This window comes from Enterobacteriaceae endosymbiont of Donacia tomentosa (genome assembly GCF_012571135.1).
Taxonomy (GTDB): Bacteria; Pseudomonadota; Gammaproteobacteria; order Enterobacterales; family Enterobacteriaceae.
The window spans coordinates 59,983-175,325 of sequence record NZ_CP046216.1 but is presented as its reverse complement, the minus strand read 5'-3'; the positions used below and the strand labels follow the sequence as shown (position 1 = coordinate 175,325).

Below are 115,343 nucleotides of genomic sequence, written 5' to 3'. Positions count from 1 at the left end.
ATAGTGGTATAAAACAAATTAATAATATAATAGAGTTAGATATTGTTTTTAATAAAATTATTTGTGCAAGAAAAAGTATAATTTTCCATTCTTTTTATAAAAAAAATATTATTTTTAATAAAGAAAATTATTGGAATTTTTATTTTTATAAAAATTATAAAATATATAATTTACCTGGAGTTTTTAGTGGTAATAAATTAGATAATGGTAGTAAATTATTAATTTCAACTCTTGATTTTAAAGTTAAAGGAAAAATATTAGATTTAGGATGCGGTGCAGGGGTAATTTCTACTGTAATAGGAAGAGAAAATATATTAAATAATGGGAAAAATGTTATTTTATCAACAGATATTGATTATAAAGCAATAAATTCAACTAAAAAAACATTACATAAAAATAATATACAAAATAGTTATGTAATCTCTAGTGATGTTTTTTCTAATATTAATGAAAAATTTGATTTTATTATATCTAATCCTCCAATCCATGATGGAAAAAAAATTTCATTAAAAGTAATTTATAAAATACTAAAAAGTATAAAAAAATATCTTAAATATAATGGAGAATTTCGTTTTGTAACTAATAATTCAGTATCATACTCTAAGATTTTTACAAAATTAATGTATAAATTCTGTATTATATGTAGAAATAAAAACTTTTCTGTATACAGTATAAAAAATAAATAATATTTCTTTTAAAGAAGATTAATAAACAAAATAAGTTACTTTTTGTAAAAAAAAAGTATCATATCCTAATAAAAAATTTTTTACATTAAAATTTACATGCCTATTTTTTTATTAGTCTTTTATTTAATATAAGCTATTATTTTGAGTTTTCATTCTTAATGAAAACGCAGAAACAACGTATATTGATGATATTGTACCAACAAAGACCCCTATTATCATAATAAGAGCAAAATTTTTTAACAAAATACCACCAAAAAAATATAAATTTAAAGTCATTATTAATATTATACAAGAAGTAATAATACTTCTTTTAATCGTCTGATTTATAGATAAATTAATAATTTGATACATATTTATATTATAGTTTTTTAATTTATAAGAATTTTCTCTTATTCTATCTAAAGTAACAATACTATCATTTAATGAATAACTAATTATTGATATTAAAGATGCTATTATAGTGATATCTACTTCAATATTTAGTAAAGAAATTAATCCTAAAGTAATAATTAAATCATGTAATAAAGATAAAATCGTACTTAATGCTGGATTCCATCCAAAACGTAATCCAATAAATAATCCTACTCCGAATAAAGTTAATATTATAGCTGAAATACCAGACAATATTAAATTATTATCTATACTAGGACCTATAGATTCTATATTTTTTATTGTATATCTTTGTTTTAATTGTTTAGATAAAATATCTAATATTTCTTCATAATTAATAGAAACATTATTTTTTATAATAGGTTGTTTTTTTGCTATTTTTATAAAATAATTATGATTATTAAAAGACATAATGTTAATATTAGAAGAATATTTGTTTTGTATTAATGATTTAACATAATTAATATTAGTTATTGGTTTTTTAAAATATAATTCAATTACTGTCCCTCCCGTAAAGTCTATCCCCCAGTTAAATTTATTATAAAATATTGTTATTAAAGAAAAAATAATTAAAATAAATAAAATAATAAACGCGTAATTATTCCATTTCATAAAATCATAAAACTTATTTTTTTTGTTTTTAAAAAAATTTATTATTATATTTAAAATATAATACATATTGTATAAATCCTTCATGAATAAATTATGCTTTTATAATAAAAATTACTATAATAATATATTTTTTATTTAATAAATTAAAATTTAATAGGTAATGTTTTTATTTTCTTATTTCCATAAATAATATTTATAATAGCATGAGTAATAAATACTGATGTAAAAAATGATGTTAATACTCCAATACAAGTAGTAATCGCAAAACCTTGAATTTCTCTTGAACCAAAAATATATAAAATAAAGGAATTTATTATCGTTAATATATTTGAATCAAAAATGCTTGAAAAAGCTCTTTTATATCCATAAAAAATAGCTTTTTGAATTGGTTTGTTTTCTTGTAATTCTTCTTTAATTCTTTCGTTTATTAAAACATTTGCATCTATTGCAATTGCTAATGTTAGAACTATTCCAGCTATTCCTGACATAGTTAAAGTTAAACCAGGTAATAATGAAAATAAACTAATAATAAAAAGTATATTTATAAATAAAGCAAAGATAGCAATCATGCCGAAAACATTATAGTATAATAACATAAATGTTATACAAAATATTATACCTATAATACAAGCTTTTATTCCTTGTTTAATATTTTGTTTTCCTACAGTAGGTCCTATAATTTCTTCTTGTACTATTTTTATAGGCGAACTTAAAATTCCTGATTTTAATAAAATAGATATTTTTTTTGCTTCTTCAATATTTTGTATCCCCGTAATTCTAAAAGAATCACCTAATTGAGATTGAATAGTAGCAATATTAATGATTTCTACTTTTTTATCAGAAAGAATATTACTATTATCTTTTTTTTTACTATTTATATAACTGATAAGTAATGATGCTATATTATCTCCTATATGATTTTTGGAAAATTCAGATAAAATATATCCACCTTTTTTATTTAAAAAAACATTAACTTGAGGATTATTATATTCATCTCTATTATAAGTAGCATCTATTATATGTGTTCCATCTATTATAATTTTCTTTTCTACATAAACAGGAATTTTATTTTTCCAGAACATTCTATAAAAATTTTTTTTATTAATATTTTCATAATAATTAGTAATTAAATGAAATTCTAAAGTTGCTGTACTTCCTATTATTTTTTTTGCCTCCTTAATATTTTGAATTCCAGGTAATTCGATAATTATTGAATCTATACCTTTTCTTTGAACAACAGAATCTGTAATACCAATTTCATTAACTCTATTACGTAATACATTAATATTATTATCTATAATTGAATTTTTTAATCTATTTAATACTTCATTACCTAAATAGATAAATATTCCTTTATTACTTATCATTTTGTAATTAATAAAACTATTGTTTTTTTTTGTAAAATAATAAAAAACTTTATTTCTAATATTTATATTTTTAAAAAAAATTTGATAGTTAAATTTATTTTTTTTACTGTTTTTTTTTATAAAATTTATATTTTTTTTATTTATAAATGTTGTTATATCTGAAATATTTTGTTCTTTAAATTTTTGTAAAACATAATCGCTATTGACTTTTAATAAAAAATACACTCCCCCTCTTAAATCTAAACCAAGTTTAATTGGAGTTGCTTTAATATAAGAAAACCATTTAGGTACAGAAGATTTTAATTTTGCTGAAATAATATAATTTTGTTTATTTAAGTTATTTTTAATAATTTTATATGCTTCTATTTGATCTTCTACATTATTAAAAATAAAATTTATATTTTTTTTATTAAAAAAAGTTTTTACATAAAAAATATTATGTTTTTTTAAAATTTTATCAATTTTTTTTAAAAATTTTATATTAAAATTTTTTTCTTTTATAAAATTAATTTGAATAACAGGTATCTTTTTATATATATTTGGTAAAGTATATATAATACTTGTTATAATCAAAATAAGTAAGAAAATATATTGTTTAAAACTATATTTATTTAACACAATAGCAATCCAATAATCATTAATAAAAAATTCAAAATTATATTTACAATAATATGTTTTTGATTGTTCCTTTAGGAAAAACACTAATAATAAAATGTTTTTTCATGAAAATTTTATTATCATTTGTCAAAATTAATACATAATTATCATTTAAAATCTTTATCACTTCTCCTATAATACCTCCTTTTGTTAAAATTTCATCTCCTATGGAAATAGAATTTATTAAATCAGAATGTTCTTTTATTCTTTTATTTTGAGGAATTATTATTATAAAATAACAAAAACAAACGAAGATTAAAATTATTATAATTAAAGAAATTATATTATCTTTTGAATGAATTTCATTAATATTAGAAGCTGATACATGAGAAATTAAAAAACTCATAAATGTAAAATACCTTATATATTTAAAATTAAGATAAATTTTTATTTTTTATGTAAAATATTATATATAAATAAAAAATTTATATATGATATCATATATAAATATGATTTATCAAACAAAATTTTAGAGGAAAATATGACTTTAATAACCAAGAAAGCACCTGATTTTAACGCATCTGCTGTACTTGCTGATGGTTCTATGATTGATAATTTTAATTTTTATAAATATTCTAAAAATACAGTTACTGTAGTATTTTTTTGGCCATTAGATTTTACTTTTGTTTGTCCGTCAGAAATAATTTCATTTAATAATCATTATGATGATTTTAAAAAAAGAAACGTAAAAATTTTAGGAATATCTTGCGATTCACAATTTGTTCATAATGCATGGCGTAATACTCCGATTACTTTAGGAGGTATTGGAAATATAAAATTTGTAATGGTATCTGATATAACAAAAAGTATACAAAAATCCTATGGAGTTGAACATCCTGAGTTAACTATTGCATTAAGAGCATCTTTCTTAATTGATAAAAAAGGAATTGTTAGACACCAATTAGTGAATGATTTACCATTTGGAAGAAATGTAAATGAAATGATACGTATGATTGATGCTTTAGAACATCATGAAAAACATGGTGATGTTTGTCCTGCACAATGGATTAAAGGTAAAAAAAGCATAACACCTACTCCTACAGGAATTATTAATTATTTATCTAATAGTATAAATGAATTGTATTAATTTTTTATTTATATATATGGTCAGCGCATTGGGCACGATAACGTAATAAATGATCCATTAATGTTATAGCCACCATAGCTTCTCCTATCGGGACTGCTCTAATACCAACACAAGGATCATGACGTCCTTGTGTTATGCAATCTAATTCTTGTTCAAGAATATTAATTGTTTTTCCTGGTATAGAAATACTAGAAGTAGGCTTAACTGCAAAATGTATAATAATTTCTTGTCCTGTACTAATACCTCCTAAAATACCTCCTGAATTATTACTTTGAAATCCATTTTTTCTAATCTCATCACGATAAATACTTCCTAATTGATTAATTACATTAAATCCATCACCTATTTCTACCCCTTTTACAGCATTAATGCTCATTATAGCATGAGCTAATTCAGCATTTAGTTTATCAAATACAGGTTCTCCTAAACCTATTGGAACATTTTCTGCAATAATAGTAACTTTAGCTCCTATAGAATCTCCTAATTTTTTTAAACTACTTATTTTATTTTTTAGTTTTTGTACTTGATTAATATTTGGACAAAAAAAAGGATTATTATTTACTTCTTCCCAAGAATTAAATTTACAAAAAATATCTCCCATTTGGGATAAATATCCTCTAATTTTTAGATTATATTTTATTGATAAATATTTTTTAGCAATAGCTCCAGCAGCCACACGCATAGTTGTCTCTCTAGCTGAAGAACGTCCTCCTCCTCTATAATCTCGTATCCCATATTTTTTTTCATATGTATAATCTGCATGCCCAGGACGAAAAAGGTTTTTAATATTATTATAATCTTTAGTTCTACAATCGGTATTTTTAATTATTAAACCAATACTTGTTCCTGTGGTTACACCATTAAATACACCAGACAAAATTTCAACTTTATCTAATTCTTGACGTGGAGAAATATATTTTGATGATCCTGGTTTACGTCTATCTAAATCTTTTTGTAAATCATTTTCATCTAAAGGTATTTGAGGTGGCACACCATCAACTATACAACCTAAATATTTTCCGTGAGATTCACCAAAAGTTGTTATCTTAAATAATTTTCCAAAAGTATTACCAGACATATATACCTCTTTTATATAAAAAAAAATTTAAAATAAAATTTTTTTAAAGAATTACTATTTTGTTATTTTAAAAATACCTATACCTCCATTTTTTATATTTATCCACTGGAAATTTATTGTTGGATACTTTTCTATAACATTTAACATTCTATTACCTACTTCACAAATTAAAATACCATTTTTTTTAAGATATAAAAATGATTTTGATATTATTTTGTTAATAATTTCCATTCCATTATCATCGGATAATAAACCAATTTTAGGTTCATATGAATATTCTTTGGGTAAATATCTAATTTCATCTTTATTAACATATGGAGGGTTAGTTATGATTAAATCATAAGTAGATTTTTTTAATTTATTAAATAAATTACTACAAATTGGAATAACACGATGTTCTAAGCCATGTAATTGAATATTATATTCAAGAACGTTAATTGCATCTATAGAAATATCTACAGCATCTATAATTGCATTGGGAAAAAGATATGCACAAGAAATTGCAATACATCCACTTCCAGTACATAAATCAAGTATATATTTTGGTTTTTGATTTTTAGATAAAATTGATTTAAATTTATTATTAATTAATTCAGAAATAGGTGATCTAGGTATTAACACTCTTTTATCAATATATAATTCATGTCCACAAAACCAAACTTTATTTGTTAAATAAGCAACAGGAATTTTCTTATGTATTCTTGCACAAACTTTTGTATAAAGTAATTCACGCTCTTTAATAGATAGTTTGGCTTTATATACATTATCCCATAAATATGGAGGTAAACCAAGAAGTGATAGAGTTAATTGAATTGCTTCATCCCATGGATTATTATTTCCATGACCATACCATAAATTAGAAATACTAAAACAACTTGTCATCCATCGTACTATATCTTGAATTGATGAAAATTCATGAATAACATCTTTAGTGAGGATGTCTTTTATCTTTATTATCATACAACATATTATCCTATAATAAAATATTATTTAAAATAATTTTTATAAAAATATCCTCTATGATATAAAAATATGAATATTTCATCCTCCCCTGACTGGGATCGAACCAGTGACATACGGATTAACAGTCCGCCGTTCTACCAACTGAACTACAGAGGATTAAACATGTCTATCACAAAATAATATATTATAAATATAAATTATATGTCAAGAAATTTATATAATAATTTTTTATTAAATTACAAAAAATTAATAAATTTTATGTTTAAATCTAAATATTTAATTGTAATTTAGTTGACAAAGTTATAAATTTTTTAATTTTTGAAAATCCATTTCATATTCTTTACTTATATTATCAATACTTACTTCATTTTGCCATATTCCTTTTTTTATAATTTTATCATTAGGATATAATGTGTTATCATTAACCATATTTGATGGTAGTAATTTTTTAGCTTGTAAGTTAGGAGTAGAATATCCTGTTATTTTTGCAACTTGAGCGGCAATTTCTGGCCTTAATAAAAAATTAATTAATTTTAAAGCTCCGTCTACATTTTGTGCATTAGCAGGAATAACAAAATTATCCATCCAAAAAATACCTCCTTCTTTTGGCCAAATGAATTTTAAAGGAATACCTAATTTTTTTACAGCATATGCAGAACCATTCCATATCATCCCTATATTTACCGCTCCTTCTATAAAAGGATAACCAGGATTATCTGAATTAAAAGCAATAACATTAGGCATTAATTTTTTAAGTTCTATAAATGCTTTTTTTATATGTTTTAAATTAGTAGTATTTCCTGAATAACCTAATTTCATTAAAGCTATTTGAAATACTTCTTTTGCATCATCAATCAAAGATATTGATTTTTGAAATTTAGGATTCCATAAATCAGACCAACTATTTATAGATTTTGAATCTATTATATCTGTATTAATTCCAATAGCTGTTGCACCCCATATATATGGAATAGAATATTCATTATTCGGGTCAAAAGATTTATTTAAAAATTTTGGATCTAGATTCGAAAAATTAGTTAACTTTTTTTTATTTATTTTTTGTAACATACCTTCATTTTTCATTTTAACAACAAAATAAGCAGAAGGAACTACTAAATCATATGATTGCTTCGTATAAGTTTTTAATTTTGTATACATACTTTCATTTGATTCATATGTTGAATAAATTACTTTAATTCCTGTTTCTTTTGTAAATTTTTCTAATAATCCTTCTGGAACATATTCTGTCCAATTATAAAATAAAATAGTTTTTTGTGGTAAAGTTTCTGCTTTTAAATTTTTTCCTATTACAGATAAAATAAATATAACAATAGGACATACAAATCTTAAAAAGAAAACCATTATAACTCAACCTTATGATTTTATTTATTATTAATATTTTTTATTTTTTACAGCAATAGCTTCAATCTCTATTTTCACATCTTTAGGTAATCGAGATACTTCTATGCAAGATCTAGCAGGATACGATAATTTTTTTTTTAAAAAAAAATTTCTGTATACGATATTCATTTTATTATAATCATCCAAGTTTGTTAAAAAAACTGTTGTTTTAATTATATTACTAATATCACATTTAACTTCTATTAGAATAGATTCTATATTTGTCAAAACTTGTAATGTTTGTTCACTAATTTTAGAATGAATTATTCCTGTAACTGGATGTATTGGTATTTGTCCAGAAATAAAAATAATATTATTAAATAAAATTCCTTGTGAATAAGCTCCTAATGGAATAGGAGCTTTTATAGTAAAAATAATATTCTTCATAATAATTATCTCTTAATCTTTATTCTTTTATAAAAAATATAATTATAAATTTTATAAATTAATTTTTTATAATTAATGTTTCTTACTTAAAATTTATTTTTTTAAAACTAATATAATTCTTTTAATAAAGTAGAAATTATAATTGCTTTAATAGTATGTATTTTATTTTTTGCTTGTTTAAAAATAATGCTATAATTAGATTCAAAAATTTCATCAGTAATTTCTATCCCATTATATAAATTATATTTAGATATAATATCTTTATTTAGAAGATACTTATAATGTTCATACAAATGTAAAGCAGGTAAGCAATGCATAACTTTTACATTTTTATTTTTACTTTTTAATAATAATGATTTATTTACTTGATAATTATATAATTCTTCAATTTTTTTTTCCCACATTTGTAAAGATTCTGTTACACCCATAGATATCCAAATATCAGTATAAATAAAATCAGTATTTTTTATTCCTTCACTTATATTTTTAGTTATATGGATATTTTCTATATTTTTAATTTTTCTTATTATATTTTGATAATATATATTATTTGATTTAATTTTTTTAGGGGAAATTAAATATAATTTAAAACCTATTATTATTGCAGCTTCTATTAAGCTAAAAGAAATATTATTATTTATATCTCCAATATATGATATTTTTATTTGATCTAATTTTTTATTTTCAAGAAATTCCGTTATAGTTAATAAATCTGCTAATATTTGAGTAGGGTGGAATTCATTTGTTAACCCATTCCAAACTGGTACTCCAGCGTATTTTGCAATGATTTCTATATCTTTTTGATAATTACCTCTATATTGGATACCATCATACATTTGTCCTAATATACGAGCAGAATCTTTTAATGACTCTTTATAAATCATATGACTATCTTTAATACTTAAGAAAGTAACATGAGCACCTTGATCGAAACATGCTATTTCAAAAGAACATCTGGTTCTAGTAGAATTTTTTTCAAAAATTAAAATAATATTTTTATTAGATAACTTTTTTTTTTCCTTAGAATTTTTTTTATCATATTTTAATTTTTTAGAAATTCTAATTAATTTATAAATATCTTCTTTTGAGAAATCTGATAATTTTAAAAAATTATTTTGATAAAAATTGTTCATAATTTTACTCACTATAAATATATTAAAAAATGCAATATTATAAATTTTTTATTAGCAAATATTTTTCTAATAATTCTTTTTGTAATACTTTATGACGTTTTATTTTTTCTAAAAATTTTTTTATAATTTGTTGAGGTGCTTTAGATAAAAATTTTGGATTTTTAATATTTTTATTTAATGTACTTATTATTTTTTGATTATTATATATTTTTTTATTAATTATATTTAATAATAATTGTTGATTAATAATTTTAATACTTAATAATATGGCAAATTTAATATTATCTATTTTCTGTATTAATGATTTTTTAGGAAATTCAAAATTATTACCAACAAATATAATTTTTTTAAGATTTAATAATTTTTTTAATATGTTTATATTTTTTTTTAAAAAAATAATAAATTTATGATTTATATCATTTATATATAAATCAATTTCTTCGTTTTTATTTATCATCATTTCTGCTTTATAATTACGAATAAATGTTACTATATTTATAAATGTATTAATGATACTTATTGATTGTTTATCAATATCCAATTTATTAGATTTTGGAAATGATTGTGCTAGAATGCTTTTTCTATAAGTATTATTTTTGTTTATTTGAATTTTTTGCCATATAATTTCTGTTATAAATGGAATAATCGGATGCGATAATCTTAACAATGATTCAAAAAGATTATATAATGTGTAATAAGTGCCAGTGTATTGAAGCTGATTTTTTTCTTGAAAAACTAATTTACTATATTCTAAATACCAATCACAAAATTTATTCCATATAAAATTATATAAAATATTTGCTGCTTGATCAAAACGATATCTATGTAATGCTCTTGAATAAGATAATATTATTAGATTATATTCAGACCAAATCCATTTATCAAAAATAGATAATTTTTCTTTATTATTAACAAAATTAAATTTTATATTTTTTAAAATAAATATAGCTGCATGCCAAATTTTATTACAAAAGTTACGATAACCCTCTAATCTAGTCATATCCCAATATATATCACGTCCTGTGGACGATAATGCTGCTAATGTAAATCTTAAGGCATCAGTTCCATAATTTTTATTTAAAAAATTATATTTTTTATTATTTTTTTTATTTATATCTAAAATATTTTTAGATAAATGACCTTCAATTAGATTTATGGGATTAATAACATTTCCTCTAGATTTAGACATTTTATTTCCTTTGTTATCCCTAATTAATCCTGTCATTAAAATATCTTTAAAAGGAATTTGAGGTATATTATTTTTATCTTTAACAAAATACATAGTCATCATTATCATTCTTGATATCCAAAAGAATATAATATCAAAACCGCTTATAATAACACTAGTAGGATGAAAAAGGAAAAAATCTTTTTTATTTTTAGGCCAATCTAAAGTAATAAAAGTCCATAAACTAGAAGAAAACCAAGTATCTAAAACATCTGGATCTTGTTCTAAATGAATATTTTTTTTTAAATTATATTTTTTTTTAATCTCTTCTATATTTCTGCCTACGTAGATATTATTTTTATTATCATACCAAACTGGTATTTGGTGTCCCCACCATAATTGTCGAGATATACACCAATCTTGAATATTAGACATCCAAGAATAAAACATATTTTTATATTGTTTAGGGAAAAATTTTATTTGTTCATTTTTAACAGCATCTATTGCCTGTTTAGATAAAATTTTTGTATTTAAATACCATTGACTTGTTAACATAGGGAGTACAATAGTATCACTCCTTGTACTATATGGGATAAATTTATATTTTGTCTTATATGAATCTAATAATCCAACTTTTTTTATTTTATTAACAATAATATTTCTTACTTTTAAGTAATTTACATTACGAAATATTTTAGGTATATTTTCTAAAAAAATATCTATTTGATGTCCTTTTTTATTAAAAATTTGATATTTTTCTAAAATATTGCCTTGTAAATCAAATATATTAATTAATGGTAAATTATGTCTTATAGCAACTTGATAATCATTAAAATCATGTGCGGGACTAATTTTCACACATCCTGTACCCTTTTTAATTTTAGCGTAATTATCAGCTATAATAGGAATTATACGATTAATTAATGGAATTATTACAAATTTACCAATTAAATTATTATATCTTGTATCTAATGGATTAATAGCTATTGCACTATCAGCTAATATTGTTTCAGGACGAGTAGTTGCTACAGTTAAATAATTTTTATTATCAAAAGTTTTTATTCCATTTTTTAATAAATAATTAATATACCAAATATTAGTTTTGATTTTTTTATGATCTATTTCTAGATCTGAAATAACAGTTTTAAGTTTAAAATCCCAATTAATTAATCTTTTTTTCTTATATATTAATCCATCTTCATAGAGTTGAATAAATATATTTTTAACAGATTTTGAAAATTCACTGTCCATAGTAAATCTTTTCCTATCCCAATCTGCAGACAATCCTAAACATTTCATTTGATTATAAATAATACCACAATATTTATTTTTCCATTTTGAAATAATTTTTAAAAAAAATTCTCTACTGTAATCATTTTTTGTTTTCCCTGTTTCTAAAAATATTTTTTGTTCTATTAGACTTTGGGTTGCAATTCCCGCATGATCTATTCCTACTTGACATAATACATTTTTTCCTAACATACGTTGATAACGAATTAAAATATCTATAAGAGTATATTGTAATGCATGCCCCATATGTAATTCTCCAGTAATATTAGGAGGAGGCACCATAATAGAAAAATATTTTTCAGAATTATTTAATTTATTTTTAAAATATTCGTTTTTTTCCCAAAAATTATAAATTTTTTTTTCAAAAATATTTGGATTGTATATTTTATCCATTAGATAATAAGATCCTATATTTCAATATAATTTTTATAAAATTATAATTTATTATTTGAATTATATGTGATATTTATCAAAAATTGGCATAACATATTAATAGGTCTACCAGTAGCACTTATTTTTTGTTCTACATATTTTGATGCTGTACCTGCTATATCTATATGAGCCCATTTATATAATTTAGTAAATTTTGATAAAAAACAAGCAGCTGTAATAGCTCCTCCTGAATTACTATTACTACTATTAGTTAAGTCAGCAATATTAGACTTTAATTGATCATAATAACTTTTATCATCAATGGGTAATTTCCAAACACGATCATCTGTTTCTAATGAAGCTTGAATAAGATAATCTGATAATTTTTTATCATTAGACATTAAACCACTAATATTATCACCTAATGCTACAATACATGCTCCTGTTAATGTAGCAATATCAATTACATATCTAGGATTAAATTTTTTTATATATGTTAATGTATCACATAAAATTAAACGACCTTCAGCATCAGTATTAATAATTTCTACTGTTGTTCCTGACATTGTTTTTATAATATCACTAGGTCTAAATGAATTACTATCTAGCATATTTTCACAACCTGCAATAACACCAATTACATTTAAAGGTAATTTTAATTTAGCTATTGCATATATCGTTCCATATACAGCAGCAGCACCACACATATCATATTTCATATCTTCCATATTTTTACTAGGTTTTAATGAAATTCCACCTGAATCAAAAGTAACTCCCTTACCTAATAATACTATAGGTTGAGATTTATCCGTAATATTATTCATATACTTTAAAATAGACATAAAAGGCTTATTTTTAGATCCTTTACTTACTGCTAGATAGGCATTCATGCTCATTTTTTCCATAGTTTTTTCGTCAATTATTTCTGTAAAAATATTATTATATTTTTTTGATAAGTTTATTGCTTTAATTGACAAATACTTTGGATTACATATATTAGGTGGTAAATTAGCAATATTTTTGGCTTTTTCAATTCCTAAATTAATTGCTTGTGCATGTTTTATAGCATTATGATAGATAATTTCATTATTCTTAACTATATTAAATTTTATTTTTAATAGATGATATAATGCAATTTTTTTAAATTTATTAAAAATATAAATATTCTCTTCAATAATGTTAATAGTATCACGTATTTGCCAATACGTATTACAATCTTTTATTTTTAAATCAGTTAAAAACCAAATAATTTCTTGAATTTCGTATTTTTTTAAAAGATTAATAGTATAATTAACAATTAATTTATTTTGTTTTCTATTTAATGTATCCTTAATACCACATCCTATAATTAAAAATTTCTTAGAAGGAAAATTAGGAACTTGATATAAAAGTAAACTTTGTTTTATTTTACCTTTAAAATTATTTTTTTTTAAAATCTCTAATATATAATTATTTGATAAAATATTTATTTTTTTTACTATTGCAGATAATTTGAATTCTGCGAAAACAGGTACAACAATACAATCTATTGATGTTTTTTTAGAAAATGTTATTCTTTCTGCTATATATTTCACTTAAAAGCTCCAAAATATATTTAATAAAATTAATTAAAATCAAATATCCTAATATTATTTATATTGAAGATATCTTATAAAAAATTTAAAATTATTTATAAAATATGGATATAATGTATAAATACTATTATTATAGTATATTTAGAATAAATAATTATATAACAATAGTTTTTTTATTTTTAAATAAAAATTCTAATTTTAGAAAAATTTTTATACTTTACCCTTGATGCTTACAGATGTGGCCCCATTTCCCTTTCATCAGGGATTATAATTTTTAGAAAATATGTGTATTCATTATATTATACATATCTATATAGTAAATTTTATTTTTGCAAAAATTTTAATAAATTTATAGGAGTTGTTTAGATGGGTAAAATAATCGGTATTGACTTAGGAACAACTAATTCTTGTGTAGCAGTTATAGATGGGACAAAAGCTAGAGTTTTAGAAAATGCAGAAGGAGAGAGAACTACTCCATCTGTGATTGCTTATACACAAGATGGAGAAATTTTAGTTGGTCAACCAGCTAAACGCCAAGCAATTACTAATCCAAAAAATACTCTTTTTGCTATTAAAAGATTAATTGGACGTAGATTTAATGATAAGGAAGTGCAACGTGATATAAAAATTATGCCTTATAAAATAGTAGAATCTAGTAATGGAGATGCTTGGATAGATATTAAAGGGAAAAAGATGGCCCCTCCACAAATTTCAGCTGAAGTATTAAAAAAAATGAAAAAAACAGCTGAAGATTTTTTAGGAATAAAAGTAAATGAAGCTGTCATTACAGTACCAGCATATTTTAATGATGCACAACGTCAAGCAACTAAAGATGCGGGGCGTATTGCTGGATTAGAAGTTAAAAGAATTATCAACGAACCAACAGCTGCTGCATTAGCATATGGATTAGATAAAGGAAAAGGGAATCGTATTATAGCTGTATATGATTTAGGTGGAGGTACATTTGATATTTCTATAATTGAAATAGACGATGTTGATGGGGAAAAAACTTTCGAAGTTTTAGCAACAAATGGTGATACTCATCTAGGTGGAGAAGATTTTGATAGTAGTGTAATTAATTATTTAGTTGAAGAATTCAAAAAATCTCAGGGAATAGATTTAAAAAATGATCCTTTAGCTATGCAAAGACTTAAGGAAACAGCAGAAAAAGCTAAAATTGAATTATCATCTGCACAACAAACTGATGTCAATTTACCTTATATTACAGCTGATGCCACTGGACCAAAACATCTAAATATTAAATTAACAAGAGCTAAATTAGAATCTTTAGTAGAAGATTTAATAGATAATTCGATAAATCCATTAAAAATGGCTTTAAAAGATGCTAATCTAGCTGTTACAGACATTAATGATGTAATTTTAGTTGGTGGGCAAACTCGTATGCCTATGGTTCAAAATAAAGTGGCAAAATTTTTCGGGAAAGAACCAAGAAAAGATGTTAATCCAGATGAAGCAGTCGCTATTGGTGCTGCAGTACAAGGAGGTGTTTTAGCTGGAGATGTTAAAGATGTACTATTATTAGATGTTACTCCTTTATCTTTAGGAATAGAAACTATAGGCGGAGTAATGACACCATTAATAAATAAAAATACGACTATTCCTACAAAACATAGTCAAATTTTTTCAACAGCTGAAGATAATCAATCAGCAGTAACAATTCATATTGTACAAGGAGAGCGTAAAAGAGCAAGAGATAATAAATCTTTAGGCCAATTTAATTTAGATGGTATTAGTCCTGCTCCTAGAGGTATACCTCAAATAGAGGTCACATTTGATATAGATGCTGATGGTATTTTACATGTTTCCGCAAAAGATAAAAAGAGTGGGAAAGAACAAAATATTACAATAAAAGCCTCATCGGGTTTAAATGAAAAAGAAGTAGAAAAAATGATAAGAGATGCAGAAGCTAATATGGAAGCTGATCGTCATTTTGAAGAATTAGTTAAAATACGTAATGAAGGAGATCAACTTATACATAGAACTAAGAAAAAAATTAATGAGGTAAATACACAAATTATAGAAGAAGATAAAATAAAAATTAATAACGCTATTAATGAGTTAGATACATCTTTAAAAACAGAAAACAAAATTGATATACAACAAAAAATACAAAAATTAATTGATGTGTCTGATAAAATAATGAATTTAACACCAAATAATAATGACACAAAACAAAAAAAAGATAATAATGATTCATCTCAAAATAAAGATAATGATGTTGTAGATGCAGAATTTGAAGAAATAAAAGATAATAAGAAATAATTGTTATTTTTTTATTTATCTTTTAAACAAATTTTTAAAAAATATTAATACCGTTTATCTATCAGAATATTTATTAATATAGAAATCGGTATTAAATAAAATTATGGGATTAGATTAGGACAGTAATTTATTATGGTAAAAAAAGATTATTATGATATTTTAGGCGTTACTAAAACGGCTGAAGATCGTGAAATTAAAAAAGCATATAAACGTTTGGCTATGAAGTTTCATCCAGATCGTAATCCCGGAAATAGAAATGCTGAAAATAAATTTAAAGAAATAAAACAAGCTTATGAGATTTTAAGTGATTCAAAAAAACGAGCTGCTTATGATCAATATGGGCATTCTGCTTTTGAACAAGAAAATGTAAGTAATACAACTGATTTTAGTGATATATTTGGAGATGTTTTTGGGGATATTTTTGGAAATTCTAGAACTAATAAAAATAAAAAAAGAGGTTCAGATTTAAAATATCTAATAACTCTTTCTTTGGAAGAAGCAATTAAAGGTATAACAAAACAAATAAAAATTCCTGTATTAAAAAATTGTAATTATTGTAAAGGAACAGGTTCACAAAAACCACTACAAAAATGTTATACATGTAATGGACATGGACAAATTCAAATGAGTCAAGGATTTTTTACCGTTCAACAAACATGTCCTAGATGTCATGGTGAAGGATATTTTATTAAAAATCCTTGTGTTTATTGTAAAGGCAAAGGAAAATTAGAAGTTTATAAAACTTTATCAGTTAAAATACCAAATGGCGTTGATACTGGAGACCGCATTCGATTAACTGGAGAAGGAGAAACAGGAAATAATGGTGCAAAATCTGGTGATTTATATATAGAAATTAAAATTAAAAAACATTCTCTTTTTAAGAGAGAAGGCAATAATTTATATTGTAATTTACCTGTTAATTTTGTTACAGCAGCATTAGGTGGAAGTATAAATATTCCTGTATTGGATGGATATGTAAAAATAAAAATCCCACCTGGAACTCAAACAGGTAAAATATTAAGAATACCTAAAAAGGGGGTAAAATCTATTAGAGATAATGATATTGGAGATTTATTTTGTAAAATAGTAATAGAGACCCCAATTAATTTGAATGATAAACAACAGAAAATATTATATAATTTGAGACAAAGTTTTAATGAGTTTTCTGATGCTAGAAATAATCCTAAATTAAAAAAATTTTTGGATAATATTAATCGTTTTTTTTACGTAATCAAAAATTAATTTTAATAATAGAGGGTATAAAAAATAGATTTATTTTTTATACCCTCTATTATTAAAAAAATTATTTTATTATTAAACCATGACAAAATTTATATTTTTTCCCAGAAAGACAAGGACATTTTTTATTTCTACCTATTTTTTGATTAAAAAAATTTATCTTATTTATTTCTTTTTTTATAGAAGTATCCGATATTTTTTTTAAAATTTTTAAATTGCTTGTTTTTAACACATTTTCATTTAAAAAATTTTTTTCTAACAATGAAAAAACAAAATTACTATGATTACTAAATATTGTACTCATATCTATTTTGCTTAAATTAATTATTACTTCTTTTTTTAAAGTATTTAACATTAAATTAAACATATGAAAAGATTCACGTTTATATTCTTGTTTAGGATCTTGTTGAGCATATCCTCTTAAATGTATACCCTGTTTTAAATATTCTATAGCAGAAAGATGTTCTTTCCACAAATTATCTAAAGTTTTTAATATAATATTTTTTTCAAAGTCATTTAGTTTTTCTTCATTAAGCTTTTCCGTTTTTTTTACATATTCTCTTTCTGCAAAATCAATAATTTTTTTTAAAAGTTTTTTTTTATTAAAAATTTCTTTATTATTTTCTTTATATGAATTAATCCATTCTTGAATAGGTATTTTTAAATTAAATACTTTCATAAAATAATTTTTAAAACTTTTAAAATTAAATTCTTCTTCTATAAAGTCATCAAATTCTATAAAATCATTTACTTTTTTCTCAAAAACATATATTCTAAAATCTTTTATTATTTGATTAATATTACGTGATTTTAATAATTTATTTCTCTGTGAATATATTGCTAAACGTTGATCATTAATTACATCATCATATTCAAGTAATTGTTTACGTATATCAAAATTATAATGTTCCACTTTTTTTTGTGCGTTAGATATTGCTTTAGTTATCCAAGGATGAGTAATAGACTCATTATGCTTCATACCTAATTTAGTCATTAAATTAGATATATTTTTTGATGCAAAAATACGCATTAGAGAATCTTCCATTGATAAATAAAATCTTGACGAACCACTATCACCTTGACGTCCTGATCTTCCTCTTAACTGATTATCTATTCTTCTAGATTCATGCCTTTCCGTTCCAATAACATATAAACCTCCTAATTGAACTACTTCATTATGTTTTTTTTCCCAAATTAGTTTTAATGTATGAGTTTTATCTATATTACAATTTGCAGCATCTAATGTGAAAATACCACCCAAAACAATATCTGTACCCCTTCCTGCCATATTAGTGGCAATAGTTACTGAATTTTTTTTACCTGCTTGTGCTATTATTTCAGCTTCTTTAGCATGAAATTTTGCATTTAAAACATTATGTTTTATTTTTAATTTTCTTAATTTTTTTGAAATTAATTCAGATTTTTCTATAGAAACAGTACCTACTAATACAGGTTGTCCTGTAAGATTTTTATTTTTTATATCTTTTATAATAGCTTTTATCTTTTCTTTTTCTGTTAAATATATTAAATCTGGTAAATCTTTTCTTATCATTGGCTTATTTGTGGGAATCACAATTGTATCTAATTTATAAATTTCTTTAAATTCAGAAGCTTCTGTACTTGCAGTTCCTGTCATTCCTGATAGTTTTTTATATAATCTAAAATAATTTTGAAATGTAATAGATGCTAAAGTTTGATTTTCATCATTAATATTAACACCTTCTTTTGCTTCTATTGCTTGATGTAATCCTTCAGACCATCTTCTACCCTTCATTAATCTTCCAGTATGTTCATCTACAATAATAATTTGATTATTTTTTAATATATAATCAACATTTTTCTTAAATAATTTATGTGCTCTTAATCCTTCAAGTACATGATGTAAAATAATAAGATTATTACTAGAATATAAAGATTCACCCTTTTTGATTATATTTTGTTTTTCTAGTATTTTTTCTAAAAAAATTAAACCTTTTTCAGTTAAATATGCTTGACGCGTTTTTTCATCTATAAAAAAATGTCCTTTACCTTGAAAGGTATCTGAATCTTCTTCGGATTGATATATTAATTTAGGAATAATTCTATTTATACTAATATATAGTTTTGAACTATCTTCTGCTGTTCCTGATATGATTAAAGGAGTACGTGCTTCATCAATAAGTATAGAATCCACCTCGTCTATAATAGCATAATTTAAAGAACGTTGTACTTTTTCATTATAGTTAAAAACCATATTATCTCTTAAATAATCAAATCCATATTCATTATTAGTTCCGTAAGTAATATCTGCTTTATAAGCTATTCTTTTTTCGTTTAATGACATGCCAGATAAATTAATACCAACAGTCAATCCTAAAAATTCAAATAGAGACTTATTATTTATAGCATCTCTTTTTGCTAAATAATCGTTAACAGTAACTATATGTACCCCTTTATCACTAAGAGCATTTAAATATGCTGATAATGTTGATGTTAATGTTTTTCCTTCTCCTGTTCTCATTTCTGCTATACAATTATTATTTAATACAATACCTCCCATTAATTGAACATCAAAATGTCTCATACCAAATATTCTTTTACTTGCTTCTCGCACTGTAGCATAAGCTTCCGGTAAAATATCTTTTAAAGAAAAATTATTTTTTAATTTATTTTTAAAATATAAAGTTTTATTTTTTAGTTCTATATCAGTTAATTTTTCAAAATATTTTTCCATGCTATTAATAGTATTAACTATTTTTTGAATACGTCGTAAAACATAATCGTTATGATTACCAAAAATTTTTGTTAAAAATTTTATAAACATATATACACTCTTAATAAAATAAATAGTTTCAATTAAATAATTTTTATTTCATGATTCTTTTTATAAAAAAATATATATAATATTTTTATTAAATTTATAAAAGGATAAATTTTATGCGTCATAATAAATTATTATCAATTAAACAAATTTTTCAAAAAAATTATTATTATTCTTCTTATAGAAAAATTTTATTTAAAATATATTTACATACAAATATTTTAATAAAAATTAATACATTTATCAAAAAATATATACCTGTTGAATTACATAATTGGTATAATATCAAAAATTTTAAAGATGGTATTCTAATTATAGAAACATGTAATGCTAGTTCTATGACTAGATTTTTATATGAAAAAACTAATATTATATTTTTTTTAAAAAAAAATCTTATCCCGTCGTTAATAGATATTAATATTCAAATTAATCCTGCATTTTATATAAAAAAAAATATTATTATACCAAATGAAAAAAATACATATAAAAAAAATATTTTGAGTAAATATAGTGCTAATTTATTATTAAATTTAGCACGAAAAAGTCCTATAAAATTACGTTATATAATAGAAAGATTTGCAAAATCAGCATCTAAACATTAAATATAAAATATTTCTTAGATTGTATATGTTATTAATAAGAAGAAATATTATTTTTTATAAAAACTTGAAATATTATTGAAAATTAAAGTTATATTTTTTTAAATATTATCTTTTTATATAAAAAAATTATTTATCTGTTAAATTCAAAATTTTAAGAACTAAATCCTGAAAAGATAATCCAATTTTCTTCGCAGCCATAGGATACAAACTATGTGATGTCATCCCGGGGACAGTATTTATTTCTAATAATTGAAAATGATCTTTTGTATCTAAAATAACATCAATACGTCCCCACCCACTACATTCTACTATATTCCATGCATCTAAAGCTATTTTTGATAGTTCTTTTTCTTTTTTATAATCTAGTCCGCTAGGACAAAAAAATTGAGTAGAATTAGAATAATATTTGGCTTGATAATTATAAAACGAATTTATTGGTTCCACCCTAATAGGGGGTAATACTTTATTATGTAATATTCCTACTGTAAATTCTGTTCCTTCAATATATTTTTCAAATAAAACACTTGTATCATATATAAAGGCTTTTTCTATTGCATCAAATATATAATTAATATTATTAACTTTAGAAATACCTAAACTAGATCCAGTACAGTTAGGTTTTATAAAAATGGGTAAATTTAATTTTAGAATTTGTTGTTTAATTTTTGCATGATTTTTTTTTATAAAATCTTTTTTTCTTAATAAATAATGAGGACATACAGGTAAATTATTTTCTTTCCATATATTTTTTGTTATAAATTTATTCATAGTTATTGATGAAGCTAAAACACCGCTCCCGGTATAAGGAATATTTAAGTATTCAAGTACTCCTTGTAAAATTCCATCTTCTCCTCCCTTCCCATGTAAAGCTATAAAAATTTTTGTAAAACCATATTTTTTTAAATATAATAATGGGAATTGCAATGGATCTATTCCAAAAGCATTAATATTAGATTTTTTTAATGCATTTAAAATTGCTTTACCTGACATTAAGGAAATTTCTCTTTCTGATGAATTTCCACCAAGTAAAACAGCTATTTTCTTAGTCATAATATTTTTTATAAAACATCTCTATTGTTTTAATTTATTTTTAATAAAGAAAGCTGAAATATTATTAATATCACCAGCACCCTGAAATACTAATACATCATTTCCTGTTAATTTTAAATATATTTCTGATGCAATATCATTGTATTTATTAGATCGTATTAAAATAGGATGAGTTTTTTCTAATTTTTTTATTTTTCTATATAGTGTTTTACTGTTAGCATTTTTAATATAATTTTCTCTAGCTGAATATACTTTTAATAAAAATAATAAATTAACATTAGATAATGTTTTCACGAATTCTTCCAATAAATTTTTAGTTCTAGTATATTTATGTGGTTGGAAAACCATTATTAAATTTTTATTAGGCCAATTATTTTTTATAGTGTGAATCGTCATATTAATTTCAGTAGGATGATGTCCATAATCATCAATCACAATAACATTTCCTTGAAATTTTTTTTTTAAAATAAAAGTACCTAAAATATCTAACCTTCTTTTTACGCCTCCAAAATTTTTTAAAGATTTCAAAATATTTGAATCTTTTAATCCTATATAGGATGATAATGCAAATGAAGCAGTTGCATTTAATGCATTATGAAGACCAGGAATTGTTAATTCTATTTTTAAATTAGTATTTTCTTTAGTTTTTAATAAATTAAATTTACTTTGATATCTTTTTTGTCTATAGTTAGATATTTTAATATCTGCATTATTATTAAATCCATACGTAATTATTTTACATTTTAAAATATGTTTATATTTATTAAATAAATCAAAATTATTTTTATTATCTATACAAATAATAATACATCCATAGAATGGAATTTTTTTTAAAAAATTTAAAAAAGTGCTTTTTAATATTTCAATATTATTATCATAATATTCTAAATGTTCATTTTCAATATTAGTAACAATATTAATTATTGGATTTAATTTTAAAAAAGATTTGTCACTTTCATCTGCTTCTGCAATAAAATATTTACTTAATCCTAAGTCAGCATATAATCCTGATGATTTTATAATTCCTCCATTAACAAATGTTGGATCTAATCCTGATGATTTAAATATTTCATAAATCATTGCTGTTGTAGTTGTTTTACCATGTGTTCCTGTAATAGTAATTCCATAATTAAATCTCATTAATTCAGCTAACATTTGTGCTCTGCTAATAATTATAATATTTAACTTTTTTGCAATAATTAATTCAGGATTATCATTTTTTATTGCCGTAGAAACAACAACTAAATCTACATTTTTAAGATTATTTCCATCATGTTTTGAATATATTTTTACATTTAATAGAATTAATTTTTTTGTAATAAAATTAGATACTAAATCTGATCCACTAACTTTATATCCTAATTTTACTAAAATAGTGGCAAGACCTCCCATACCCGAACCACCAATGCCAATAAAATATATGTGATTTATATTGTTTATTTTTAATATTTCTCGTAAAGAAATATTACTATTTATATTTTTATGTATCATATAATTTTAATTTCAAAATATTAATTATTATAGTTAATAACTATTAATTTCATTTAGTTCTTTATAAATTAATTTTGTCGAATTTTTTATAGGTGTATTTTTAAATTTTTTATAAATTTTTATTAACTTTTTTTTATTCCAAGATAGTATAACATTAATAATATTATTAATATTTAAATTATTTTGTTTAAATATTTTTGCAATTCCTATTTTTTCTAAATGTATTGCATTAAAATATTGTTGATGATCTTTATGTGGGTAAGGTATAAAAATAGCAGGCAATCCTATGATTTTAATTTCACTTACAGTTATTGCTCCTGACCTAGTAATAATAATATCAGCCCATTTATATGCCTCATGAATATCATATATATATTCTTTTAAAAGAAAATTATTTTCCTTATTTTTTTTATATTCATTTAGTATTTTTTTTAAATTTCCTTTACCTACTTGATGTAAAATTAATATTTTATTTTTTAATATTTTTGACAACTTCACACCTATAAAATTTATTACTTGTGCTCCTTGACTACCTCCTGTAATTAGTAAATGAATTGGTTTATGAAATTTAATAACAGATCTTTTATACGAAGATAATTCAATAATTTTTTCATTAATTGGATTACCGACCCAAATTGCATTTTTTAATGTATTAGGATACCCTTGTAATATCTTAGTTGCTATTTTAGACAAAATTTTATTAGTAAATCCTGGGATGCTATTTTGTTCATGTATCACTAATGGAATTCTACATAACCATGCAGCAAGTCCACTAGGACCTGAAATATAACTTCCCATTGTTAAAACTATATCTGGTTTATATTTTTTATAAATAATAATTGATTTATAAACAGAAGTTAATAATTTTAATATAGTAATAAATTTTAAAAAAATATTTCTACTTTTAAATCTAAAAAATTTTATTAAATATATATATATACCTTTTTTAGGAATTATTTTAGCTTCCATTCTGTTAAATGTACCTAACCAACGTACTTCCCATCCTTTTTTTATTAATTCATTTGCAATGTTTAAAGCTGGATTGATATGTCCTCCTGTACCTCCAGCTACTATAATAATTTTTTTATTCATTTTATTCTTAAAAATTAATTAATTTTTATAAAAATTTTTTACTATTTTAATAAATTCTTTGCCACGATGTTTAAAATTTTTAAATTGATCAATACTAGAACAAGCGGGAGATAGTAATACCACATCACCGGGTTGTACTAATTTTATTATTTGTTGTACTGCTTGAGATATAGTATCTACTGGTACTGCTTTTGAACAAAAAGATAATATTTGTTTTTTTGCCAAACCAAAACAATAAATATATATATTTTTTTTTTTTAAATATTTTTCCAAAGGAAATAATTTACATTTTTTATCATATCCTCCTAATAATAACCAAATGTTTTTTTTCTTGGAAAAGTATTTTAAAGCAACTTTTGTACTATCTACATTAGTAGATTTTGAATCATTAATCCAAATAACATTGTTTTCTTCATGTATAATTTGTAATATATTATCTATATTTATATAATTACTTATCTCTTTTAGAGCTTTTTTTTGAGGAATTTTTAATATATCTGTGACCGCTAAAACAGCTAAAGAATTTAAATAATTGTGTATTCCTATTAACTTTGTTTTATTAAAATTTAAAATTATTTTATCATCCATTTTTAAAAAAAAATTTTGTTTTTCATACAATAAATGATATTTTCCATGATATCTTCCAAAAGTTATATATTTTTTTTTTTTATGAAAAATATTAGGATATGTTAACAAATCATCTGCATTATAAATACAAATAGAAGCTTGTTTAAAGATACGCAATTTAAAATTACGATATTGTTCAAGACCTAAAGGATAACGATCCATATGATCTTCAGAAATATTTAAAATAATAGCTATATATATATTTAAATTTTTTACAGTTTCTAATTGGAAACTAGATATTTCTAAAATATAAAAATCTCTTTTAAAAGATAATAAATCTAATACTGGATAGCCTATATTACCTCCAAAACCAATATTAAAGTTATTTTTTTCCATAACTTTAACAATCATATCTGTTACAGTACTTTTTCCATTAGTACCTGTTATAGCTATAACAGGAGTTTTATTATAACGATTAAATAATTCTATATCTCCTATTATTTCAATTCCTTTATTAGTTGCTTCTACTAAATAGGGATGAAATATCGAAATACCAGGACTTAAGATAATTAAATCAGCTTCTAATATCCATTTTTTATTTAAAGATCCTAAATGACACGGAACTATTAATGGTATTTTTTTTAAAAATTTTGGATTTTTACATTCATCCATTACATATGGAATAAGATTTCTTTTGAAAAGAAAATTTATGCATGATATACCTGTTATTCCTAAACCAATAACTACTATTTTTTTATTCATTATTTTATATGTTTTTATAAAATTATTAAAGATATTAAAACTAATATAAATGATATAATCCAAAACCTAACTACAACACAAGATTCTTTTAATCCTTTTAATTCAAAATGATGATGTAAAGGAGCCATTAAAAAAAAACGTTTTTTACTATATTTAAATCTTAATACTTGAATTATTACAGATATAAATTCTATTATAAAAATACTAGACATTATAAGGAATAAAAATTCTTGCTTTATTAAAATAGCTATTATAGATATAATATATCCAAGAGTCAAAGATCCTACATCTCCCATAAAAATTTTTGCTGGATACGTATTAAACCATAAAAAACCTAATCCAGAACCCACAATAGCTAAACATATAATAATAAGTTCCTTTGTATTTTTTATATAATTAATATTAAAATATCTAGAAAGATTAATATCTCCCGTAAAATATGCTAATAATCCTAATCCTATAGAAATAAAAATTATTGGCATTATAACTAAACCATCTAATCCATCTGTTAAGTTTACAGAATTACTTATTCCTAAAATAATAAAATAAGATATAATTAAATATGAAGTAAAATTTAAATTTAATTCAATTTTCTCAACAAATGGAATAATTAATTGTATATATAAATTTTTAGTATCATTGAAAAACATATATATTAATGTTATCATGATTATGATAGACTGTAGTAAAATTTTTTGAAGAGGTATTAAACCTTTTGAATTTTTTAAGATTATTTTATAATAATCATCTAAAAACCCGATTATGGAATATAATACAATTGTAGTTAATATATAGAATATATATTTATTAGATAATTGTGCCCAAAAAAATACAGATATAAAAACAGATACTAATATAATTATACCACCCATAGTAGGGGTATTTTTTTTTTTTAAATGAGTTATAGGTCCTTCATTTCTAATTATTTGCGAAATTTTATTTTTTTTTAAAAAAAAAATAAAATATGGAGTATAAAAAAATGTAATACAAAAAGATGTTAAAAAAGTCATAATAGAACGAAATTTTAAACTAAAAAAAAAATAATTCAAAGATATAATATAATATTTCAAATATTGAAATAATATTAGTATCATTGTATTTTCTCCAATAAGATATTAATTAACATTTCCATATTATTTTTGCGTGATCCTTTGAATAAAATAGTATAATTATCTAATCTCATTATTAATGAAAATAGATTGTTTATTAAATCTTCTTTACTATTAAAATGTTTAGCTTTTTTATTATTTTGAGTAATATACTTACCATAATTTCCAATACTAAAAGTATAATTAATATTAGATTGTAAAATTATGTCTCTAACTTTTTTATGAAAAAATATAGTACGAGTACCTAATTCTAACATAGTTCCTATAACTAAAATTTTAACTCCAGAAAAATTTTGAAGAACTTTTATAGCAACTTTAACAGAGTTAGGATTTGCATTATATGCATCATTTAGAATTAATTTTTTATCTCCTATTTTTATAGGATATATTCTACCTTGTATAGGTTTAAAACATTCTAATCCATTGACTATTTCATCTAAAGATGCTCCCATTGCAAAAGATAAAGCGCTAGACGCTAATGCGTTGCTGATGTTATGTATACCTCCAAAAAGAAATAGTGTAACAATTCTTACTCCAAGAGGAGTATTTAAATTAAATAAGATTTTATCTTGAAAAATTTTTATATTACTAGCAAAAAAATTTGTATTTTTATTATAAACAGAAAAAGTAAAAAATTTCTTACTAATACTTATTTTTTTAAAAATTTCTTTTTGATTTTTATCGTCACTATTAAAAATCGCAATACCATCCTCTTTTAAATAATTAAAAATACTACTTTTTTCTCTAATAATATTTTTTAATGATTTAAAACCTTCAATATGTGATTCTGATATATTATTAATTATTGCTATATTAGGTTGCACTAGATTACCAAGATATTTAATATCATTTATTTTATTACCTCCTATTTCAATTATTGCACATCTATACTTATTATATAGTTTTAATAATGTTAACGGCACACCTATATGATTATTCATATTATGAAATGTAAAAATAGTATTATATTTTTTTTTTAATATAGATACTGTCATTTCTTTTACTGATGTTTTTCCAGTAGATCCAGTAATACCAATTACATTATATTTAAATTTTTTCCTTTTCCATAAACTTATTTTTCCTAAAGCTAAAATAGTATTTTCAACAATTATTTGTGGAATATTATTAATTCTCACAAATTTATTTACTAATAAAGCAATAGCCCCATTGCTAATAGCATTATTAATAAAATTATGACCATCAAAAATTTTTCCATTAATTGCGATAAATATACAATGATCTTTAATTTTTTTACTATTTATTGAAAAATTTTTTATTTTAAGATTTAATCCTATTAAATGACCATTTGTGATTTTAGATATTTTTTTTAAACTAATTAATTCATTCATATTATATTTTTTCTAAAATATTTTTTATAATTTGATGATCAGAATAATGAAAAATTTTATTCCCAATAATTTGATAATTTTCGTGTCCCTTACCCGCTATTAAAATAGTATCTTCTTTATATGCGTTAAATATTGCATAATATATTGCTTTAGTTCTATTTAAAATAACACAAGTGTTATTTAATTTATAACATCCCTTAAGAATATCTTTAATAATATCAGCCGTATTTTCTGTTCTTGAATTATCACTTGTAATAATAGTATAATCTGAAAATTTATTAGCTATATAACCCATTATATGACGTTTCCCAATATCTCTTTCACCACCACATCCAAATATACACCATATTTTACCTTGACAATATAATTGAATAGTTAATAATATATTTTTTAAAGCGTCAGGAGTATGAGCATAATCAATTATAATTGTGGGGTATCTCATTTTTCCTAATGATATTTTTTCCATACGACCTATAATTGGTTTTAATTCATATGATGTTTTTAGTAATTCTTTTAAGGAAAAATTTAAACTTAACAATGTTGTCATACTTAAAATAACATTAATAACATTAAAATATCCTAAAAGAACAGTGTTTATTTTACCATGCCCCCAACTAGAATTAAAAGTGATAATAGTTTTATTTTTTAAAAAATTTATATTTTTAACTTGAAAAAATAAATTTGATTTATATGAAATTTTTTTAGTCATTACAGGGATACTACTAGTAGATAATCTTTTAAACCATTTTAAACCTACATTATCATCAATATTAATAATCTTTGTTTTAATTTGATGATCAGAAAAAAATTTCCATTTAGTTAACTCATAATTTTTCATATTTAAATGATAGTCTAAATGATCTCTGCTTAAATTTGTAAATATTCCAGTAGAAAATATTACATTAGCAACTCTAAATTGATCTAATCCATGTGAAGATACTTCCATAAAAACAATATCTGATTTTTTATCCACAAAATATTTTAATGTAGATTGTATTTCTACAGCAGAATCAGTTGTATTATTAGTTAATTTTAATTTTTTATAAAAACCATTGCCTATAGTACTTAAGATCGCTGGATTTTTCCCTAAAATATGAGTCCATTGCATTAAAAAATTTGTTACGCTGGTTTTACCATTCGTACCCGTTACACCTACAACAGGTATTTTTTTACTAGGATGATCATATAATATATCAGCAAAATATGAAATATATTTATGTAAATTTGGAAAAAAAATTATCGGAATAAAATTTTTAAAAATTATATTATAAGATAATAAATTACTAGTCGTATATGTTAATACAGCAGCAGCACCATTATTGATAGCATCATCTATGAAATTTCTACCATCATTTTTATGACCCTTTATAGCTATAAATAAGCAATTTTTTCCTTTTATATGTCTACTATCTAAAACAATTTTATTTATAAAAATATGTTTTATTAAATTATGATTTATATAATTCTTCAATAATTTTTGTAAAGTTATCTTATTTATATTCAATATGTAAAACCTTTTAATTGTTTTTATTAATTTTTTTTTAATAAAATTTTATATTAATATGTATTTATGTTTAAAAACAAAATTATATTTTTTTATATATAAATATTTTGACATTTGCAAAAATATTTTTTATTTTTATATTTTTTTTGCAACACGTAGTATTGCACTTCTTGATCTTGGATTATTAAAAATTTCTTTTTGAGAAGGAAATATTCTATTCACTATTTTCAATCTAAATTTATTATTTATATAATATAAATTATTTATTTCTGTTTCAGTTAATGGTAAATTACTATATATATTATATGAACTATATTTTTTTATAAAATGTTTAACAATTCTATCTTCTAATGAGTGAAAACTAATTACACATAAAATACCTCCTTTTTTTAATAACTTTAACGAAACATGTAAAGCTGTTTTTAGTTCATCTAGTTCTTTATTAAGAAAAATTCTTATTGCTTGGAAGGATCTAGTTGCAGGATGTTTAAATCTATTTTTTTTAGGTATGATAGAACAAATTAAATTTGATAAATCCTGTGTACTACTTAATTTATTATTTAATATATATTTTTTTATGTTAAATGCTATTTTTTTATGAAATTTTTCTTCCCCATATTTTTTTAGTATACAAGATAATTTTATTTCACTTGTTATTTTTAATAAATCGTAAGCAGTAAGTTTACTATTTTGGTTCATGCGCATATCTAATGGTCCATTATTCATAAAAGAAAATCCTCTTAAAGGATTATTTAATTGAAATGAAGAAATGCCTAAATCAAATAGGATTCCGTCTATTTTACCTATAAATTTTTTATTTATAATATATTCTAAGTTAGAAAATTTTTCATTAATATAAAAAATTCTTTTATCTATAATTTTATTCATTATTATTGTTTGATTATCACAATCTATAGCAAAAATACGTCCATCATTATTTAGTTTAGATAAAATTAATTTTGTATGTCCTCCACAACCATAAGTTGCATCTATATATGTTCCATTATTTTTAATATTTAAATTTTTGATGGATTCTTTCAATAAAACAGGAATATGATTCATATATTGTTTTTTTAATAAAAAAATTGTTTAATTTAATTAAATAAATATTTTACTAATATTTATTTCATTTTTATATTAAAAATAATATAATTATTAATTATATTTTATTTAAAATTTTATAATAATTTGTTTTTTTATAAAAGGATACTTATTTATGATAGAATATTCAAATTATAGAAATAGTATATTTTTACAAGAAAAATATTACATGCGGGTATATTTAAAACAAGTATATGGTTGGATGTCTTGTGGATTAATTTTAACTGCATTTGTTGCTTGGTATATATCAAATACAATACAAATTACAAATTTTTTATTAAGTAATAAACTTTTTTTATTTTTTTTATGTTTTTTCCAATTTTTACTAATTTTTGGTATTTCACATTCATTAAATAGATTATCAGGGAAAATATTAACTACCTTATTTATGTTATACTCAACTTTAACAGGGATAACAATGGCAGGTATGTTTTCTATATATAATCAGAATGCTATTTTTACTGCATTTATTACAACATCAATTACTTTTCTTACTATGTGTATTTGGGGATACAATACTAAAAGGGATTTAAGTAGTTTAGGAAGTATTATTACAATGGGATTATTAGGAATTATTTTTAGTTCATGTATTAATATCTGGTTTAAAAATAACACATTAACATCTATAATAAATTACATAGGCGTACTTTTATTTACAATACTTATTGCTTTTGATACACAAAAATTAAAATATATTTCAAAAAAAATTAGTACTAACATTAATGATAGTGATAATCTAAGAAGATATGCTATTATGGGAGCACTAATGTTATATTTAGATTATATTAATTTATTTTTTACATTATTGCAATTAATTGGTAATAATAATAATGATGATGATTAAAAAATATATTTTAACATTTACATTTTTTTATTTATTGCAAAATGTAAGATTTTAAATTCATTAAATTTTTGTAAAAATTTAATGAATTTCATTAAATCAGTATTCAGTATATATACAAAAATAATAATAAATATGAATCAAAAAATCCTTACACCAATGATGAAGCAATATTTTCAATTAAAAAAACAATATCCTACAATACTATTATTTTATCGATTAGGAGATTTTTATGAAATGTTTTATGATGATGCAAAAAAAGCATCTAAACTACTAAATATTGTTTTAACAAAAAGAGGTAAACTAAATGGCAAACCTATTCCTATGGCAGGAATTCCTATTCATAGTGTAGAAAATTATTTATTAAAATTAATTAAGTTAGGAGAATCTGTAGCAATTTGTGAACAAATATTTAATAAAAATAAATTATCTAAAATTAAGATCCTAGAAAGGAAAATAGTACGTATTATCACTCCAGGGACAGTGAGTGATGATATATTACTTAATAATAATATAGATAATTTATTAGCAGCTATATGGCAAGATAAAAAAAATGGGTTTGGTTACGCCACACTAAATATTTGTTCTGGTGATTTTAAAATTATGGAAGATAAAAATTATGATATAATGGCTGGTATATTACAAAAAACAAATCCTAGAGAATTACTATATCCTGAAAATTTTCATGATATGAAATTAATAGAAAAAAGACATTGTCTAAGATGTAGGCCAATATGGGAATTTGATATTGATACTGCTTTACAACAATTAAATAATCAATTCGGAACCAAAAATTTAAAAAGTTTTGGTGTTGAAAAATCTTTAATGGCTATTAGAGCAGCAGGTTGTTTAATACAATATGTTAAAGATACACAGCGAGTCTCATTGCCGCATATTAATAATATAATACTAGAAAGTAATCATAATGAAATTATTATGGATGAAAATACTCGTAAAAATTTAGAAATTATTAACAGTATTTCAAACAATAAAGATAATACCTTAATTAAAGTTTTAGATTATACATCTACATCTATGGGTAGTCGTCTCTTAAAAAGATGGTTAAATTCTCCTATACGTGATATAAAAATTATTTTAAGTAGACAGAATAATATATCTATTTTACAAAAATATTATTTACATTTTAAAAAAATATTATTTAAAATAGGAGATATTGAAAGAATAATAGCACGATTATCTTTACGTACTGCTAAACCCAATGATTTAGTAATTTTAAGAAAAACATTAAAATTATTACCAAATATACATAATTTATTTTTAAAAATAAAAGATTGTGAAATAAAATCTAAAATTTTTAAAATAGGATTATTTTCAAAATTAACAAATTTATTAGAAACTGCTATTGAGGCAAATCCTTCTCTATCATTAAAAGAAGGTAATGTTATAGCAAAAGGATATAATAAGTCATTAGATAAGTTAAGAAAAATTTCTAAGAATTCTATAAAATATTTAGCACTTATCGAACAAAAAGAACGTAATTTATTAAAGTTAGAAAAATTAAAAATAGGATTTAATACAATTTATGGCTATTATATACAAATTAGTAAAAAACATTGTATCCATCTACCAAAAAAATATATACAAATTCAAACTTTAAAAAATTTTCACAGATATATAATTCCTGAATTAAAAAAATATCAAGAAAATATCATACATTCTAAAGAAAAATTATTAAATTTAGAAAAATATTTATATAATGAATTATTTAATTATATTAATCCTTTTTTAAAAAATTTACAAAAAATAACATTATTTCTATCAGAACTAGATGTATTATGTAATTTAGCAGAAAGATCTATAACTTTAAATTATACTCGTCCTATAATCAAGAAAACTAAAGGAATTTTTTTAATTAATTCTAGACATCCTACTGTTGAACATATCTTAAAAAGACCCTTTATACCTAATAATTTATTGTTAACAAAAAATAATTATATGTTAATTATAACAGGACCCAATATGGGAGGTAAAAGCACATATATGCGTCAAATAGCATTAATTGTTATAATGGCATATATAGGTAGTTATGTTCCTGCAGATAAAGCTATTATAGGCCCAATAGATCGTATTTTTACTAGAATTGGAGCAACAGATGATATTTCAGCAGGATTATCTACTTTTATGGTAGAAATGACAGAAACAGCTAATATTTTACATAATGCAACAAAAAATAGTCTTGTACTAATGGATGAAATAGGACGGGGGACATCTACATATGATGGATTATCAATTGCATGGGCATGTGCTGAAAATATTGCTAAAAAAAATAAATCACTCACTTTATTTGCCACAAATTATATTGAATTAACTAATTTATCGATTACAAATAAATGTATAAAAAATGTATATTTTGATGCAAGAGAATTAAATAATTCCATTGTCTTTTTATATACTCTTAAAAATGGTTCAATTAATAAAAACTATGGTTTATTTGTCGCATCTTTAGCAGGAATACCTATTGAAGTTATTGATAAAGCTAAAAAAAAAATTAAACAATTAGAAAAATATAGTACATTTTAAATTTATTTTTTCAAGAAAGTTATTTTATAAATATATAATAATACTGTTGTTTTTGTTATGTCAGAAAAGATTTGTATGTTTATTTACAAAATTTTATTTTATATTGAAACTAATTTCACTCATATATTAAGTTGTAAAGGATAATTATTTACATGAATTCTTTTGCGAAAGAAATAAAATCAATTAATATTGAAGAAGAATTAAAAAATTCTTATTTGGATTATGCTATGTCTGTAATTGTTGGAAGAGCATTACCAGATGTAAGAGATGGTTTAAAACCAGTACATAGACGTATATTATATGCTATGTATATATTAGGTAATACATGGAATAAATCTTATAAAAAATCAGCAAGAATAGTTGGAGATGTAATAGGTAAATATCATCCTCATGGAGATACTGCTGTTTATGACACTATTGTCAGATTAGCTCAATCGTTTTCTTTAAGATATACATTAATAAATGGGCAAGGTAATTTTGGCTCAATTGATGGAGATTCAGCTGCAGCTATGCGTTACACTGAAATAAAAATGACAAAGATAGCTCAGGAAATAATTAATGATCTAGAAAAAAATACAGTAGATTTTTTACCTAATTATGATGGAACAGAAAAAATACCAGAAGTAATGCCCACAAAAATACCTACTTTATTAATAAATGGCTCTTCTGGTATAGCGGTAGGCATGACAACTAACATACCTCCACATAATATTACAGAAATCATTAACGCATGTTTAGCTTATATTAATAATAATACAATTTCTATAAAAGAATTAATGAGATATGTTCCAGGCCCTGATTTTCCGACGGCTGGAACCATAAATGATAATAATGGTATTAGAAATGCATATAAAACTGGAAAAGGAAAAATTTTTATTAGAGGACGTAGTAAAATAATTGAGAATAAAGATAAATATAAAACGATTATTATTTATGAATTACCTTATCAAGTTAATAAAGCAAAATTAATTAAAAAAATAGCTGATTTAATAAAAGAAAAAAGAATACAAGGTATAAAAACTTTAAGAGATGAATCTGATAAAGATGGCATAAGAATTATAATAAGAATAAAAAGAAATATATCAGCTAATGTTATTTTAAATAATTTATATTCATTAACTCCTTTGCAAATTTCTTTTACCATAAATATGGTTTCTTTATATAAAGGAATACCTACAGTAATGACATTAAAAGAGATTATCAAAGCATTTATTTCTCACCGTCGTGAAATAGTTACTAGAAGAACTATTTATGAAATAAAAAAAGCTCGTGATAAAGCTCATATATTAGAGGGGTTAATAGTAGCTTTGTTAAATATCCAAAAAATCATAATTATTATACGCTCTACTAATATTAATAATAATATAAAAAATATAATTTATTCTAAATTCTGGAAAATACCTAATATTATTGAAATACTAAATTTACAAGAAAAAAAAGAATTAAATGTTTTTTTAACAAATTCTAATTTAATTAAGTTTAATAATAATTATCGTTTTAGTTATAAGCAAATTCAAGCTATTTTAGATCTTAAATTACACAAATTAACTACCTTAGAACACCAAAAATTATGTATAGAATATCAAAAATTAATATATAAAATATCAGAATTAAATAAAATTGTAAATGATAATAAATGTTTGATGCATGTAATATGTAATGAATTAATATCAATAAAAGAAGAATTTGGAGATAATAGAAAAACAGAAATTATTTATGACAATTCTATTATAAAAACCAAAGATTTAATCAATAATGAAGAAGTCATAATTACTTTATCTTATAAAGGATACATTAAATATCAAAAACTTTCAGAGTATAATGTACAACATAGAGGAGGAAAAGGAAAATTAGCTGTAAAAATTAAAGAAAATGATTTTATTAATAAAATATTAATAGCTAATACTCATGATAATATTTTATGTTTTTCTAATAAAGGATATTTATATTGGTTAAAAGTATATAATATCCCAGAAGCTCAAAGATATGCAAAAGGTAGACCCATTATAAATATTTTACCATTAAAAAATAACGAAATAATTACAAATCTACTTATAGTTAATAAATATGAAAGAAATTTAAGTTTATTTATGGTAACTGCGAAAGGAAATGTTAAAAAAACTAGTTTAAAAAAATTCAATCATCCTAGGTTTAGAGGCATTATTGCAATAAAATTAAAACAAAATGATAGTTTAATTGATGTTGCTATTGTCAGTAAAAATGATAAAATTATGTTATTTTCTTATTTAGGTAAAGTTGTAAAATTTAACGAATCTCAAATAAGACTTACAGGAAGAAATACAATAGGTGTAAAAGGGATGAAACTATTATCTGAAATAGATAATGTAATTTCTTTAATAGTTACTAAAGATAATAATAAAAAAAATATTTTTACTATTACTCAAAATGGATATGGCAAATGTACTAATAATAGTTTTTATCCTTTAAGATCTAGAGCAACAAAAGGTGTAATTTCTATAAAAACAAATAAAAGAAATGGGAAAGTAATAGGAGCTTTGGAAGTAGAAAAAAATGATCAAGTAATTATTATTACAAATAAAGGAATATTAATACGTATTAATATATCTGAAATTTCTTTAGTTGGACGTAATACTACAGGAGTAGTAATAATTAAAACTAATTTTAATGAAAAAGTTATCGGATTACAAAAAATAATTAAAAAATAAATTTTAATTATATTCTAAATATAATATATATTAATACCTACAAATATTGAAAATAATGTAGTAATTAAGTTTATTTAATAATTTTAGATATCTCCTTCAACTGCTCTTTTTTGTCTATATTTTCCCATGTGAAAATATTTCTCCCAAAATGACCATAAGAAGCTGTCTTTTTATATATTGGTTTTAATAAATCTAACATTTTAATTAAATTAAAAGGTCTTAAATCAAAAATCTCTTTTACAAATAAAGCTAGTTTTTTATTAGATACTTTACCAGTTCCAAATGTTTCTACCATAATAGATATGGGTCTAGCTATTCCAATAATATAAGCAATTTGAATTTCACATTTCGATGCTAAAGATGCTGCTACTATATTTTTTGCTATATAACGTGCTGCATATGCAGCAGATCTATCTACTTTAGATGGATCTTTACCTGAAAAAGCACCCCCCCCATGTCGGGCCATACCACCATAAGTATCTACTACAATCTTTCTTCCTGTTAAACCACAATCACTTAGAGGCCCACCTATTACAAAACGTCCAGCAGGATTAATAAAAAATTTAGTTTTTTTATCTATCCATTTTTTTGGTAAAACTGGTTTTATAATTTCTTCCATAATAGGTTCTTGTATATTTTTATGTGATATTTCTTCAGAAACTTGAGTAGATAATACAACAGAATCTATACCTATAATTTTATCATCTTGATATTTAAAAGTTATTTGACTTTTGGCATCGGGTTTTAACCAAGGTAAAATACCCATTTTTCTAATTTTGGCTTGTTGATATACCAATTTATGAGCATATATAATAGGAGCAGGCATAAAAACATCTGTTTCATTAGTAGCATATCCAAATATTAATCCTTGATCTCCCGCACCTTGATTATATTTATTTATATTAGATATTCCTTTATTTATATCTTTTGATTGTTCACTTATGACATTTAATACTGTACATGTGTTAGCATTAAATGAAAAATTAGGATCATTATACCCTATTTCTTTTATAGTTTGTCTAACTATTTTTTCTATATTTATTTTTGCATTAGTAGTTATTTCTCCACCAATTAATACCATACTATTTTTTACGTATGTTTCACAAGCAACGCGTGATTCAATATCTTGAATAATTATATTATCTAATATAGCATCAGAAATTTGATCTGCTATTTTATCAGGATGTCCTTCTGAAACTGATTCTGAAGTAAAAAAATATTCCGCCATTAATAAACATTTCCCATAAAATTTGTAAAGAAAAATAATATACCCTTTAAATTATATATTTTTTAAAAAAAAATATATACAAAAATAATATATTTAATATAAATAATTATCTTAAATAATTTAAAAAATATAATAAATAGATTTTCAAACATTTTACGTATATATTTCTTTATATAAAGAATATAATTTTTTATAAAATTTTTTTTAATATCTAGGAGTATTTAAATAATGCCTTCCAAAAGAGATTTAGCTAATGCTATTCGATTTTTAAGTATAGATGCAATACAAAATTCTAATTCTGGACATCCTGGAGCTCCTATGGGAATGGCGGATGTGGCTGAAGTACTTTGGCGTAATTATCTTAATCATAATCCTAATAATCCATTATGGATAAATCGTGATAGATTTATTTTATCAAATGGGCATTGTTCTATGTTAATTTATAGTTTATTACATTTAACTGGATATAATTTAACAATATCAGATTTAAAAAATTTTAGAAAATTAAATTCTAAAACTCCAGGACATCCAGAATTTAGATGTACTCCAAATATTGAAACAAGTACTGGACCATTAGGACAAGGTTTAGCAAATGCTGTAGGGATGGCTATAGCAGAAAAAACATTATCAGCACAATTTAACAGAACAAATTTTAATATCATTGATCATTATATTTACGTTTTTGTAGGTGATGGTTGTTTAATGGAAGGAATTTCGCATGAAGTTTGTTCATTAGCAGGAAAATTAAAATTAAAAAAATTAATAGTTTTTTATGATGATAATGGTATTTCCATTGATGGTAATGTAAAAGAATGGTTTGATGATGACACTAAAAAAAGATTTGAATCATATGGATGGAATGTTATATCAAACATAGATGGACATAATTATAAAGAAATAAATAAAGCAATTAATAATGCAAAATCTTTAACATTAGATAAACCATCTTTATTGATTTGTAAAACGACAATTGCTTTTGGTTCACCTAATAAATCGGGAAAAAATATTGCACATGGATCTCCTTTAGGAGAAAAAGAAGTAGAATTAACAAGAAAACAGTTAAATTGGAATTATAAACCTTTTGAAATTCCATTACCTATTTATAAAAAATGGGATGCAAGAAAAATAGGTGATAAAAAAGAACAAATATGGAAAAAACAATTTAGAGATTATTGTAATATATTTCCAGAACTTTCCAAAGAATTAAAAAGAAGAATAAATAATATTTTACCTGATAATTGGGAAAATGAAATTAATACTTTTATTAAAAAATTAAATGCTAATATTGCTAATCTCTCAACAAGAGAAGCATCACAATTTTCATTACAAAAATTATCAAAATTATTTCCAGAATTTTTAGGAGGATCTGCAGATTTAGCTCATAGTAATTTAACTTTATTAAAAAGTTCTAGACCTATAAATAAATTTAAGGATGGAAATTATATCTATTATGGAGTAAGAGAATTTGGTATGGCAGCAATTGCTAATGGAATTTCTTTATATCAAGGGTTTATTCCATACATAGCAACTTTTTTAGTTTTCATGGATTACTGTCGAAATGCAGTACGTATGGCTGCTTTAATGAAAATTAGAAGTATAATGATTTATACTCATGATTCTATTGGTATAGGAGAAGATGGTCCTACACATCAACCAATTGAACAATTATCTAGTTTAAGATTAATTCCTAATTTAAGTGTATGGAGACCATGTGATAAAATTGAAACAATAGTAGCATGGAAACATGCAATTGAAAATATAAATAAACCAACAGCACTGATCTTATCAAGACAAATTTTACCTACTCAAAAAAGAAATGATGATAAAATATTATTAATTTCCCGTGGTGCTTATGTATTACAAGATTGTTTAGATAAAAATCCTGATATTATCGTAATAGCCACTGGCTCAGAAGTATCTTTGGCAATTAAAGTAGCTAAAAAACTATCACTATTAAATTATAAAACTAGAGTAGTATCTATGCCTTCTACTGATGTTTTTGATCAGCAATCTAAAGAATACAAAAATTATGTTTTACCTGAAAATATTAAATTAAAAATAGCAATTGAAGCGGGATCTAAAGATTTTTGGTATAAATATGTTGGTTTAAAAGGAATTATAATAGGAATGAATACTTTTGGTTATTCAGCTCCTGCTGAAGAATTATTTAAAAAATTTGGTTTTACTGTAAAAAGTATTGTTTTAAAAATTCAGAATTTTTTTAATAAAATTTAAACACAAAAATATTTAACTGAAGGATGTATTTATGATCAGTATTTTAGATATTAATATAAAAAATAAAATATTATTAATTAGATCTGATTTAAATGTTCCAATAGATCAATATGGTAATATTTCTTCTGATATTAGAATTCAATTATCATTACCTACTATAAAATATGCTTTAGAAAAGAATGCAAAAATTATTATATCATCACATTTAGGTAGACCAAATGAAGGTGAATATAACCCACAATATTCTTTAAAAAATATTGCTATATATTTAGAAAAAATTTTAAAGCGTAAAGTAATTTTGAAAAAAGACTATTTAAATAATAAATTAATTTTCAAAAAAAATGAAATAATACTTTTAGAAAATGTACGTTTTAATCTTGGTGAAAAAAATAATGATGAAATTTTATCAAAAAAATATGCTTCTTTATGTGATGTTTTTGTAATGGATGCATTCGCAACATCACATCGTATACACGCGTCTACTTATGGAGTTATACATTTTGCTAAACAATCTTGTGCTGGACTATTATTAATTAATGAAATAAATCATTTAAAAAAATTTCTAAAAAAACCTAAAAAACCTTTAATTTCTATTGTAGGGGGGGCAAAAATATCTACTAAATTTAATGTTTTAAATAAATTAGCTAATTTATCGGATAAAGTAATTGTAGGAGGAGGTATTGCAAATACAATTTTATCATTAAATAACGATATTGGAAACTCGTTATATGAATCAAACGCTATTCATTTAGCTAAAAAATTAATACAAAAATATAAAAATATTATTGTTCCTGTAGATTGTAGAGTAAGTGAATCACTTTCTAATGATTCATTAGTAAAAATAAAAAAAGTAAATAATATATTAAAAAATGAAAAAATTCTTGATATTGGTGATGAAACAATAAAAATTATTGTACAACAGTTACAAAAAGCAGCGACTATATTATGGAACGGACCTGTTGGCGTTTTTGAATTTAAAAAATTTAGAAAAGGAACAGAAGCAATAATTAATACTATTATAAGTAATAATAATATATTTTCAATTATTGGAGGGGGAGATACTTTAGCCGCAGTAAACTTATTTCATGCATTAAATAAAATTTCTTATATTTCTACAGGAGGTGGGGCTTTTTTAAAATTTATAGAAGGTAATACATTACCTGTAATTTCTATATTAGAAAATAATACATAATTTAATATTTAAGACTATAAAAAATAAAATAATTAATATTTAATGAAAAATTTCTAATAAGGTACATATATGTCTAAAATTTTAAATTATATAAAACCTGGTGTTGTTGTTAGTTATGATGTACAAACTATATTTAAAATAGCAAAAGAAAATAATTTTGCTTTACCTGCTGTTAATTGTATAGGAACTGACTCTATAAATATTGTTCTTGAAACTGCAGCTAAAGTAAGATCCCCGGTAATTATTCAATTTTCTTATGGAGGTGCATCTTTTATTGCTGGTAAAGGATTACAAAATAAAAATCCTTTATTGGCATCTATAATAGGAGCGATCTCAGGTGCAAAGCATGTTCATGAAATTGCTAAACACTATGGTATTCCAGTTATTTTGCATACTGATCATTGTACAAAAAAAACATTACCTTGGATTGATAGTTTATTAGAAGAAAGTGAAAAATATTTTTTATTATATGGAAAAACTTTATTTTCTTCTCATATGATAGATTTATCAAAAGAATCTATTCAGGAAAATATTAATATATGCAGTAAATATTTAAAAAGAATGTCAAAAATTAATATGACTTTAGAAATAGAATTAGGATGTACAGGTGGTGAAGAAGATGGAATAGATAATAGTAATTTGACAAAAAAATTATTATATACGGATCCTTATGATGTGAATTATGCTTATGAAAATTTAAATTCAATTAGTTCGCAATTTACTATTGCTGCTTCTTTTGGTAATGTACACGGGGTGTATAAATCAGGTAATGTAAAATTATTACCAAAAATATTAAAATATTCTCAAAATTTTGTTAGTAAAAAGCATAGACTTATTAAAAATCCTCTAAATTTTGTTTTCCATGGAGGATCTGGTTCTAGTGAATTGGAAATGCAAGAATCCATAAATTATGGTGTTGTAAAAATGAACATTGATACTGATATACAATGGGCAGCATGGAATGGAATATTAGAATATTATACAAAAAATCAAAAATATTTACAAAAACAATTAGGTAATCCTGAAGGTGATACAAAACCCAACAAAAAATATTATGATCCAAGAGCATGGATTAGAATGTCACAAAAATCTATAAAAAAACGTTTAGAAAAAACATTCAAAGAATTAAATGCAGTTAATATATTATAAAATAATAAATCATATATTTTTTTAATCATAAAAAAAATACAAATTATTTCACATAATGGATTATTAGAACATGAATAAATTTATTAGTGTATTTGATTTTATAAAATATTGGATTTTTAATAATAAAAATTTTATTTTTTATCAATTTGAACATTTCATTTTAGCAGGAATCATCTTATTTTTTGGATTATGGGGTGTAAGATTTGTTACTAAAACTACAAAAAATATTTTTGCTATTAAACAAATAGATCCAATAACAATTGGTTTTCTTGCTAATATACTAAAATATAGTCTAACAATATTTGTTATAGTAAGTGCTTTAAGTAGTATTGGATTACAAACATCATCAATATTTGCTGCATTTGGTACTATAGGATTAGTAATAGGTCTAGCATGGCAAAATGCATTATCTAATTTGGCATCAGGATTATTAATTATTACTTTTCGTATTTTTAAAGTAGGAGATTATATCAATATTGGTAATATTACTGGTAAAATAACTAATGTGGAAATTTTTTGTACCCTTTTTAAAACATTTAATGGAAGCATAATATCAGTTCCCAATAGTAAAATTCTTACAGAAAATATAGTAAATTTTTCCAAATCAAACGAATATCGTAATAAAATTACTTTAGGCATATCACGTGAATTAATACAAACAGACATAAATACTATAAAAAAAATATTATTAGATACAGTGTCAGTTAACAATAGAATTATAAAAAATTCTATTGTTAATGTAATTTTAGATGAAATTACTAATAATTCTATAAATTTTACTGTATTTTTTTGGATTAATGATTTTATAAATAAAAAGGAAATTTGTTCAGATTTAATTGATATTTTAAAAAAAAATTTAGAATTATATAAAAAATCTTGTGTATTATGGATTAATAATGATTAAAATATGGTTTATATAATATCTACGGTGCGAACGGGACTTGAACCCGCGACCCCCGGCGTGACAGGCCGGTATTCTAACCAACTGAACTATCGCACCTAAGATACTAGTCATAGTATAGTTTATATTATAAATCGTCAACATTTTTATATAATTTTATTTATTTCCATAAATGAAATCCACATTTTTTTTTAATTAAACGTAATTGTAATTTATGTAATTCCAATTCTTCCTGAGAGGAAAGAATTATTAACGGATTTTTATTTTTATTTTTTTTATTAAATAATGAAGTATTTTTAATACTAGAATTTTTTATTCTTAAGCATTCTAGTTTAAATGTATTTTGACAAGTAGTCATTGATAAAAAAACATTAGCTAAAAGTCTTGCATCTAGTAATGCTCCATGAAGATTACGTTTACTTTTATTTATATTAAATCTTTTACATAAAGAATTTAATGAATTTCTTTTTCCTGGAAATAAATTTCTAGCTATTTTCAAAGTGTCTTTTACTTTACAAATATTTTCAATATTAGGTAAATTATTTTTTAATAATGATAATTCATAATTTAAAAAATCAATATCAAACTGAGCATTATGAATAATTAATTCAGAACCTTTTATATATTTTAGCAAATTATTTGCAATTTTAGAAAAAAATGGTTTATCAGATAAAAATTGATTAGAAAGTCCATGAATATTAAAAGCATCTAAACTTATATTTTGTTGTGGATTTAAATATATATGAAAATTATTATTAGTAATGTTTCGATTAATAATTTCAACAATTCCTATTTCAATAATCCTGTGTCCTATATAATAAGGAGGGGAGGAATTCATCCCTGTTGTTTCTGTATCTAAAACTATTTGACGTTTAATCATAATATTAATATTTTTTTATAATTAATAAGAGTTAAAATAAAAATAACATGTATAAAAATATAAACATTTTTACCGATGGTTCTTGTATATATAATCCTGGTCCAGGAGGATATGCTGCTATTCTACAATATAATAAATACGAAAAAATTTTAACTCAAGGTTTTTTTTTAACAACCAATAATAGAATGGAATTAATGGCTCCTATTATTGCATTAGAATCATTAAAAGAAAATTGTAATGTTTGTGTTTCTACTGATAGTCGGTATTTAAAAGAAGGAATTACTATATGGATAAAAAATTGGAAAAAATATAAATGGTTACGACGAAATAATAAAAAATCAGTTAAAAATATTGATCTATGGAAAAGATTAGATTTGGCTTTAAAAAATCATAATATTAATTGGAATTGGGTTAAAGGACATTCAAATGAACAAAATAATAATAGATGTGATAAATTAGCCTATAATTCAGCCAAAAATCCTACTAGTCAAGATATAGGATATAAATTAACAAGAAATTATTAATTATTTACTTTTTTTAAAAATATATATAATTTATTTTTAATTTTATTATTGACATTATAAATATAAATTTAGTGTTTTAAATAATATTTAAAAAATAGTTGTTATTTTTTAATAAGTTGTTTAGTTTTAAATAAAGAAATATTAATTATTTTAATTTTATAAATAAATATTCAAAAATTTAAATTTAAAATTTTTGTATATCTTTTAATATAAGGAGAAATTATGCTAGATAATAGTCGTTTACGTATAGCTATGCAAAAATCTGGTCGTTTAAGCGATGATTCTACTGAACTATTAAAAAAATGTGGTATTAAGATTAATTTGCAACAACAAAAATTAATAGCTTTTGCAGAAAATATGCCAATTGATATTTTAATGGTACGAGATGATGATATTCCTGGACTTATAATGGAAGAAGTTATTGATTTAGGTATTATAGGTGAAAATGTTTTGGAAGAAGAAGTTTTAAATCGGTTGTCTCGAGGAGAGAATGCTAATTATTTAACATTACGTAGATTAGATTTTGGTTCATGTAGATTATCTATAGCAGTACCTATCAATAAGAATTATAAAGGTTTGAAATCTTTACAAAATACAAGAATTGCAACTTCTTATCCTAATCTTTTAAAAAAATATCTTGATAAATATAATATTATATTTAAATCTTGTATGTTAAATGGTTCTGTAGAATTAGCACCTCGAGTAGGTTTAGCAGATGCTATTTGTGACTTAGTTTCTACTGGTGCTTCATTAGAAGCAAATGGTATTAAAGAAGTTGAAACTATATATAAATCTAAAGCATGCTTAATACAAAGATGTGGAAAAATTTTAGATATAAAACAAAAATTAATAAATAAATTACTAACAAGAATTCAAGGAGTTATTAAAGCTAGAGAATCCAAATATATTATGCTACATGTTCCAAATAAAAAATTAAAAGAAGTAATTTCTTTATTACCTGGAGCAGAATATCCTACTATATTACCATTAGCTAATGATAAAAAAAAAGTAGCCATGCATATGGTAAGTAGTGAAACACTATTTTGGGAAACAATGGAAAAATTAAAATTATTAGGAGCAAGTTCTATTTTAGTTTTACCTATTGAAAAAATAATGGAGTAAGCATGAATATTTTAAATAATATTATTTATTGGGATAATTATGATAAAAAAGAAAAACAAAAAATATTATCTAGGCCAATATTTTCAATAGATAAAAAAACAACAAAAGCTGTAACAAATATTTTAAATCAAGTAAAAAAAGATGGTGATATCGCTTTAAAAAAATATAATTTTTTATTTGATAAAATTAAAATTAATCAAATTAAGATTGATGTTGATAAAATTAAAAAGGCGAAACTTAATCTTAATAAAGATATAAAAAAATCTATTAAATATGCATATAAAAATATACATAAATTTCATTCATATCAATTATTAAATAAAAAAGAAATTGAAATTATTTCTGGTGTTTTTTGTCAACAAATCTACAGACCCATTAATTCTGTAGGTTTATATATCCCTGGCGGAACATCATCATTATTTTCTACTGTATTAATGTTAGGAATTCCTGCGCAACTAGCACTATGTCCAAATATTATAATATGTTCCCCACCTCCAATATCTAATGAAATATTATACTCATCTTATTTATGTGGTATAAAAAATATTTTTCAAATAGGAGGAGCCCAAGCGATAGCAGCAATGGCTTTTGGTACCGAATCTATAAAAAAAGTAGATAAAATCTTTGGTCCAGGAAATTTTTTTGTTACTGAAGCAAAAAAACAAATAACTAGACAAGATGAAATGGGAAAAAACATTTCTATAGATATGCCTGCCGGACCATCAGAATTAATGATAATAGCTGATAGAACTTCCAACTATAATTTTATTATAGCTGATTTATTATCACAAGCAGAACATGGTTCTGATTCACAAGTTATTTTACTGACACCAGAAATAAAAATAGCAAAATTAGTAAAAAAAGGTATTTTTGATCAATTAAAAAAACTACCAAGAAGAAAGATAGCAGAAGCGGCTCTTAATAATAGTTATATTATAGTAACTAAAAATATTGAAAAATGTATAGAAATAGCTAATCAGTATGCTCCTGAACACCTCATTATTCAATGTAATAATTATAAAAAAATTTTATCAAAAATTTTTAATGCAGGGTCTATTTTTTTAGGACATTGGGCTCCTGAATCTGTAGGAGATTATGCTTCAGGAACTAATCATGTTTTACCAACTTACGGATACGCATCAACACACTCCTGTTTAGGAGTATATGATTTTCAAAAACGTATATCCGTACAAAAATTAACAAAACGAGGTCTATTGAAAATTTCACGTACAGTAGAAATTATGTCAAAAACAGAAAATTTACTTGGTCATAAAAATTCCATTACTATAAGAAAAGATTTAATCAAACAAATTTTATCAAATAAAGAAAATTATATAAATAAAATTGTTAGAAAAAATATTATTAATTTAATACCATATCAATCAGCAAGATTATTAGATAAAAATACATTAAATAATAAAATTTTACTTAATGCTAATGAATCACCAATTATTTCTATATTTTCTTTAAAAAAGAAGATATTTAATAGATATCCTGAACCTCAATCTAAAAAATTAATTTATTTATATAGTAAATATGTAAAATTAAATTCAAATAATATTTTAATAAGTAGAGGAGCAGATGAAGGTATTGACTTAATTATGCGTACATTCTGTAATGTTAAATATGATAAAATTTTATTTTGTCCACCTACATATGGTATGTATTTAATTACTGCAAAAATTTTAGATATAAAATATATTAAGGTTGCTAGTTTAAAAAATTGGAATTTAAATATAAATGAAATTAAAAAAAACATAGATAATGTTAAAATTATTTATATTTGTAATCCTAATAATCCTACTGGTAATATAATTAGACAAAAAGATATAATAGAACTATTAAAGATTACAAAAAATAAATCAATATTAGTTATTGACGAAGCATATATTGAGTTTTGTTCAAAACAAACATCAATTAATTTAATAAATAAATATCATAATTTAATTATATTAAGAACTTTGTCTAAAGCATTTTCTCTTGCAGGATTACGTTGTGGTTTTATTTTATCCAATAAAAATATTATTAACTTATTAATAAAAGTTATTGCTCCTTATCCTATTCCTACTCCTGTTATAGATATAGCAATACAAGCTTTATCACCTAATAATTTAATTATTATTAAAAATAATATTAAAACAATAATGTACAATAAAAGATGGTTAATTTTACATTTAAAAAAATGTAATCTTGTTGAAGATATATTTCATAGTACAACAAATTATATTTTAGTTAGATTTTTTAATGCTAGTTATGTTTTAAAAAAATTATCTGAAAAGGGAATTATTATTAGAGATCAAAGTCATGAACTTACACTACAAAATTGTTTGAGAATTACAATAGGAACTTATTATGAGTGTAAAAAATTAATTTTTGAATTACATAAATTATCTTATTAAAATTATATAAATTCATAATAGGATATTTCATATGTTAAATAAAATACTTTTTATTGATAGAGATGGAACTTTAATATCTGAACCACAAAATTATCAAATTGATAATATTGGTAAATTATTTTTTGAAGAAAATGTAATTACTACTTTATTTGAATTAAGAAAATTTTCTTATATATTTGTTATGATTACTAATCAAGACGGGTTAGGTACTAAATCTTTTTCTCAACAATCTTTTGATATACCTCATAATTTTATGATTAATATTTTTAAATCGCAAAATATAAAATTTGCTGATATTTTAATATGTCCGCATTATTTAAATGATAATTGTCTCTGTCGAAAACCAAATATTACAATGTTAAAATCATATCTAAATAACAAATTAGATAAACATAATAGCTATGTTATAGGTGATCGTTTAACAGATATGGAATTAGCAAAAAATATTGGTATTAAAGGGATATTATATAATAAAGTAACATGTAATTGGTTAGATATTTTAACAAAATTAACACCAACAAAAAGATATGCTATAGTTGAAAGAAAAACAAAAGAAACTAAAATTAAAATAGAGCTATTTTTAGATAAAATAGGTAAAAATATAATTAAAACTGGGATTGATTTTTTAAATCATATGATAGAACAAATAGCAATACATGGAGGGTTTATTATTAATATTATTGTTCAAGGAGATTTAAATGTTGATGATCATCATACTGTAGAAGATGTGGCTATAGTTTTAGGTAATGCTTTATCAAAAGCAATAGGAGATAAAAAAGGGATTAATAGATTTGGTTTTTTATTACCTATGGATGATTCATTAGCTGAATGCGCTTTAGATCTTTCAGGAAGACCATATTTGCAATATTATGCTAAATTTAAATATCAAAAAATTGGTGATTTAAGTACTGAAATGGTTAAACATTTTTTTTATTCTTTATCATATTCAATGGCTTGTAATATTTATTTAAAAGTTATCGGAGATAATGATCATCATAAAATTGAAAGTTTGTTTAAAGTATTTGGATGTTCTTTAAAACAAGCAATTTCTCTTACAAATAATATTATTCCTAGTTCTAAAGGAGTATTAAATTGAAAATTATTATTTTAGATACATCTTGTGGTAATCTTTATTCTTTAAAATCTACAATTAAAAAAATAGGATTTGATTCAAAAATTACGAATAATCCAAATAATATTTTAAATGCCAATAAAATATTTTTACCAGGAGTAGGGTCTGTTCAATCTATAATGAAAAAATTAAAATATGATAACTTAATTAAATTAATTAAAAACTGTAAGAAAGATATTTTAGGTATATGTTTAGGAATGCAGATTTTAGGAAAATATAGTGAAGAAAATGAAGGAAACAAGACATTAGGAATTTTAGATTATTCAACATATTTAATTAAAAATCAACATCTTACTATTCCTCATATGGGTTGGAATAAAGTACAAAATGTACAAAAATCTCCATTATTTAAAAATATTAATGACAATTCTTATTTTTATTTTTCTCATAGTTATGCTGTTAATGTAAATAATTATACCATAAGTACAAGTTTTTATGGTAAATTATTTAGTGCTGTTATACAAAAAGAAAATTTTTTTGGAGTACAATTTCATCCAGAAAAATCAGGAATTAATGGTATTCAACTAATTAAAAATTTTTTGGAAATATAAAATTTATATATGATTATTCCAGCAATTGATCTCATTAAAGGACAAGTAGTAAGATTACACCAAGGAAAATTTAATTTAAAACGCAAATATTTATACGACCCATCATTTTATATACAAAAATATATTCAACAAGGAGCAAAAAAAATACATTTAGTGGATTTAGATGGTGCTAAAAATCCTAAGAATAAACAAATATTTTTATTAAAAAATGTTATTAAAAATACTTCTATTTCCATACAGATAGGAGGAGGATTCCGATTTAAAAAAGATATAGATTTAATATTTAAATTAAATTCTAATATCAAAATCATATTAGGATCTATAATTATATCAAATTTTAAATTTGTAAAATATTGGCTTAACTTTTATAATCCTAATTCTTTTATTGTAGCGTTAGATATCAAACTAGATAAAAATAATAATAAAATTGTTTTTATAAATGGATGGCAAAAAAAAAGTATTATAATTTTTGAAGATATAATAAAAAAAATTTTAAATATAGGTTTAAAAAATATTTTATGTACAGATATTTCTAGAGATGGTACGTTTAATGGACCTAATATAGCTTTATATGATGAAATAATTAGTAAATATCCTCAAATAAACTGCCAAGCATCTGGAGGAATATCTACATTAGAAGATATTAAAAATTTAAAAAATATCGGTATAAAAGATATAATTATAGGAAGAGCTTTTTTAGAAAAAAAATTTACTCTTCAAGAGGCTTTTTTATGTTAACAAAAAGAATAATACCATGTTTAGATGTTTATAAAAATAAAGTTGTAAAAGGAAAACAATTTCAAAATCATAAAATTGTTGGTGATATTATCACTTTAGCTTCTAAATATTATGAAGATGGTGCGGATGAATTAGTTTTTTACGATATAATGGCATCTATTGATGATAGATTAGTTGATAAAAAATGGATATCTAAAATTGCTGATGTAATAAATATCCCATTTTGTGTAGCGGGAGGTATTAAATCAATAAGAGATGCAGCTACAATATTACAGCTAGGAGCGGAAAAAATATCTATAAATTCTCCAGCATTAGAAAATCCTGATTTAATTACAAAATTATCTAAATTTTTTGGTAAACAGTGTGTAGTGGTAGGTATTGATTCTTGGTATGATGAAAAAACTAAAAAATATTATGTATATCAATACACTGGCAATATAAAACATAAAAAAATCACTAAATGGGAAACCCATGAATGGGTAAAAAAAGTACAAGAATTAGGAGCTGGTGAAATAGTATTAAATATGATGAACCAAGATGGTTTATGTAATGGGTATGATTTAGTACAATTAAAGAAAATAAGGAAGATTTGCAAAGTTCCTTTAATTGCTTCTGGGGGAGCAGGATCTGTAAAACATTTTTATGATATTTTAAGTAATGAAGTAAATATTGATGGGGCATTAGCTGCTTCAATATTTCATAAAAATATTATTAATATTAAAATATTAAAAAATTTTTTATATAAAAAAAATATAGAGATAAGAATATGTTAATAAATGATATAAATAAATTAAATTGGAATAAAATTAATGGATTAATTCCAGTTATTATACAACATAAGATTTCTGGACAAGTGTTAATGCACGCTTTTATGAATAAAGAATCTTTGAAAATAACTTTAATGACTAAAAAAGTAACATTTTTTTCTAGAGTTAGAAATAAATTATGGACTAAAGGTGAAACTACAGGAAATTATCTTTATGTAAAAAATATTGTTTCTGATTGTGACAAAGATACTTTGCTTATTTTAGTTGAATCAATTAAAAAAACATGTCATTTGAACAAATATAGTTGTTTTAATTATGCAATAGCAGATTATACCTTTTTATATTTATTAGAAAAATTTTTAAAAAAATGTAAAACACATCCTAAACAATATTCTTATACTTTTGATTTATATCAAAGTGGTTTAAAAAGAATATCTCAAAAAGTAGGAGAAGAAGCTGTAGAAACTATTATTGCTGCTAATCATAACAATAAAAAAGAAACTATTGAAGAAACAGCAGATTTATTCTACCATTTATTAGTTCTTTTACAAAAACAAAATATTAATTTTGATAATGTTATTCAAATTTTGAAAGAAAGAAATTTTAAAAATTCTTTAAAAGAATAACACTCACTTCTTAATTTTTAAATTAAATATTTATAAATAAAAAGTTTCTTATTTGTGGATTATTATTTTTTACAAAACAATAGATTATAAAATATATCTACTTATGTCTTCATTTAAAATTAATGAATCAAGATGTTCGCTTACATAATTTTCATCAATAATAATTGATTTATTATTATATTCACTGGCATCATAAGAAATATCTGACATAAGATGTTCAAGTACAGTATGTAATCTTCTAGCTCCTATATTTTCTGTTGTCTCATTTACTTTCCAAGCAGACTCAGCTATTTTTTTAATCCCATCTTTTGTAAAGATAATATTGACTTTTTCTGTTGCTAATAAAGATTTATATTGTACAGTTATAGATGCATTTGGTTCTGTTAGAATTCTTTCAAAATCTTTGCTAGAAAGAGCTTTTAATTCTACTCTAATAGGTAATCTACCTTGTAACTCTGGAATTAAATCTGAAGGTTTGGAAATTTGAAAAGACCCCGATGCTATAAATAATATATGATCTGTCTTAACCATTCCATGTTTGGTCGAAACTGTACATCCTTCTACTAATGGTAGTAAATCACGTTGTACTCCTTCCCTAGAAATATCAGAAGATATATTATTACTTCTTCTACAAATTTTATCTATTTCATCTAAAAACACAATACCATTCTGTTCTACTGCTTCTATTGCTTTTTGTTTAATATCTTCATTATTCACTAATTTATGTGCTTCTTCGTCTATTAATAATCTAATAGCATCTTTGATTTTTAATTTACGTTTTTTTTGTTTGTTACCCCCTAAATTTTGAAATAATGACTGTAATTGACTTGTCATCTCTTCCATTCCTGGAGGAGCCATAATTTCAATTCCCATTGGAGTGCTTGAAACATTAATTTCTATTTCTTGATTATCTAATTTTCCTTGTTGAAGTTTTATTTTTAATTGGTCACGAATAGATTCTATATTTGAATTTTGATCCCAATTATTTTTATTAGGAACTAAAACATTTAAAATTCTTTCTTCTGCCATTTCTCTTGCTTTATAGCAATTTTTTTTAAAAGCTTGGATACGTATCATTTTTATAGCTACATCCGTTAGATCACGAATAATGGAGTCTACTTCTTTCCCAACATAACCAATCTCAGTAAATTTAGTAGCTTCTACTTTTATAAAAGGAGCATTAGCTAATTTTGCTAAACGACGAGCAATTTCAGTTTTACCAACTCCGGTAGGGCCTATCATTAAGATATTTTTTGGTGTTACTTCTTGTCTTAAAGTTTCATCAAGTTGCATACGACGCCAACGATTTCTTAATGCTATGGCTACCGCTTTTTTTGCACTTTCTTGTCCAATAATAAATTTATCTAATTCATTAACAATTTCTCGTGGGGTCATTTCAGACATAATTAGCATTTTCCTCATGCTTACTTAGATGATAATTTTTCAATAGTAAAATTATGATTAGTATATATGCAAATATCACCTGCTATATTTAACGATTTTTTTACTATTTCATATGCACTTAAATTAGTATTTTCAAATAAAGCACGTGCTGATGCTTGAGCATATGGTCCACCAGAACCAATAGTTACTATATTATTTTCAGGTTGAATTACATCACCACTACCTGTAATTATTAACGAAGTCATTTTATCTGCAATTACTAATAATGCTTCTAGTTTACGTAAAATACGATCTGTTCGCCAATCTTTTGCTAATTCAACAGCTGATTTTATTAAGTTACCTTGATATGTTTCTAATTTTTGTTCAAATAATTCAAATAAAGTAAATGCATCTGCTGTACCACCAGCAAAACCTGCAATAACTTTATTATTATATAACTTACGAATTTTTTTAACATTACCTTTCATGATAATATTACCCAGTGTTGCTTGTCCGTCACCACCAATTACTACATCTCCATTCTTTCTTACACTGACTATTGTTGTCATGAATTATTCCTCAGTCATCATTTATTTTTTATTTTATAATAAAAAAATTCAAATTATCATTTTTATTTCTAGTAAAATTATATATAATAAAAAATGGTAGTGCGATATATTAATTAGTATGTTATACTAATATCTAGTATCCAAATTCAATACTTTTTTGTACTATAAATAATCTGCATTGTTTTAAATTTAAATAAAAATTTTTTTAAAACAATAAAATTATAACATAATTAAAATTTAAAACAATAAGTTTATATTTAATCTATTTTCTAATTGATATTTTATGTATAAAAATATTTTAGCAATCGATACCTCAAAACAATATTGTTTAATAACTTTACAAAAGAAAAAACATATTTGTAATATAGTTTATTATTGTCCTTATTCACATACAAAATATTTATTATTTTTAATAAAAAAAATTTTAAAAAGGCAGAATATTTTTTTATCAGATATACATTTATTAGGATATAATTTGGGTCCAGGAAATTTTTCTAGTATGAGAATAGGCATAGCGTTAATAGAAACAATATCTTATGTATTTAATATTCCTAAAATAGGAATATCACATTTAATGATTTTAGCTGAAAAATCATGGAAAAAAACAGGGATTAAAAATATTATAACTACAATAAAATGTGATAAAAATCATATTTATTTTGCATTATATAAAAAAAATATAAAAGGGTTATGGATTGGTAAAAATACTGAATGTATATTAAATAATAATAATTTTTTAAATAAAATTTCTGTATTAAGAGGGGAGTGGGTATTATTATCAGATACAAATCAAGATTTAAAACAAAATATAAAAAAATTATTAAATAAAGATTTAAAAATATTTTTTCTACAAAAAATATCTAATTCCTCAGAAGAAATTATACATATTATAAATAATATGATAATTAATAAGAAAAAAATAAATAAAAATTATAAAATTAATTATATGAAAAATACTATTTAAAAATATGAATATACAATACGATTACAATTTTTGTAAATAAAGATTAAAATAAATAAGAAGTTTTTTTATTAAAAATTTGTAAAATTCAAATATAATTTTGAATGATTATTATATTTTTAAAAATATTGTTGTATATAATTTAGTAAAATATATTAGTCTATATATTTTATAGAATATTATTCTGAAATACTGATTTAGAATTTTTATTTTAAAATAAAAATTTCATAACAAAATTTTATTAAATTTCAATTTTTTAGATATAAAAATAATATTAAATATTATATTGTAAATATTTCATAAAAAATATTAATTACTAATTATGATAATTATCTATATATTAACAATTAACTTAATGATTAATTTTATTTCTTTTTTAAAAAAGAAATTATACTTATAATATTTATTATATTTAATCTTTTTTTTTATAAAATTATAAATATATATTTTACTATTAATATATTTATTTTCTTTTAAAGGGAAAAGCGGTAGAAAACATAAAACATTATTATATATTTTTTTGTAAAATTATTTATATATATATAATTCTATTATAATGGGTTGATGTTTTATTTATATTTATATTTTAGAAAAAATTTTGTAGTAAAAACTATATTTTTCCCTAATTATATTAATTAAATAATTATTATATAAATAAAAAATAGTTTATTTAAATGTATAAAAAATATCTTTTACTTGTAATCTTTTAAAGAAAAGTATAATTTGTTTATGTATATTAATATAAAATTTTTAAAAATAATTTTGAAATTAATGAAGAATTTATCTAAATTAGATTTGTTACATTATAGATTTAGAGGATTATATCCTGTAGTTATTGATATTGAAACTTCTGGATTTAATTCTCATCGTCATGCAATATTAGAAATAAGTTTAATAACATTAAAAATGACAAATGGTTGGTTAGAAAAAAATGAAATGTTACATTTTCATATTATTCCATTTAAAGGATCTTGTATTTCTTCTGAAGCATTAGCTTTTAATGGCATTAATATTAATTCCTTATTAAGAGGAGCTATATCTGAAAATAAAGCATTTAAGATAATTTTTAAAAAAATTTTTGCAGATATCCAAAAAAATAAATGTAAAAAAGCAGTCGTAGTTGCACATAATGCTAATTTTGATCATAGTTTTATAATGGAAGCTGTAAAACGTATAAAAATGGAAAAAAATAATCCATTTCATTCTTTTGTAACATTTGATACAGCTTCAATAAGTGGATTAATCTTAGGACAAACTGTTTTAGCAAAAGCTTGTTATGCTTTAAACATCCCTTTTGACTGTACTCAAGCACATTCTGCGTTATATGATACAAATCGTACTGCTGAATTATTTTGTAAATTAGTAAATAAATGGAAAAAATTAGGTGGATGGCCTCCCTAATTTACAAAATTTTCTTATTTTTTAAGTTTCAAAATATTTTTTAATTTCTTACATTTATGTAACGTATATAATATATCAAACCCCCCAATTAATTTATTATTTATCCATAATTGAGGAAACGTAGGCCAATTAGCATATTTTGGTAAAAATTTTCGAATATCAGGATTTTTCAAAACATCTATATAAGTAAATTTTATTTTATATAAAATTATAATTTTAACAGCTTTATCTGAAAAACCACACTTAGGATGTTTAGGAGAACCCTTCATATATAAAATTATAGGATTATCGTTTATTTGTTTTTTAATTTTTTTAAATATCATCATATTATTATTTTAATTTTATTAATTTTTTAATTTTTAAAAACATAGATGTATTTATTATATATTGAATTTTTATATTTTTTTATAATAAAATAGTATTTTTATAAAAAGTATTAAAATAAAAAAAAGGATATATGTGCATAAATATTTCATAGAAATTAAAAAATTATTTAGAATTGCTATTCCGATTCTTTTTACACAAATAGTATATATTTTAATAGGATTAGTTAATATAGTGATGTCAGGTCATTTTAGTAAGATAGATGCAGTTGTAATATCAATGGGTACATCAATATGGTTACCAATAATATTATTTAGTCATGGGATATTATTACCTTTAATTCCTCTTATTTCTGAATTTAACGTAATTAATAACAAAAAAAATATAAATGAATATATAAAACAAGCATATGTATTAACCATAATTATGTCTTCTATTACAATGTTTGTTTTACATGAAATAACTTATTTAATTCCATTATTTATAAATAAAAACTTATATTTAGTTACAAAACTAAAGTTATACTTAAATATTATTTTATATAGTATCCCAGGATATTTATTTTTACAAATCTTACGTTGTGTTTGTGAAAGTTTATTATTAATTTCATTAGAAATGATGATTAGTTTTTTAGGAATTTTATTATATGTACCAATAAATTATATTTTTACATATGGATATAATTTAGTGCCTCAATTTGGAAGCATAGGATGTGCTATATCTACTGTCTTAATATATTGGATTATGTTCTTTTTAACTGGAATTTTACTTTCAAAATCTACATATTCTAAAAAAATTAAAGTTTTTAATATTTTTAACAAACCTAATATTAAAATTTTAACTAAATTATTTAAATTAGGGATACCTATCGGGTTAACTATTTTTTTTGAAATTACACTTTTTACTATAGTTGCCTTACTCATATCAAATATGAGTATAGAAGAAGCTATTAGTCATCAAATAAGTATAAGTTTTAGTTCATTAATTTTTGTAATCCCATTTTCTTTAAGTATTGCTACTACAATTAGAATTGGATATTATCTTGGTTTAGGTTTAAAAAATAAGGCAAAATTTGTTAGTTGGATTGCACAATTGATAGGAATAATAATATCTTTTTTTATATGTTTTATAAGTATAATTTTTAGAAAACAAATTGCTGCAATATATAATTTAAATCTAGATATTATTAATATATCTTCATATTTAATTCTATTGGTATCTATTTACCAGGTATCTGATTCTATTCAAATTATAGGATGTGGTATTTTAAAAGGGTATCAAGATACCAAATCTATTTTTTTTATTACATTTTTTTCTTACTGGATTTTAGGTTTACCCATTGGATATATTTTATCAATTACTGATTGGATATCATCACCTATGGGACCAGCAGGTTTTTGGATAGGTTTTATTATAGGATTTACAATTGCTGCAATATTGACCGTAATGCGTATTATCCATATACAAAAAAAAGATATGCTGTTATAATCAAAACTTAATAGTTAAGATAAGATTATTAATTATCATATGCGTTCTTAGCTCAGTAGGTAGAGTATCATTATGACATAATGAGGGTCAGAGGTTCAAATCCTCTAGAACGCATAAATATTATGAAATCTAATTTTAATTTCTTAACATTGGAGATGTAAGACTTTTTTTTTAATTCCATATTTTCCAAAAAAATTATTACAATATATAAGTATAATTCATACTTATTTTTCTTATTTCCAAAAAATTAAACAAAAAGTTTTTTTCCCCTTACGTAATAAGGTAAAATGGTTAAATTTTTTATAATTATTTGTACAAATAAATAAAGGATCAGATATATTTTTACTATTAATATATACTGCATTAGATTTTATTATAGTAAATGCTTGAGTGCGAGAAGGTGCTAACTTACTTAATACTAAAATATCTTGTAAAGTATAATCTTTTTTTTCTAAATTAATAGAATTTATATTTTTTAATAAGAAATTAAAATCATTTTGTGATAAATTATCTATTTTTTGAAAAAACAGTAAACTAGTTATTTTTTGAGAAATTAATAATAATTTTTTACCATGAGTAATTTGAGTAATATATTTAGCTAATATATATTGAGCGCTATCTGTTTTTATTTTATTATTTTTTTTTTTGATATCATCAATTATTTTTTTTTCATAATTAGTAAACATATTTAAAAAATTAAATACAGTAGAATCAGGTGTATTTAACCAAAATTGGAAAAAATCATATGGACTAGTTTTTTTTTCGTCTAACCATATTGTTTGGTTTTCTGTTTTTCCAAATTTTGTTCCATCATTTTTAATAACTAAGTTAGTTGTTATACCAAATACTTTTTTTTGATAAATTTTTTTTATAAGATCTATTCCAGATATAATATGTCCCCATTGATCTGATCCTCCAATTTGGAGTATCACGTCAAAATTTTTGTTTAAATAAGCAAAATCATAAGATTGTAATAAATTATAAGAAAATTCAGTAAAAGATATTCCTTGAATATTTTTTTCATTAGTCATCCTTTTTTTTATAAAATCTTTATTTAGCATTTGATTAATATAAAAATAACGACCTATTTTATTTAAAAAAAATAAGATATCCATTTTTTTAAACCATTCATAATTATTTATTATGACAGCACTATTTATTCCACAATTAAAATCCAAAAAATTTTGCAATTGTAAACTAATTTTTTTAAACCATTTATTAATAGTATTTATCGGGATAATTTTTCTTTCTTGTAATTTAAAACTAGGATCTCCAATTAAACTAGTAGCACCTCCTAGTAAAATTATTGGTTTGTGTCCTAAATTTTGAAAATATTTTAATGTAATTAATGGTATAAGATGTCCTATATGTAGGCTATCAGCTGTTAGGTCAAAACCACAATAAAGATTAATTTTTTTTTTTTCTAAAATTTTATATAATTTATTTTTATTAGTTATTTGATATAAAATATTCCGATCTTCTAGTTTTTTTATGATATCTATTGTTTTTTTTTTAAACATCTATAATCCTTTTAAAATATTTTTAAGTATATTTGTTATTATTTTTATGTAATATTTTAACAGTTTCAATTATAGTTTTTGTATAGAAATCAACTTCAAGATTTACATCATCATTTATTTTTTTTTTTGATAAAGTTGTTTTTAATAATGTTTCTGGTATTATATTAACACTAAATTTATTTGTTAACTTTTTATCTATTGTTAGACTAACACCATCTATACATATAGATCCTTTTTCTAAAATATAATTCATTAAATGCATATCATATGGTTTAATCCATAAAATTCGATAATAAATATAATTCCTAATTTTATTAATTATAGCAATACCAGTAATATGTCCTGTAACTATATGTCCACCGATAAAATCTTGTATTTTTAATGGTTTTTCTAAATTTAAATAATCTCCAATTTTTACTTTTTTAAAAGTAGTAATATTTAATGTATTTATTATTATGTTAAAAACAAGAATATTTTTATATAAATTGGTAATAGTTAAACAACAACCATTACTTGAAATAGATTGTCCTATATTTAAATCAGCTAAAAAATATTTTGATGTTCTTATAAAAAGAAAATAAATATTTTTTTTTATTATTATATTATGTACTCTACCTATAGATTTAATAATTCCAGTAAACATTTTTTTACTCTAAAATAGATTCTTTATTTTTTTAAAATTTTAGATATTTATATAATTTTAAGTTAAGAACTTATCCTTAAAAAAACAAATACCAATTTTTATATAAATTTATATTTTTGATCTCTTAAGATAATTTTAAATTTAGATTTTAATTTATCTATACATTTGTATAAAATATTATTTATTTCTTCTTCGTTTAATGTTTTTAATTTATTTTGTATAAATAAACTTATTGTAATACTTTTATATTCTGTTGGGATATTAGATCCTGTGTATATATCAAATAATTTTATTTTTATTATTTCTTTTATTTTTAAATTATTAATTTCATTTAAAATATCTACAAAACGAATATTATTACTAATAATTAAAGAAATTTCTCTACGATTTATTGGGTAATTAGGAATTTCTTTGATTTTTAAAAAATTATTAGTGGTAATTTTATCACAAAATAACTCAAAAAAAAATGTATCGTTAGAAATATTAAAATGATTAATTACGATATTACTAAGCATTCCAATATAACCAATTAAAATATTATTTAAATATATTATTGCGCTTTTATAAGGATTAAATATTTCTTTGTTATTATCATTATTTTGAGGACAAAATTTTATTGTATTTTTTTCATTAAAAGGATTTAAGATAGATTCTATATCACCTTTTATATCATAAAAATCTACTTTTTTATTTTTTAAATCCCAATGATTTTCGTATAAATTTCCATTTATTATTCCTCCTAATGTTAATTTCTGAGATATTCCTAATTTTTTTCTTAAATTTTTATGAAAACATAATCCATATTCAAAAAAACGTAAATTTTTTTGTTGTCGATTTTGATTATAAACAATATTTTTTATTAATCCATAAAATAGAGAATTACGCATTACAGACATTTCTGTTGTAATGGGATTATTAATTTTTATAGATTCTATTGTAGGATAGAATTTAGATTGAATTTTAGGATTAATAAAACTATAATTTATAACTTCATTATATCCTTTATTAATTAAAATATTTTTAATTTTCTTTATATTAAATTTAATATATTTTGTTTCCAATATATTTTCTTCATCTAAATTATTACAAATTAAATATATATTGCTTTTATTTTTGTTAGGAATTTTATTGTAATCATACACACGTATGATTTCTTCTATTAAATCTTCTTCACAATGAATATCTTGTCGCCAACTAGGTATTTTTACATCACAACTATACACTATCTGTTTTGAAATTAAAAAACCTAATCTAGTTAAGATATCAATAATATTTTTTGGTAAAATTTTAAAACCTAGGATTTTATTTACTTTTTGATATTTCAATTGTATTTTTTTATTTATATAATTAATATTCTTTATATTAAAAGAATTAATTTTACTAATATTACCTCCAAATATTTGTAGTAATAAATTCATTGTCCTAATTAAAACTTGGTTTTGCATTAATGGGTCTAAATATTTTTCATACATATAAGAAAAATTATGAAATTTATTATATTTATTAGATATTTTTTGTTGTATATATTTTTTATTTAAAAGTAAACATTCTATTAAAATATTTTCCGTTTTTATATTAGTTAAAATATATTTATTTTGTACTAAACCAGGGATAGACAAAATTTTGTTTTTATCAAAAATTGTTAATAAACAATTATTTTTAAAATTAATTTTTTGATTTTTACTATTAATAATAAAAAATGTATTTTTTTTACCATTTTTAATATAAACATCTCCTTCAATTTTATTAAGATCATAAAATTGTATAGGATATCCTAATTCTAAAAATATATAGTTTTTAATATTCAGCAATGGATTTTTAGTCGAAATTGTAAAATTCGAATGTAACAATCTTTCTATAATTATATTTGGAATTTTTTGATTAAGATTAATATTTTTTATTATGCTATATTTATAATTATGCAATATATTTTCAATATCTTTATCAAAATTAATATTAATTTTGTATTTTTTTTGTTCTTTCAGCAAGGTATTCTTATAAGGAAATTTAAAATGAATATTTTTTATTGACGCTAAATCTCTAGTAATACCTAGAATACTTAAACAATCTGGTCTATTAAAAGGTATATTAATCGATAATATTTTATCAATTAAAAATTGGTTTGCATCTATACCATTTAATACATTTCTAGGTACTTTTATTATACTGTCTTGAATAAAATCAAAATTTTCTAAAGTAAATATTCTTTGTGAACATAATAATCCATCAGATTTAAACAAAAAATTATATTTAGGAATTTTAATAAATTTTTGATATAAAAAAGATTTTTTTGTAGCTATAATGACTTTTATTTTACATTTTACTTTTAAAAAAGATAATATATTTAGTAATTTTTCTCTATGAATATCTATTATTAATTTATATATTTTAGGATTTTTTTTATATAAAGAGTAATAAACTACCTCACCAACATATATATTATCATATTTTTTTTTTATATGCGCAGTATCAACTTTTTCTACTTCAAATCCTAACATAGTCAATTTTTCTGATAATGAATAAATATCTTGATTAAAATCTACCCATTCTCGTAACCATGATTCACTAAATTTCATCATATAAAGTTATTTAATTTAAATTGTTGTAAAAAACGTACATCATTTTCAAAAAATAGACGAATATCATTGAGATTATATCTTAACATAGCTAATCTTTCTACACCTAATCCAAAAGCAAATCCAGAATATATAGAAGAATCTAGATTAACATATTTCAAAACATTAGGATGTATCATACCTGCGCCTAAAACTTCTATCCATTTTTTCTTTTTATTCATAATATCTATTTCCAATGAAGGTTCTGTAAAAGGGAAATAAGATGGTCTAAAACGTATTTGACATTTTTTACTAAAAAATGATTTTAAAAATAATAATAAAGTTTCTTTTAAATTAATAAAACTAATTTGTTTATCTATAAATAAACCTTCAATTTGATGAAACATAGGAGTATGATTATGATCATAATCATTACGATACACTTTTCCAGAAGTTAATATGCATATAGGAGGACTAAATTTCTCCATTACTCTAATTTGTACATTAGAGGTTTGTGTACGTAATAAAATATTTTTATTTACCCAAAAAGTATCTTGTTGTGTTCTTGCAGGATGATTCTGTGGAATATTTAATGCATCAAAATTATGAAAAACATCTTCTATCTCATATCCCGCAACTATTTTAAATCCTAATTTTATAAAAAAACTTTCTATTTCATTAATAGTACTATTTAATGGATGTTCAGTACCTAATTCAATTGATTTACCAGGAAGTGATACATCTATTTGTTTTTTTATAAATTGTTTATTAACTTTATTAAATTTTAATTCTTCTAATTTTTTTTTTATTATTAATTTTATTTGTTTTTTTTGATTATTGAGAATAACACTTTTATTTATTCTATCTTTTATATTTAATTTTTTTAATAACAAAAATTGTAAAGTAATATATCCTTTTTTACCTAAATATTTAACTTTTAATAAATTTAGTTCAGTAATATCTTTTACTTTACAAATTTCTTTTTTTACAGTAATTATTATGTTATCATCATTAGATATCATAAGCATCTAAACTCATTTTCTATGAAAGGCACAGCATTATATATTTTACTTACATTAAGAATTAAAAAAATTTTGTAAAAAAAACAAAAATTATTTTCCATAGTTAATTTTGTGTTAGTTGTACTAATTTGGTAAATGATAATTTGTCAGAAGTAGCTATTGTAGCAAGAAGCTTTCTATTTATATCAATATGATTTTGCTTTAACTTATGTATAAAACAACTGTAAGAAAGATGTTCTCTACGTGCAGCTGCATTTATTTTCATGATCCATAACTGACGAAATTTTCTTTTACGTTGACGTCTATCTCTATATGAATATTGCCCTGCTTTTATAACAGCTTGGAAGGCTGATCTATAGGATCTTGATCTTGCACCATAATATCCCTTAGCTTGTTTTATTATTTTTTTATGCCTTGCTTTTGCAGTAACTCCACGTTTTATTCGAACCATATTATTATAACTCCTTTAATATTATTTTATATAAAATTTTATCCTTATAAATACGGTAAACAAGATTTTAATGAATATGCATCTCCCTTTTTAACTATTTTTTTTTGTCTTAAAGAACGTTTGTGTTTTTTTGTCTTTTTTGTTAGTAAATGTCTTAGATTAGCTTGTTTATGTTTAAAATATCCATTACCTGTTTTTTTAAATCTTTTTGCTATACTACGTACTGTTTTAAGTTTTAACATTTTTCTAAAATCCAAAAATTTTAATACAAAAAATGTTGACTGAATTATTGGGAGCAACATCATTACTCTAATTACTATTTTTTTTAGGTACTAATATCATTATCATTTGTCGTCCTTCAATTTTAGAAGGAAATGATTCTACTATTGCTAAATATTCTAAATCGTTCTTTATACGTTCCAACATAGAAAAACCAATTTTAGTATGTACCATTTCTCTACCTCTAAATCTTAAAGTAACTTTTATTTTATCTCCTTTTTTTAAAAAACGAATTAAATTACGCAATTTTACTTGATAATCACTTTTATCAGTTCCTGGTCTAAACTTAATTTCTTTTAAATGAATTATTTTTTGCTTCTTTTTTTGTTCTTTAGATGCTTTATTTTTGGCATACAAAAATTTTCCGTAATTCATAATACGACAAACGGGAGGTTTTGAATTTGGACTTATTTCAACTAAATCAAAACCAACCTTCTGTGATTTTCTTAGAGCTTCTTCTAAGGTAACTATACCAATTTGTTCACCTTGCGGTCCTATTAATCTTACAATCTTACTTTTAATATTTTCGTTAATTCTATTAGGACGTAATGATTGCATTATTTTTTTTCCACTTTTAATATCCTATCTCCCTAATTGATGAATATTATAATTATCGATCTCTTTTTTTACTTTATCAATAATATCATGAATTTTCATAAATCCCAAATTTTTACCAAAACAATCTCTGACTGAAATTACATTATTTTTAACTTCTTTATCTCCACATATTAATATATATGGTATGTGTTGTATACTATATTCTCTTATTTTAAATGATACATTTTTATTTCTTAAGTCAGATTTAATTCTAATTTTATTTTTTTTAATTTTCTTTACTAAAGAAAGAACATAATTAGAATGTTTTTCACTAACATTTAGTATTACTATTTGTAATGGTGCTAACCAAATTGGTAAATATCCATGATACTCTTCAATAATAATACCTATAAATCTTTCTAAAGAACCTAAAATAGCACGATGTATTATTATAGGTATTTCATGTTGATTTTTATCATTAATAAAAAATAAATTCAAACGTTTTGGTAATATAAAATCTAATTGTATAGTACCACACTGCCATTCTCTATTTAAACAATCAAAAAAAGAAAATTCTATTTTAGGACCATAAAAAGCACCTTCACCTTCTTGATATTTAAAATTAATATTTAATTTATTTAGTATATAAGATAAATTCTGCTCCGTTTGATTCCAAATTAAATCATCCCCAATTTTATTATTAGGTCTAGTGGATAATTTTACACAAAATTTTTTAAAACCAAAAACATCGTATATATCATACATCATGCGAATACAATGCTCAATTTCTTGAGCTACTTGATTTTGCATACAAAATATATGAGCGTCATCTTGAGTAAAATTACGTAATCTCATTAACCCTTGTAAAGATCCTGATGATTCATTTCTATGGCAAATACCAAATTCTGCTATTCTTAATGGTAGATTTTTGTATGATTTTATTCCTTGTTGGAAAATTTGTATATGACCAGGACAATTCATAGGTTTGATACAATAATTTTTATTTTCTGAACGGGTTGTAAAAATAGCATCTTTGTAAATTTTCCAATGTCCTGTTTTTTTCCAAATAGAAATATCCGTTATTAGTGGAGTTTTTACTTCAATATAATTATATTCTTGTAATTTTATACGTAAATAATTTTCTAATTCTCGAAAAATAATATAACCATTATCATGCCAAAACACCATGCCAGGAGATTCTTTTTGGAAATGATATAAATCTAATTTTTTACCAATAATTCTATGATCTATTTTTAATAATTTTGGAATATTTAATAAATTGGTTTTTTTCCCCAAATTTTTTTTATTTTGACTTAATAAGTTATTATTTTGTTGCATTTTGTTTTTATAATAGAAATATTATTTGATAATAACAAAAATTCTATATTAAATATATTTTTATATAATTAAAATATTAGTATTTTACTAAAAAGATTTAATTATAATTTTTTATAAAAATTATAATAGTATTTTTTGAGCACATATTACTCTATAATATCCTTGAATATCAGTATATTTAGTAATATTTCTATAATAATTTTTTTTTAATATTTTTTGTACTGTATTCGATTGTTTATAACCATGTTCTAATATAAGCCAACCATAATTATTTAAATATTTTAAAGATTCAGATATAATATAATGAAAATTTGCCAATCCATTGTTGCAAGCAACTAAAGAAGTAATGGGTTCAAATCTTAATTTTTTTTTAAAAAAAAAATATTCTTTATAACTAATATAAGGAGGATTACTTACAATCACATCAAATTTTTTATTCTTTAATTTACTAAACCAATTACTTTTTAAAAAAGTAATATTATTAATCAATAATTTTTTTGCATTATATTTAGCTATATTTAAAATTTTTTTACGAAAATCCACAGCAGTAATATTAAGATTATTAAATCTATTTGCAATAACTAATGCAATTATCCCACTTCCAGTTCCTAAATCTAATATTTTCTGTGTTTTAAAATTAATTTTCTTACATGCAACGTTTACTAATATTTCTGTATCTTGTCTAGGTATTAAAACATTATGTGAAACATAAATTTTTAATGACCAAAATTCACAAAAACCTAATATATAAGCTATAGGCTCTCCTCTAACTCTTCTTTTTAACATTTTTTTTAGAATTTTTAATTGTGTAAAATTTATTTTTTTTTCACTATAACCATAAATCCAAGATTTAGATTTTTTTAAAACAAAGGATAACATAATTACTGATTCTAATTGATATAATTTAATTTCATTTTTTTTTAAAAAATTATAGGAATATTGTAACCATTTATTAATAATCATTATTTATTTTTTTGATATAGCTAATAAAGCATCAGTATTATATTTATGAATAATAGGTTTAATTAAGATATCTAATTCACCATTCATAATTTCATTTAATTTGTAAATTGTTAAATTAATACGATGATCTGTTACTCTTTTTTGAATAAAATTATAAGTTCTATTTCTATCAGAACGTTCTCCAGAACCTAATAACATTTTTTTTTTTAATGCATTATTTTTATTTTTTTTTTTTATTTCCATTTCATTTATTCTAGCAGCTAATACAGCTAAAGCTTTTGCTTTATTTTTATGTTGAGATCTTTCATCTTGACACTCTACGACAATATTTGTAGGTATATGAGTAATACGAATAGCTGAATCTGTTGTATTTACATGTTGTCCACCAGCGCCAGAAGATCTAAACGTATCTATTTTTAAATCTTGAATATTAATTTTTGGGCGTTCTTTTTTTAATAATTCAGGCATCACAGCGATAGTACATGTTGAAGTATGTACTCTACCTTGTGATTCTGTTTCAGGAACTCGCTGAACTCTATGACCACCTGATTCATATTTTAATTTACCATAAGATCCTTTTCCAATAATTTTTAAAATAATTTCTTTATAACCTCCATATTCATTATAATGAATATGGATAATTTTTACTTTCCATTTTTTTGATTCTGAATATCTAATATACATTTTTGATAAATTATTAACAAATATACAAGCTTCATTACCTCCAGAACCTGCCTTAATTTCTAAGAAACAGTTACGATTATTTTCTTCATTTTTTGGTAAGAGCAATATTTTTAATTTATTTTCTATATTTTTTTGTTTCATTTTTATATCGTTTATATCTTCAATAACCATTGAATATATTTCTTTGTCATTTAATAATAATTTATTATTTTTTAATTCTAATTGTAATTTTTTCCATTTTATAAAAAGTTTAATTATATTAGATAATTGTGTATATTCTATAAATAGACTACGTATAGATTCTTGATTATTATATATTTTATAATTATTAAGTTGTTTTTTGATATAATTATATCTTTTATAGAAAAGATTAAGTTTTTTAAACATAGAATGATTCATAAATTACACTTTTTTTTTTAAAAAATTATAAATAAATTATCTTATTTTATATATTTTAAAAAAAATATATATATAATATTATAAATAATATAAGGAAAATTATATATTTTAAATTATTATTTTAATAAGAATTAATATATTAAATATTAATTTTTTAAAAAGAACTTAATTAATATTAAAAATATAGGGTGTATCTGTGTCTAAAATGAAGTTATTTGCTGGTAATGCTATTCCTGAATTAGCAAAAAAAATTGCTGATCATTTATATATAAATTTAGGGAATATATTTGTAGGTAGATTTAGTGATGGCGAAATTTCTGTACAAATAAATGAAAATATACGAGGAGATGATATTTTTATTATTCAATCAACTTGCCATCCTACAAATGATAATTTAATTGAATTAATTATTATGATAGATGCCTTTAAAAGAGCTTCAGCTGGAAGAATTACTGCTGTAATACCTTATTTTGGTTATTCCAGACAAGATCGTCGAGTTCGTTCTGCAAGAGTACCAATTACTGCAAAAGTTATAGCTGATTTCTTATCAAAAGTAGGTGTAGATAGAGTTTTAACAGTAGACTTACACGCTGAACAAATTCAAGGTTTTTTCAATATTCCTGTAGATAATGTATTCAGTAGTTCTATTTTTTTATCAGATATAACAAAAAATGTATTAAATAATCCTGTAATAATATCCCCTGATATAGGGGGGGTAGTACGCGCAAGATCAATAGCAAAAAAATTATTTAATGGAACTGATATAGCAATAATAGATAAAAGAAGACCTCATTCTAATACTACAGAAATTATGAATATTATTGGTGATATTGTACAAAGAGACTGTATTTTAATAGATGATATTATTGATACTGGTAGTACTTTATGTCAAGCTGCTCAAGCATTAAAAGATAATGGTGCTAAGAAAGTTTTTGCTTATGCTACACATCCAATTTTTTCAGGAAATGCTACAAAAAATATTTATAATTCTGTAATAGACGAAATAATTGTATGTGATGGTATACCCCTATCAAAAAAAATACAAGAATTAAAAAATATTAGAGTATTAACTCTGTCATATATGCTTGCAGAAGCAATTAGAAGAATTAGTAATGAAGAATCAATTTCAATAATGTTTGAAAAATAATATGCAAATAGGAAAATTATTTGAATAATATAAAAATGATAGTAGGTTTGGGGAATATAGGTAAAAAATTTATTGGTTCTCGTCATAATATGGGATCTGATTATATTTTAAATTTATCTAAAAAATTTAATGTTAAATTTAAAAAAATTCCAAAATTATTTGGATATTTAAGTGAGATTATTGTTTTTAATAAAAAAATAATTTTGTTAATTCCAGATGCTTTTATAAATAATTCTGGAAAATCTATACATATAGTTTCTCATTTTTATAAAATTGATTTAAATAATATTTTAATTGTTCATGATGAACTCGATTTTTTACCAGGAATAATTAAATTTAAATATGGAGGAAGTAGTGGTGGTCATAATGGTTTAAAAGATATTATTAAAATTTTTAATAGTGAATTCTTTTACAGATTACGTATAGGCATAGGTTATCCAAATAACAAATTAAAAATAAATAATTTTTTACTAAGTAAGCCTACAAAAATAGAACAAAAGAATATTAATTCTATTTTGGAATATAGTATTGATTCTGTTTTAATTTTTATTAAAAATGAAAATTATAATAAAGCCGTAACTTTTTTACATTCTCTTCTTAAAAAAAAATAGGAAAATAATGAGTTTAAAATGTGGTATAATTGGTCTTCCTAATGTGGGAAAATCAACCTTATTTAATATCTTAACAAATTCTAATATAGATGCATTAAATTATCCTTTTTGTACAATAAAACCTAATATTAGTATTGTACCTATACCTGATGAAAGATTATTTATTTTAAATAAATTAGGTAAATCTAAAAAAATTATACAATCTATAATAACTTTTGTAGATATAGCTGGTTTAATTAAAGGGGCTTCGAAAGGAGAAGGATTAGGTAATCAATTTCTATATAATATTGCAGAAGTGGATGCTATTATTCATGTAGTACGTGCTTTTTATGATAAAAAAATATTAAATTTATCATTTAACCCAATTAAAGATGTAGATATCATTAATAATGAATTAATTCAATTTGATATTAATTTATTAAATAAATTAATAAATACTTTATCTAAAAAAAGTAATAAAAATTTAAAAAACTGGGGATATTTATTTTTTATTTGTTTAAAACATTTAAAAAATGGCAAATTATTAAATAATTTAAGTTTTAATTTAACAGAATTAAAGTTTTTAAAAAATTTAAAATTATTAACTATAAAACCAATGATGATTATTACAAATATTAACGAAAATATATCTAGTAATGATATTTTCGTAAAAGAAATAGATCTTCTTTCTAGAAAATATTTAGTTATTAAAATTTGTGTTAAATCTATTTTAAATAATAATCAGTTATTAGACCAGAATAATTATTTAAAAAAAATAATAATATCTAGTTTTAATTTACTAAATTTACATGTTTTTTATACTGTGGGTAAAAAAGAAACTAGATCATGGAGTATATCAAAAGGAACTAAAGCATTAGATGCCGCTAAAAAAATTCATAGTGATATCTATCGGGGTTTTATTAGGGCTAAAATTATTCATTACAAAGATTATATTTTTTATAAAAGTGAAATAAAAGCTAAATTAGCGGGAAAAGTTCAAATAGAAGGAAAAGAGTATATTGTCCAGGATGGAGATATTGTTAATTTTCTTTTTAAAATATAGAAAATATACACTTTTTTAACATTTTTTTTAAAAATATATTTTGCATGACAAATATTTTATATTAAATTTTTTTATTTTTTTATTATTTATTCATTTAGATAAATAAATGAGTTTTAATAAGTTTAAATTATACTAATATGAATATATATGATAAAATAATAAATAATAATACATTTTACATATTAAAAAGAAAATAAAATTGAATAATTACTATTTATTAGTAGTATATTTAAAAATATAATATGAAAAATATAAAACCTAAATTAGAATTAATTAAATCAAAGACCGTTTATAAAAAGAATCCTACAAATTTATTTAGTCAATTATGTGGTAATAAAACTTCTACTCTATTATTAGAATCAGCAGATATTAATAGTAAAAATAATTTAAAAAGTCTGTTAATTATTGATAGTTGTTTAAGAATAATTGCAAATAAAAATATTGTTAATATTCAAGCATTTTCTGAAAATGGTAGTTTATTATTACAGTTATTAGATAAAATTTTACCTAAAATTATTGTAAATAATAAAAAAATAGAAAATCGTGTATTAATTATTCCCATAAACAAAAATCTTCAAGATGAAGATACTCGTCTCAAATCATTATCTATTTTTGATATTTTACGATTTATGTTTCAATTAGTAAAATTACCAAAAAATGAAAATAAAGCAATGTTATTAGGAGGATTATTTTCTTATGATTTAATATATAATTTTGAATCATTACCTAATATTCAACAAGAAAATATATGTCCTGATTATTGTTTTTATTTATCAGAAATATTATTAACAATAGATCATAAGAATAAAATATCTGAACTACAAGGTAGTTTATATGTTCCTTGTCAAAAAGAATTTTACAGATTAAAAAAACGTATTCAAGAAATTAAAAAACAAATATTAATATCTGATAAAATACAAAATAATTTAAAAAATAAATTTTTTACAAAATTATCTTATTCTTGTAATAAAAGTGATATTCAATATTTAAATATAATAAAAAATGTAAAAAATTATATAAATGCTGGAGAAATTTTTCAAATTGTACCTTCTAGAAAATTTTTCATTATATGTAAAAATCCATTATCTTCTTATCATACTTTAAAAAAAATAAATCCTAGTCCATACATGTTTTTTATGCAAGATAAAGAATTTATTTTATTTGGTGCTTCTCCTGAGAGTTCTTTAAAATTTAATGCTATTAATAGACAAGTTGAAATATATCCAATAGCTGGTACTAGAACAAGAGGATATAAAAATGGAATTTTAAATTTAGATTTAGATAGTCGTATTGAATTAGAAATGAGAACTTCCCAAAAAGAAATGGCAGAACATTTGATGTTAGTAGATTTAGCAAGAAATGATTTAGCTAAAATATGTGTTCCTGGGAGTCGATATGTTGCTAAATTAACTAAAGTAGATCGATATGCATATGTAATGCATTTAGTATCTCAAGTAATAGGTACCTTAAAACCTGATTTAGATATTTTACACGCTTATCAAGCTTGTATGAATATGGGAACTTTAACGGGAGCTCCAAAAATACGTGCTATGGAATTAATAGCAAAAATAGAAAATGAAAAAAGAGGAAGTTATGGCGGAGCTATTGGATATTTAACAGCAAATGGGGATCTAGATACATGTATAATAATTCGTTCTGCTTATATTAAAAATAATATTGCTACTATACAAGCAGGGGCCGGGATTATTTTGGATTCTCAACCAAAAGAGGAAGTTAACGAAAGTTTTAATAAAGCTCGTGCAGTTTTATATGCTATAGAAAAAAATAATATTTAATAAGGATTAAATTTATGTCAGACATATTTATTTTAGATAATTTTGATTCTTTTATTTATAATTTAGTAGATCAACTGCGATTTTTAGGACATAAAGTAATGATTTATCGTAATAATTTATCAATAAATTTTTTACTTAATGAGTTAATAAAAATGAAAGATCCTCTTTTATTATTGTCTCCAGGACCAGGATATCCTAAAAATGCAGGTTTTATGTTAGATTTACTAAGGGTTTTAATAGGTAAAATACCTATTATTGGAATATGTTTAGGATATCAAGCTATAGTCAAAATTTATGGTGGACATATTGTAAAAGTAGGAAAAATTTTACATGGTAAATCTTCACCAATTATACATGATAATAAATATATGTTTGCTAGAATAAATAATCCTATGTATGTTGCTAGATATCATTCCTTAATGGTTAATAATATACCTAATATATTTACTATAAATGCTAAATTTAAAAATATGGTTATGGGATTTCGTTATAATAAATATAAAATATGTGGTTTTCAATTTCATCCTGAATCAATTCTTACTCCTAATGGTAATATTTTATTAGAACAAACCATAAAATGGGCTTGTAGTTAGAATGTTAATAGGAAGTAATTAAATATGATTAATATTATTTTAAATAAATTATATGATTCTTGTTGTATTTCTAAAAGTGAAAGTAATTATTTATTTTCTGCTATTTTCAATAAAAAATTAAATAATAGTCAAATTATAGCTGCTTTAATTGCTTTAAAAGTTAAAGGTGAAAGTATGGAAGAAATTATTGGATTAATAAATGCAATTAAAGCTTCTCAAATAAGAAATTTTCCTAAATCTTATTATATAACTACAGATATTGTAGGCACAGGGGGGGATAAACTAAATACTTTAAATATTTCTACTAGTAGTGCTTTTATTGCAGCTGCTTGTGGAATTAAAATTGTTAAACATACTAATTATTATATATCAGGATTATCAGGATCAGCTAATATTTTAGAATTATTAGGTTTTAATCTAAATCAACCAGCAGTAACTTCTAAACAGATACTAGATAAATTTAATCTTTGTTTTTTATTTGCACCAAATTATTATAAATGTTTTAAACAACTTATGCCTATTAGAAAAGAGTTAAAAACAAGAACTATATTAAATATAATAGGGCCTTTAATAAATCCAGCTAAACCAAAAATTATTTTAATTGGTGTATTTAAAAAAAATTTATTAAGTATTATTATTAACATTTTAAAATTACTAAAATATAAAAGAGCTGCAGTTGTTTATTGTAAAGGGATGGATGAAATATCACTACATGATATCACTCATGTTTTTGAATTAAAAAATAATCAGATATTTAATTATAAATTAAAACCAAAACATTTTGGATTAAAATATATTAATGTAAAAGATTTAGAAGGGCAATCTATTAATAATAATACTAAATCTTTAGTACAATTATTAAAAGGACAATGTCAAAATATTAGTTATATACATACTGTCGCTGCTAATGTTGCTTTTTTACTAAAATTACATGGCCAAAATAATTTAATAGAAAATACCAAAATAGTAATCGATATAATAAATAGTGGTATAAGTTACAATTACATTATTAATTTAATTCGGAAAGGATATATAAAAAATAATTATGTATGCTAACAAAAATATTTTAAATACAATAATTACTAATAAAATAACTTGGATACAAGAACAAAAAAAATTTATTTCACTCGAAAAAATAAAAAACAGTGTAAAAAAAACTAAATTAAATTTTTATAAATCTTTAAAAAAAAATTATAATGTATTTATTTTAGAATGTAAAAAGGCATCTCCAGCACAAGGAATAATTTGTAAAAATTTTAATATTATTAAAATAGTTAATGTTTATAAAAATTACGCATCTGCAATTTCAGTTATTACAGATGAAAAATTTTTCCAAGGTAATTTTAATTTTATTCAGAAAATCAAAAAATTAGTACTACAACCAATTTTATGTAAAGATTTTATTATAGATCCTTATCAAATATATTTTGCAAGATATTATGGTGCTGATGCAATATTATTAATATTATCAATAATAAATGATTATGAATATAATATACTATCAAATATAGCTCATAGATTAAATATGGGTGTATTAACTGAAGTAAATAATAAAAATGAGTTAAAAAGAGCTATTAATTTAAATGCAAAAATAATTAGCATTAATAATAGAAATTTAAAAGATTTTTCAGTAAACGTAAATCATACTTTTAATATATTAAAAAAACAGATCCTTCCTAAGGATATAATTTTAATTAGTGCATCAGGAATACATAATAATAAACAAATACGTGATTTAAGTAAATTTGTACATGGTTTTTTAATTGGCTCTGCCATTACATCTCAACAAAATATTTTAGCTAAAGTAAAAAGTTTAATTTTCGGAAAAAATAAAATATGTGGTTTAAAAAATGTTAAAGAAGCTGAGGTAACAAGTAAATATGGTGGTTTTTTTGGGGGACTTATTTTTACTACTAAATCTATTAGATTTATCACATTAGCTAATGCCTTAAAAATAACTTCATACGTAAAAACATTATTTTATGTCGGAGTATTCTATAATAGTACAATAGCAGAAATTATAAAAATATCGAAATCATTATCATTATATGCAGTACAATTACATGGAGATGAAGATCAAAATTTCATAAATATTTTAAGAAAAAAATTATCTAAAAAAACCAAAATTTGGAAAGTTATAAAAATTAGTAACCATATTCCTAAAATTAATTTTTATAATATAGATTTATATGTTTATGATAATTATTTACCAGGTAAAGGGCTATCTTTTAATTGGAAACTTTTGAAGAAAAAAAAAACAAATAATATTTTATTAGCTGGAGGTTTAAATATAGAAAATTGTATTAAAGCAATAAACTTAAATTGTTATGGTTTAGATTTTAATTCAGGTATTGAAAATACTCTTGGTACAAAAGATCTTAAAAAAATAAAAGATATTTTTCAAAAATTACGTAATTATAGAATGATAAGGAATTAATATATAATGAAAACCTTATTACCTAGTTATTTTGGAGATTTTGGTGGTATGTTTGTACCTCAAATATTAATTCCTACTTTATTAGAATTAGAAAAAATATTTGTATTATCTCAAAATGATATTTTTTTTCAAAAAAAATTAAGTTATCTATTAAAAAATTATGTAGGACGTCCATCACCTTTAACTATTTGTAAAAATTTAACTAAAAATACAAACACAATTTTATATTTAAAAAGAGAAGATTTAATACATAGTGGAGCTCATAAAATAAATCAAGCATTAGGACAAGGATTATTAGCAACAAAAATGGGGAAAAAGGAGATTATAGCAGAAACAGGAGCAGGACAACATGGTGTTGCTGTATCAATAGTAGCTGCATTATTAGGATTAAAATGTAAAATATTTATGGGTATTAAAGATATTAATCGACAAAAATCTAATGTTTTGAGAATGAAATTAATGGGGAGCGAAATAGTTGAAATTCATAGTAATAAAGGAACACTAAAAGATGCTTGTAATGAAGCTATTCGTTATTGGTCTAGTAATTATCAAAATTCTCATTATATAATAGGAACAGCAGCTGGACCTCATCCTTATCCAACTATAGTTTGTACATTACAAAGTATAATAGGAAAAGAAGTAAAAGAGCAAATTATGTTATTGGAAGATCGATTGCCAGATATGCTAATTGCTTGTATAGGAGGAGGATCAAATGCTATAGGATTATTTTCTGATTTTATTAAAAAAGATATATCAGTTAAATTAGTTGGAGTTGAACCTGGTGGGTTAGGCATTAATACAGGGAAACATGGATCTGCTTTAAAATATGGAAAAACTGGAATATATTTTGGAATGAAAACTGCTATTATGCAAACAAAAGATTATCAAATTTCTAATTCGTATTCTATTTCTGCTGGTTTAGATTTCCCAGCAGTTGGGCCTCAACATACATATTTAAAAAAAATAAAAAGAGCAAATTATGTCACAATAACGGATGATGAAGCTGTTGAAGCTTTTAAATTATTATGTTTAAAAGAAGGTATTATACCTGCTCTAGAATCATCACATGCATTAGCTTATGCTTTAAAAATAATTAAAAATAATCCAAAAAAAAAACAAATACTTATAGTTAATTTATCCGGAAGAGGGGATAAAGATATTAATACGATTAATAAATACGATAGGAAAAATTTAAATATATATGAATAAATATTATGATAATATGTTTCAAAAATTGAATAATAATAAAGCAGCTGCTTTTATCCCATTTCTTACTGTTGGTTACCCATCCATAAAAATATTTATAAAAATAATTGAACTTTATATTAAAAGTGGTGCAGATGCATTAGAATTAGGTATACCTTTTTCAGATCCTTTTGCAGATGGGAACATTATACAAAAAGCTAATTTACAAACTTTAAAAATAGGTATTAATATTATTAAATGTTTTCAAATAATTAAAAATATTAGAAATAAATACAAAAAAATTCCTATAGGAATTTTAACATATGCAAATATTATAATATCTTATGGTATAAAAAATTTTTATATTGAATGTTATAGAGCAGGAATTAATTCTGTTTTAATAATAGATCTTCCTATAGAAGAATTTAATCCATTTTATCGATTAACTCAAAAAAATAAAATATCTCCAATACTTATTTGTCCACCTAATGTGGATAAAAATTTTTATAAAAAAATATCACTTTTCCAGTGTGCATATATATATGTTATGTCAAGATCTGGTATTACTGGATATGATCAAAATTTAAATACTACAATAAATATAAATTATTTATTTAATAATTTAAAAAAACATAATTTAATTCCTATACAAGGATTTGGCATTTGTAATACTAAACAAATAAAAAAATCTATTAAAGGAGGTTCTTGTGGAGTAATAGTTGGTTCTTTTTTGATTGATATTATTCAAAAATATCAAGACAATATTGAGGTCTTATTTTATAAATTAAAAAAAATTTTAATAAAATTTAAAAAAGCTACACTACTAACAGGTTAGTTAAAAGTTATTTTTATATATTATTTTTTTAAAAAATAAAAATTTAAATATATAGAAATTATGATTTTTATTTTTAATTATTAAAATTAATAGTAAATTTGCTTTTTTATTATTTAAATTTTAAATGATACTAAAATTAATTCAATTTAAAAATATAATATATGTTCATATATAAAAAATATTCAAATAATTAACAAATTAATCCAATAATAATAAAGACTTCTGGCTTTATTTTATATAATAAATATTATAAATTTATATATTTGGAAAAATATAAAAAAATACATATCTTTTATTAATTAAAAGATTTAGTAAATTATAAAAATATAAATAATGTAAAAAAACAAATCTTTTCTAATTTAAAAATGTTAAAAGATATTATTTATAAATTTTTTCACTTAAAAATATCTATTTACTAATTAATTTAATAAAAATTAAACATAATTTTTTGTAATAGTTAAATAATTATAACTCATATTTAAAACTTTAAAATTTATTTTTAATATTAAGTTTATCCTAAATAAAATAAATTAATTCAACTTTATTAAAGTAGTAACTTTTTTTTTAAACTGTTATAATTCAATACAAAAAAAATTTTTTTTCAAAAAATTACTATATACTAAAATATTTTTATTAAAATTAATATAATTTTTTAATGTAGAATAATATCATTTATATATTAATTTTAAAATTAAATAATTAATAAAAATTTTATTTTTAAAAGATTATTTTTACTTAAAAAATAAAAAAGATTATCTTATTAAGATAAATTAATCTTATTTAATAAAATTTTTTTTGAAAAAAATATATTTGTTTTTATAAAATATAATTAATATATTATATTTTAAATAATTTCTTTAAAAAAATTTTATGAAAATTATTTCTTTTAATATTAATGGCATAAGAGCTCATATTCATCAATTAAAATTAATAATAAAAATACATAATCCTGATATTATTGGATTACAAGAAACAAGAGTTTGTGATATAGATTTTCCTATAGAACAATTATCTGTACTAGGATATGATATTCTTTTTTATGGACAAAAAAAATATTATGGAGTAGCTTTTTTTAGTCGGTTTAAAATTATTAATATTCAAAAAGGATTTTTAAAAAATAATGATACTACTCAAAAAAGAATTATAATTATGGATTTGGACAGTTCTATTGGTAATATCAAAATTATAAATTGCTATTTCCCACAGGGAGAAAATCGTAATAATTTAGTTAAATTTCAATACAAAATTAATTTTTTTAATACTTTATACAAGTATATTAAAAATTATTTAAAACCAACAGATCATATTATAATAATGGGAGATATTAATGTTACTATATCCAATTTAGATATTGGTATTGGTGAAAAAAATCGGATAAAATGGTTACAAATAGGTAAGTGTTCTTTTTTACCAGAAGAAAGATTTTATGTCCACCAATTACTTAATTGGGGGTTATTCGATATTTGGAGAATAATGCATCCTAAAACAAATAATAAATTTTCTTGGTTCGATTATAGATCTAAAGGATATCAAATAAACCAAGGATTAAGAATTGATAATATTTTAATAAGTAAATCATTAATAAGATATTATGTTGATTCTGATATAGACTATTTTATTCGTAGTATGAAATGTTCTTCAGATCATGCACCTATTTGGGTAGAATTTAGAATTTTTAATTAGTTTTTATAATAAGAAAAATTAGGTGAAAAATGACTAAATTATGGAATTTAATAAAGATTTTTTGTTGCTATTTATGGTCAATTATTAATTTTACTAGAATTTTTATAATAAATATTATTTTTATTTTTTTTATATCTATATGCTGTTTTTATTTATATAATATGAATCATAATAAAAATATTATTAAACTTAATAAGGATAAAAAACAAGCATTAGAAATTAACATTGATGGAACCATATCTAATGATATTACTGATTACAATAATAATTTATTATATAATTTACTTAATAAATATATATATAAAAAAAAAAATAACTCCTTATTTTATATTATTCATTCTATATATAAAGCTAAAAAAGATAAAAAAATTACAGGTATTATATTAAAATTAGATAATTTAATTATTAATGATATATCAGCATTACATTTTTTAGGTAAATATTTAGATGACTTTAAAAAATCTGGGAAACAAATATATGCTATTGGAGATTTATACAATCAAAATCAATATTATTTAGCTAGTTTTGCTAATGAAATCTTTTTATCACCTTATGGTGCTATTCAATTACATGGTATAGAAATTAATAATTTCTATTATAAAAATATACTAAAAAAATTAAAAATTGAATCCAATATATTTAGGATAGGCGAATATAAATCAGCTGTTGAACCTTTTTTACGAAATAGTATGTCTATTAAAAACAAAATTTTCTTTAAAAAATTTATTAAAAATTTATGGGATGATTATATTAACGTAATTGCATACAATCGAAATTTAACAAAAGAAAAACTTTTTCTTGCAGATCAAAGTTTTTTAATTTCTTTAAAAGAAAACCATGGTGATTTAGCATTATTTGCACTAAAAAATAAATTAATAGATCAATTATTAAATAAAATTGATTTTGAACAGAAAATGATAAAAATTTTTGGATGGGATAATAATAAAAAAACTTATAATCATATAAGTATATATGAATATATAAATCAAAATAAAATTAATCATTATTCAAAAAATGGAAATATTGCAGTAATAACAATAAATGGGATTATAAAATATGGTAACTTGGGAAGTAACTTAATTAGTCAACAAATACATCAAGTTTATTTAAATCCTAAAATTAAAGGATTGATATTAAGAATTAATAGTCCAGGAGGTAGTTTAATCGCATCTCAAAATATTTATGATGAACTTTCATCATTAAGAAAAATTCACAAACCCATTGTTGTATTAATGGGAGCAACTGCTGCATCAGGAGCATATTTAATTTCTACTGCTGGTGATTATATAATTAGTGACCCAGATACAATTACAGGTTCTATTGGAATTTTTAGTATTATAAATACCTTTAATAATACTTTAAATGCAATTGGAATTAATAATGATGGAGTTAATATATCAGATAGATTTAATTTGTCTATTTTTAAAAAATTATCATGTATAGATCAAAAAATTATTAAATTAAATATTCTAAATGGATATACTTACTTTATTAATTTAATTGCTGAAAGAAGAAATAAAACTATAGAAGAAGTAAAAAAATTAGCTAATGGAATGATTTTTATTGGTAAAGATGCTGTAAAATATGGTTTAGTTGATACTTTAGGTGATTTTGATTTTGCTATTACAAAAATATCTGAATTAATAGGAAATAAGAATATATCATTAAATTGGATAGATAATAATAAAATTCCTTCTTTATTAGATTATATTTTTCAAACAAACAATAATATTGCTTTTGATGTTATTAATAATTACATAAATATTATGTTTGATAAAAACTTATTATTATTTAATAATAAAAGCTTAACTGACGTAAGAAATATATATTCTATATGTTATTTAAATTTTATATAAACTTTGTAAGTATTATTTGATTAATAAAATTAATATTTTTAATCAACATTAAAGGTAAGTTTTATGTCTATAAAAGTAGCTATTAATGGATTTGGTAGAATAGGTCGTATTTTTTTTCGAGCTGCCCAAAAAAATACTAAAATTAAAATTATAGCAATTAATGATTTATTAGAAATAAGCTATATCGCTTATATGTTGAAATATGATTCAACACATGGGATGTTTGATGGAAATATTGAAGTTAAAAATAATTGTTTAATTGTTAATAAAAATATTATTCATATTTTTTCTGAATCAGATCCTAGTAAATTAAAATGGGGTAATTTAAATATTGATGCTGTTGTAGAATCAACAGGTTTATTTTTAACAAAGGAATTGTGTAAAAAACACATTATAGCGGGAGCTAAAAAAGTAATTATTACAGCACCTCCTAAAGATTCTTCTATACCAATGTATGTAGAAGGAGTAAATTTTAATAAATATAATGGTGAGAATATTATATCTAATGCTTCATGTACAACTAATTGTTTAGCTCCTTTAGCTAAAGTGATTCATGATAATTATATAATTGAAAACGGTCTTATGACAACTATTCATGCTGTAACTTCTACGCAAAAAACTGTTGATAGTCCTTCAAGTAAGGATTGGAGAGGAGGAAGAGGAGCTTATCAAAATATTATTCCATCAAGTACTGGTGCAGCAAAAGCAGTTGGGATAGTTTTACCAGAATTAGATGGTAAATTAACCGGTATATCATTACGTGTTCCTATAGCTAATGTTTCTGTAGTTGATTTTACAGTAAAAGTTTTTAAAAGAACTACTTTATCAGAAATTTATCAAACTATTAAATTTGCCTCGAATAACGATATGAAAAATGTTATAGGTTATACGAAAGATGATGTTGTATCAAGTGATTTTAATGGCGAAATATTAACATCTGTATTTGATAAAAAAGCAAGTATAGCTATTAATAATAATTTTTTTAAATTAATTTCTTGGTATGATAATGAAACAGGTTATTCTCACAAAATTTTAGATTTAATAATACATATTTTTAAAAAATAATAAATAAAAATTAAATATTTTTAAACTGTTTATCATAAAATGAATAAACAGTTTAAAATATAAAATTATGAATATAAATTTTGAATATTCAAAATCTTATTTCTTAATAGTTTGGTTTTTTTGTATTTTTTTTTAAATAGAAAATTAATATTTTCTATAATATCTACAATTTTTAATAGTTTTTAAAAAAAATTTTTCGTTCCCTTCCTTCCTCCTAATAAATGCATATGTAAATAAAATATTTCTTGACATCCATTTTTATTACAATTAATTACAACCCGATAACCATCTTTATCTATGTTTTTTTTTTTAGCTATTTTTGAAGCTACCAATAACATTCTTCCTAAAATTAATTCATGGCTTTTATTTACTTCATTTAGAGTATATATTGTAATGTTGGGTATAATTAAAACATGTATTGGGCTTTTAGGTTTTATATCATTAAAAACTGTTACTAATTCATCTTCATAAAGAATTTTAGTATTAATTTTTTTAGAAACTATTTGTTGAAAAATATTTTGTTTATTATTCATAATTATTATATTTAAATTAATTCAATTAATAATAAAAATTATTTACTATTATAATTTTTGTTTATAAAATCATCCATTTCTGTTTTTAAAAGATCTGATTTTGTACCAAAAACTGCTTGCACACCATTCCCTAATATAATAACAGCAGAAGCTCCTAAAATTTTTAATTTTTCTTTATTAACTTTTTTAACGTCTACAACACTTATACGTAATCGAGTAATACATGCATCTAAATTAATAATATTATTTTTTCCTCCAAAAGCATTTACTAACTTTTTACCATAATTTTGTATTAAATTATGATTTTTCATATTATTTTGTATAGGTTCACGTCCAGGAGTTTTTAAATTTAACTTAGTAATTAAAAGTCTAAATATACTATAATATAAAATAGAATATATAGTTCCTATTACAGGAAATAACCATATTTTACTACCATTACCACTTAAAATGATAAAATCAATTAAACCATGCGAAAAACTAGTACCATTTCTCATCCCTAAAATAATACAAATAGGAAATGCTAATCCTGACAGGATCATATGAATTACATATAATATTGGTGCTACATACATAAAAGAAAATTCTATTGGTTCTGTTATTCCTGTAAAAAAAGAAGTTAGTGCTCCTGATAACATTAAACTACCAATTTTATTTTTATTTTCTTTTTTTGTAGAATGCCATATAGCAATTGCTGCTGCGGGTAAACCATACATTTTAAATAAAAATCCTCCAGATAATTTACCAGCAGATGGATCACCTGCTATATATCTTGCAATATCACCATGATATACTTGTTTAGTGACTTCATTCATAAATGAACCGATTTCCATTTGAAAAGGAACATTCCATATATGATGTAACCCAAAAGGTAATAAAGCTCTTTCTATGAATCCATAAAGACCAAAAGCTAATACTGGATTTTGATAAGCGGCCCAATAAGAAAAATATTGTATAAGTTTACCTAAGGGTAACCATACTAAAGATAATAATAATCCAATAAAAATTGATGTTAATCCAGAAATAATAGGTACAAAACGTTTACCAGAAAAAAAACCGAGATATTCTACTAATTGAATTTTATGAAAACGATTAAACATATAAGCAGCAATAGATCCCGCAATAATTCCACCTAAAACGCCTGTATCTGTAAGATGTTTTTGAATTATATCATTAGATGATGATATACTATCACTATGTAACAGTAGTGGGATTACTACTTCAATAGTTTTAGTTAAAATACCATAAGATACAACAGACGCTAGTGCAGAAACACCATTATTATTAGTAAAACCTAAAGCTATCCCAATTGAAAAAATTAAAGGCATGTTAGCAAATACGGAACTACCTGTTTTTTGCATAATATCAGAAATGACCCAAGGTACCCAATAAAAATGAGCTGAACCTACTCCTAGTAGTATACCAGCAATAGGTAAAACTGATACTGGTAGCATTAAAGACTTACCGATTTTTTGCATATTGGCAAATACATTGTTAAACATTATTTAATCCCAATTAAAATTATTATTTGCAAATAATAAATATTATTTACATTTTAGTATTTTTTCTATCGATAATAAAAATTTGATTAATACTAATTCACGATTAATTAGATTAATATCTATTAAAAGACTACGATAGTATAATATTTTTTTTATAATTAATATTATATTATCTAATATAATTAAATCAGAAATTTTGTTTATAAAATATAATTGATCTATATTATAAAAATATTTTTTATTTATCTTTAAATGAAATTTTGTTATATCTAATAAAATTAGATATACCCAATTTAAATATAATAAAATATCTTTATTATTTAATATCAACATTAGGTCCATAATATCATTTTTTAATGATGATAATAAAATTTTATATAAAATTTTTCTATTTTCCCATATTGGATTATTTAATATTTTATATGCATAAATAGGAGAATTATTAAATATACGTAATGCTGTTTGTATAATTTTTTTGTTTATTATGTTATTAGATTGTTGTTTTATCCAGAAAATACCAATATCCTCATTAGGAGGATATATATACCAAATTTGACACCTACTAGTTATAGTGGGTAATAAATCATTAATATTATTGCATTGTAAAAAAAACCAAGTTTTTTGAGATGGTTCTTCTAAAACCTTTAGAATAGCATTACTAGAAAACATATTTAATTGTTGAGCATATGGAAGCCAAATTACTTTTCCAATATCTTTATAAGAATATTTATAAATAGTATTAATTATATTTCTAATTACTTCTACACTAATATTAATATTAATTTTATTATTTTTTATAATATATAAATCTGGGTGGTTTTTTGTTTCTATCAGTAAACAATTACTACATTTGTTACAACTATATATATCTTTTTTATTAGTGCAAAAAATCCATTTAACTAAAGCATAAACTAAAGATATTGTTCCAATACCGTTTATTGAACAAAAAATAAAAGCATGATAGCTTTTTTTATTTAAAAATTGATATATTATTTTTTTATAAAAAAAATTTAACCAAGGGTACCAAGAAAATATCGCTGACTTTATCATTGTTTATATTCTAGAAAATTTTATAAAGTTTGTAATAATTTTTTTAACTAGTATTTTTACAGTTTGTAAATTTTGATTAGCATCAACTATTTTAATAGTTTTATCTTTTTTTGCTATTTTTAAATAATAATTTCTTACTTTAGAAAAAAATTTTATTGATTCTTTTTCAATTCTGTCTTTTTGTCGTGTTTTTATTCTTTGTAAACTAATTACTGGATTTATATCTAAATAAATAGTTATATTCGGTTTTATATTATTTTTAATAAAATTTTGTAAAAATAATATATTTTTTTTATTTATGCCTCTACCTCCTATTTGATAGGCTTGAGAAGATAAATCATATCTATCTGATAGAATCCAATGAGTATTTATTTTAGGACGTATTATATTATCTAATAATTGTAATCTTGCAGCATATATTAATAATAATTCTGTTTCTTTAGAAAAGATTTCTTCTTTAGAAAATTTAATTAATTTTCTTATTTTTTCTGCTACCGGAGTACTACCTGGTTCATGAATAAAAATAACATTTTCTATACTAAAATAGTAGAATAAACTCATGATATATTTACAAATTGTGGTTTTACCAGCACCATCTATCCCTTCGACAACAATAAATTTAGTGTTTTTCATTTTTTTGTTAATATATTTAATATTTGTATAGTAAGTTTATGATCTAAAAAATTTGTATTAAAAATATGGTTGCCATTATGATCGGCAACAAAATATACATAATTACTCTTAATAGGTTGTGCTGCTGCTTTTAAAGAGGTAATACTTGGTGTTGTGATAGCACTTGGTGGTAAACCATAGATAATATATGTATTATATTTATTTTTCTTTTTTAAATTTTTATATAATAATTTATAATTAAGTTTATATTTTATCCCATATATTATAGTAGAATCTACTTGTAATTTCATTCTTTTAGATAATCGATTTAATAATACTGAAGCAATCTTTTTTTTTTCAAGTGGATTTGATGTTTCTTTCTCAATAATAGAAGCAATTATTACCATTTGATATCTATTTGTATATGGTAAATTTTTGTTTCTATTATTCCATAAAACATCCACTATATTTTTCATTCGTAAATAAATTTTTTTTAATAATTGAATATCTGTTATATGTGAATTATAAAAATATGTATCAGGATAAAACCATCCTTCTAAAGGATAATTATTTTTAATATTTAATTTCTTTTTTAATTTTTCTAAATTTTTTAATTTACTTGTATGTTTTATATATTTAGCATTATTAATTTTTTGTAACCAAAATCTTAACGAAGTACCCTGAATAAATTTAATAGAGAATTGATATTCTCTACCTTTATTAAATAATAATAACATATCTATAATATTCATATTTTTTTTTAAACAATAAACATTCGCCTTAAAATCTTTTAATTTTGGATGAATCTTTAATAAAAAATATATCCAAAAATTATTTTTGATAATTTTTTTTTTCTGTAAATCATTTAATACATTATAAACATTACTTCCATATACAATTTCATATAAAAATGAATCATTAATTATAATAAGTGAATATAATGTTCTATATATTGTAAAATAACTTCCTATTATTAGGATAAATAAGATAAAAAAAAATGTAGAAATAACTTGTTTTATTTTTATCATTTCACTATGTGAAAATTTTAAATAAAGTAATTATATATATATAATATATGATTATTTTTATAAATTATATTTTTTTAAAAATCAATGACGCATTTGCTCCCCCAAAAGCAAATGAATTACATAATACATATTTTAAATTATGTATATCACGAGCAAAATTAGGAACAAAATCTAAATCTAAATCTTTATCAGGACACTCTAAATTAATAGTTGGAGGTACTATTTGCTCTTTTAAAGATAATATACAATAAATCGATTCAATAGCTCCTGCTGCACCTAATAAATGTCCTGTCATTGACTTAGTAGAACTTACAAATATATTTGAATAGTTATTTTTAAAAATAGATTTAATAGCATATACTTCAGCTCTATCACCTAAAATAGTAGACGTACTATGTGCATTTATATATTTTATTTTTTCTGGATTTATATTTGCATTCTTTAGAGCATTTAACATAGATAATTGTGCTCCCTCTCCATTTTTAGGTGGTGATGTAATATGATAAGCATCACTACTCATACCAAAACCGATAATTTCTGCGTAAATATTGGCATTTCTTTTTTTTGCATGATTATATTCTTCTAAAATTAAAATACCAGCACCATCACTTATAACAAATCCATCTCTATCCTTATCCCAAGGTCTACTTGCTTTTTGGGGTTCATAATTTCTTTTAGATAAAGCCCTCATTGAACAAAAACCACTTAAGCCTAAAGGAGTCACAGCTTTTTCTGATGCTCCTGCTATCATTATATCAGCATCATTATTAGATATAATTTGATAAGCTATACCAATATTATGTATACCTGAACTACAAGCTGTATTAATAGATAAACTAGGTCCTTTTAATCCATATTCTATTGTAATATTACCTGTTATCATATTTATGATGGTAGATGGGATGAAAAAAGGTGTAATTTTTTTTGGCCCTTTTTTTTTTAATATTAAAGAATTTTTTTCCATAAAATTAATTCCTCCTAAACCAGAACCGACAGACACTCCAAATCTATTGATATCGATTTTATTAAATATTAATTGTGAATCTTTTATAGCTTCTCTACAAGCTGTTATTCCATACTGAATAAATAAATCAACATTATTTTTTTTTTTATTTATATTATTATTTACATAATCAAAATTTTTTATTATACCAGCAAATTTAGTTGTATATTTACTAGTATCAAAATCTTTAATTAATTCAATTCCACTTTTACCATTTATAATATTCAACCAATTAGATTTAATTGTGTTCCCAATTGGAGTAATCATACCCAAACCAGTAATAACTACTCTTCTTTTTAACATTTTTCTCCTTTTATGTTTGTGAATATTAATAAATATTTAGTATTCTTTCATAGGAATGAAGTAGTAATTAAAATTACACTTCATTCTAAAAATTTTTTATTATATTTTCTAGTGTCGATGTTTTTTAATACAATTAATAGCTTCTTGAACAGTAGTAATTTTTTCAGCTTCTTCATCTGAAATTTCAGTATCAAATTCTTCTTCTAAAGCCATTATTAGTTCAACAGTATCAAGAGAATCTGCTCCTAAATCTTTAGTAAAAGAAGCTTTATTGATAACATCTTCTTTTTTAACTCCTAATTGATTAATAATAATTTTTTTAATACGTTGATTAATAGAACTACCCATACTGTTATATTTCCTATAAAACTTATTAGTTAAGATAATTTCATCATTTACATAATTTTTTAATAATTAATAATTATGACATATATAAACCACCATTAACATTTAATGTTTCTCCTGTTATATAAGATGCTTTTTCAGAAGCTAAAAAAATTACGGCATCAGCTATTTCTTGAGGTTCACCAAAACGCTTAAAAGGAATTTGAGATAAAATGTAATTTTGTTGTTTTTTTTTTATATTAAATGTCATATTTGTTTTAATATATCCAGGAGATATAATATTTACAGTAATACCTTTAGATGCTACTTCTTTAGCCAAAGATTTACTAAAGCCTATTATTCCTGCTTTTGAAGCAGCATAATTTGCTTGTCCTATATTACCTGTTATTCCTACTACAGAACCAATAGTAATAATACGTCCAAAAGATTTTTTTAACATATAACGTATGACTTCTCTAGAAATTCTGAAAATAGAAGTTAAATTAATTTTTAAAAGATCATCCCATTGTTCATCTTTCATATTTATTATAAGTTTGTCATATATAATACCAGCATTATTTATTAAAATATCTATACTATGAAATTGTCTTATAATTTTTTTAATTAAGTTTGTAATTACTATTGAGTTATCTTTAAAATTAAGTATTATTCCCATCCCATTATTTTTTAAATAATTATTTATAATTTTTACTCCATTATGATTAGTAGATGTTCCGATAACATACGCACCATAATATGCTAGCGTATTTGCAATATTATATCCTATGCCTCTATTTGCACCAGTAACTAAAGCTATTTTTCCTTTAAAATTAATGTTTTTTTTCATATAATATTATAATCTTGTTAGATTTTATATTTTTTTTAAAGCTAAAAGAAATGTTTGTTGATCATATATTGAAATTATATTGATTGTATTCACAATTTGTTTAGAAATTTTAGTAAGTATATTTTTAGGAGAAAATTCTATAATATTAAATATATTTTTTTTTTCTATAAATTTAATACATTTTAACCAATTTATTGGATAATATAATTGTTTAACTAGAGCGTTTTTTATTTTTCTTGGAGATATTTCACATTTAATATCTACGTTATTTATAAAAGTAATTTTAGGTTTATTTATAGTAATTTTATTTAAAAAAAATTTAAATTCATTCTTGATAGGTTTCATTAATAAACAATGTGCCGGAATATTAATGCATATTGGAATAATATATCCTCCTAAAGACTTAAATATTTTTATGGCTTTATTTAAAGCTGATTTATTACCACTAACTGTAATATTTTTACACGAATTATAATTCGAAATTGCAACAATATTATTATATTGTGATATTTTTTTGCAAACATCTCTTACTACTTTTTTTTTAATCCTATTATAGAATACATATAATATCCATCTAAATGATTATCATACATATAACTAGTAATTTTATTCATTAATTGACCTCTAAATTTTACTAATTTAATAGCATCATGAAAACTAATAATATTACTACAAACCATTGCCGTATATTCACCCAAACTATATCCAACGACTATATTAGGTTTTATGTTTTTTTCTTGTAACCATAAATTATATATAGCAACAGATGCTGTCAAAACAGCAGGTTGTGTATAATGAGTTTTATTTAATTTTTCTATAGGACCTTTTTGCGTTAAAGACCATAAATCATATCCAAGAACTTCAGAAGCATAACTAAAAGTTTCTTCTATTATTTTATATTTTGCAGATAATGATGATAACATTCCGACAAATTGTGCCCCTTGTCCTGGAAAAATAGCAGCAAATTTTTTCATATTTCTAAGAATTAAGATTTTAAAAAATTAATGCTTATGAACTCTACTTTAGTTTTTTACAAAAACCCATTCCATCAAAAAATTTAAAATTTATAACAAAACAATACCTAACATATATACTGTCATTTGTCTAAAATTTTTTTACCTTTATAATATCCATCATCACTAATATGATGATATAAATATTTTTTACCAGTTTTTTTATTAAGCAATAAAATCTGATTTACAAAAATTTTGTCATGAGAACGCCTCATCCCTCTTTTAGATCTAGATTTTTTATGTTTTTGTACAGCCATATTAACACCTTTTTTTATATATTAAAATTTAAAATTATCAATATAATAATTATATTTAATTATAATTAAATTTAATAATATACGCAATATTATTTATTATAGTTTAATTGTAATAAACAATTAGACAATTCTGAATCTAAAGGAGCGGTTATATTTATATTTTTTTTTGTTATAGGATGTATAAATTGTATATTTTTAGCATGTAAAAATAGTCTATTTAATTTATTTTTTTTTTTAAATTTTGTATTAAAGATCTTACTTCCATAACGTTGATCATTAATTATAGGGCAACCAATATGTGACATATGTACTCTAATTTGATGTGTTCTTCCTGTTAAAGGTTTTATTTTTACTAACATTACTTCCTCATAATTTTTGATTACTCTAAATTTTGTTTCTGAGTATTTTCCTTCATGGGTGCTGGGTTGAACTTTAATTTTTTTATTTAAAAAATTTTTTAATAAAAAACCTTTAATTAAAGTATATTTTTTTTTAAAATAATTACCTTTGACTAAAGCTATATATTCTTTAATAATATCTTGTTTGCGTAATTGTTCTTGTAATATTTTTAATGCTGATCTCTTTTTTGCCATAAGTAAAACACCCGATGTTTCTTTATCAATTCTATGAACAAGTTCTAAAAAAAAATTTTTTTTATATAAAAAACGAAAATTTTCAATAATTCCGTAATTAATACCACTGCCTCCATGGACAGCTAAACCATAAGGTTTATTTATAGCTAATATGTATTTATCTTCAAAAATTATAGTTTTTTTTAAAAAATTTATTTTTTGTAATTTCGGAAAATACTTTTTTTTAATATTCTGATTACTATAAAAATATGGCAATTTTAATATATCTTGAGATGTAATTTTATAATTAGGTGATACTTTATGTTTATTGACTTTTATTTTTCCTTGTCTTAAAACTCTATAAATCATACTTTTTGGAATATTTTTAAATTTATTTATTAGAAAATTATCTATTCTCTGTTTTTCTATATCAGAAGGTACAATTAAAAATTTAGAATTTATTATTTTATACATAAAGAAGCATAACCATTGTATAGTTGATATTTAATAAGTATATTTCATATACTTATTAAATACTACTTTTCAAAATAATTTTTAATATAAAATGATTATTTTAATATAAAATTTTATGCTAGAATTATCCTAGAAGGTGTTTTTACAAAATTAATAGATCGATATCTATTTTATTATAGATCATAATTTAAATATATTTTTTATTCTAAAATAATTAGTTGTTATTTAAAGTTTTATTCATAAAATATTAAACACAAATTTTTATTATACTATTTTAGCACTTAATATAATTATATTACAACAATTAATTTATAAAAAAAACTATGAGTAAAGTTGTTATGAAAAAAATGTTAATAAACGCTACTCAAAATAAAGAGTTGCGTGTCGCTTTAGTAAAGGGACAAAAATTATATAATTTAGATATAGAAAATTCTAAATATAAACAAAAAAAATCTAATATATATAAAGGGAAAATTAGTCATATTGAACCTAGTTTAGAAGCAGTTTTTGTCGATTATGGTGTTGACAAACATGGTTTTTTACCAATTAAAGAAATTTCTAAAAATTATTTACCCGCTAACTATAATAATAACACGAATTTTAATTTTAAAAATTGTCTATTTATAGGACAAGAATTAATTGTTCAAATTAATAAAGAAGAACGTGGTAATAAAGGTGCAGCATTAACTACATTTATTACTTTAGCTGGTAGTTATTTAGTTTTGATGCCTAATAATCCTAATTCCTTAGGAATATCAAAAAGAATTGATGGAGAAGAAAGGAATAAATTAAAAAAGATATTATTGTCTTTAGATTTACCCAATAATATGGGATTAATAATACGTACTGCTGGTTTAGGTAAGAGTATAGAAACATTAAAATTAGATTTACAATCAAGATTAAAACATTGGGAAATAATAAAAAAAATATCTGCAAATAAATCTTCTCCATTTTTAATTCATCAAGAAGGTGATATTATCATCAGATCTTTAAGGGATCATTTATGTAAAGATATAAATGAAATTTTAATTGATGATCTTAAAACATTTAAATTAGCTAAAAAATATATTAATATGTTGGGTCGATCTGACCTCAAGCATAAAATTAAATTATACACGAATATGATTCCTTTATTTAGTTATTATCAAATAGAATCTCAAATAGAAACTATATTTCAAAGAGAAGTAAGACTTTCTTCTGGAGGGTCAATTGTTATTGATACTACAGAAGCTCTTACATCTATTGATGTAAATTCATCTAAAGCTACTAATGGATTAGATATAGAAGAAACTGCTGTTAATATTAATTTAGAAGCTGCAGATGAAATTGCTAGACAATTAAGACTACGTAATTTAGGAGGACTAATTGTTATTGATTTTATTGATATGTCATTGACACAAAATAAAAAATCTGTAGAAAAAAGATTATTTTATAAAGTACGAGAAGATAAAGCTAAAATTCAAATGAGTCATATTTCTAAGTTTGGATTATTAGAAATGTCTCGCCAGAGAATGAGTTCATCTTTAAGAAAATCTAATTATCATATTTGTCCTAAATGTATAGGTAATGGAATAATAAGAAATAGTAAATCATTATTTTTATCTATTCTAAGATTAATAGAAGAAAAATCTTTTAAAGAAAATACAAAAAAAATTTATGTAATAGTACCTATAAAAATAGCGGCTTATTTATTGAATAAAAAAAAAAAAATAATAAATAATATTAAAAATAAAAAAATAAAAATATTTATTATTCCTAATAATCAACTTAACATACCTAATTATTTAATATTACGTATTAAATACGGTGAAGAAAAAAAAGATATTCATTTTTTTATTAAAAAAATATATAAATCAAAACTAAACACTTATTATTATGAATATAATGATATTTATCAGTTATTAAAACATTATTCAATATTTAAAAATAATAAATTAGATAATAATATTAATAATAAAGATAAAATCATAAATGAGAAAGATTATTTTTTTATTGGTAAAAATAAAATTTTAAATTTTTTATATTTTTTTAAAAAAAATATATTAAAAATAATTGATATTTTTTTAAACATTATTTTTGATAATGTTCGTATGAATGCTTTTTTTTCGTTTTTTCAAAAAAAATATTTTTTTAATAAAATTTTTTTTAGAAACCTAAAAGAAAACTATGAAAAAAAAATATCTTTTAGTAAAAAAATTATTTTAAATATTTTTAATAAATTTTATTTCTTTAATAAAAAAAATAATTTTAACAAAAAAACTAATTTTAGTTATTCAAGTAAAAATATAAATAACTTGCATAATTTTAAACAGTTTAATGATATATCCTCTTTATACACAAGAAAAACAAAATTAGTAATTAACTCAAATTTAATAAAAAGTAAACCAAAAATAACAAAAATGAAAAATAAATTAATATTTGATATTAAAACTAATAATAAAAATAAATCTAATTATTTTAAATTAAAAAAATTATTACGTCACAATTATATAAAATTATATAATAATTATTATATTCAGAAAAAGAATTTTCAAAGTAATGATAAGAAGATCAATATGACATATAATATTACAAAAACACCGATAGAAAAAAATATAGAATTTAATAGATTTAAGAATTTTTTTAAAATAAATAAAATAATATTTGACGAAATGAATTTCAGCAACAAAAAAAATATAACATTAAATAATTACATAATTATTTCCAATTCTTCGAGTAAGAATGATTATATAATAAAAAATAATAAATTTTTAACAAAAAAAAAAAATATATATAAAAATTATATATTATCAAGTAAATTTTTTAAAAAAAATAAAAAAATACAAAATAGTGTAATAAATAGCTACAATCATAAATTAATTAGTTCATCTTTAAAAGAAAGTAACAATAAAGATACAGGAGAAAATATAGTAAAAAGATATGTTACAGCTTCCATAAAAAGACCATAAAAATTTTCTTAATTAATAAAATTAGCAATAAATTTTTAAAATTTTTATATAGTTCTAATTTTGAACTTAAATAAAAATTTAAAATTTAAATTAAATGAATTAATTATATTTTAAATACAGAATTATTTGATTTATTTTTTTATATTTCAGAGAAAAAATATGATTTTGAAAAAAAAATATAATATGAAAAAGATTTATTCAAAATATTATATTATTAATTGTCAAAATTGTTCTACATATAAATTATGTATTTCTTATAAATTTAATAAATTTGAATTAAAAAATTTTAATAAAATAATCACAAGAAGAAAATTAGTACAAAAAGGAGATATACTTTTTAGAGCTAAAGATAAAATGAATTTTTTATATACTGTTCAATCAGGAACAATAAAAAGTTATAATTTTACTAAACAAGGAGATGAACAAATAATTAAATTTCACCTAACAAGTGATTTAATAGGATTAGATAGTATAAATAATAATGGTATGTATCATAGCTTTAGTCAAGCACTAGAAACTTCAATGTTATGTGAAATATCATTAAAAATATTTAATAATATAATGATAGAAATACCTACTATAGGTAAAAAAATTATTAATTTAATGAGTCAAGAAATAAAAATATATTATAATTTTATATTACTTTTATCTAGAAGAAATGCAGAAAAAAAAATAGCCACATTTATATATGATTTATCAAGAAAATTTAGAATAAGAGGATTATCTAAAAAAGAATTTAATTTATCTATGAATAGAAGTGATATCGGAAATTATTTAGGTCTAACAGTCGAAACAATTAGTAGAGTTTTAAGTAAATTTAAAAAAGATGGTATGTTAATTATCCAGGGAAAGCATATTATTATTAATAATTATTTAAAATTAATTAATTTAATTAATTAATTTATATTAAAATAATATGAATATACTTATAAAAGTTTACTCTAGTATTTATACGATATACAATGAGTAAACTTTTTTATTAAATCATATCTAAAATTTTAGTTATCGTATCTTTAGCATCACCAAATAACATATAACTATTATCTTTATAAAATAAAGGATTACTAATTCCCGAATAACCTTTATTCATACTTCTTTTGAGAATAATAATATTATTTGATTTCCATACTTCTAGTACAGGCATGCCAGATATTGGACTATTTATATCATCTTGAGCAGATGGATTAACAATATCGTTAGCACCTATGACTAACACAGTATCAGTATTAATAAAATCTTTATTAATTTCATCCATTTCTAATACCATATCATATGGAATATTTGCTTCTGCTAATAAAACATTCATATGACCCGGTAATCTTCCAGCAACTGGATGAATAGCAAATTTTACTCTAATATTTAATAAACTTAGTTTTTTAACTATTTCAGAAAGGGGATATTGTGCTTGAGCTACAGCTAAACCATAACCAGGGACAACAACAATTGTATTAGAATTTTTTAAAATATTTACTGTATCTTCAACAGATATTGTTTTTAAATTTTCTTCACTTTTATTGATGATAATATCATTATTATATTTTTTTACTTCTCCAATTCCTAATATTATACTTATGAAAGATCTATTCATCCCTTTACACATTAAATAAGAAAGAATTGCTCCAGATGACCCTACTAATGCTCCAGTTATGATTAATAAATCATTAGTCAACATAAATCCTGAAGAAGCAGCAGCCCAGCCTGAATAAGAATTTAACATAGATATTACCACAGGCATATCAGCTCCGCCGATACTCATTATTAAATGGAAACCAAAAAGTAGTGAAATAATAAACATTAATATTAATGATAAAATTTGTAAATTAACAATATTTGTTCTTAGAAAAATTATCATTAGTATTAATGAAACTAATAATGAACAAATATTAATTTTATTTTTATGTTTCAAATTCAAAGTTTTTAGTTGAAAAAAACCAGATAATTTATTAAAAGCAACTACAGATCCTATTAAGGTAATTGAACCGATAAAAATACTAATAAAAATTTCTATTAATTGTATATTATTATTTAAATGGGCTTTTCCATATAAAAAAAATAAATAACTATTAAATCCAACAATAATAGCAGTTAAGCCAACAAAACTATGTAATATAGCAATTAGTTGAGGCATTTTTGTCATGTCAATTTTTTTAGATATAATTATTCCTATAATTGCTCCGCAGGTAATTGCAACTAATATATAACCAATGCTACCAATTTTTGATCTTAATATAGTTACTACCATTGCCATAAGCATTCCACTTACAGCAAATACATTACCTTTTCCTGAAGTTTCTTTTTTTGAAAGACAGGCAATACTAAATATAAATAATATTGAAGATATAGTATATATAACCATGGATAAACCATCAGACATGTATAAATTCCTCTTAATTTTTACGAAACATTTTTAACATACGTTGAGTGATAGTTAATCCCCCAAAAATATTTATACTAGATAGTAAAATTCCTAAAAAAGATAACATAATTATAGTAGAATAATTACTATCAATTTGTAATATAGCTCCAACAATAATAATACCAGATATAGCATTTGTTACAGACATTAAAGGTGTATGTAATTTATGACTGACATTCCATACAACATAATAACCTATAATACAAGATAATAAAAATATTATAAAATGAGGAATAATTTCATTAGGAATAAATTGAGAAATATAAAAAATAATTGATAAAAATAATGTAAATAATAAGTATTTTTTTGGAGAAAATTTATTTTTTTTAGTTAAACTAATTTTTTTATTTTCTGAAATATTGATTATTTGCTCTTCTTTTTCCATACTTAGAATTGTTTTTTGTGGAGCGGGATAAATAATTTTATTATTATCAATAATAGTCATATTACGGATAATTTCATCTTTTAAATTAATTTCAATTTCTCCTAAATTATTTTTAGATAATAATTTTACTAAATTTATAATATTTGTACTGTATAAGCGAGATGCTTGTAAGGGTAATCTACTTGCTAAATTAGTAAATCCTATTATTTTTATATTATTATCTGTAGTAATTACCTTATCTTTTTTTGATAATTCACAATTACCACCATTTTCAATGGATAGATCAAATATAATACTACCTGGTTTCATATATTTAATCATTTTTTTAGTAATTAAAATAGGAGCTTTTTTATTTGGAATAGATGCTGTAGTAATGATAACATCTGTAGTTTTTACTATATTAATAAATAATGTTTCTTCTAATTTTAATTTTTTTTTTGATAAAAGACTACTATATTCATTCTTATCATCTATATTTTGTTGAGTTTTTAATTCTAAAAATTCAGCTCCCATACTATTAATCTGCTCTTTTACTTCTTTTCTTGTATCAAAAGCTGTTACTATTGCTCCTAAACTTTTAGCAGTAGCAATAGCCGATAATCCAGCTACACCAGCCCCAATAACCATTACTTTAGCGGGTAATATTTTACCTGCAGCAGTAATCTGTCCATTTAAAGATCTACCTAATAAGTAGATTGACTCTATTATACTTCTATATCCTGAAAGATTATTCATAGAACTTAATGCATCAAGAGATTGTGCTCTAGAAATTCTAGGTACAGCATCCATAGCAATAGTGGTTATATTTTTTAATAATAAACAATCTAAAAGTTCTTTGTTTTTTAATGGCCAAATAAAACTGATTAATATACTATTATTTTTAATTAATTTTCTTTCTTCATTATTAAGTGGATGTATTTTTATGATTATATTTGCATTCCAAATTTTATTTTTATCTACTATTTTTGCTCCTGCTTGTATAAAATCTTCATTTTTAAAATAAGATAAAATACCTGCATCTTTTTCAAAAGAAACATCAAAACCTAATTTTATTAAATCTTTAACATTAGATGGAGTAACAGCAACTCTTTTTTCTTTAAAAAATCTTTCTTTTGGTATCCCAATTAACATTACAAATTCCTTATTTTGTAAAAAAAATTTCTATATTTTTCAAAAATTCAATATTTATTAAATATAAAAATTATCATTTATTAAAATAATTATCAAATTAATATTTTTGGAAAAAAATAAATACGTAAAGAATAACAAATAATAATGAATATTTACTGATATTTCATCATCATAATATTAAATCCTGCATCTACATGAATTATTTCTCCGGTAATTCCCAAAGATAGATCAGAAGCTAAAAATGTAGCTACATTTCCAATATGATTAATATTAATATTAATTGGTAAAGGAGTTATTTTTTTATAGTATTTTAACGTATTGTTAAAATTATTTATTTTTGAAGATGCAATAGTCTTCAAAGGAGCAGGAGAAATACCGTTAATTCTAATATTTTTCTTGCCAATATTACATGCTATATAACGAATATTTGCTTCTAAAGATGCTTTTGCTAATCCAATAATATTATAATTAGGAACAAAATATTTTGAACCTAAATATGACAAAACAATAATTGATGATTGATTATTTAATATATTTATACATCCTTTAACCATACCTAATAAACTATAAGAACTGATATCATGCGATATTTTAAATCCTTCGCGTGAAGTATTCTGAATAAAATCACCATTTATTTCATTATTAGGAACAAAAGCGATAGAATGTACAAAACCATCAAATTTATTCCATATTGTTGCTATTTGTAAAAATAAATTTTTTATATCTTCATCTTTAGATACATCACATTTTAATATAGGATATTTGGTCATTTTTTTTACTAACTTTTCTATTTTTGTTTTATATCTTTCTTTTTGATACGAAAAAATTAAATTTGCTTTATTATTATACATAATTTTTGCAATACCATACGATATGGATAATTTATTTAGAATACCTGTAATTAATATTTTTTTTCCTAATAATAAAGACATAAGATTTCACCATTCAATAAGTACCATTATATCAATAAATTTAATAAAAAAAATAAAAAATTTAAAGTAATTAAATTGTTTTTTAAAAAAATATGTAAAAATTCGATGTTTCTCACCTTTTTGATTTCTTTTACTAGACAAATGTAATATTAATTGATGTACTTTTAATGGCACAAATTTAGTGTCTATTTTTATGTAAGGGTAATAATTGATGTCCAAGATTAAAGGTAACGTTAAGTGGTTTAATGAATCTAAAGGTTTTGGGTTCATTACTCCTGAAGATGGTAGTAAGGATGTTTTTGTACATTTCTCTGCGATTCAGAGTAGTGGATTTAAAACATTAACTGAAGGACAAAAAGTTGAATTTGAGATCACTAACGGAGCCAAAGGTCCTTCTGCTGCTAATGTGATTGCTCTTTAAATTTCTTTAGTGTAAGAAGGATTTAAAAAAAAATTGCCTCTGATGATAGTTGAAGTTTTTATATTTAAGTATTTAGAGTATATATGTAAATTTTTTTTATAATATAGACATTCTAAAGAATATTTATAAAAAAATAAATTTTTTCAGAGGCATCATATTAAAATTTTTTATTATTAATGAGAATAATTTTCTGCATTATATGAAGAACGAATAAAAGGACCACATACTACTTTTTTAAATCCTAAATTATTTGCTATGTTCTTTATTTGATTAAATTCCGCAATACTAATGTATTTATATACAGGTAAATGATTTATACTTGGCTGTAAATACTGACCTATAGTTAGTATATCAACTCCGTTATTTTTTAAATCTTGAATTGTTTTTAATAATTCTGTAAATTTTTCTCCTAAACCTACCATTAATCCTGATTTTGTCAAAATTTTAGGAAAATAATGTTTAAATCTTTTTAATAATATTAATGATTTTTGATAGTTGCCAGCAGGTCTTATTTTATGGAACAAATTTTCTACTGTTTCTAAATTATGATTGAAAACATCGGGTAAAGAATTACTAATAATTTTTAAAGCTTTTTCTATACAATTTTTAAAATCAGGAACTAAAATTTCTATTTTTATATTAGTATTTTTTTGACGTATTTGTTTTATACAGTCAGCAAATTGCGTTGCACCTCCATCGTGTAGATCGTCACGATTAACAGAAGTAACTACAACATATTTTAATTTCATTTGATGAATAGTATTTGCTAAATTTAATGCTTCATTTTTATTATATCCTTGAAAAGGTCTACCATGTTTAATATTACAATATAGACAATTTCTAGTACATATATTACCTAATATCATAAATGTTGCTTGCCCTTTACTAAAGCATTCCATAATATTAGGGCAAGCTGCTTCTTCACATACAGAATGTAAACCATTATTTTTAATAAATGATTTAATTTTTTTTATTTTATTATTATGTTTTGCTAAAAATTTAATTTTAATCCAATTTGGTTTTTTTAAATATTTTTCTTTCATGTTATATAAATTTTTTTAGTCGAGATAAGTGGAATATATAATATTATAAATAAAAAATTAATACTATTTGATTTAAAAATTGTATTTATTAATTAAAAAAATAAATTCACGTATTAATAATTTTTTAATTATAGATATTTTAATATTAGGGACAAAATTTTTTAATTGAGTCATTTTTAATTTTTTAAAACCACAGGGATAAATATATTTAAAAGGGGATAAATTCATATTTACATTAAAAGAAATACCATGTGACGTATATCCTTTAGATATTTTTAATCCTATAGATGCTATTTTTTTTTTATTAATATATACCCCAGGAGTATGATTATTAATATTTTTGTCTGAATGAATATTAAAATATAATAAGATATTTGTTATTGTTTTTTCCAGTAAGAAAATCAAAGATCTTATATTAAGATTTCTTTTTTTTATATTTATTAAGATATACATAATTTGTTGACCTGGAGCATGATATGTAATTTTACCTCCTCTGTCACTACTAAATAAAGGAATATTATGATGATAATTTATCATATTATTTATAGTTGATGCTCTTCCATTTGTAAATACAGGAGTATGTTCAACTAACCATATTTCATCTAATGAATTATTAAACCTATTTAATGAAAAATCACACATTTTTTTATAAGTTATATTCCATGGTTCTATTCCTAGATAACGTATAATGAAATTTTTTTTATACATAATTTATTATAAAAAATATATTTTTATTTATTGATGTATCCATTTATTTAGTTTTAACCTAATATAATCTAAAAAACAGAATACAATATTACCTTTGGGTACTTTATTCAAAGCAACTAATGGATATGTGTTTACTATATGATTATTAATTATAAAAGTCATACTACCTAATATTTTGTTTTTATGTACCGGTGCAAAAATTTTATTATTTGAAATATGATATATAATTTTTATTTTTTTTTCTTGGTTTTTTAAAATTGTTAGATATACATTTTGATTAATTCCAATATTAACAGTACCATATCTACCATATAATATTGGGAGTGCAGCAATTTTTTGATTTTTTTTTATTGGATTTATTGTTCTAAAAGTTTCAAAACCCCAATTTAATAATCTTTTACTATTTATTTTTCGATCTTCTTCTGTTTTATCACCTAAAATAACAGCAATTAATCGCATATGATTTTTTGTTGCAGAAACTATCATATTATATCCGGCTATTTCAGTATGACCAGTTTTTATCCCATCTACATTTAAAGAATTATCCCATAATAATAAATTACGATTATTTTGATGTATATGATTAAATGTAAAATTTTTTTCTTTATATATAGAATATTCTTGAGGTAGATCATGAATTAATGCCTGCCCTAAAATAGCTATATCTCTTGCTGAAGTATATTGTCCTGGTATATCTAAACCATGTACATTTTTAAAATATGTATTTTTTAATCCTATTTTTTTAGAATAAAAATTCATTAAATCTATAAATTTTTTTTGTTTCCCAGATACATATTCTGCCATAGCTACACAAGCATCATTTCCTGATTGTAATATAATTCCTTTTATTAATTTTTCTACAGAAATACGATCTCCAACTCTTAAAAACATTAATGAAGATCCGGAAAACAAGGGATTACCTGTAGCCCAGGCATTATTACTAATTGTTACAATATCACTACGTTTTATTTTTCCTGTTTTTATTGCTTTACCTATAACATAACTAGTCATAATTTTTGCTAAACTTGCAGGTTTCTGGTGTTTATCAGCATTTTTTTCTGTTAATACTGTACCTGTATTATAATCTATTAAAATATATGATTTAGAATTGATGCAAGGACGAGATATTACATCAAAAATATTTTCATTTGCACTAATTATCGTTGAATATATTATAAATGTAGTAGTTAATACTTTAACAATTTTTTTATTTATTTTATTATATTTTTTCTTTATTTTCATTATATTTATGGCTCGTTATGATTATATAGTAAAAGATTTTGTGATAAATTTTTAAAAAAATTTTTAATTATATCTATAAAAGTATTATTTTATATAATTTTTTTAGAAATGTAACTAAAATTTTAATGAAATAAAATTTTTTAAATAAAAAATAAATAAATTTATATACTAAGATTTGTAAACTTAAAATGATAAATATTAATTATAAAAAAAAATATAAATTTGCATTGGGTATAGAATATAATGGTAGTAATTATCATGGTTGGCAAAAACAAAAAAATTTTTATAAAAAAACTATACAAGAATATTTAGAAAAAGCTATTAGTAAAATAGCTAATCATAAAATAAAAGTGTTTTGTGCTGGTAGGACCGATATAGGAGTACATAGTTTAGGACAAGTAGTTCATTTTGAAACTTATAATATAAGAAATAATAAATCCTGGATTTTGGGAATAAATAGTTTATTACCAAAAGATATAGTTGTAAATTGGGTTGTTCCTGTACAAAAAGCATTTCATGCTAGATTTAGTGCTATTTCTCGTAGATATTATTATATTATATATATTAATCAGTATAGATCAGCATTATTTAATAATTTAGTTACCACATATAAATATAATTTAAATATTGAAAAAATGAAAAGGGCAACAAAATATTTATTAGGTGAAAATGATTTCACATCATTTAAATCAGGGAAGGATAAATCTTCTCATTCTTTTAGAAAAATATTTAATTTTAACATTAATAAATACGGAAATTATGTTATAATTGACGTACGTGCGAATGCTTTTTTATGTCATATGGTACGTAATATTGTAGGAAGTTTATTAGAAATAGGTATTGGAAATAAAGAAGAAAATTGGTTATTAGAATTATTACAAATAAAAGATAGAACAAAAGCTGCAGCAACAGTCCAACCCAATGGTTTATTTTTAGTTGAAGTCAAATATCCAGATTATTTTTGTATTCCTTGTATTAATTATAATTCATATTTTTTTTTAAAAAACTTATTAGTATAAGTAACTGTAGGATAAAAATTTCCTTATTTTAATAAAAATAAATATAAATATTTATAATATAAAACATGTTATACAGTAATCTAATTTAATATTTTATTACCTTTAATATTTGAAGATCATAAAAATTTCATTATAGCAAAAGTTTGTTATGAAATATATCTATGATGGATTATTATAATAATATTTATGTTTTCTATATATAATTTTTATAGAGGTTTTATAAAAAAATATTAATAATTTTGATATATTTTATATTTTATAAATATAAAATATAAAATTAGTATTTTTTATATAACAAAAATTGCTTTACATTTTATAATATTTTTGTTTATTTTATTTTTAGTTAATTTAATTAATATTTTTTTAAATAAAAAAATAGAAAAATCATTTTTAAATTATATAAATAAAATATTAAGATTGTTTTTTTGGAATATTGAAAGATTATTTTATAGTTTTATTCTCTTTATATTTATATTTATTTCATGATGTATATAAAAATTATTATTATAGTTTTTTAGATAGATAAAAATCAAAAATTTTTACTTATTATAATAAAACAATTGAAAAGAATAATAAAATTTTTAAAAAAAATAAACACTCACCCTAAAAATTTTATACCCAGAGCGGGAATTGAACCCGCACAGCAATATTAAATGCCGAGGGATTTTAAGTCCCTTGTGTCTACCTATTCCACCATCTGGGCAATATATATATAATATATTAAGTAAAATTAAAAGGCGCATCCCGGAATCGAACCGAAATAAGAGGATTTGCAATCCTCCGCATAAACCATTCTGCCAATGCGCCATTATTATCACAATAATTTTACATTATCAAACTTTTTTATCATATATAAAAAAATTATTTTTGTATATATTTTTTAAAAAAAAATTTATTATTTAATAATATATTATTATATAATTTTTTCTATATAATAATAAGAAGTGTGTTAATTATTAATTTTTTTAATATTTATCTTATTTAAAAATAATATTTATTATATTAAGAAATATTTTTATAAAATTTATTTAATTTTTTAAGGGGAGATATGTCAATAAAATTAATATTTGTTATTAATTGTGGTAGTTCTTCTTTAAAATTTTCAGTTATAAATCCACTAACAAAAGAAAGATTGTTATTTGGAATTTCTGAATATTTTAATAATAAAAATTCTTATATTAAGTGGATAATAAACCATAATGAACAAAAAATAGAATTTAATTCTATTACTAATCATCAAATTATTTTAAATTATTTAGTAAAAAAAATTTTAATGAAATATCCTAATATATATAATAAAATTATAGGGATAGGGCATCGTATAGTACATGGTGGAGAAAACTTTACAGATTCTGTAATAATTAATTCTAAAAGTATAGAAGGCATAAAACAGGCATCTATATTTGCTCCTTTACATAATCCTGTTCAATTAATAGGGATTAAAGAAATTAGTAAAATTATACCTCATTTAAAAAATAAGCAAGTAGCTGTTTTTGATACTTCTTTTCATCAGACACTTTCTGAAACAGCATATTTATATGCATTACCTATTCATTTTTATGAAAAATATAAAATACGTCGTTATGGAGCGCATGGAACAAGTCATAAATATGTATCTAAAACTGCTGCAAAAATATTAAATATTTCACTAAATGAATTTAATTGTATTTCATGCCATTTAGGAAATGGTTCGTCAATTACAGCCATTTATAATGGTAAAAGTATCGATACTTCAATGGGATTAACTCCTTTAGAAGGTTTAGTTATGGGTACAAGATGTGGTAATATTGATCCTGCTATTATTTTTTACATGAAAAATGAATTAAATATTAAAATTAATAAAATTTATAAAATATTAACCGAAAAATCAGGTGTGTTAGGATTAACACACTTAACAAGTGATTTTAGATATCTTGAAAATTATTATTCCAAAAATAAAAAAATAAAAAGAGCTATTAAAATATTTATTCATAATTTATCTAAATACATAGCATCATATACTATTTTATTAAAAGAAAAAATAAATGCGATTATTTTTACAGGTGGTATTGGAGAAAATAGTATTTTAATTAGAGAAAAAACAATAAAAAAATTAAAAATTTTTGGTATTTTTCTTGATAAAGAATTAAATAATTATATGAAATTAGGAAAATCTGGTTTTATTAATAAAAAAAATAGTAGTATTCCAATACTAGTAATTCCAACAAATGAAGAATTAATTATTGCACAAGATACATTTAGAATTATTAATATTTAATTTTATAAAATAAATTAATTAGAGGTATGTGTGTATGGTAAGAATTATTATGTCTATACCAGTAGATATTGATAATCATTTTTTTACAAGTATGAGTATAGGCTTATTACATTATTTACAAAAAAAAAAATTAAAATGTAAATTCTTTAAACCTATTTCTCAAATAGAAAATTATGATTTTAATCATACTAATCAAATTTTAAAAAAATATTCTAATATAGAATCTATTGATTCATTAAATATAAACAAGATAGAAGTATTTAATAATGATATTGAATATAATAATATTATAAATTTAATAATAAAAAAATATTATGAAAATAAAAATAATACTGATGTTATTTTTATTGAAGGATTAATACCTGTATATGTTAAAGAATTAATGTTTGATTTAAACTGTAAAATAGCTAATATATTTAATGTAGAAATAATATTTATTACATCTATATTATCAAAAAATAAAAATTTTAAAAAAATAAAATCTAAAATTGATATTATTTTTAAAAAAAAAATATATAATTATAACTCAAGAAGTGTATTTTTTTTTATAAAAGAAATTTTCCAAAAAAGATATTTTAATATTTTTTTTAAAAATTTAAATAATTTTGAATTGAATAATATTCAAAATAAAACAATTCATCAAAATAATATTTTTTCAATAACGGAAGAGAAAATTACATATATACCATGGCTAAAAAATAATATATTTGGAATTAATTTAAAAGAAATTTTTAATTATTTGAATTGTAATGTTATTAATCTTATTGAAAAAAATAGAATTAAGTATATTATTTTTTTTGATAAAAATTTCTTTTTAAAAGAAAAATTTTTTTTACAATCTTTAATAATTTTTTCAATAAAAAATAAAAAAATTTTAGAAAAAATATATAATTTTTTAAGTAAAAAAATTTTTTTTAATGCTTTACTTTTTATCGATTTTCAAAAAAAAAATAAAATATACAACAATATTATTTTTAACAAAATTATTAAAATTGCTATTAAAAAAAACATAACTATTTTATATTTAGAAGACAATATTTGTCAAATTAATTTAAAATTAGTAAATTTTTACAAATATGATTTTCCCATTCAAGATAAAAAATTAATTTTAAATATTATTAATTATATATCTCAACATATTCCAAAAAATTTTCATTATAAAAAATATTTAAATTATAAATTTTATATTTCACCTTATATTTTTAAATATAATTTGGTAGAACGAGCATCTAAAATAAGAAAAACTATTTTATTACCAGAAGGTAATGAATTACGTATTATACAAGCAGCATCCATATGCTCCTATCAAAAAATAGCTAATTGTGTACTTTTTGGAAAAAAAAAAGAAATAATGAGTATTTTTAAAATAAATAAAATAAAATTTAATACAAATATTAATATTATTGATCCTGATTTAATCAGAAATAATTATATTGATTTATTAGTTAAAATGAGAAAACATAAATGTTTAACTGAATATGATGCAAAAAAATTATTAAAAGATAATATCTTTTTAGCTACTATGATGTTAAAAACAAATCAAATTGATGGTATTGTTGCTGGTGTAAATACAACAACAGCTAATACTATTAGACCAGCATTGCAAATTATTAAAACTTCGCCTGATTATTCTATAATATCATCAATATTTATTATGTTATTACCTAAAAATGTATTAATATATGGTGATTGTGCTATTAACCCAAATCCTAATTATAAACAATTGGCTGAAATAACAATACAATCTGCTGAAACAGCCAAATTATTTGATATAGTACCTAAAATAGCAATGATTTCATATTCTACAGGAAATTCCAGTTCAGGAATAGAAGTTGAAAAAGTACATAAAGCAACTAAATTTTTACAAAATAAATTCCCGGATTTAATTATAGATGGACCCTTACAATATGATGCTGCTGTAGATGAAAAAATTGGGAAATATAAAGCACCAAATTCTTTAGTTGCAGGTAATGCAAATATTATTATATTTCCAGATCTTAATACTGGAAATACAACCTATAAAGCAGTACAGAGATCTTCTAATATAATTTCTATAGGACCTATACTTCAAGGAATAAATCAACCAATAAATGATCTTTCACGTGGTGCTTCTGTTGAAGATATAATTTATACTATTGCTGTAACTATTTTACAATCAAAAATTAAAACATAAAATGTATAATTTATTTATATATTACTTAATTTAAATAAAATTTTTTTTGAAATTTTAAATTTTGATCAAATTCGTAAACAATAGGCATGCCTGTAGGAATATTTAAATTAACTATTTCCTTGTCATCTATTTGTTCAATATATTTTATTAATGCTCTTAAAGAATTCCCATGAGCAACAATAATTATTCTCTCTCTATTTTTTATTTTATATAAAATGTCATTTTCCCATACATATATAACCCTTTTTAAGGTTGTAGATAAACTTTCAGCCAAGGGTAGTTGATAATCTTCTAATTTTGAATATTTAGTATCATATCTTGGTGATCTAAGATCTTCCATTGTTAATGAGGGAGGAGTTGTTGTAAAACTACGTCTCCATTTTTGTACTTGTTCCTCACCATATTTTTGTGCAATTTGATCTTTATTCATTCCTTGTAATGCTCCATAATGTCTTTCATTTAATCTCCATGTTTTTTTGACAGGTATCCAAAGTTGATCTAATTCTGTTAAAACTAAATATAAAGTATGTATAGCTCTTTTTAAGACAGAAGTATAAGCATAATCAAATTTAAAATTATTGTTTTTTAATTTTTTTCCAGCTTCTATAGCTTCAATTTTCCCTACTTTAGATAATCCAATATCATTCCATCCTGTAAAAAGATTTTTTTTATTCCATTTACTTTCACCATGACGTAATAGTATTAATTTTGTATTAGACATAAAATTACCTTTGCATTAATTAAATTTATTAAATATCAAAAGAAGAACCACAATTGCAAATATTTTTCATATTTGGATTTTTTATAATAAATTTAGATTCTTCAATATTTTCAATATAATCAATAATACTCTCATCTAAATATTGAATACTAATTTGGTCTATTATTAAATTTATATTTAACGATTTTATTATAACATCATTTGAATTAATTTTCTTATCTAAAATAAATTCATATTTAAACCCACTACAACCGCCACCAATAATAAATATTCTAAAATTCATATTATTATTATTTTTATATAATTTTCTTATCTGATTGGCAGCTTTTGGAGTCAAAATAATATTTTTATTAATCAACATATTTTTCATTTTCATAAACGTAAAATAGAGAATAGTAAAAAAAATTTTAAATAAAATTTAAATAATATTTATAATTTTTTTATATAATCTGGATTTATAACGAGCTGCTTTATTTTTATGAATTAAACCTTTTTGTACTTGTCTGTCTATAACAGATTGCGTAGTTTTATATATTTCTTTTGATAAATTAATATTTTTGTCAAATATTTTTTTTTTTACCTTTTTTATAAAAGTACGTAACATAGAACGATAACGAGTATTGTGTTTTCTATTTCTTTCTGTTTTTAAAATTCTTTTCTTAGATGATTTAGTATTTGCCATATAAAAACTCCTTGAAATATAATTTTTTAATATTTTATAAAGATTATATACTATATAAATTATTATTATATATAATATTTTTATGTAAATAAATTTAATTTTTAATTTTATTAAAAAATTTTTATTGATATTTTTTAAAATAAAAAAGATATTTATTAAATAATTTAAAATAAACAATGATGAATATGAAAAATCAACTTAATTTGAATTTACCTAAAACTAAATTTCCTATGAGAGCAAATCTTTCTACTAATGAGTCAATTATGATTGAAAAATGGGAGAAAGATAATTTATATAAATTAATATTAAAATCTAAAAAAAATAAAAAAACATTTATTTTACATGATGGCCCCCCATATGCTAATGGAGACATACATATTGGACATGCTTATAATAAAATTTTGAAAGATATTATTTTAAAATTTAAAAATTTAGATGGATATAAAACTATATTTATTCCTGGATGGGATTGTCATGGACTACCTATTGAACAAAAAGTAGAAGAAATTTTAAAGTTAAAAAATAAAAAACTTTCTCAAAAACAATTTAGAATTGAATGTAGAAAATATGCTCTTAAACAAATTCTTAAACAAAAAAAAGATTTTATTAGATTGGGTATAATTGCTGATTGGAAAAATTATTATTTAACAATGAATTTTAAAACAGAAGCAAATATTATACGCACCTTAGGTAAGGTAATAAAAAACAATCATATATATAAAGGTAAAAAACCTGTACATTGGTGTACAAAATGTCTTTCTTCTTTAGCAGAAGCAGAAGTAGATTATACTGATATAAGATCATTATCAGTATATGTAAAATTTCAAATTAATAATACAAAAATTATTAATCAATTTTTAAACATGGAAATAAAAAATTTTAATATATCATTTTTAATATGGACTACAACTCCTTGGACTATTCCTGCTAACAGGGCTATTACTTTACATCCTCAAATATATTATCAATTTATACAAATTGATAATGATATTATAATTTTAGCAAAAAAAATGGTGCATTTTGTTTTTTTAAAAACTAAAATTAAAAATTGGACTATTATAGGAGAAATACAAGGTAAGAATTTTTTAAATGTATATGTAATAAATCCTATTAACAAAAATATTTCTCCTATAATTTTAAGTAATTATATTTCTGAAAATACAGGAACTGGAATTGTGCATATGGCTCCTAATCATGGATTAGATGATTATAATATATGTAATGAAAATAAAATAAAATGTTTAAATAATATAATAGATAAAAGGGGATTTTTTATAAAAGGAACACATCCTAAATTAGATAAAATGGATATTTTTTCTTCAGAAAAAATTATTCAATCTATTTTAATAAAAACAAATTCATTATTTTTATCAGAATATTATGTACATAATTATCCTCATTGTTGGCGTCATAAAATACCTATAATATATCGATCCACTCCACAATGGTTTATTAGTATGAATAAAAATAATTTAAGAAAATTATCATTGAAATCTATGAAAAAAGTAAAATGGATACCTAAATGGGGTTATAATAGGATGTATATTATGTTAAATAAAAGACCTGATTGGTGTATATCTAGACAACGTATTTGGGGTATTCCAATACCTCTATTTATTCATAAAAAAACACAAAAAATACATATAAATTCTTTAAATTATATAGAAACAATAGCAAAAATGATAGAAAAAAAAGGTATACAAGAATGGTGGGATTTAGATATTGAAAAATTTTTAGGTAAAGATGCCTGTTTATATGAAAAAGTTTTAGATACATTAGATGTTTGGTTTGATTCTGGTTCTACTTATAATTCTATTATAAAACAAATTCATGAATTACAAAAATCTCATATTGATATGTATTTAGAAGGAACAGATCAATATAGAGGATGGTTTATTGCTTCACTAATTATTTCAACAGCTATAGATAAAAAACCTCCATATAAAACTGTTATCAGTCATGGTTTTACTGTAGATGAAAATGGAAAAAAAATGTCTAAGTCTTTAGGTAATACTATTAAACCACAAAATATAGTAAATTCTTTAGGAGGTGATATTTTAAGATTATGGGTAGCTTCAACAGATTTTTCTAATGAAATAAATATATCTCAAAAAATTTTACAAAGAACTACAGAAATTTATCGACGTATTCGTAATACTGCTAGATTTTTATTATCTAATTTAAATGATTTTATCCCTGAAAAAGATATGTTAAAACCAAATGAAATGTTATTATTTGATAAATGGATAATTAATAAAACTAAAATTGTACAAGATAAAATTATAAAATATTATAATCAATATAATATACAAAATGTAGTTCATGAAATTATGCAATTTTGTTCTATAGATTTAGGTTCAGTTTATTTAGATATTATTAAAGATAGACAATACACATTTAAAAAAAAAAGTATAGAAAGACTAAGCTGTCAAACGTCATTATATATGATAATTGAATCCTTGGTACGATGGATAACACCAATTTTATCTTTTACAGCAAATGAAATTTGGAATTATATCCCAGGATTAAGATCTAAATACGTTTTCACAGAAGAATGGTTTTCTAAATTATTTACATTACCACATAATTCAATTATGAATAATGAATATTGGAATGATCTTTTAATTTTTAAAGATGAAATAAATAAAATTATTGAATATGCAAGAGAAAAAAAAATTATAGGTAGTTCACTAGAAGCAAATATAACTTTATATGTAAATAATAATATTTATCAAAAATTAATTCTATTAGGTTCCGAATTACGTTTCTTCTTATTAATTTCAGATATTACTCTTATAAAATATAAAAAAAAATGTACAAATAAATTAATAGAAAAATTTAAAATTATTAAATCAAAAAATTATAAATGTGTAAGATGTTGGTACTATAATAATACCACTAATAGTGATATTTGTGATCGTTGTAAAATTAATACTATAGGAAATGGAGAAAAACGTTTATTTATATAATAAATTTTTTATGATTAAATTAAAAAATTATATTAATTTATCACTTTTGTATATTATATTTGTAATAATAACTCTTGATTTACTTAGTAAAAATTATGTTATTAATCATTTTAAATTAAATAGATGTTATTATATAACAACTTTTATCAATATTATATATCTACAAAATTATGGTATAATTTTAGGTTTTTTTTTAAAAAAAAATCTTAAAATTAATAATTTTGCTATATTAATAATAAACATTGTTATTTTTATATTATTTATTTGTTATGTAGAATATAAAGATAATTTATTATCTTATATTTTTATTATTAGTGGAATATTAAGTAATATGATTAACAGAATTCAGTATGGTTTTGTTGTTGATTTTATTAATATACATATTTACAATTTTAATTTCCCTATTGTTAATATAGCAGATATAATAATTCTTATTGGCATTATAATTTTTATAATACAAAATTTTTATGAAAAATAAAAAATAAACTATAAAAAAAAATATGAAAAAAAATAAAATTCGTTTAGCAATTTCTGGTATTTATGGCCGTATGGGGCAAGAAATATTAAAAATAATAAATCAAGAAAATAATAATATATCTTTAAATGGTATTTTAGAGAAAAAAAACTTAATAAATAATAAAAGTAAAGTTTTATATAAATCTAATTATTTACAAGTGCAATCTGATTTATTAAGTATAATTAATGATTTTGATATATTAATAGATTTTACAAATCCAGATACAACAATAAACTATCTTAATATATGTAAAAAATATAATAAAAAAATGGTTATTGGTACTACTGGTTTTACTGAAAAAGAAAAAATAATTATAAAAGAAGCATCAAAAAAAATAGCTATTGTTTTTACATCGAATTTTAGTCAAGGTATAAATATATTATTTAAAATTTTAAAAAATATAACTGAAATTTTTTGTATTAATCAACAAGAAAATTTAGATATAGATATTATAGAAAAACATCACAAAAAAAAAATAGATTCTCCTTCAGGTACCGCATTATTTATTAAAGATATCATTGATCAATCTTGTAAAAAATATAATTTTTTACAAAAAATATTTTTTCATTCTATAAGAGCTGGTGATATCCCAGGTGAGCATAAAATTATATTTTCTTTAATGGGAGAACAAATAGAATTAACTCATAAAGCTTTAAATAGAATCCCTTTTGCAAGGGGAGCTGTAAAAGCTGCTATTTGGTTAATTAAAAAAGAAACAGGTATATATAATATGGAACATGTATTAAATATATAAAATTAAGTTATCTAAAAAATAGTAAATATACTTGGTGAGAGGGTATATTATTTTTTCTAATGTAAAATATTTTGTTTTTTATATAGATAGGAAGTCTATGTGATAAACTTTTT

100 protein-coding genes, 5 tRNA genes and 1 pseudogene (2 of these 106 only partly in view) are annotated in these 115,343 nt (G+C 21.7%); 46 read left to right on the top strand and 60 right to left on the bottom strand.

Annotation, left to right across the window (positions count from 1 at the left end):
- A protein-coding gene (gene rsmC / locus GJT88_RS00820) for a 16S rRNA (guanine(1207)-N(2))-methyltransferase RsmC (protein ID WP_168895060.1) crosses the window boundary here: on the top strand, positions 1-686 show its 3' portion. It extends 346 nt beyond the left edge of the window; 686 of the gene's 1,032 nt are visible here — the last part of the coding sequence; the start codon falls outside the window, past its left edge; its stop codon occupies positions 684-686.
- A 123-nt stretch (positions 687-809) separates the two neighbouring features.
- Here rsmC and secF read toward each other — a convergent pair whose 3' ends face one another.
- The 3 genes from secF to yajC all read right to left on the bottom strand — a co-directional run bounded on the left by secF (position 810) and on the right by yajC (position 4,058).
- Positions 810-1,688 carry a protein translocase subunit SecF gene (gene secF / locus GJT88_RS00815; RefSeq protein ID WP_168895059.1) on the bottom strand — a complete coding sequence of 293 codons (879 nt, stop codon included), beginning with the start codon at positions 1,686-1,688 and terminating at the stop codon, positions 810-812.
- Positions 1,689-1,831: 143 nt separating this feature from the next.
- Positions 1,832-3,757: a protein translocase subunit SecD gene (gene secD / locus GJT88_RS00810; RefSeq protein WP_168895058.1), complete on the bottom strand. Its 1,926-nt coding sequence runs from the start codon at positions 3,755-3,757 to the stop codon at positions 1,832-1,834.
- The gene (gene yajC / locus GJT88_RS00805) at positions 3,717-4,058 is read right to left on the bottom strand and encodes a preprotein translocase subunit YajC (RefSeq protein ID WP_168895057.1); all 342 of its coding nucleotides are present in this window, start codon (positions 4,056-4,058) and stop codon (positions 3,717-3,719) included. Before yajC ends, secD begins: the two co-directional genes overlap by 41 nt.
- A 135-nt stretch (positions 4,059-4,193) precedes the next feature.
- Here yajC and GJT88_RS00800 point away from each other — a divergent pair, with 135 nt between their 5' ends.
- Positions 4,194-4,799 (top strand): peroxiredoxin C, encoded by a 606-nt coding sequence (locus GJT88_RS00800; protein ID WP_168895056.1) that lies wholly within the window; start codon positions 4,194-4,196, stop codon positions 4,797-4,799.
- Positions 4,800-4,803: 4 nt separating this feature from the next.
- Here the strand turns inward: GJT88_RS00800 and aroC are convergent, their stop codons facing one another.
- The 8 genes from aroC to GJT88_RS00760 all read right to left on the bottom strand — a co-directional run bounded on the left by aroC (position 4,804) and on the right by GJT88_RS00760 (position 14,165).
- Complete coding sequence (gene aroC, locus GJT88_RS00795) at positions 4,804-5,877, bottom strand: chorismate synthase (protein WP_168895055.1); 1,074 nt, start codon at positions 5,875-5,877, stop codon at positions 4,804-4,806.
- A gap of 54 nt (positions 5,878-5,931) precedes the next feature.
- Positions 5,932-6,825, bottom strand: a complete 894-nt coding sequence (gene prmB / locus GJT88_RS00790) for a 50S ribosomal protein L3 N(5)-glutamine methyltransferase (protein ID WP_425482956.1) — start codon at positions 6,823-6,825, stop codon at positions 5,932-5,934.
- 98 nt (positions 6,826-6,923) lie between these two features.
- A tRNA-Asn gene (locus tag GJT88_RS00785) sits at positions 6,924-6,996 on the bottom strand.
- A gap of 144 nt (positions 6,997-7,140) precedes the next feature.
- On the bottom strand, positions 7,141-8,202 hold the full coding sequence (locus GJT88_RS00780; RefSeq protein WP_168895053.1) for an extracellular solute-binding protein: 1,062 nt from the start codon (positions 8,200-8,202) through the stop codon (positions 7,141-7,143).
- Between the two features lie 30 nt (positions 8,203-8,232).
- The gene (locus tag GJT88_RS00775) at positions 8,233-8,628 is read right to left on the bottom strand and encodes a Rid family detoxifying hydrolase (RefSeq protein ID WP_168895052.1); all 396 of its coding nucleotides are present in this window, start codon (positions 8,626-8,628) and stop codon (positions 8,233-8,235) included.
- Between the two features lie 107 nt (positions 8,629-8,735).
- The gene (argF, locus tag GJT88_RS00770) at positions 8,736-9,761 is read right to left on the bottom strand and encodes an ornithine carbamoyltransferase (protein ID WP_168895051.1); all 1,026 of its coding nucleotides are present in this window, start codon (positions 9,759-9,761) and stop codon (positions 8,736-8,738) included.
- 37 nt (positions 9,762-9,798) lie between these two features.
- Positions 9,799-12,612, bottom strand: coding sequence for a valine--tRNA ligase (locus GJT88_RS00765; RefSeq protein ID WP_168895050.1), 2,814 nt, complete (start codon positions 12,610-12,612; stop codon positions 9,799-9,801).
- 41 nt (positions 12,613-12,653) lie between these two features.
- On the bottom strand, positions 12,654-14,165 hold the full coding sequence (locus GJT88_RS00760; RefSeq protein WP_425482954.1) for a leucyl aminopeptidase: 1,512 nt from the start codon (positions 14,163-14,165) through the stop codon (positions 12,654-12,656).
- Positions 14,166-14,531: 366 nt separating this feature from the next.
- Between GJT88_RS00760 and dnaK the strand changes: the two genes are divergently transcribed.
- Entirely contained in the window at positions 14,532-16,448 is a 1,917-nt protein-coding gene (dnaK, locus tag GJT88_RS00755; RefSeq protein ID WP_168895049.1) for a molecular chaperone DnaK, read from the top strand.
- 132 nt (positions 16,449-16,580) lie between these two features.
- The gene (dnaJ, locus tag GJT88_RS00750; protein ID WP_168895048.1) at positions 16,581-17,690 is read left to right on the top strand and encodes a molecular chaperone DnaJ; all 1,110 of its coding nucleotides are present in this window, start codon (positions 16,581-16,583) and stop codon (positions 17,688-17,690) included.
- A 61-nt stretch (positions 17,691-17,751) separates the two neighbouring features.
- Here the strand turns inward: dnaJ and secA are convergent, their stop codons facing one another.
- On the bottom strand, positions 17,752-20,490 hold the full coding sequence (gene secA, locus GJT88_RS00745; RefSeq protein ID WP_168895047.1) for a preprotein translocase subunit SecA: 2,739 nt from the start codon (positions 20,488-20,490) through the stop codon (positions 17,752-17,754).
- Positions 20,491-20,603: 113 nt separating this feature from the next.
- Between secA and GJT88_RS00740 the strand changes: the two genes are divergently transcribed.
- Entirely contained in the window at positions 20,604-21,089 is a 486-nt protein-coding gene (locus GJT88_RS00740) for a DUF721 domain-containing protein (protein WP_168895046.1), read from the top strand.
- A gap of 126 nt (positions 21,090-21,215) precedes the next feature.
- On the opposite strand, the gene GJT88_RS00735 is transcribed toward GJT88_RS00740, so the two are convergent.
- The 8 genes from GJT88_RS00735 to rsmH form a co-directional block, all read right to left on the bottom strand.
- Complete coding sequence (locus tag GJT88_RS00735; RefSeq protein ID WP_168895045.1) at positions 21,216-22,139, bottom strand: D-alanine--D-alanine ligase; 924 nt, start codon at positions 22,137-22,139, stop codon at positions 21,216-21,218.
- A 21-nt stretch (positions 22,140-22,160) separates the two neighbouring features.
- Complete coding sequence (gene murC, locus GJT88_RS00730; RefSeq protein ID WP_168895044.1) at positions 22,161-23,630, bottom strand: UDP-N-acetylmuramate--L-alanine ligase; 1,470 nt, start codon at positions 23,628-23,630, stop codon at positions 22,161-22,163.
- Between the two features lie 33 nt (positions 23,631-23,663).
- Positions 23,664-24,722 carry an undecaprenyldiphospho-muramoylpentapeptide beta-N-acetylglucosaminyltransferase gene (murG, locus tag GJT88_RS00725; RefSeq protein ID WP_168895043.1) on the bottom strand — a complete coding sequence of 353 codons (1,059 nt, stop codon included), beginning with the start codon at positions 24,720-24,722 and terminating at the stop codon, positions 23,664-23,666.
- 18 nt (positions 24,723-24,740) lie between these two features.
- The gene (gene murD, locus GJT88_RS00720) at positions 24,741-26,051 is read right to left on the bottom strand and encodes a UDP-N-acetylmuramoyl-L-alanine--D-glutamate ligase (RefSeq protein WP_168895042.1); all 1,311 of its coding nucleotides are present in this window, start codon (positions 26,049-26,051) and stop codon (positions 24,741-24,743) included.
- Between the two features lie 14 nt (positions 26,052-26,065).
- The gene (gene mraY / locus GJT88_RS00715; protein WP_425482955.1) at positions 26,066-27,136 is read right to left on the bottom strand and encodes a phospho-N-acetylmuramoyl-pentapeptide-transferase; all 1,071 of its coding nucleotides are present in this window, start codon (positions 27,134-27,136) and stop codon (positions 26,066-26,068) included.
- 5 nt (positions 27,137-27,141) lie between these two features.
- Entirely contained in the window at positions 27,142-28,509 is a 1,368-nt protein-coding gene (locus GJT88_RS00710) for a UDP-N-acetylmuramoyl-tripeptide--D-alanyl-D-alanine ligase (RefSeq protein WP_168895040.1), read from the bottom strand.
- A 1-nt stretch (position 28,510) separates the two neighbouring features.
- Complete coding sequence (gene murE, locus GJT88_RS00705; RefSeq protein ID WP_168895039.1) at positions 28,511-30,013, bottom strand: UDP-N-acetylmuramoyl-L-alanyl-D-glutamate--2,6-diaminopimelate ligase; 1,503 nt, start codon at positions 30,011-30,013, stop codon at positions 28,511-28,513.
- Between the two features lie 135 nt (positions 30,014-30,148).
- Positions 30,149-31,075 carry a 16S rRNA (cytosine(1402)-N(4))-methyltransferase RsmH gene (gene rsmH / locus GJT88_RS00700; RefSeq protein ID WP_168895038.1) on the bottom strand — a complete coding sequence of 309 codons (927 nt, stop codon included), beginning with the start codon at positions 31,073-31,075 and terminating at the stop codon, positions 30,149-30,151.
- 154 nt (positions 31,076-31,229) lie between these two features.
- On the opposite strand from rsmH, the gene GJT88_RS00695 reads away from it, so the two are divergent.
- The 3 genes from GJT88_RS00695 to gyrA all read left to right on the top strand — a co-directional run bounded on the left by GJT88_RS00695 (position 31,230) and on the right by gyrA (position 37,183).
- Entirely contained in the window at positions 31,230-31,958 is a 729-nt protein-coding gene (locus tag GJT88_RS00695; protein WP_246213264.1) for a Bax inhibitor-1/YccA family protein, read from the top strand.
- An 81-nt stretch (positions 31,959-32,039) separates the two neighbouring features.
- Complete coding sequence (mutS, locus tag GJT88_RS00690; RefSeq protein WP_425482953.1) at positions 32,040-34,496, top strand: DNA mismatch repair protein MutS; 2,457 nt, start codon at positions 32,040-32,042, stop codon at positions 34,494-34,496.
- A 152-nt stretch (positions 34,497-34,648) separates the two neighbouring features.
- Positions 34,649-37,183: a DNA topoisomerase (ATP-hydrolyzing) subunit A gene (gyrA, locus tag GJT88_RS00685; protein ID WP_168895036.1), complete on the top strand. Its 2,535-nt coding sequence runs from the start codon at positions 34,649-34,651 to the stop codon at positions 37,181-37,183.
- A 70-nt stretch (positions 37,184-37,253) separates the two neighbouring features.
- Here gyrA and metK read toward each other — a convergent pair whose 3' ends face one another.
- The gene (metK, locus tag GJT88_RS00680; RefSeq protein ID WP_168895035.1) at positions 37,254-38,411 is read right to left on the bottom strand and encodes a methionine adenosyltransferase; all 1,158 of its coding nucleotides are present in this window, start codon (positions 38,409-38,411) and stop codon (positions 37,254-37,256) included.
- A gap of 228 nt (positions 38,412-38,639) precedes the next feature.
- Between metK and tkt the strand changes: the two genes are divergently transcribed.
- The 4 genes from tkt (at position 38,640) to GJT88_RS00660 (ending at position 43,891) form a co-directional block, all read left to right on the top strand.
- A complete protein-coding gene (gene tkt / locus GJT88_RS00675) occupies positions 38,640-40,646 on the top strand; it encodes a transketolase (RefSeq protein WP_168895034.1) in 2,007 nt (668 codons plus the stop codon).
- A 31-nt stretch (positions 40,647-40,677) separates the two neighbouring features.
- Positions 40,678-41,838, top strand: coding sequence for a phosphoglycerate kinase (locus GJT88_RS00670; RefSeq protein WP_168895033.1), 1,161 nt, complete (start codon positions 40,678-40,680; stop codon positions 41,836-41,838).
- Positions 41,839-41,907: 69 nt separating this feature from the next.
- Complete coding sequence (gene fbaA, locus GJT88_RS00665) at positions 41,908-42,987, top strand: class II fructose-bisphosphate aldolase (protein WP_168895032.1); 1,080 nt, start codon at positions 41,908-41,910, stop codon at positions 42,985-42,987.
- 70 nt (positions 42,988-43,057) lie between these two features.
- Positions 43,058-43,891, top strand: coding sequence for a mechanosensitive ion channel family protein (locus tag GJT88_RS00660; RefSeq protein WP_168895031.1), 834 nt, complete (start codon positions 43,058-43,060; stop codon positions 43,889-43,891).
- 22 nt (positions 43,892-43,913) lie between these two features.
- Here the strand turns inward: GJT88_RS00660 and GJT88_RS00655 are convergent.
- Together GJT88_RS00655 and dnaQ are read right to left on the bottom strand one after the other, a co-directional pair.
- Positions 43,914-43,987: transfer RNA gene (locus GJT88_RS00655), tRNA-Asp, on the bottom strand.
- Positions 43,988-44,048: 61 nt separating this feature from the next.
- Positions 44,049-44,768 (bottom strand): DNA polymerase III subunit epsilon, encoded by a 720-nt coding sequence (gene dnaQ, locus GJT88_RS00650; protein WP_246213263.1) that lies wholly within the window; start codon positions 44,766-44,768, stop codon positions 44,049-44,051.
- A 47-nt stretch (positions 44,769-44,815) separates the two neighbouring features.
- On the opposite strand from dnaQ, the gene rnhA reads away from it, so the two are divergent.
- From rnhA to hisIE, 9 genes and pseudogenes are all read left to right on the top strand, one after another.
- Complete coding sequence (gene rnhA / locus GJT88_RS00645; protein WP_168895030.1) at positions 44,816-45,292, top strand: ribonuclease HI; 477 nt, start codon at positions 44,816-44,818, stop codon at positions 45,290-45,292.
- Between the two features lie 222 nt (positions 45,293-45,514).
- Complete coding sequence (gene hisG / locus GJT88_RS00640) at positions 45,515-46,414, top strand: ATP phosphoribosyltransferase (protein ID WP_168895029.1); 900 nt, start codon at positions 45,515-45,517, stop codon at positions 46,412-46,414.
- A 2-nt stretch (positions 46,415-46,416) separates the two neighbouring features.
- Positions 46,417-47,706, top strand: a pseudogene (hisD, locus tag GJT88_RS02325) (histidinol dehydrogenase); the annotation flags it as partial.
- The gene (hisC, locus tag GJT88_RS02320; RefSeq protein ID WP_246213267.1) at positions 47,695-48,813 is read left to right on the top strand and encodes a histidinol-phosphate transaminase; all 1,119 of its coding nucleotides are present in this window, start codon (positions 47,695-47,697) and stop codon (positions 48,811-48,813) included. The pseudogene hisD and the gene hisC, both read left to right, overlap by 12 nt.
- A gap of 31 nt (positions 48,814-48,844) precedes the next feature.
- Complete coding sequence (gene hisB, locus GJT88_RS00630; protein ID WP_168895027.1) at positions 48,845-49,909, top strand: bifunctional histidinol-phosphatase/imidazoleglycerol-phosphate dehydratase HisB; 1,065 nt, start codon at positions 48,845-48,847, stop codon at positions 49,907-49,909.
- Positions 49,906-50,496 (top strand): imidazole glycerol phosphate synthase subunit HisH, encoded by a 591-nt coding sequence (hisH, locus tag GJT88_RS00625; RefSeq protein WP_168895026.1) that lies wholly within the window; start codon positions 49,906-49,908, stop codon positions 50,494-50,496. Before hisB ends, hisH begins: the two co-directional genes overlap by 4 nt.
- A 9-nt stretch (positions 50,497-50,505) precedes the next feature.
- A complete protein-coding gene (locus GJT88_RS00620; RefSeq protein ID WP_168895025.1) occupies positions 50,506-51,234 on the top strand; it encodes a 1-(5-phosphoribosyl)-5-[(5-phosphoribosylamino)methylideneamino] imidazole-4-carboxamide isomerase in 729 nt (242 codons plus the stop codon).
- Positions 51,228-52,007: an imidazole glycerol phosphate synthase subunit HisF gene (gene hisF / locus GJT88_RS00615; protein WP_168895024.1), complete on the top strand. Its 780-nt coding sequence runs from the start codon at positions 51,228-51,230 to the stop codon at positions 52,005-52,007. The genes GJT88_RS00620 and hisF overlap by 7 nt, the downstream gene beginning before the upstream one ends.
- The gene (hisIE, locus tag GJT88_RS00610) at positions 52,001-52,627 is read left to right on the top strand and encodes a bifunctional phosphoribosyl-AMP cyclohydrolase/phosphoribosyl-ATP diphosphatase HisIE (protein WP_168895023.1); all 627 of its coding nucleotides are present in this window, start codon (positions 52,001-52,003) and stop codon (positions 52,625-52,627) included. The genes hisF and hisIE overlap by 7 nt, the downstream gene beginning before the upstream one ends.
- 84 nt (positions 52,628-52,711) lie before the next feature.
- On the opposite strand, the gene hslU is transcribed toward hisIE, so the two are convergent.
- Entirely contained in the window at positions 52,712-54,031 is a 1,320-nt protein-coding gene (gene hslU / locus GJT88_RS00605) for an ATP-dependent protease ATPase subunit HslU (RefSeq protein WP_168895329.1), read from the bottom strand.
- A 20-nt stretch (positions 54,032-54,051) separates the two neighbouring features.
- Positions 54,052-54,579: an ATP-dependent protease subunit HslV gene (gene hslV, locus GJT88_RS00600; protein WP_168895022.1), complete on the bottom strand. Its 528-nt coding sequence runs from the start codon at positions 54,577-54,579 to the stop codon at positions 54,052-54,054.
- 283 nt (positions 54,580-54,862) lie between these two features.
- On the opposite strand from hslV, the gene tsaB reads away from it, so the two are divergent.
- Both tsaB and rnt read left to right on the top strand, forming a co-directional pair.
- Positions 54,863-55,543 carry a tRNA (adenosine(37)-N6)-threonylcarbamoyltransferase complex dimerization subunit type 1 TsaB gene (gene tsaB, locus GJT88_RS00595; protein ID WP_168895021.1) on the top strand — a complete coding sequence of 227 codons (681 nt, stop codon included), beginning with the start codon at positions 54,863-54,865 and terminating at the stop codon, positions 55,541-55,543.
- 726 nt (positions 55,544-56,269) lie between these two features.
- Complete coding sequence (rnt, locus tag GJT88_RS00590) at positions 56,270-56,941, top strand: ribonuclease T (protein ID WP_246213262.1); 672 nt, start codon at positions 56,270-56,272, stop codon at positions 56,939-56,941.
- Positions 56,942-56,955: 14 nt separating this feature from the next.
- Here the strand turns inward: rnt and grxD are convergent, their stop codons facing one another.
- Entirely contained in the window at positions 56,956-57,267 is a 312-nt protein-coding gene (gene grxD / locus GJT88_RS00585) for a Grx4 family monothiol glutaredoxin (RefSeq protein ID WP_168895020.1), read from the bottom strand.
- 133 nt (positions 57,268-57,400) lie between these two features.
- On the opposite strand from grxD, the gene GJT88_RS00580 reads away from it, so the two are divergent.
- On the top strand, positions 57,401-58,753 hold the full coding sequence (locus GJT88_RS00580) for an MATE family efflux transporter (RefSeq protein ID WP_168895019.1): 1,353 nt from the start codon (positions 57,401-57,403) through the stop codon (positions 58,751-58,753).
- A gap of 41 nt (positions 58,754-58,794) precedes the next feature.
- Positions 58,795-58,867 (top strand) — tRNA-Ser (locus GJT88_RS00575).
- A gap of 119 nt (positions 58,868-58,986) precedes the next feature.
- On the opposite strand, the gene tyrS is transcribed toward GJT88_RS00575, so the two are convergent.
- From tyrS to prfA, 10 genes are all read right to left on the bottom strand, one after another.
- Positions 58,987-60,273, bottom strand: coding sequence for a tyrosine--tRNA ligase (gene tyrS, locus GJT88_RS00570; RefSeq protein ID WP_168895018.1), 1,287 nt, complete (start codon positions 60,271-60,273; stop codon positions 58,987-58,989).
- Positions 60,274-60,295: 22 nt separating this feature from the next.
- Positions 60,296-60,916: a riboflavin synthase gene (locus tag GJT88_RS00565; RefSeq protein ID WP_168895017.1), complete on the bottom strand. Its 621-nt coding sequence runs from the start codon at positions 60,914-60,916 to the stop codon at positions 60,296-60,298.
- A gap of 98 nt (positions 60,917-61,014) precedes the next feature.
- Entirely contained in the window at positions 61,015-63,495 is a 2,481-nt protein-coding gene (gene pheT / locus GJT88_RS00560; RefSeq protein WP_168895016.1) for a phenylalanine--tRNA ligase subunit beta, read from the bottom strand.
- Positions 63,492-64,493, bottom strand: a complete 1,002-nt coding sequence (pheS, locus tag GJT88_RS00555; RefSeq protein ID WP_168895015.1) for a phenylalanine--tRNA ligase subunit alpha — start codon at positions 64,491-64,493, stop codon at positions 63,492-63,494. Before pheS ends, pheT begins: the two co-directional genes overlap by 4 nt.
- Positions 64,494-64,596: 103 nt before the next feature.
- Positions 64,597-64,944, bottom strand: a complete 348-nt coding sequence (rplT, locus tag GJT88_RS00550) for a 50S ribosomal protein L20 (RefSeq protein WP_168895014.1) — start codon at positions 64,942-64,944, stop codon at positions 64,597-64,599.
- A 44-nt stretch (positions 64,945-64,988) separates the two neighbouring features.
- Positions 64,989-65,186 (bottom strand): 50S ribosomal protein L35, encoded by a 198-nt coding sequence (gene rpmI, locus GJT88_RS00545; protein ID WP_168895327.1) that lies wholly within the window; start codon positions 65,184-65,186, stop codon positions 64,989-64,991.
- Positions 65,187-65,253: 67 nt separating this feature from the next.
- Positions 65,254-65,802 carry a translation initiation factor IF-3 gene (infC, locus tag GJT88_RS00540; protein WP_168895326.1) on the bottom strand — a complete coding sequence of 183 codons (549 nt, stop codon included), beginning with the start codon at positions 65,800-65,802 and terminating at the stop codon, positions 65,254-65,256.
- A 3-nt stretch (positions 65,803-65,805) separates the two neighbouring features.
- The gene (gene thrS / locus GJT88_RS00535) at positions 65,806-67,098 is read right to left on the bottom strand and encodes a threonine--tRNA ligase (RefSeq protein ID WP_168895013.1); all 1,293 of its coding nucleotides are present in this window, start codon (positions 67,096-67,098) and stop codon (positions 65,806-65,808) included.
- A gap of 120 nt (positions 67,099-67,218) precedes the next feature.
- Positions 67,219-68,061 (bottom strand): peptide chain release factor N(5)-glutamine methyltransferase, encoded by an 843-nt coding sequence (gene prmC / locus GJT88_RS00530; protein WP_168895012.1) that lies wholly within the window; start codon positions 68,059-68,061, stop codon positions 67,219-67,221.
- A gap of 3 nt (positions 68,062-68,064) precedes the next feature.
- The gene (prfA, locus tag GJT88_RS00525; RefSeq protein ID WP_168895011.1) at positions 68,065-69,144 is read right to left on the bottom strand and encodes a peptide chain release factor 1; all 1,080 of its coding nucleotides are present in this window, start codon (positions 69,142-69,144) and stop codon (positions 68,065-68,067) included.
- A 205-nt stretch (positions 69,145-69,349) separates the two neighbouring features.
- Between prfA and GJT88_RS00520 the strand changes: the two genes are divergently transcribed.
- The 12 genes from GJT88_RS00520 to gap all read left to right on the top strand — a co-directional run bounded on the left by GJT88_RS00520 (position 69,350) and on the right by gap (position 83,394).
- Positions 69,350-70,291, top strand: coding sequence for a ribose-phosphate pyrophosphokinase (locus GJT88_RS00520; RefSeq protein WP_168895325.1), 942 nt, complete (start codon positions 69,350-69,352; stop codon positions 70,289-70,291).
- A gap of 20 nt (positions 70,292-70,311) precedes the next feature.
- Positions 70,312-70,902, top strand: coding sequence for an aminoacyl-tRNA hydrolase (gene pth / locus GJT88_RS00515; protein WP_211080583.1), 591 nt, complete (start codon positions 70,312-70,314; stop codon positions 70,900-70,902).
- Positions 70,903-70,909: 7 nt separating this feature from the next.
- Positions 70,910-71,944 carry a redox-regulated ATPase YchF gene (gene ychF, locus GJT88_RS00510; RefSeq protein WP_168895010.1) on the top strand — a complete coding sequence of 345 codons (1,035 nt, stop codon included), beginning with the start codon at positions 70,910-70,912 and terminating at the stop codon, positions 71,942-71,944.
- A 242-nt stretch (positions 71,945-72,186) separates the two neighbouring features.
- Positions 72,187-73,740 carry an anthranilate synthase component 1 gene (locus GJT88_RS00505; RefSeq protein ID WP_168895009.1) on the top strand — a complete coding sequence of 518 codons (1,554 nt, stop codon included), beginning with the start codon at positions 72,187-72,189 and terminating at the stop codon, positions 73,738-73,740.
- 14 nt (positions 73,741-73,754) lie between these two features.
- Complete coding sequence (locus GJT88_RS00500; RefSeq protein WP_168895008.1) at positions 73,755-74,333, top strand: glutamine amidotransferase-related protein; 579 nt, start codon at positions 73,755-73,757, stop codon at positions 74,331-74,333.
- 24 nt (positions 74,334-74,357) lie between these two features.
- A complete protein-coding gene (gene trpD / locus GJT88_RS00495) occupies positions 74,358-75,389 on the top strand; it encodes an anthranilate phosphoribosyltransferase (RefSeq protein ID WP_168895007.1) in 1,032 nt (343 codons plus the stop codon).
- The gene (gene trpCF, locus GJT88_RS00490; protein ID WP_168895006.1) at positions 75,379-76,770 is read left to right on the top strand and encodes a bifunctional indole-3-glycerol-phosphate synthase TrpC/phosphoribosylanthranilate isomerase TrpF; all 1,392 of its coding nucleotides are present in this window, start codon (positions 75,379-75,381) and stop codon (positions 76,768-76,770) included. Before trpD ends, trpCF begins: the two co-directional genes overlap by 11 nt.
- 6 nt (positions 76,771-76,776) lie before the next feature.
- Complete coding sequence (gene trpB / locus GJT88_RS00485; RefSeq protein WP_168895005.1) at positions 76,777-77,979, top strand: tryptophan synthase subunit beta; 1,203 nt, start codon at positions 76,777-76,779, stop codon at positions 77,977-77,979.
- Complete coding sequence (gene trpA, locus GJT88_RS00480; RefSeq protein ID WP_168895004.1) at positions 77,972-78,790, top strand: tryptophan synthase subunit alpha; 819 nt, start codon at positions 77,972-77,974, stop codon at positions 78,788-78,790. The genes trpB and trpA overlap by 8 nt, the downstream gene beginning before the upstream one ends.
- A gap of 870 nt (positions 78,791-79,660) precedes the next feature.
- Entirely contained in the window at positions 79,661-80,473 is an 813-nt protein-coding gene (xthA, locus tag GJT88_RS00475; RefSeq protein ID WP_168895003.1) for an exodeoxyribonuclease III, read from the top strand.
- Positions 80,474-80,502: 29 nt separating this feature from the next.
- Positions 80,503-82,329, top strand: a complete 1,827-nt coding sequence (gene sppA, locus GJT88_RS00470; RefSeq protein WP_168895002.1) for a signal peptide peptidase SppA — start codon at positions 80,503-80,505, stop codon at positions 82,327-82,329.
- Between the two features lie 63 nt (positions 82,330-82,392).
- Positions 82,393-83,394, top strand: a complete 1,002-nt coding sequence (gene gap / locus GJT88_RS00465; protein ID WP_168895001.1) for a type I glyceraldehyde-3-phosphate dehydrogenase — start codon at positions 82,393-82,395, stop codon at positions 83,392-83,394.
- 182 nt (positions 83,395-83,576) lie between these two features.
- Here gap and GJT88_RS00460 read toward each other — a convergent pair whose 3' ends face one another.
- The 12 genes from GJT88_RS00460 to GJT88_RS00405 all read right to left on the bottom strand — a co-directional run bounded on the left by GJT88_RS00460 (position 83,577) and on the right by GJT88_RS00405 (position 92,912).
- Complete coding sequence (locus tag GJT88_RS00460; protein WP_168895000.1) at positions 83,577-83,927, bottom strand: histidine triad nucleotide-binding protein; 351 nt, start codon at positions 83,925-83,927, stop codon at positions 83,577-83,579.
- Between the two features lie 38 nt (positions 83,928-83,965).
- Positions 83,966-85,429 carry a PTS glucose transporter subunit IIBC gene (gene ptsG, locus GJT88_RS00455; RefSeq protein ID WP_168894999.1) on the bottom strand — a complete coding sequence of 488 codons (1,464 nt, stop codon included), beginning with the start codon at positions 85,427-85,429 and terminating at the stop codon, positions 83,966-83,968.
- A 42-nt stretch (positions 85,430-85,471) separates the two neighbouring features.
- Positions 85,472-86,479 carry a DNA polymerase III subunit delta' C-terminal domain-containing protein gene (locus GJT88_RS00450; RefSeq protein ID WP_168894998.1) on the bottom strand — a complete coding sequence of 336 codons (1,008 nt, stop codon included), beginning with the start codon at positions 86,477-86,479 and terminating at the stop codon, positions 85,472-85,474.
- A 3-nt stretch (positions 86,480-86,482) separates the two neighbouring features.
- A complete protein-coding gene (gene tmk, locus GJT88_RS00445; protein ID WP_168894997.1) occupies positions 86,483-87,112 on the bottom strand; it encodes a dTMP kinase in 630 nt (209 codons plus the stop codon).
- Positions 87,109-88,119: an endolytic transglycosylase MltG gene (mltG, locus tag GJT88_RS00440; RefSeq protein ID WP_168894996.1), complete on the bottom strand. Its 1,011-nt coding sequence runs from the start codon at positions 88,117-88,119 to the stop codon at positions 87,109-87,111. Before mltG ends, tmk begins: the two co-directional genes overlap by 4 nt.
- Positions 88,120-88,183: 64 nt before the next feature.
- Entirely contained in the window at positions 88,184-89,425 is a 1,242-nt protein-coding gene (gene fabF, locus GJT88_RS00435; protein WP_168894995.1) for a beta-ketoacyl-ACP synthase II, read from the bottom strand.
- 108 nt (positions 89,426-89,533) lie between these two features.
- Entirely contained in the window at positions 89,534-89,773 is a 240-nt protein-coding gene (gene acpP / locus GJT88_RS00430) for an acyl carrier protein (RefSeq protein ID WP_168894994.1), read from the bottom strand.
- A gap of 73 nt (positions 89,774-89,846) precedes the next feature.
- The gene (gene fabG, locus GJT88_RS00425; protein ID WP_168895323.1) at positions 89,847-90,584 is read right to left on the bottom strand and encodes a 3-oxoacyl-[acyl-carrier-protein] reductase; all 738 of its coding nucleotides are present in this window, start codon (positions 90,582-90,584) and stop codon (positions 89,847-89,849) included.
- A 36-nt stretch (positions 90,585-90,620) separates the two neighbouring features.
- Entirely contained in the window at positions 90,621-90,941 is a 321-nt protein-coding gene (locus tag GJT88_RS00420) for an ACP S-malonyltransferase (RefSeq protein WP_168894993.1), read from the bottom strand.
- A 185-nt stretch (positions 90,942-91,126) separates the two neighbouring features.
- Complete coding sequence (locus GJT88_RS00415) at positions 91,127-91,570, bottom strand: ACP S-malonyltransferase (protein WP_168894992.1); 444 nt, start codon at positions 91,568-91,570, stop codon at positions 91,127-91,129.
- Positions 91,571-91,692: 122 nt separating this feature from the next.
- Positions 91,693-91,866 (bottom strand): 50S ribosomal protein L32, encoded by a 174-nt coding sequence (rpmF, locus tag GJT88_RS00410; RefSeq protein ID WP_168894991.1) that lies wholly within the window; start codon positions 91,864-91,866, stop codon positions 91,693-91,695.
- A gap of 89 nt (positions 91,867-91,955) precedes the next feature.
- Positions 91,956-92,912, bottom strand: a complete 957-nt coding sequence (locus tag GJT88_RS00405; protein ID WP_168894990.1) for an RluA family pseudouridine synthase — start codon at positions 92,910-92,912, stop codon at positions 91,956-91,958.
- A gap of 338 nt (positions 92,913-93,250) precedes the next feature.
- On the opposite strand from GJT88_RS00405, the gene GJT88_RS00400 reads away from it, so the two are divergent.
- Together GJT88_RS00400 and fnr are read left to right on the top strand one after the other, a co-directional pair.
- Positions 93,251-95,860 carry an Rne/Rng family ribonuclease gene (locus GJT88_RS00400; protein ID WP_168894989.1) on the top strand — a complete coding sequence of 870 codons (2,610 nt, stop codon included), beginning with the start codon at positions 93,251-93,253 and terminating at the stop codon, positions 95,858-95,860.
- 159 nt (positions 95,861-96,019) lie between these two features.
- Positions 96,020-96,760 (top strand): fumarate/nitrate reduction transcriptional regulator Fnr, encoded by a 741-nt coding sequence (fnr, locus tag GJT88_RS00395; protein ID WP_246213261.1) that lies wholly within the window; start codon positions 96,020-96,022, stop codon positions 96,758-96,760.
- A 79-nt stretch (positions 96,761-96,839) separates the two neighbouring features.
- Here fnr and GJT88_RS00390 read toward each other — a convergent pair whose 3' ends face one another.
- From GJT88_RS00390 to GJT88_RS00380, 3 genes are all read right to left on the bottom strand, one after another.
- Positions 96,840-98,234, bottom strand: a complete 1,395-nt coding sequence (locus tag GJT88_RS00390) for an NAD(P)(+) transhydrogenase (Re/Si-specific) subunit beta (RefSeq protein ID WP_168894988.1) — start codon at positions 98,232-98,234, stop codon at positions 96,840-96,842.
- A 13-nt stretch (positions 98,235-98,247) separates the two neighbouring features.
- On the bottom strand, positions 98,248-99,792 hold the full coding sequence (locus tag GJT88_RS00385; protein WP_168894987.1) for a Re/Si-specific NAD(P)(+) transhydrogenase subunit alpha: 1,545 nt from the start codon (positions 99,790-99,792) through the stop codon (positions 98,248-98,250).
- A 152-nt stretch (positions 99,793-99,944) separates the two neighbouring features.
- Complete coding sequence (locus GJT88_RS00380) at positions 99,945-100,724, bottom strand: enoyl-ACP reductase FabI (RefSeq protein ID WP_168894986.1); 780 nt, start codon at positions 100,722-100,724, stop codon at positions 99,945-99,947.
- A gap of 211 nt (positions 100,725-100,935) precedes the next feature.
- Here GJT88_RS00380 and cspE point away from each other — a divergent pair, with 211 nt between their 5' ends.
- Positions 100,936-101,145, top strand: a complete 210-nt coding sequence (gene cspE, locus GJT88_RS00375; RefSeq protein WP_168894985.1) for a transcription antiterminator/RNA stability regulator CspE — start codon at positions 100,936-100,938, stop codon at positions 101,143-101,145.
- A gap of 173 nt (positions 101,146-101,318) precedes the next feature.
- Here cspE and lipA read toward each other — a convergent pair whose 3' ends face one another.
- The 3 genes from lipA to GJT88_RS00360 form a co-directional block, all read right to left on the bottom strand.
- Entirely contained in the window at positions 101,319-102,188 is an 870-nt protein-coding gene (gene lipA / locus GJT88_RS00370; RefSeq protein WP_168894984.1) for a lipoyl synthase, read from the bottom strand.
- A gap of 72 nt (positions 102,189-102,260) precedes the next feature.
- Complete coding sequence (gene lipB / locus GJT88_RS00365) at positions 102,261-102,896, bottom strand: lipoyl(octanoyl) transferase LipB (RefSeq protein ID WP_168894983.1); 636 nt, start codon at positions 102,894-102,896, stop codon at positions 102,261-102,263.
- 27 nt (positions 102,897-102,923) lie between these two features.
- Positions 102,924-104,138, bottom strand: a complete 1,215-nt coding sequence (locus tag GJT88_RS00360; RefSeq protein ID WP_168894982.1) for a serine hydrolase — start codon at positions 104,136-104,138, stop codon at positions 102,924-102,926.
- Between the two features lie 188 nt (positions 104,139-104,326).
- Here GJT88_RS00360 and truA point away from each other — a divergent pair, with 188 nt between their 5' ends.
- On the top strand, positions 104,327-105,157 hold the full coding sequence (truA, locus tag GJT88_RS00355; RefSeq protein WP_168894981.1) for a tRNA pseudouridine(38-40) synthase TruA: 831 nt from the start codon (positions 104,327-104,329) through the stop codon (positions 105,155-105,157).
- A gap of 615 nt (positions 105,158-105,772) precedes the next feature.
- Here truA and GJT88_RS00350 read toward each other — a convergent pair.
- Together GJT88_RS00350 and GJT88_RS00345 are read right to left on the bottom strand one after the other, a co-directional pair.
- A tRNA-Leu gene (locus tag GJT88_RS00350) sits at positions 105,773-105,860 on the bottom strand.
- Between the two features lie 32 nt (positions 105,861-105,892).
- Positions 105,893-105,964: transfer RNA gene (locus GJT88_RS00345), tRNA-Cys, on the bottom strand.
- Between the two features lie 241 nt (positions 105,965-106,205).
- Here GJT88_RS00345 and GJT88_RS00340 point away from each other — a divergent pair.
- Positions 106,206-107,414, top strand: a complete 1,209-nt coding sequence (locus GJT88_RS00340) for an acetate kinase (protein WP_168894980.1) — start codon at positions 106,206-106,208, stop codon at positions 107,412-107,414.
- A gap of 34 nt (positions 107,415-107,448) precedes the next feature.
- On the top strand, positions 107,449-109,587 hold the full coding sequence (gene pta / locus GJT88_RS00335; RefSeq protein WP_168894979.1) for a phosphate acetyltransferase: 2,139 nt from the start codon (positions 107,449-107,451) through the stop codon (positions 109,585-109,587).
- A gap of 25 nt (positions 109,588-109,612) precedes the next feature.
- Here pta and gpmA read toward each other — a convergent pair whose 3' ends face one another.
- The 3 genes from gpmA to rpsT are packed head-to-tail and all read right to left on the bottom strand — an operon-like array spanning position 109,613 to position 110,990.
- Positions 109,613-110,308 carry a 2,3-diphosphoglycerate-dependent phosphoglycerate mutase gene (gpmA, locus tag GJT88_RS00330; protein WP_168894978.1) on the bottom strand — a complete coding sequence of 232 codons (696 nt, stop codon included), beginning with the start codon at positions 110,306-110,308 and terminating at the stop codon, positions 109,613-109,615.
- Between the two features lie 28 nt (positions 110,309-110,336).
- Positions 110,337-110,678 (bottom strand): iron-sulfur cluster insertion protein ErpA, encoded by a 342-nt coding sequence (erpA, locus tag GJT88_RS00325; RefSeq protein WP_168895321.1) that lies wholly within the window; start codon positions 110,676-110,678, stop codon positions 110,337-110,339.
- Positions 110,679-110,726: 48 nt separating this feature from the next.
- Positions 110,727-110,990: a 30S ribosomal protein S20 gene (rpsT, locus tag GJT88_RS00320; RefSeq protein WP_168894977.1), complete on the bottom strand. Its 264-nt coding sequence runs from the start codon at positions 110,988-110,990 to the stop codon at positions 110,727-110,729.
- A 176-nt stretch (positions 110,991-111,166) separates the two neighbouring features.
- Here rpsT and ileS point away from each other — a divergent pair, with 176 nt between their 5' ends.
- Genes ileS through dapB form a run of 3 tightly spaced genes read left to right on the top strand, consistent with a single transcriptional unit; the run spans position 111,167 to position 115,230 of the window.
- A complete protein-coding gene (gene ileS / locus GJT88_RS00315; RefSeq protein ID WP_168894976.1) occupies positions 111,167-113,959 on the top strand; it encodes an isoleucine--tRNA ligase in 2,793 nt (930 codons plus the stop codon).
- Positions 113,960-113,969: 10 nt separating this feature from the next.
- The gene (lspA, locus tag GJT88_RS00310; protein WP_168894975.1) at positions 113,970-114,437 is read left to right on the top strand and encodes a signal peptidase II; all 468 of its coding nucleotides are present in this window, start codon (positions 113,970-113,972) and stop codon (positions 114,435-114,437) included.
- 22 nt (positions 114,438-114,459) lie between these two features.
- Complete coding sequence (gene dapB, locus GJT88_RS00305; RefSeq protein WP_246213260.1) at positions 114,460-115,230, top strand: 4-hydroxy-tetrahydrodipicolinate reductase; 771 nt, start codon at positions 114,460-114,462, stop codon at positions 115,228-115,230.
- 78 nt (positions 115,231-115,308) lie between these two features.
- On the opposite strand, the gene rplY is transcribed toward dapB, so the two are convergent.
- On the bottom strand, positions 115,309-115,343 hold the 3' end of the coding sequence (rplY, locus tag GJT88_RS00300) for a 50S ribosomal protein L25 (protein ID WP_168894974.1). Its footprint extends 253 nt past the window's final position; the window shows 35 of its 288 coding nt (coding positions 254-288); the start codon falls outside the window, past its right edge — the gene reads right to left on this strand; its stop codon occupies positions 115,309-115,311.

Excerpts from the sequence above, each read along its gene's own strand:
- secF (WP_168895059.1), bottom strand. The coding sequence starts at position 1,688 with ATGAAATGGAATAATTACGCGTTTATTATTTTATTTATTTTAATTATT.
- yajC (WP_168895057.1), bottom strand. The coding sequence starts at position 4,058 with ATGAGTTTTTTAATTTCTCATGTATCAGCTTCTAATATTAATGAAATT.
- GJT88_RS00800 (WP_168895056.1), top strand. The coding sequence starts at position 4,194 with ATGACTTTAATAACCAAGAAAGCACCTGATTTTAACGCATCTGCTGTA.
- aroC (WP_168895055.1), bottom strand. The coding sequence starts at position 5,877 with ATGTCTGGTAATACTTTTGGAAAATTATTTAAGATAACAACTTTTGGT.
- GJT88_RS00780 (WP_168895053.1), bottom strand. The coding sequence starts at position 8,202 with ATGGTTTTCTTTTTAAGATTTGTATGTCCTATTGTTATATTTATTTTA.
- GJT88_RS00775 (WP_168895052.1), bottom strand. The coding sequence starts at position 8,628 with ATGAAGAATATTATTTTTACTATAAAAGCTCCTATTCCATTAGGAGCT.
- argF (WP_168895051.1), bottom strand. The coding sequence starts at position 9,761 with ATGAACAATTTTTATCAAAATAATTTTTTAAAATTATCAGATTTCTCA.
- GJT88_RS00765 (WP_168895050.1), bottom strand. The coding sequence starts at position 12,612 with ATGGATAAAATATACAATCCAAATATTTTTGAAAAAAAAATTTATAAT.
- dnaK (WP_168895049.1), top strand. The coding sequence starts at position 14,532 with ATGGGTAAAATAATCGGTATTGACTTAGGAACAACTAATTCTTGTGTA.
- dnaJ (WP_168895048.1), top strand. The coding sequence starts at position 16,581 with ATGGTAAAAAAAGATTATTATGATATTTTAGGCGTTACTAAAACGGCT.
- secA (WP_168895047.1), bottom strand. The coding sequence starts at position 20,490 with ATGTTTATAAAATTTTTAACAAAAATTTTTGGTAATCATAACGATTAT.
- GJT88_RS00740 (WP_168895046.1), top strand. The coding sequence starts at position 20,604 with ATGCGTCATAATAAATTATTATCAATTAAACAAATTTTTCAAAAAAAT.
- GJT88_RS00735 (WP_168895045.1), bottom strand. The coding sequence starts at position 22,139 with ATGACTAAGAAAATAGCTGTTTTACTTGGTGGAAATTCATCAGAAAGA.
- murC (WP_168895044.1), bottom strand. The coding sequence starts at position 23,630 with ATGATACATAAAAATATAAATAGTAATATTTCTTTACGAGAAATATTA.
- murG (WP_168895043.1), bottom strand. The coding sequence starts at position 24,722 with ATGAATAAAAAAATTATTATAGTAGCTGGAGGTACAGGAGGACATATC.
- murD (WP_168895042.1), bottom strand. The coding sequence starts at position 26,051 with ATGAATAAAAAAATAGTAGTTATTGGTTTAGGAATAACAGGTATATCA.
- GJT88_RS00710 (WP_168895040.1), bottom strand. The coding sequence starts at position 28,509 with ATGAATGAATTAATTAGTTTAAAAAAAATATCTAAAATCACAAATGGT.
- rsmH (WP_168895038.1), bottom strand. The coding sequence starts at position 31,075 with ATGAATCATATTCCTGTTTTATTGAAAGAATCCATCAAAAATTTAAAT.
- GJT88_RS00695 (WP_246213264.1), top strand. The coding sequence starts at position 31,230 with ATGATAGAATATTCAAATTATAGAAATAGTATATTTTTACAAGAAAAA.
- mutS (WP_425482953.1), top strand. The coding sequence starts at position 32,040 with ATGAATTTCATTAAATCAGTATTCAGTATATATACAAAAATAATAATA.
- gyrA (WP_168895036.1), top strand. The coding sequence starts at position 34,649 with ATGAATTCTTTTGCGAAAGAAATAAAATCAATTAATATTGAAGAAGAA.
- metK (WP_168895035.1), bottom strand. The coding sequence starts at position 38,411 with ATGGCGGAATATTTTTTTACTTCAGAATCAGTTTCAGAAGGACATCCT.
- tkt (WP_168895034.1), top strand. The coding sequence starts at position 38,640 with ATGCCTTCCAAAAGAGATTTAGCTAATGCTATTCGATTTTTAAGTATA.
- GJT88_RS00670 (WP_168895033.1), top strand. The coding sequence starts at position 40,678 with ATGATCAGTATTTTAGATATTAATATAAAAAATAAAATATTATTAATT.
- fbaA (WP_168895032.1), top strand. The coding sequence starts at position 41,908 with ATGTCTAAAATTTTAAATTATATAAAACCTGGTGTTGTTGTTAGTTAT.
- GJT88_RS00660 (WP_168895031.1), top strand. The coding sequence starts at position 43,058 with ATGAATAAATTTATTAGTGTATTTGATTTTATAAAATATTGGATTTTT.
- dnaQ (WP_246213263.1), bottom strand. The coding sequence starts at position 44,768 with ATGATTAAACGTCAAATAGTTTTAGATACAGAAACAACAGGGATGAAT.
- rnhA (WP_168895030.1), top strand. The coding sequence starts at position 44,816 with ATGTATAAAAATATAAACATTTTTACCGATGGTTCTTGTATATATAAT.
- hisG (WP_168895029.1), top strand. The coding sequence starts at position 45,515 with ATGCTAGATAATAGTCGTTTACGTATAGCTATGCAAAAATCTGGTCGT.
- hisB (WP_168895027.1), top strand. The coding sequence starts at position 48,845 with ATGTTAAATAAAATACTTTTTATTGATAGAGATGGAACTTTAATATCT.
- GJT88_RS00620 (WP_168895025.1), top strand. The coding sequence starts at position 50,506 with ATGATTATTCCAGCAATTGATCTCATTAAAGGACAAGTAGTAAGATTA.
- hisF (WP_168895024.1), top strand. The coding sequence starts at position 51,228 with ATGTTAACAAAAAGAATAATACCATGTTTAGATGTTTATAAAAATAAA.
- hisIE (WP_168895023.1), top strand. The coding sequence starts at position 52,001 with ATGTTAATAAATGATATAAATAAATTAAATTGGAATAAAATTAATGGA.
- hslU (WP_168895329.1), bottom strand. The coding sequence starts at position 54,031 with ATGTCTGAAATGACCCCACGAGAAATTGTTAATGAATTAGATAAATTT.
- hslV (WP_168895022.1), bottom strand. The coding sequence starts at position 54,579 with ATGACAACAATAGTCAGTGTAAGAAAGAATGGAGATGTAGTAATTGGT.
- tsaB (WP_168895021.1), top strand. The coding sequence starts at position 54,863 with ATGTATAAAAATATTTTAGCAATCGATACCTCAAAACAATATTGTTTA.
- rnt (WP_246213262.1), top strand. The coding sequence starts at position 56,270 with ATGTATATTAATATAAAATTTTTAAAAATAATTTTGAAATTAATGAAG.
- grxD (WP_168895020.1), bottom strand. The coding sequence starts at position 57,267 with ATGATGATATTTAAAAAAATTAAAAAACAAATAAACGATAATCCTATA.
- tyrS (WP_168895018.1), bottom strand. The coding sequence starts at position 60,273 with ATGTTTAAAAAAAAAACAATAGATATCATAAAAAAACTAGAAGATCGG.
- GJT88_RS00565 (WP_168895017.1), bottom strand. The coding sequence starts at position 60,916 with ATGTTTACTGGAATTATTAAATCTATAGGTAGAGTACATAATATAATA.
- pheT (WP_168895016.1), bottom strand. The coding sequence starts at position 63,495 with ATGATGAAATTTAGTGAATCATGGTTACGAGAATGGGTAGATTTTAAT.
- pheS (WP_168895015.1), bottom strand. The coding sequence starts at position 64,493 with ATGATATCTAATGATGATAACATAATAATTACTGTAAAAAAAGAAATT.
- rplT (WP_168895014.1), bottom strand. The coding sequence starts at position 64,944 with ATGGTTCGAATAAAACGTGGAGTTACTGCAAAAGCAAGGCATAAAAAA.
- rpmI (WP_168895327.1), bottom strand. The coding sequence starts at position 65,186 with ATGTTAAAACTTAAAACAGTACGTAGTATAGCAAAAAGATTTAAAAAA.
- thrS (WP_168895013.1), bottom strand. The coding sequence starts at position 67,098 with ATGCAACAAAATAATAACTTATTAAGTCAAAATAAAAAAAATTTGGGG.
- prmC (WP_168895012.1), bottom strand. The coding sequence starts at position 68,061 with ATGATTATTAATAAATGGTTACAATATTCCTATAATTTTTTAAAAAAA.
- prfA (WP_168895011.1), bottom strand. The coding sequence starts at position 69,144 with ATGAATCATTCTATGTTTAAAAAACTTAATCTTTTCTATAAAAGATAT.
- GJT88_RS00520 (WP_168895325.1), top strand. The coding sequence starts at position 69,350 with ATGAAGTTATTTGCTGGTAATGCTATTCCTGAATTAGCAAAAAAAATT.
- ychF (WP_168895010.1), top strand. The coding sequence starts at position 70,910 with ATGAGTTTAAAATGTGGTATAATTGGTCTTCCTAATGTGGGAAAATCA.
- GJT88_RS00505 (WP_168895009.1), top strand. The coding sequence starts at position 72,187 with ATGAAAAATATAAAACCTAAATTAGAATTAATTAAATCAAAGACCGTT.
- GJT88_RS00500 (WP_168895008.1), top strand. The coding sequence starts at position 73,755 with ATGTCAGACATATTTATTTTAGATAATTTTGATTCTTTTATTTATAAT.
- trpD (WP_168895007.1), top strand. The coding sequence starts at position 74,358 with ATGATTAATATTATTTTAAATAAATTATATGATTCTTGTTGTATTTCT.
- trpCF (WP_168895006.1), top strand. The coding sequence starts at position 75,379 with ATGTATGCTAACAAAAATATTTTAAATACAATAATTACTAATAAAATA.
- trpB (WP_168895005.1), top strand. The coding sequence starts at position 76,777 with ATGAAAACCTTATTACCTAGTTATTTTGGAGATTTTGGTGGTATGTTT.
- trpA (WP_168895004.1), top strand. The coding sequence starts at position 77,972 with ATGAATAAATATTATGATAATATGTTTCAAAAATTGAATAATAATAAA.
- xthA (WP_168895003.1), top strand. The coding sequence starts at position 79,661 with ATGAAAATTATTTCTTTTAATATTAATGGCATAAGAGCTCATATTCAT.
- sppA (WP_168895002.1), top strand. The coding sequence starts at position 80,503 with ATGACTAAATTATGGAATTTAATAAAGATTTTTTGTTGCTATTTATGG.
- gap (WP_168895001.1), top strand. The coding sequence starts at position 82,393 with ATGTCTATAAAAGTAGCTATTAATGGATTTGGTAGAATAGGTCGTATT.
- GJT88_RS00460 (WP_168895000.1), bottom strand. The coding sequence starts at position 83,927 with ATGAATAATAAACAAAATATTTTTCAACAAATAGTTTCTAAAAAAATT.
- ptsG (WP_168894999.1), bottom strand. The coding sequence starts at position 85,429 with ATGTTTAACAATGTATTTGCCAATATGCAAAAAATCGGTAAGTCTTTA.
- GJT88_RS00450 (WP_168894998.1), bottom strand. The coding sequence starts at position 86,479 with ATGATAAAGTCAGCGATATTTTCTTGGTACCCTTGGTTAAATTTTTTT.
- tmk (WP_168894997.1), bottom strand. The coding sequence starts at position 87,112 with ATGAAAAACACTAAATTTATTGTTGTCGAAGGGATAGATGGTGCTGGT.
- mltG (WP_168894996.1), bottom strand. The coding sequence starts at position 88,119 with ATGATAAAAATAAAACAAGTTATTTCTACATTTTTTTTTATCTTATTT.
- fabF (WP_168894995.1), bottom strand. The coding sequence starts at position 89,425 with ATGTTAAAAAGAAGAGTAGTTATTACTGGTTTGGGTATGATTACTCCA.
- acpP (WP_168894994.1), bottom strand. The coding sequence starts at position 89,773 with ATGGGTAGTTCTATTAATCAACGTATTAAAAAAATTATTATTAATCAA.
- GJT88_RS00420 (WP_168894993.1), bottom strand. The coding sequence starts at position 90,941 with ATGAAACCTATCAAGAATGAATTTAAATTTTTTTTAAATAAAATTACT.
- GJT88_RS00415 (WP_168894992.1), bottom strand. The coding sequence starts at position 91,570 with ATGAAAAAATTTGCTGCTATTTTTCCAGGACAAGGGGCACAATTTGTC.
- rpmF (WP_168894991.1), bottom strand. The coding sequence starts at position 91,866 with ATGGCTGTACAAAAACATAAAAAATCTAGATCTAAAAGAGGGATGAGG.
- GJT88_RS00405 (WP_168894990.1), bottom strand. The coding sequence starts at position 92,912 with ATGTATAAAATAATAAATTCTAAATTTTTAATTGTACCTTCTGATATA.
- GJT88_RS00400 (WP_168894989.1), top strand. The coding sequence starts at position 93,251 with ATGAAAAAAATGTTAATAAACGCTACTCAAAATAAAGAGTTGCGTGTC.
- fnr (WP_246213261.1), top strand. The coding sequence starts at position 96,020 with ATGATTTTGAAAAAAAAATATAATATGAAAAAGATTTATTCAAAATAT.
- GJT88_RS00390 (WP_168894988.1), bottom strand. The coding sequence starts at position 98,234 with ATGTCTGATGGTTTATCCATGGTTATATATACTATATCTTCAATATTA.
- GJT88_RS00385 (WP_168894987.1), bottom strand. The coding sequence starts at position 99,792 with ATGTTAATTGGGATACCAAAAGAAAGATTTTTTAAAGAAAAAAGAGTT.
- GJT88_RS00380 (WP_168894986.1), bottom strand. The coding sequence starts at position 100,724 with ATGTCTTTATTATTAGGAAAAAAAATATTAATTACAGGTATTCTAAAT.
- cspE (WP_168894985.1), top strand. The coding sequence starts at position 100,936 with ATGTCCAAGATTAAAGGTAACGTTAAGTGGTTTAATGAATCTAAAGGT.
- lipA (WP_168894984.1), bottom strand. The coding sequence starts at position 102,188 with ATGAAAGAAAAATATTTAAAAAAACCAAATTGGATTAAAATTAAATTT.
- lipB (WP_168894983.1), bottom strand. The coding sequence starts at position 102,896 with ATGTATAAAAAAAATTTCATTATACGTTATCTAGGAATAGAACCATGG.
- GJT88_RS00360 (WP_168894982.1), bottom strand. The coding sequence starts at position 104,138 with ATGAAAATAAAGAAAAAATATAATAAAATAAATAAAAAAATTGTTAAA.
- truA (WP_168894981.1), top strand. The coding sequence starts at position 104,327 with ATGATAAATATTAATTATAAAAAAAAATATAAATTTGCATTGGGTATA.
- GJT88_RS00340 (WP_168894980.1), top strand. The coding sequence starts at position 106,206 with ATGTCAATAAAATTAATATTTGTTATTAATTGTGGTAGTTCTTCTTTA.
- pta (WP_168894979.1), top strand. The coding sequence starts at position 107,449 with ATGGTAAGAATTATTATGTCTATACCAGTAGATATTGATAATCATTTT.
- gpmA (WP_168894978.1), bottom strand. The coding sequence starts at position 110,308 with ATGTCTAATACAAAATTAATACTATTACGTCATGGTGAAAGTAAATGG.
- erpA (WP_168895321.1), bottom strand. The coding sequence starts at position 110,678 with ATGAAAAATATGTTGATTAATAAAAATATTATTTTGACTCCAAAAGCT.
- rpsT (WP_168894977.1), bottom strand. The coding sequence starts at position 110,990 with ATGGCAAATACTAAATCATCTAAGAAAAGAATTTTAAAAACAGAAAGA.
- ileS (WP_168894976.1), top strand. The coding sequence starts at position 111,167 with ATGATGAATATGAAAAATCAACTTAATTTGAATTTACCTAAAACTAAA.
- lspA (WP_168894975.1), top strand. The coding sequence starts at position 113,970 with ATGATTAAATTAAAAAATTATATTAATTTATCACTTTTGTATATTATA.
- dapB (WP_246213260.1), top strand. The coding sequence starts at position 114,460 with ATGAAAAAAAATAAAATTCGTTTAGCAATTTCTGGTATTTATGGCCGT.